This window comes from Streptomyces sp. 8N706 (genome assembly GCF_052245415.1).
Classification (GTDB): Bacteria; Actinomycetota; Actinomycetes; order Streptomycetales; family Streptomycetaceae; genus Streptomyces.
In genome coordinates this window covers 1-95592 of record NZ_JBQQBW010000013.1, presented here as the reverse complement: position 1 = coordinate 95592, position 95592 = coordinate 1, and the positions used below count along the sequence as shown (strand labels likewise).

The following is a 95592-nucleotide window of genomic DNA, read 5'->3' as shown; positions in this document are numbered from 1 at the left end:
CCAGGTGCGGCCTCGGGGGCCGGTACGGGGATGGGCCCAGGTGCGGCGTCGGGGACCCGTACGGGAACGGGGCCGGCTACGGCGTCGGGGACCCGTACGGGGCCGGAGCCGGGAATGCGGGAGCGGTGGGCGGCGGTGCTGCGGACGCTCGCCGGGCGCGACACCGTGTACGGCCTGATCCGCGGCCGGGCGGCGCGGCTCCTGCTGGACGACGGGCGGCTGACGGAGGACGAGGCGGCCCGTCTCATGGGACTCGCCCTGTCGCCCGGCACCGCGCCCGGTGAAGCGGCGGCCTGGATCGAAGGGTTCGTCGGCGGCGGAGCGGGGGGCGGAATGCTGCTCGTCCACGACGAACGGCTGCTCGGGCTCGTCGACGCCTGGCTCACCGGAGTCCCCGCAGACGCCTTCACCGACGTACTGCCGTTGCTGCGCCGCACCTTCGCGGCCTACGAACCGGGGGTGCGGCGGACGCTCGGGGAACTCGTCCGCCGAGGCCCGGCCGCGCAGAACACGGCTGGAGCGGGCGCTGCCGACGCATCCGCGCCCGGCTTCGGCCCGGGACTCGACCCGCAGCGTTCCGCGGCCGTGCTGCCGACGCTGCGCTTGCTGCTCGGACTGGACGACAACGACCTTATGGGGGTGGCTGGATGAGCATCGCGGAGACGGAGCCGAGGGAGGAGCCCGGCGGCGGAGCCGACCGGCTGCGGAGGTGGCGGCTGGTGCTCGGCGGGGAGTCCGACGGCACCGGATACGAGCCCGCAGGGCGGGACGCCGCCATGGACCGTACCCTCGCCGCGCTCTACGGAGGCGGCGGCGCGGGCGTGGACGGCAGAAGCCGTTCCGCCGGGCTCGGGGGCTCCGCGCCCCAGGTCGCCCGCTGGCTCGGCGATATCCGTACCTACTTCCCGACCTCCGTCGTCCAGGTCATGCAGCGGGACGCGATCGACCGGCTCGGACTGTCCTCCCTCCTCCTCGAGCCGGAGATGCTCGAAGCCGTCGAGGCGGACGTCCATCTGGTCGGCACGCTGCTCTCCCTCAACAAGGCCATGCCGGAAACCACGAAGGAGACCGCCCGGGCGGTCGTACGCAAGGTCGTGCGGGATCTGGAGAAGCGGCTGGCGACCCGGACCCGGGCCACGCTCACCGGTGCGCTCGACCGGTCGGCGCGGATCAGCCGCCCGCGCCACCGGGACATCGACTGGGACCGCACCATCCGCGCCAACCTCAAGAACTACCTGCCCGAACACCGAACCGTCGTACCGGAGCGGCTCATCGGCTACGGGCGGGCGGCCCAGGCGGTGAAGAAGGACGTCATCCTCTGCATCGACCAGTCCGGATCGATGGCGGCGTCCGTCGTCCACGCCTCCGTCTTCGGCGCCGTCCTCGCCTCGATGCGGTCGATCGCCACGCGGCTGGTGGTCTTCGACACCTCCGTGGTCGATCTGACCGACCAGCTGGACGACCCGGTGGATGTGCTCTTCGGCACCCAGCTCGGCGGGGGCACCGACATCAACCGGGCTCTCGCGTACTGCCAGTCACAGATCACCCGGCCCGCCGACACCGTCGTGGTCCTCATCAGCGACCTCTACGAGGGCGGGATCCGTGACGAGATGCTGAAGCGGGTCGCGGCGATGAAAGCGTCCGGGGTGCAGTTCGTGGCGCTGCTCGCGCTCTCCGACGAGGGTGCGCCCGCTTACGACCGCGAGCACGCCGCCGCGCTCGCGGCCCTCGGCGCCCCGGCGTTCGCCTGCACCCCCGACCAGTTCCCCGACGTGATGGCAGCCGCGATCGAGAAGCGGCCCCTGCCCGTACCGGACAAGGCGACGTCCCGGTGACCGGCCTTGAACCGGCACGGGACGCGCTTCGCTGCCGGGGGATCGGTCCGGGGGACCGCCGCCGAGGATCGTCACCGGGCTCAGGGCCCCAGCGGCGGCGTGTCCGCCCGGCCCCGAGCGCGGCCCGCAGGCTCCCCGGGGTACGCGCCGGTCCCGTGGCCGTGCGTCCGAACCGCGGCGCCGGGGTGGCCGGGAGGAACCCGTGCGGGCTTCGCCGCTGGGCGGCCTCGCCTGACTGCGGGACGCCGCGCCGCCCCCGGCCCCGTACATACCGCCGCCCCCCGGCCCCGTACATACCGCCGCCCCCCGGGCCCCGCCAGTACCGCCGCCGTGGCCCGGCATCCGCCTACACGTTGGGCACGCGGAGCCTGTCCCAGCTGGTCTTGCCCGGGATGCCATCGGCGTCGTCGCCCGCATAGCCCAGCTTGCGCTGCCACGCCGCATACGACTTCCGGTCCGCCTCGCTCCACTCGGGGCCCGGCCCCACCTCGTAGCGCCCGCAGCCCTCGGCCACGAGCCGCTTGCCCATGGCGGTGATGATCGCGCTCTCGCGGCCCGCGCGGAAGAAGGCCGCACCCGGGAAGGGCTCGTACTTCGCGGGCGGCTTGGGAGTGTCGGACGGACCGTCGGGCGCGGCGTCCAGCCGCTTCCCGATGCGCGTGCGCATACTGCCCATCGTGAAGCCCTTGGGGTCGATCTTGCCGGGCTGCCACTCCAGGTGGCCGATCACGGACTTCTCGGTCCAGCCATGGGCACGGCAGATCGCGGCGGACGCCTTTTCGATCGCCTCCAGCTGGGCTGCGGGCCACGGGTCCCGGCCGTCGCCGAGATTGATGCACTCGAAGCCGTAGAAGTGGCGGTTGCCGTCGGTGTTGGACTCGTTGTCGGGGGGCAGCCCGGTCTCGTTGATCACGGCGCGCAGCACATCGTCGTCGCCGAGACCGGCGTGGTTCGCGCGGCCGTTGCCCACCAGATGGACCGTCCCGTCCTTGGCGATGACACCGTGGCACAGCGGGCCCGGCAGGCTGGAGTAGCCGTCGTAGCAGATGTCCACCGAACTCGCGGTGCCCTTGGTCACGGTGTGATGGATCATCACCCCGTGCACCGGGCCCCACGGCCCCTTGTGGTTCCGGTTGTGCGTGCGCCAGCTCCTGACCTCGACGACATCGAGCCCTTCGTCGCGGAGGGCTTTGAGCAGTCGGGAGGCAGTCAAGGGCGTTGCCATGGTGATGCTCCTTCGGAGGCGAGTACGCGGATGGGGTGAGTACGTGGTGAGCGGGTGGCGAGGGGTGGATGGAGGGGAGTCTTGCCCGGCCTCGGTGTCCGTGCGGCGGGAAAGCCGGAAAGCAGGGCAGGGAGCAGGGGAAAGGGGGTAGAGGGGGCCTCACCCTTCTTCCGCGGGAACCGGACCGGCCAGCGGGGCGAACGCATGGCGCAGATCCACCACCTCGCCCTCGCCCAGCACCCAGGCCAGCGGCGCGAAGTGCAGCCGCACGCCCGCCGGATCCTGGAGCAGCGGCTCCCGCGCGGCGTCGACCGGCCACTCCACCGAACCCGTGGCCGTACGGGCGGGGATCAGCCAGTGGTCGCCGGAGCGGTAGGTGCCCCCGGGCGCGAACCACACCTGGACACCGTCCTCCAGATCGATCCAGCCGCCTTCCTCGATCTTGATCGCGCCCCGGCTCAGCCGCGGCCCTCCGGGCCTCCCCGTCGACCGGTGGTCCCAGCGCCGCAGAAACGGATGGCGGTCGGGCAGCCGCCCGACGCCCGGCTCCGGCTCACCCGACAGCCGGACCCGGCGCCCCGGCAGGTCGACCTCCTCCACCCGCAGTAGCGGCGCCGGTTCACCCCGGCCGGCATAGGCGGAGTCGACGACCTCGACCCGGTCGCCGACCTGCAGATCGAGCTTGTCGTCGCTGCCGAGAGACACCAACTCGGCCCAGGTGCCGTCGAGTTCGGTCACAGGAAAAACGACCGAGCCGTTCTCCCGTGACCATTTGAACGTGGCGGTGCCGTCCGCCGGTCCGCCGGCGTGCACCTCCACCCGGTACAGCTGGTTCTCCGGCCCCCGGTAGCGGGCGTCCGGCTGGACCAGGCACGGGTCCTCGTCCGCCCGGTGCGGCCGCTCGCTGCGCGCGGCCAGCCGGGCGGAGGGCGTGGCGGCCCGTCGCGCCCAGGCGTCGAACGCCTCGCTTACGGCATCCGTACCGCGCCGTTCGGGAAGTTCCAGCTCGGTGCCGGGAAGCGGCAGCACCTGCCAGATCACCTTCGTGCGGGCCGAGGTGTCCGGTACGGCCGTGCCGAGGGCGACTTCGCGGATCTCCGGGTCCTCCGCCGCGGTAACCGTCCGCTCCCAGACCGTGAGGTAGGCGAGAAAGGGGAAGTCGGCCGGGAGCCGGTCCTCGGGCCGCTCCGGGTCCCGGTAGGCGTCGGGCTGCGCCCAGTACGACCAGGTGGCGGCGGGCGTGGGTTCCGCGCCGTCATCGCAGCCGTCGCCGTCGCTTCCCGCCGGGACGCCGGGCGCGGGGCGGGTGGCGTCGCAGAGGATGCCGTCCACGTAGTAGCGGCCGCCGCCGATGGACAGATCGTCGGGCTCATGGTTGCCCGGCACATAACCGATCTTGAAGCCGGTCGCACCGGCCGGTCCGCCGTGCTGCCCGATCAGATCGGCCGCGATCGTCCGGGCCTGGTGGAGGTGGATGGCCGTCTGCTCGTTCGTGTCGGCGTCGAGCTGGACGCGGCCCTGCTGCGCGAGTACCGCGGAGTACCGCTTGCCCGCCCGGAAGGTCTGGCGGGAGAGGTCGGCGTGCATGGGATCCCCCTTGGAGGTTCGTTCTGAGGGTCAGGAAGTCGGAAGAGGAGCAGGAGCACCCGCGGACGGGGAGGGACTCAGGACCGGCCGCGGGCCGGTGGCGCAGCCTGTGCCACAGCCCCTCGGGTCACGTGACATGAAGAATCCCGGCGTCCGTACCGGCGGGGCAGTACGCGTCGAGCCGTGCACGCAGGTTGTCCTCCCGCTGGGGCTGGAAGAGGTTGTGGAACGCGCCGAGTTCGGAACGGTCCTCAGCTCCGCGCACGATCTCCGGTGCGCATCCGCGCGCGAGCCGGCCGTACGCCGGGGTGCCGTACCGCTCGCCGGCGAAGACAGGCCGTACGCGCTGCGCGTCACCCGCCCCCACCGGATCCGGCTGACAGTGGTAGCGCTGCGGCGTGCGCGAGCCGGGGGGCACGTAGCAGAAGCGCAGACAACCGAGGGCGCGCCGGGCCACATGCATCCGCCCGGTGAAGACGCTGTCCTCCGCGAGCTCCACGGCGTGGGTGTGCACTTCGCCGATCACGGTGGTCCGGTGGGCGTGGAGTACGGCGTGGGCGTGCCGGCAGTCGGGTGCGGACAGGGCCTCCAGATCCGGGCCGGTGGCGTCCAGGATGCTGTCGGCGACATGGATCCGCAGCGGATCGGTGCGGACCTCGTCGCCGACCACCAGGACCGAGCCCAGGATGCTGCGTTCGATCTGCACACATGCCGTGGTGCGGTCCAGCACCAGGCTCGGCTCCTGCGGGGAGTGCGGATGGCACTCCGGCTCCAGGGACCAGCCCGGCACCAGAGTGGAGTGCCGGATCACCACCGTCCCGACCGGGCCGGTGACATTCACCCCGCGCCCCGTGATCAGCAGCCCGTCCAGGACCACCCGGGGCGCCGGGCCCTCGTCGGAACTCCCGTGCCGGGCGGCCCGGATGTTGAGGGCGTCGGGGCGGTTGCTGTACCAGTCCAGCAGCCGGATCACCGGCCGGGTGCCCTCGGCGGCCCGCAGCTCCAGCCGGTCGCCCGGCTCCAGGTCGAAGTCCAGCTGCTCCTGGTGGGCACCGCTGTGAGCGATCTCGATGATGCCGTCGGAGCCGCACCGGCCCGTGCGGCGGTCACCGCGCCACCGTTCGTAGGCATCCATGATCCGCTCATCCGGCTGTCCGGGGCCCACCCGGTAGATCGCGGCTCCCGGGGGCGTCTCCCGCTGCCGCGGGTACTCACCGCCGCCCGTGTCGTCGCTGAACGCGTAGTGGTAGTCGACCCATACGCCCCGGCGCGGCGCCGAGCGGGCACCGAAGGCGATCCGGCCGAGCACCGGGTCCACCGCCACCTGTCCGCGCCGGGGCCGGTAGCGCCAGTCCGTCAGATCGGCGACGACGATGTCGGACGGCGCCACCGGCTCGTCGTGGCCGTCCCGGCGGATGGTGAAGCTCTTGCCGGGGCCGTAGTAGTCGGCGAGCCGGTCGGCCAGCCGCCGGCGGCTGATGAAGGCCGGCACGGTGTCCAGAGTGGCGATGGACGCGGCCGACGGCTCGGGCTCCGGCTTGGTCACCAGCGGAGTGTCGTTGCCCAGCACGGAGAAGGTGTAGAGGTTGCGGGCGCGGTCGATGCAGTACGCGGGCGCGCGCGTCACCGGATACGGCTTCAGCCGCCACACGAACAGGCCGAGACCCGCGGGCGTATGGCCGCCCGGCGTGCGGCGGGACCCCGCGCGCCGTACGTCGGCGGAGTGCGCTGAGGTGTCGAAGGGACCGCCCATCAGATCGAGGGCCGCCCCGTCCCGTACGTCCACCAGCCGCCCGCGCGCCGACCGGCGCGCGTTCGCGGCCGCCGTACCCGCCCCGTACAGCTTGACCGGCTGGTAGTGGGAGAGAAGCCGGGAGAACTCCACGGCCCGCGCGGGCCAGTCGGCGACCGAGGCGGACAGCTCCTCCAGCAGGGCCGGAGTGCCCTTGCGGCGACGGTGGGCCACGGTGTCGGCGACATCCCGGCGCGGAGCGAGCCGTTCGGCCAGCAGCCGCCGGGAGTCCTCGGAGCCGCCCGCCCCCTTCAGACCGGTCGCGAGCACCTCCTTATAGCCCGGCAGGATCTCGTACCCCACGAGGTCGCCGAGGTAGGGCACCGCCCAGTCGGCGGCGGTCTCGACGAACCAGTCCTCGTAACTCTGCTCGACCCCGGTCCGCACGAGATCGACCTGCTCGGCGATGACGGCCAGCAGCGCCCGCAGCGGCCCGCCGCCCTCCGCGTCCCGCATCCGGTGCCACTGCGGGAGCAGCTCCGCGAGCCCGTCCGGATCCCTGGTCATGCTGCCTCCTCCGGGCCCCGTGCCCGCACGGCGGTCCGGGCGGTGGTCGGTGCGTCGCTCATGAGGTGACCTCCGTGAGGATCAGGGTGTCCGCCACATCGGGCGAGAACAGCGCCAGTTGCGCGGGGCGCACCCCGCGGAAGACGAACACCGAACGGCCCCGGCACAGCGGCCGGGTGTCGGTGATGTCCGGGTTGAGCCGCAGCAGTTCGGTGAGGGAGATGCCGTGCCGGGCGGCGATGTCGGTGAGGGTCTCCCCGCCGTCGGCCGTGACCCGGTAGCGCTCCTCGGCGTACTCGGCCAACCGGGCCGGGACCACGGTCCGCGGCTGCGCGAGCCGGCCGGCCAACTGCTCCAGGCCGTCCGGGGTGATGCTCGCGGGGACGCCGGTGAAGGCGTCCACGTCCACATGGTCCACACCCGGGACGGACTGGGCGGTGGCCAGCACCTCGGAGAGATGGGCGGGCTGCCCCAACGCCCGCCCCGGATAGCCCAGTCTCCGCAGCAGGGCCTGCCGGATCCGCGGCTCGACCAGGTCCCAGGAGTGGTCCGGGTGCACCTTGACGCCCGCGACCAGTACGAGCAGGACCAGCTCCCGTACGGCGACGTCGACCGGCAGCCGGGTGTCGCCGTGGCGGGCGAGCGAGGCGCGCAGGGTGCGCAGAACGTCGGAGTCCTCGGCGAGGGGGACGTCGTCCACCCCGGCCACGGTCACATGGACCGACCGCCGCCGCCCGGTGAACAGCTCGCGGGCCGAGGCCCGCCCGATGGCCGCCCGGGAGCGTGCGAAGTCCTCGTAGTCCGGGAGGGAGACGAGCCGGTCCAGTGCGGAGACGGCGAGCGGAATGGTGCGCCGGGCGAGTCCGGGACCGTCGGGGTCGGCGCCGCCGGTCGCCGGCTGAGGGTTGGTGACCCCGCTGACGCCGAGCGGCCGGGTGGTGGGCTGAGTGATCCGCTCCGCCCGGACGTTCGCGTCCCGACCGATGCCGACGCGGTAGCGGGCCCGGACGTTCTCCTGCCCGGTCGGCAGCCGGGCGCCGCGCACACCGTCCCCGAAGGTGACGGTCGTACGGCCGTCCTCGGTGACCCCGGTGACGTACACCCGCTCACCGGGGCCACGCCCGGCCAGGCTGTCGACCTCGTGCCAGAGCACCCCGCCGACCCGTACCTCCAGGGTGGGTACGGCTCCCAGCGGGCTGTCGTCGGCCAGCCAGGTCAGGGGCCCCTGCCACAGGGTGAAGCTCTGGTTCGCCCTGGCGGCGTCGCCGCTGCCGATCGGCTCGTCGCGGCTCGCGCCGTGCGTGGCGCGGACGACATTGCCCTGGATACGGACCGAGTCGCGGCGGTAGCGGTAGGCGAGGCCGGCGGTGAGGGTGATCGTGGTCCGGACGGTGTCGCCGGGCAGATCGGGATCGACGTTCTGGTCGACGGCGGCGATCATGGCCAGTTCGGTGCCGCGCACCCCCGCGGCGCCCGGGATGTCGGTGCGCTCGCCGGAGACCACGATCCACCGGCCGGGAGCCAGGCCGTCGTACAGCCCGGCCAGTTCGATCTCCCGGCCGTGGACATCCTCGACGACCGGCTCGTCCGCGAGCTCCACGGGCTCGCCGCGTGCGAGCACGGTGGCGTCCCGGATGTAGGAGAGGAGGACGTCCTGGTCGTCCAGCCAGGGGTCCTCGAGGGTGAGTTCGGTGACCTTGCCGGTGATGCCGAAGTCCGCCCGGGAGACCACCCGGACCCCGGCCACCCGGGTGACCACGAAAGCGAGCTTCGGATCCCCTGGCACCTGCCCCGAGGAGCCCTTCCGGGGCCGCTGGACCACGACCCAACTGCCGAGCGCGATCCCGTCGTAGACGGCGTCGAGCGCGATGACGTTCCGCGAGGTCAGCTCCAGCTTCGCGGCGAGGGCGACCTCGACCGCCGCGGGCTCGCCCGCGGGCGAGCGGCGTACCGTCACCTCCAGCCCGCCGTGCGTGCCCCGCTGCTGCTCACCGGGGGCCAGACGGTAGTCGAGGGTGGCGCCATTGGTGACGGTGACATGCACCGTGCCGTCGGCGGCGGGGCGGGAGACGAACAGGGTGCGCTCCGGCAGATCCTCGCGGAGGACGGCGGTGACGCCCGGTTCCTGCTCCGGTACGGCGGCGCGGGCGCGGCGCGTACGGCGTTTGGGCGCGGCGGCCCCGGCTGCATCGGGTGTCGCGCGCGCAGCCGCCCTCGCCCTCGGGCCCGGCTCCGGATCGGGCTCCGGAGGCTCGTGCGTGGTCAGCTCGATCCGGCCGGGGCCGAAGTCGAAGCTGTCGTTCCACGGCAGGCTCTGGGTCTTCTGCACCGAGCCGCCCGCCTCCGCGTACAGGAACTCGGCGCGGGACGGGACGGCCCCCTGCTCGTCGTAGACGATCCGCATGCTGACCAACTTGCTGCCGGTCAGCGGCCAGTCGTCGTACCGGACGACCCGCCCGGAGCTGTCGTGGACCGGCTTGAGCGGTGCCGTCGCCCCGAAGGGGGTGGCCGTCACCCGCATCGCCCGCAACTCGCGCAGCGCGCGCGGCACCGTCGGATCGGCCTGCCGCCACGCGTCGTACAGCCCGTCCTGGAGACGGGGGTCGAGTGCCGCGAGCAGCCGCGCACCGACATCGGAGTCCGGCGCGAAAATGCGCTCGGGGTCCCGCGCCAGCTGCCGCGCGCCTGCGGGAGGGCGGACCACGCGCGTCCGCAGGGCGGGAAGCAGCCTGCCCAGGGCGCGCAGCGCCGGGTGGTCCGGCTCCTCGGGGCCCGGCGAGCCGTCGCCGGAGTCCGGCTGTGCGGGCTCCAACTCCCGTGCCTGCTGCTGGAGTTCCACCAGGGCGGAGGCCAGCGCCGCGAACCAGTCGGCGACCTTGTCGTACGGCTCGGCGAGCGCCTGCGCCTCCCGCAGCCGCTCCACCGTGTCCTCCAGCCGCTCCACGAACCGGGTGGGGGTGTCCAGCAGATCTAGGTCCGCGCGGAGCGGGGCGAGCACCTGTGCGTCGAAGTCCTCGATCAGCGGGCTGCCCTCGGGCCGGGGGACGGGCGCGGTCCGCCCCGGCGTGATCCACTTCTGTACCTCGTCGACCAGCCGCTCCAGCGAGGGCAGAGCGGGCTGCGGCAGTCCTACGACGGTGACATCGGCGTTCCGGTCGATCCGCACCCATGGCACATGCAGCAGCGCCCGCTGCTCGGGCGGCGCGGACCGCTCCGCGCTGAAGACGGCGAGGAGCTGGTCGCCCGGCTTGATGTTGTTGGCCGTGCCGGCGGCGTACAGCTCGCTCCGGCCGCGCAGATCCCGCGCGGTCAGCTGGTACGGGCGGCGCAGCCGTACCCGCAGCTCGTTCCACGACCAGCGCGCGGTCAGGTCCTCCCAGGTCTCGAAGGTCTGGGGCTCCTCGTCCGGGCCGGGCACGCTCTGACTGCGGGCACCGCGCGGAATCAGCACCGGCACGTCCTCACCGGAGCGCGGGTCCCGGTCCAGGGCGTACGCCAGATGGGTGTCGGCGGCGACGCCCGGGCGCGGCCGGTGCCCGACGAGCCTGCCCAGCAGCGCCAGGGACCGCTCGTCGGTCGCGGTCCGCAGATAGCCCTCGTTCGCCATCCGCTCGGAGTGGAAGGACAGCAGATCGCCGAGGACCGCCCACGCGTCCAGCAGCCCGATGGCCGGGTCGTCGGGGGTGCGCATGGTCAGCCGGTGCAGGGCCGGGTAGGCGGGTGAGGCGAGCCGCCCCAGCATGGCGTCCAGGAACCGGCCGTAGGTCCCGGTCCGGTGCTCCAGGGTGTCCCGGCCGGGCGGATGGTGCATGTCCCCCGGGGCGCGGCCCCCGGCCCGCCCGCCGCAGCCGCACCTGCCGCTCATCGTCCACCTCCGAGCACCAGCGAGAGCCGGCCGTTCTCGGGCCGGTCGGGGTCGTTGTCGCACTGGGCGATCTCCAGCGGGCCGAGCAGCAGCACACCTGTCTCCAGTTCTCCGTCGTCCTGCCGGAACAGCCTCCGCAGCCGGGTGACCCGGGCGCTGACGACACCGGGGACCGCGGCGGCGACCGCCACCAGACGGCTCAGCCGCACCGGTTCGCCGAAGCTCAGCGCGTCCGGGTGGAAGTAGCCGGGCCGCCCGTCGGGCAAGGTCCCGGTGCCGAGCGCCCGGCGCAGTCCGGCGAGGACATGGCCGTGCTGGTGGCCGGGGGCGGCGCACACCCGTAGCTCGATGTCGAGGGGGACCAGCTGGGCGGGCCCCACCACCACGTCGTGCCCGATGCGCCGGTAGCCCTCCAGGGCGTACGCCACGGCGTCGAGCAGCGCGGGCCCGGCCTGTGCGCTGCCGTACGGGTCGATGGCGACCTGTGCCTCCCGTACGCTGCCCGTCCACCGGATGTCGGCAGCCGCCCGCTGGACGCCGGGCACCGCCGCGGCCAGCTCGGCGTAGTCCTCGGCGGTGACGGCGCGCAGCCGGGTGCGCCTGAGCGCCAGGGGGGCGAGCTGCCGGACCTCGGCGAGGGTCTCGGGGGCGGTACCGCCGGCGGCGGGCAGCGGGTTGCGGACCCGTGCCACCGGAACGGGACGCCGGTTGCCGCCGCCCTCCCGGTCCTCCGTGTCGTTCCGGTCTTCCCGGCTCTCCGCCCCCTTCCGGTCGTCCTGGTCCTCCCGGTCGTCCCGGCCACGGCCAACCGCCCGGTCGTCTCGGTCCTCCGGCCCCTTCCCGGCCTCCTCGCCGTCCGGGCAGCTATGGCAGACGACCAGGTGGTTGATGGCTTCCGCGCCGACGTTCCCGGCCGGGCCGTTGCCCACCCGGTAGTGCAGATCGAGAGCGGCGCCCGGCGGGGGAGGAGCCCCGTGCCGGCCGTCGCCGAAGCGCAGCGCGAGCCTGCCGTCGTCCTCGGCCTCTCCGACGACATGCCGGTCCCGGGGGCCACTTGCCAGCAGATCCCGCCGCGGGGTCCAGATCTCGCCGTCCGCGACGGCCCGTACGGCCGGGAGGGCCTCGCGCGGATTCTGGAGGTACGCGGCGGCGGGCCCGGCCAGCACCGGATCGTCGGGGTCGAGCCCGGCCGCGTACGCCGTTCCCCAACTGTGCGCGATCTCCCAGGCGATGTGGTCCGCCAGCACCCGGCCCGCCCGCGCCCGCGCGACCAGCACCTCCAGGCGCCGCAGCTTGGCGGCGAGCAGCCGGGTGCGGCGCGCGAGCAGTTCCCGCAGGGCGGCGGCGGGCCGCTGGGCCGTATGGAGCTTCTCCAGCGTCCGCGCCCCGAACAGGACGGTGAGCTCCGCGAGCTCGTCGGTGTCGAGCTCGTTGCCGTCGCGGGCCCCGCGCCACAGTTCCTCCAGCCTGAGCCGGACACGGTCCGGGATCGTGGCGAGCCGCGCCGCCTGGCCCGCGGCCACCTGCCGGGGCTCCGGGTAGGGCACCGCCTGGGTGACGGGCGCGTGGACCGGCACGGGCCGCAGACGTGGCGCGATGGAGGGGTACGTGACCTGGGCGAGCAGCGTCTCCAGAGCCTCGGCCTGGGCGTCCGCGGTCGGCGGCTGTACCCGCTCCTCGTCCTCCGTGCCGGGGAAGAGATGGATGTCCAGGCCTGCGCGGACGGTGGCCTGCTCACCCACCAGGGCGAACAACTCCCTGATGTCGGCGGGCAGCAGCTGCCGGCCGCGCCGGGCCCGGTCGAGCAGCTCGTGGACGGCGTCCGCGGGCCCGTTGCCCCCGCTGCGGTCCGGGCAGCCGAAGTCCGGAGGCTCGCAGGGGTCCAGGACCACCTGCTCCGGCGGCACCGGGAAGCGCTCCGGCCGTCCGCCGCAGAACGTACGGGAGCGGCCGTGGTCGACGAGGACCACATTGCCGCGGGCCACACTCACATCGTCGATCGGCCCGCAGTCGGTGCCGCCGCGCGAGGACAGACAGAGCGGGAAGGCGAGGGCGTCCGCCTCCGCCCAGCCGACCTCCAGGACCGGCCGGCCGAAGAGGGGGTCCACGGCCGGTTCGACGGAGGTGAGGCGTACGGCCTGGCGGTGCTCGGGGTCCGCGTCGGCCCGTACGCCGGACCGCGGGCCCACCACCTCCTCGAACAGCAGCAGGTCACCGGGGCGCAGCCGGAGCTTCCGGCGCCGGTGAGGGCCGTCCGCCTCCTCCCCGTGCCCGTCGGCCTCCCCGTGCCCGTCGGCGCCCTCTTCCCCGCGTCCGTCCCCGCCCGTTCCTGCCGCGTCGCCGTCGTCGTCGTGCACCCACGCGTCGCGGAGGGTGGCCGCTGTGGCGCCCCGGGGCAGCGAGCACTCCTCATCGCCCCAGGTCCAGAAGCGGATGGTGTTGTGCTCCGGCCGCAGCGGCAGCTCGCCACGGCCCACCGGTTCGAAGACCTCCAGCCGAGCGCGCTCGGCCAGCCTGTCCAGGTCCTCGTCCGCGATGACGGTGCCGAGTCCGGGCTTCTCCTGCGGGCTCAGCCGGCCGGTGTCGACGGCGGCGAAGCGGTACGTGCCGTGCCGGAGGACCGTCTCCCGCTCGGCCTCCAGCGCCACGAACGCGCGGGCGTTGCAGCCGTCGTGCATCGGATAGTCGACGAGCCGTGCGTGGCGGCGTACGGAGACCCGGCGGCGGGCGGTGTCGAGATACGCCTCCGTGGCCACCGCGTCCTGTTGGTAGCTGATCCGGTCCGCGGTGTGGGCGAGCAGCTCGACGAGGGTGACACCGAGGTCGGGGACGTGCCGCTCGGTCCATCCGGGTGCGGTCAGGGCCAGCCGGTCCAGGACGAGACGGCGCAGGCTCTCGTAGTCGCGCGCGGTGTAGTCGATGACGGGCGCGGGGCGGACATCCGGCGGGCAGTCCGGTTCCGTCACGCAGTCGAAGGGGGTGGGGCAGTCGGGCCGGAAGGAGAACTCCGCGCAGTGGTAACGGGGGTCGAAGTGCCGGTACGGCACGGTGCCCGGTCGCCCGTAGGGATCGGCCTCCACGACGCACAGGCGGTAGCGGGAGGTGTCGCCCGCCCGGTCGAGGGTGATGTGCATCCGGTCGTCGAGCTCCGGATCCTCCTCCCGCTCCACCGATACCTCGAGCGCGCGTACGCCGGTGATACGGCGGCCGCCCTCGATCCGGACGTTCTCCGGGCCGACACCGTGCGGCGCCTTGCCGAGGAAGGTGACGGTCAGGGTGAGTCCGTCATGGCTCACCTCGATCCCGTCGACGCCGTTCATCCGGGCCGCTCGCACCCGGCCGCGCCGCCGGTCCGTACGACAGGTGAGCCCGGCCCCGCCGATACCCGCTCCGCCGGTCCCCGTCCCGTCGGTCCCGGCTCCGCCGACGCCGGTACGGCCGGTCCCGGCTCCGCTGTGGACGCTGCTCATACCGCGTCACCCCTCCCCTCGAACCACTCGTCACGACGCGAGCCCGTACGGCGCACCACGTAGACCAGATGGATACGGACGACGCTCTCCTCGCTCACGACCTCGAGCGAGGAGACCTCGATCACATCGCCCAGCCAGCGCTGAAGCGCCGCCTGGACGGACAGTTGGAGCGCGGAGGCCAGCTCCGGGCCGGCCGGGCTGAAGACCAGGTCGAGCAGCCCGCAGCCGAAGTCCGGGCGCATCACGCGCTCCCCGGGGCTGGTGAACAGCAACTGCTCGATCATGTCGCGGACGTGTTCGTCGTCACCGGCGTCCGCCGTGCGGCCCCGCCGGTCGATCCGGAAGGGGAAGGCGATATCGGTACGGGGGGCGCGCCCGGTGCCGGTCATCGGCCCACCGCCCGTTGCTGGACGACGCTCACGGTGGGAGGGCCCTGGGGGATCTGCTCGGCGCTGTAGCACTGGGCCGTCGAGCCCTGCAGCAGCGCCGGTGACCCATGGACACGGACCCGCCCGGAGGTGCCGGACCAGCGGACGCTGGTGCACGGCTGTGGCTTGTTGCCGACGGTGTACGGGCAGCCGGTGACGGTCACGGTGTCGGCGACGCTGGCCACCGGCCGGCCGTTCACGAGGACGCGTGACTGCGCCGGCAGTACGGTCGCCATTCCGCCGTGCGGGCAGAGGATCGTGGCGTTGACATGCAAGAAGTTCCCGGACAAGACGTCCTCCCCGTTGTTCATCAGTCGACCTGCCAGGCGCCCTTGTTGACGTTGACGACGGAGCCGACGAGCGAGATCGACGCCCCCTGGCCGTTGTCGATGCGCACCCCGGTGTCGTCGATGACGATCGAGGCGCCGCCCGGCACCCTCAGCGTGATTCCCTTGCCGCCGGGCTCGTCGGAGAGCAGGATCTGCCGTCTCCCCGGGGTCTGCAGCACCACGTTGGGGGAGCCCGTCCCGTCCGCGGCGTCCTCGGGCACCTCGGCGGGGTCGCCGTACCAGCACCCCGACCAGATCGGGTAGCTCACATCGCCCTGCTCGAACTCCACCCACACGCCGGAGCCCTTGGGCGGGATCACGTACTGCCCCATCCGCTCGCCGGCGACGGGGAAGCAGGGCATGGCCCAGGAGGACGGGGTGTCGCCGAGCACGTCCGGGACCTGGACGCGGAGACGGCCGATCCGCATCGGGTCGTCGGTCTCCATCACTCGGCCTCGGAACTTTCCGAGGAAACGCTTGGGTTCAGGGGCCATGCGGGTGCTCCAGCGGGTGCGGTGCCATCAGGGAACGACCGTGCTGCGGAGGGCGATCAGGCCCTCGCGGGCGAGAGTGAAGTTCTGGGTGTAGGAGCCTCGTTGGAGGTCATGGGTGACGCTTTTGACGTAGTACTCGCCGTCGTAGGTGATCCCGGCGCCGCGGACCCCCACCAGCTCCCGGGGGCGCAGCACGTATCCGTAGCGGATGACATCGAGCCGGCCCGAGCCGGAGACGGCGTCGGCGGACTCCAGGGCCTTGGCGAGCGCCTCGGCCGCGGCCTCGCCTCCCTCCTTCTTCGCGGTGCCGCCGAGGACCTTCTTCTTCAGCGCCGGGGCGGGCTTACGGGACAGCGGGGGCCGGAAGACGCTGATCTCCGGCACATCGAGCAGCTTGGAGACCCGGGTGGCCTGGAACTGGACACGGGTCCGGGGCTCTTCGCGCGCCGTACCGTCGAAGGCGAAGGTGAGCTGGTCGACCGTGGAGAGGGCGTCCATATTGACGTTGAGCGCATGCTGCGGGGTGCCGAGCCGGAGCTCGGGTCCCCAGTAGGCCCGGCTCTCCCCAGGCCGGGGGCCGGGGTCGAGAAAGAAGGTGAAGCCGTTGGCCTTGGCCAGGTCGGTGACGTACTGGAGATCGGTCCCCGACTGGAAGTCGATGCGCTTGGTGGGCATGGGGATCTGCGGGATGAACTCCGTCATCACCTGGGGACTGATGCCGTAGTCCGCATACCGCTCGATGATCAGGCGCACGCGGGTGGAGGGCCCCATGGCCTCGTACGGGACGCCCGGCCGCTCCTCCAGGTCCATCAGGACGGTCAGGTCCTCGCCGGTGACGGTGAGGGTGGACTGGCCCGGGGTGTTGCTGACCCCGACTTCCTGACGGATGAGAATGCCGTCCATCAGGACGGTGGGGGTGCCCTGCACGGTGGTGGTCAGGATGACCCGTGTCTGGGGGTCGAAGAAGCCGTCGGGGAGCAGACGGGTGTTGATCAGCCCGTTCTTGGACAGGTCGAAGGCGAGCTGGAAGCCGCTGCGCTCACCGGAGGCCATGGTGACCTGGGCGGACAGCAGTGCGTCGGTGACCTCCTGGGGCACCGGGCGGGCGATCTTGGGGCCCATGTGGAGGGTGAGATGGACCGGGCCGCTCCGGACGGGCTGATCAGCCATGCGCGACTCCCGGGAAGCCGCCGGGGAGGGGAACGCCGATGGTTCTTCCCGGCTCGGCGGTCAGCTCGGCGGGGTCGAGGACGGGGTTGGCATCCGCGATACGCCACCACTGGTCGGCGCTGCCGAGGTAGCGATGGCCGAGGAGGTCGGGGCGCTCACCGGTGCTGACGGTGTGCTCGGCGAGCTCCTCCAGCTCCTCGGGGCCGGGCAGCAGCCGCCGCGCGGTGTACGGGACTTCGCGGCCGTCGGGCAGGGTGTGCACGGCGGTGGGGATGCCGTGGTACCGGCTGGACCGGGGATAGCCGGTGGCCGCCGGGAGGGCGGATGGTGTGCTCTCGTACGCCATGGTGGTCAGACCCCCCCGATTCCGTTGCCGCCGCCGGTGAGTCCGAGGGCGTCGGGCCGGCCGCTCGCCAGGGACCCGGCGAGACGCTCCTTCTGGACGAGATGCGCCATATAGAGCTCCGCTCCGCGGTGCCCGGCGGGCAGATCGCTGACGGACAGGACGCGTAATCCGATGCCGAGCGAGGCCCGCAGGGGGTTGAGATGAACGTCGAACGCGGACTCGGCGATCGACAGCTCGGTGAGCCGCACGGGTATGACGCGCTTGTTGCCCCAGGTGAAGAGGGTCAACGGAGTCTCGATGGGGGTGATCTCCAGGGTCCCGCGGGCCGCGAGTGCCTCCGCCGCCCGGAGTTGGGCGCTCGTCGGGTGGACGAGCATTTCCAGGGCGGCCAGGTGCGGATGGATGCCGTCGGGCGCGGCGACCTCGAGCTGATCGGTCGAGTCGATCTCGGCGGTGAACTTCCAGCTCTCGACGGCGGGCCCCTTGAGCCGCAGCGCCTCGGTCCGGTCTCCGGCCCCTTCGGCCCCGGCGGCCTGGGGCGCGAGCGAACGTTCGAGGGAGTCGGGGTTGAACTGCAGCACGATGATGCGCTGCGGGGTGCCGCGCCGGGGGTCCACGATGACCAGCCCGGACCGGATGGGTTTGGGGATGTCTGCGTATCGGGTCATCGCCTGCCTGTCCCCCCGCGCTTGCGGGAGCTGTTGCTGCCCCCGGAACCGGCGGCTCCGTAGTCGAGCTCCGCAGCAACATCGGCTTCGGAAGGCACGTACCATGTGCCGCCGCCATTGCCTCTCAGCAGATCAATGATTCCTTGACTGATGTCAAGGTCAAGGAAATCGATGTCGTCGTCTTTCAAGGCTTCGGAATACTTCATGTTGTCCGGTGTTCCGTGGAGGCGAAAAATGCGGCTGTTCTTTGCCCCCCGCCACTCGTAGAGATGGATCTGCATGCCCAGGAGATCGGCCTCCCACGCCACGGTTTCCTTGCGGTGGTAGCCCTTCTTGAAGGGGCATCCCAAGATCTCCTCAAGTTGCTTTGCCATGCGTTCGAGCGGCATGGTGGTCTTGGTTCGGATGGAGAAGCTGAAGACGTGGCAATCGGTCACTCTTCCCCCTCTTCCTTGTCGGGGTATGCCGGATCCTTCCGAAGCACGATTTCCGTCTTGAGGAGTTCGGAAACGCTCCTGAGTCTTCCGTGGAGTGCTCCTGCCAGGCTTCTGCCCACACGCTGCCCCAGGCTGACGAGTTGCTTCATGTAGGGCAGGGCAGGGAAGATCTTGGCGTCGTCCGTCAGGTCGGGCCTGTGCTTGATCATTTTTGGATAAATTCGAGCCCATTCCTCCGGATGCACGACGAAGAGGTCCACGTCGAAGTCACTGACGTTGAAGGCTGTTCTGCCTTTGTGTGGGCCTCGTGTTCCCTTGCGCAGACTGCCTACATATTCGAGGGGCTTTGTTTTGTAGCTGAATCGGTTGACCACGCCGTCAATCGTATTCTTGATGTCAAGGTATTCTCGCTTCCAGATCTTTTCCCCTTTCTGGGTCACGGCCTTGCTGAAGGCTCCGCCACTGAAATCGGAGACGCCGTTCCTGGCCGCCCACCTGCTGATCTTTCCTGTCATCATGCGCAGTTCGACCAGAAGCGCGCTCACCTGTCGGCGCGCCGTTTTTTCCTGACGTTTCTTGAGTGGCCGGAGTTCCGTGACGCGCCGTGGGAATGCTCGTTTGAATGCTGTTTTGTACTCCCTCACGCTGTCGACCTGAAAGTCGCTGATCTCGTCCAGGAGCTCCTCCTTGAATCGCCTTCTTACCTCTTCGTTCTCGATCGTGCTCAGGTATGTCTTAATGTACTCGATATTGTTGTAGGCCGTCTGGTACTTGTTCTGTAGCGGCAGTAGTTCGGATTCCATGCTGACGCTGACATCATCTCCCGCGGGCTTGAGGATGATGCGGTGCCGTTCTCCGTCCATGGAGAAGTTGGCTTTCACGGTCGGTCGCTTGGTCTCCTGCTCGGCGCGGTCATCCCGCTGGTCTTCGCGGGCTTTCCGTCGATCGCGTCGCTGGGCGCGTTTCTGCTGTAGCCGTCTCCGGAGATCGCGAAGACGTTGCATCTTCTTCAGGAACTTGTTACGGATCTTCTGGGCACTCCTGCGTAGAGCGCGTCCGACCTTGCTGTTCCTGAGCTTCTTTCCAAGGGTTCTTCCGGCGTTGCGAACCTTGGTAAGGGCGTTCTTGACGGTTTTCTTCGTCTGCTTCGACGCCCGTTTCAAAGCTTGGGTGACGCGTCGGGGGCGTGGGCGTTTCGGCGGTGGTTTCGGCGTGCGCCGCGCAGGCGCGGTCTCGGGGGTGTCCGGTTGTTTGTCCGGGCGCCGCGGATCCGTCTGTTTGTCCGGGCGCTGCGCATCCGGTTGCCTGTCCCGTTTCTCCTGTGGCCGACGGCCGTGCTGTTCGTCCGGTGTGCGGGCGCCGGCGCGCTCGCGCTGTTCGTCAGGTCTGCGGGCGGAGGTTCCAGTAAGCGGTCCACGCGCCTCACGGGCATCGGGCTCGCGCTGCTGGGGGGCAGGGCGCTGAATGGGCGTGGTGCGGTCCCGGCCGCGACTACCGGGGCCTCGCGCCGCGGGAGCCTTCACCCGCGGCGGTACACCAGCACCCCTCGGGCGCGCCGGACCCACCGGCTTGGCCAGGGCCGCCTGCGCCTTGCGGATCGCGCCCCGCGCCCGGTTCACCGCCCCGCCCGCCGCTTTCCGCGCCCCCTTCCCCGCCTTCTGCAGCCCCTTCATGACCTTCTGGGCCATGATCTGCAGCCGCTTGCCGACGCCCTTCGCCGCCGCCTTCAGCCGCATCATCAGGAAGTTGGTGATGAAGTCGAGCAGCGCCACCACTCCGGCGGCCACGGCTTCGGCGAAGAGACAGGCGGCCGGACCGGCCTTGACCGCCTTCAGGTAGGCGAAGAACTTCCCGAAGGCCGCGATGATCCTGCTGATGGTCCCCCAGGCGGCCACCAGACCCTGAACGATCGTCAGGATCGCTCCGGCCGCGGGCACGATCATCGAGATGACCTTCTCGATGACGATCGAGACGATCATCATGGGGAGGGACTGCACCAGAGCGTCCCACGCCATCTTCCCGATCTGCTTGATCGAGACGCAGCCCTTCACGAGTGCGTTGATGACCGCCTTGCCCAGGCCCAGGATGCCCTCGACCTTCTGGTCGAACCACTGCTTGACGCCCCGCTTGATCGCGTTCCACAGGTGGTCCTGGACACCCGCCTTCGCCGAGCTGCCGAGCTTGCCCAGCCAGCCGCCCGGATCCGGTGCGATATCCGCGACCAGGGCCGCGAACTTGCCCAGCGCCGCGATGGCCTTCTCCGCGAACTCGAGGGCGCCCACGATCGCGGCGCGGAAGACATCGATGGCGGCCTTGAGCCCGGCCTCGAGGACGTCCAGCAGCTTGTTCAGCCCCGCAGCAAGCGCGTCCAGCAGCTTGTTGACCGCGTTCTTGAGCTTGTCGGCCCACTCGTTGACCTTCGCGATGGCCTTGTCACGCCACTCCTCGATCTTCTTGCGGAACCTGTCCCGTAATTCCGGGAACGCCGCGAGCAGGACATCGCCGATGGCGATCAGCGCGTCCGCGAGCTTGTTGATCAGGTCGATGGCCAGGTTCCGCGCCGCGTCGATGACCTTGTTGGCGAAGTTCTTGAAGCCCTCGATCAGACCGTTGACCGCCTTGCGGGCGAGGTCGAAGATCGCCGTGACGGCCTCGAGCAGGCCCTTGAAGAAGTCGCCGACCGCCGACGCGAGTTTGCCGAAGAAGCCGCCGGAGTCCTTCTTCTCCTCCTCCTTCTTCTCGTGGGCTTTCTTCTCGGCCTTCTCCCGCTCGTCCCTGATCTTGCCGTTGTCCTCGTCCTTGCGGTCGCTGACCTCCTGGTCGGTGTCGGTGCGCTTCTTGTCGATCTCCTTGTTCCTGGCGGTGTGCTCCTTGCCGGAGTCCTCGTCCGCCTTCTCGATCTCCTTGTCCTGCTCGGCCTGCCAGTTCTCCCGCTCGCCCCGGACCTGCTCGGCCGCCTGACCCCGCTCGCCCGCCTGCGCCTGGGCGTTGTCAGCGACCTCCTGGTCGATCTCCGCCTGTTTCTGCTGCCTGGCCTCGGCCTCGCTCTGCTTGTGCTCGGCCTCCTTGGAGGTCATCTCCCCCTGGGCCTGCCCGGCCGCGGCCTGCACCTCGGAGCCGCGCTCCTGCTGGGCGACGACGGCAACGCCCGGCCGGGGCGCGGGACCGCCCGCCTGAGCCTTCCCACCCCCGCCGCCACCACCGGAGACGTTGCCCTTCAGCGTTTCCTGCGGGACGTCGGGGAAGATCCCGTCCTCGCCCATCGGCTTGGCCGCGTCCTCGCGGCCCGTTTCCTGGATCCTGCCTTGGGTCTCCTTGAGCTTCTCGGCCTGTTCGTCCGTACGCTCCGGGTCGCTCTCCCCGGTCAGCCGGACCTTGGGCGCGGGGCCCACCGTCTTGTTCAACTCGGGGTCGGTTTCCGGGATTCGGTCGGCCGCCGCCTGCATGTTCCGGACGTCGGCCGCGCTGACCTTGCCGTCCGGACTCGCCGGCGCGGGGGGTGGCTTGGCCGTTTCCGTCGGCTTCCTGCCGTCGGCCTTGTCATCGCCCTTGGCCTTCTCTTGCTCGCCCTTGCCATCCGGGCCGATCCTGTCGACCTTCTCCGTCACGGCGTCGGCGGGAGCTTCCGTCTCCGGCGGGCCGGAGAGCGTCTGCGGCGCACCCGAGGGGCGTTCCCGGGCCGGGGGGCCGGCCTCCAGCGCCTCATGGGCCTCGCCGACCGACTTCTCGGCCGCGCCGTCGACTCCGGGCAGGGCGGCCCGCGCCTGGTCCGGGGGCAGCCGGCTCACCGTCGCCAGGGCGCTCTTCGGGTCCTGGCCGGATACGTCCGGGGGCTCGGTCTTCTCTTCCTTCTCCGGGGCTCCACTCCCGCCGCCACCACAAGAGCCGCCGCCCTCCGCCTTGTCCTCGGTGGTGGACTGCTGCGGTCCCGCGCAACCCCCGCCGTCCTTCTCCAGGGACGCCTCGGGCGCCGCCTTCGCGGCAGCAGGCGAACCGGGCGGGGCCTCCGTCTGCTGCTCGGCCGCCGGACTCACCGCGGCTCTCACCGGCTTCGGGGCCGCCCCGGGGCCCGCAGCCGCGGCCGGGCCCACCGGCTCCGAGCCGCCGACGGGTCCGGCGGGGGGCGGGCCCGCAGCCTGCGCGTCGGGGCCGGGGCCCTTTCCCCTGACGGGCTCCGGGACGCGCCGCAGGGCGGGCGAAGGCGTACGGTCCGCGCTCGGCGTGACGGCGGGCTGCGCACCGGCCGGAGCCCGCACGGCCGGGGGAGCAGTGCCGGCGGCCGTCGCTTTCGGTGCGGTCTCGTCCTTCGCCGTGGGCCGCGGCTCCGGCTTGTCGTCCTCGTCCTTCTCGTCCTGTTCCTCCTTCGCCTTCGGCTCGGCCTTGTCCTGCTGGGCCTCCGCGTCCGGCTGTTCCTCGGCCTCCGGCTCGGGGGAGTCCTTCCCGGTGGTCTCCGGGTCCGGGCCGACCTCCTGCTCGACCGGCTGCTCGGCAGGAGGCCCTTCCCTTCCGCTGTCGGGCTCCTCGGCGACCTGCCGGGCCTCGGGTGCCTCTCCGGCCTCGGGCGTCCGTTCCGCCTCGGATGCCCGTCCGCCCTCCGGGGCCTCCCGGTCGGGAGCGGGCCGGGCGGAGGATTCGTCGTCGGCCTCGCTCTCCTCCTCCGGCCCCGGCTCGCTCTCGCCGTCCTGGCCTTCCTGCTCGGGCGTGTCGGCCGCGGGCTCAGTGAACGCCAAGGTCTCAGCGATCGACTCCGGTGAGCCGTCAACGGGGAGTTCGATCTCGTCGGAGACCGGCCCGAAAGGAACCCGGGGGCGAGTGGCGGAACGGGCCGACGTCGCATCGGCGGCCCTCTCATCCGCCTCGCGCTCCTCGCCCTCGCCGCTCTCGACGTCCTTGTCCGCGTCGGCCTCCAGGCCGGCCGGCTGCTCCTCCTCGCGCGGATCGCTCTCGTCCTCGTCCTTCTCGTTCAGGCCGTGCTGGGAGAGCGGGCTGTCCTTGGCCTCGGCAGCCTGATCGACGCGGTCGGGACGCACCTGGCCCGGTTGCTGCCCGGCCTTCGCGCCGACCGCCTCCTGCTTGGAGCCGTCGGCGGCCTTCCGCTCGTCGTCCTTGCGCCGGCGCCTGTCCGCGCCGGGTTCCCCGGCTGCCTTGGGTGCTCCGGCTTCCCCGGCCTTGTCCTCCTTCCTCTTGTCCTCCCCTGTCCCCTTCTCCTCCTGCTCCTTCTTCTCCCCCTCGGGCTGGTCCGCTTCCCGCCCCTTGGCGTCGTCCTTGTCGGCGGCCTTCTCGTCCGCGGCACGCTCGGCGCGCTCGTCGGCCTGTTCTTTTTTCTGCTGCTCCTTGCTGCCCTCTCCGGGTGCCCGGCCGGGTGTCCGGTCCTGGCCCTGACCCGCTCCCGGGCCGTCCTGACCGGGCCCCTCCCCCTCCGGCTGCTCCGCGTCCTGCTGCTTCTCCTTCTGCGCGTCCTTGCCGAGTTGTTCCTCGCGGGCCTTCTCGCCCTCGTCAACGGCTTCCGTACGGCCGCGCTCGCTCTCGGCCTGCTCCACCGTGTCGACCACGGGGCCCGGGGCCCGGCCGTACTCCCGTGGCGCCGGTCCCCGTTCCTCGCTCTCCGCGACCAGCTCCAGCAGCCGCTGGTGGTCGGCGGACGGCAGCCGCCGCTCGAGCCGCGTCAGCACCGTGCGCTGCAACTCCGGAGACAGCCGGGAAACCTGGAGCCGCACCCGCCCCGAGGCGTCGGTCGGGTCCCCGCGCAGCGAGCGCAGAATCCCGGCGGCCAGCCGGTCGACGAGCGTGGCCGGATCCAGCCGCTCCGTACGGTGGCGGTCGGCGTCCACGGTGGCGTACCGCAGCCAGCCGGGCGTGACCCGGCGGACCGCCTCCGCCGGCCGCCCCGCCATGGCCTCCGGCCGCCCCGTCTCCCGCGCGCCCCGCTCCGCCTCCCGCTCGACCGCGTCCTGCGGCAGGCTCACCGCACCCGGATCACGCCCGGCCCGCAGCGCCCCCAGCCCGTCCGGGGCCTGGACGGTGTGCAGCAGTTCGTGGGCGAGGAGCCGCTGCCCGTCCCGGGTCCCGGGGCGGTACGTGCCCTCGGCGAAGAAGATGTCCTCGCCGACGGTGACGGCGTCCGCGCCGAGCAGTTGCGCCAGCGCGGCCGCGTCGCGGTCCGTGTGGACCCGGACCCGGCTGAAGTCATGGCCGAGCCGCTCCTCCAACTCGCGGCGGACCCCCAGGTCGAGCGGCTGCCCGGCCCCGCTGACGATGTCCTTGGGCTCGGGCGTACGGGCCTTGGGCGCCCGGGCCCTGCGCTTGCGCTGCTTGCTCTCGCGGTCCGGCCGGCCGGACCGGTCCGGGACCTGGGTCGTACTCATCGCCGCCTCCGGCCCGTCTCGCCGCGCCCGGCCAGACCGGCGTGCACCGCACGGGCGAGCGCCTCGCCGAGCCGGCGCGGTGAGGTGGTGGCGGGGAGCGGCGGCAGACCGGAGAGCAGGTCCAGCCGACGGTCGCCGCCGGCGGCCAGCGGCACACCCCGCTCCCGTACCAGCCGCGCCAACTCCGCCCGGAAGGCTGCCGAGACCCGGTGCTGGTCGATCCGGCCGAAGCCGTCGAGGACCAGCTCGCCGATCTCGATCCGTACAGTCCGCTCCCGGTCCGGGCCGCCCCGGCCGCCCCGCTCGTGTGTCCCGCTCTGGTTCAGACCCATCCGTGGACCTCCGAGGGGGTCAGGGCGCGCTCCAGCTTCTGGTACTCCGACCGTGCCGCCGCGAGCAGATGCCGCATCTGCAGCGGGCAGCCCTCCTCCGCGGCGAGGAAGGCGCCGGACAGGGCGATGTTGCGGATCGCGCCGCCCGCGACGGTGAGTTGGGCCAGCCGCTCGACATCCAGGCCGGACGTCGGCGCCTGCTCCGGCAGCACCCGGCGCCAGATCTCCGCGCGCTCGGGCACCCCGGGGAAGGGGAAGTCGACGACGAACCGGATACGCCGCATGAAGGCGGAGTCCAGCGCCTTCTTCATATTGGTGGTGAGAACCGCGAGACCCCGGTACGCCTCCATCCGCATCAGCAGATAGCTGACCTCGAGGTTCGCGTACCGGTCGTGGCTGTCCTTGACCTCGCTGCGCTTGCCGAACAGGGCGTCGGCCTCGTCGAACAACAGCAGCGCGCCGCCCCGCTCGGCGGCGTCGAAGACCCGGCGCAGATTCTTCTCGGTCTCACCGATGTACTTGCTGACCACCTGCGAGAGGTCGATTACGAAGAGATCCAGGCCCAGTTCGGCCGCCAGCACCTCCGCGGCGAGTGTCTTGCCGGTACCGGACGCTCCCGCGAACAGCGCGGTCACCCCGAGCCCGCGCCGCAGCACCGACGCGAAGCCCCACTCCTGATAGACGGTGCCGCGCTGCCGTACATGCGCGACGATCTCCCGCAGAATCCGGCGCTGCCGTTCGGCCAGCACCAGATCGTCCCAGGCCGCGGCCGGTTCGACACGGCGGCCCAGCTCGTCCAGCCCCATACGGGCCTCGGTCAGTCCCGCCCGCCAGGCGAGCCGCGAGGCGGCCGGGGCGCCCTCCGGACCCGCGGTGCGCCGTACGGTCGCGGCGGCGGACCGGATGACATGCGGGGGGAGCGAGAACTGCGCGGCCAACTCCCGCAGCTCACCCGCCGAGACCTCCGGCACATCCGCGAAGGCGGCCGTCCACAGCCGTAGTTGTTCCTCGGGGCCGAGCTCGGGGACCGTGACCCGCTCGCCCCGGGGCCGGGCCGCCGGTCGCGGCTCCTCTCCGGCCACGACGAGGGGTACGGCGGTGGCACCGATGAACGCGTCGGTGGCGGCGGCCTGTTCGCGGTCCGGCTCGGCGACCTCCAGCAGCAGGGCGGCAGGCAGCAGGATGGCCTCGCGCTGCCACAGCCGGGCGAGCCGGTCCCGGTCCGCGGGATCGGTGGGCACATCGTCCGCGGCCATGGCGTACAGAGCGAGCCCGGTGCGCCGGGCGGCGGCCGCGGCGATGTCGGAGCGGGAGCGGTGGTCGCCTCCGACGAGTTCGACCCGCGGCGGCTCGTCGAGCCCGGCGTCGGTCCACCCCGATGCGACCTGGGCGGCGGCCCGCTCGTAGGAGTCCGGCAGGTCCGGCGGGGCGGGGGCCCGGCGCAGCAGTCCGTGCAGCCGGCTGTCCAGATACGGAGTTCCGGCGAGGAAGTGCAGGATGCGTTCGTCGATCCGCAGCCGCGAGCCGGTGAGCCGGGTGTCGTCGTCGAGCTCCACGAGCCGCCAGCGCCGCAGCGGGCCGAGGGGGGTGAGCGCGCTCCAGTGCGGGTCGGGCAGTGCGGCGAGGGCGAGGGAGAAGGTGGGGTGGGTGCGGGCCGGGTCGCCGCTCGCGGCCGCGCACCGGCCGGCGGTGGTGGGGTCCACTTCGGCGGCGGCGGTCAGCAGAAGGATGTCGCGTTCGAAGGAACTCAGCGCGAAGCAGGAGACGAGCGCGTCGAGGGAAGGGACCCCGTCCGGTGCGGTGGCGTCGCGGCCCGTACCGGTGGGGTCGGAGGCGCCCGGCCGGTCGGAGCGTTCACCGGAGCCCGCGCCCGGGGACCCGCCCTGCTCCCGGCCCGCGCCGCCGTCACCGCCGCCCGCGCTGCCCGTACTCTCCGCGCCGCTGCCCGCGCTGCCCGCGCTGCCCGCGCTGCCCGTGCCGCCCTGCTCCCCGCTCGCGCCGCCGTCACCGCCGCGGATGACGGCCGGTCTGTCGGAGGGACTGTCGGAGGGTCTGTCCCGTCCGCGCGCCGCGTGCGCATCGAGCAGCGCGAGGACGGACCGTACGGCGGCGGCCAGCGCCCTGCCGTCCGTACCCGCCCCTCCCGCCTCGCCGAGCGCCTCCATGGCTTCCTCCCTCCCTGGCATCCGTCATCGGCCGTTCCGTGGTGCACCGCGTCAGCTCGCCCGGCCGCCGGGCCCGTCCCGCGCCGGGTCCCGGCCGCTCGCCGCGAGCTGCACGTTCCGGTCCGGCAGGGCCCGTACGGTCCGGTGGAGCACCGGCTCGCCCTCGACCGGGGTGCCGGTGCCCTCGAGGAGGACGAGGGCCGCCTGATAGACGACGGACAGGGCGTACGGGGTCTGGTGGAGCATCCCCCAGAGCTTGGAGGTCTCGTCGACATCCATCTGGGTGGGGGTGAAGCGCACCCGCTGCGCCGAGGAGGCGAGGTCGGAGCCCGCCAGATGAGGCAGAGCCGCGGCCGCCTCGATCAGTTCGCGCGACAGCACGGGCGTTTCGTGGAGGGCCCGGACCACACAGCCGAGCAGTCGCTGACCGACCAGCTCCATCTCGTCGCCGTAACACGTGATCAGGTAATGCAGGTCCAGCGCGGCGGCCGGACGCTTGAGCAGGGTGCCGTCCGGAGCGCGGGTGGGCAGATCCTGGTTGCGGAGGGCGGCGTTCGGGGTGACCTGGTAGAGGAAGACCGTGATCGTGGGATCGGCCGGCGGCTCGGCCGGGGGCCTGCGGGTCTCGACGTTCACTGCCAGATCGATCTCGGGCCGCAGGTTCTGCCCGATCTGGAGGGCCAGCGCCTGGGTGACCGTCGCGATGGCGAGGGCATTGCTCATGACCGCTTCTCCTCACGCGACAGATAGGCGTCCAGGGCCAGCACGGGGCGCGCCCGCCCGGGGCGTTCCGGACGCGGCGGCCGGCTCTGCCCGCCCGTCGCGGTGACCTCCAGGCGGCCGATCTGGACGTGGACGACGCGCTCGGCGGGCTTCTGCTGCCGTCGGCCCGCTGCCGCCCTCGCGGCCGTACGGGCCGTGGCCGCGGTGGTGGGACGGGGCCGTGGCGGTGCGGCCGCCGGGGGAGCGGCGCCCGTGCCCGGGGGGGTGGACACGGACGCCGCGCTTCTGGGGAGTGGTGCGGCGGGCTCGGCGGCGGGCGCGTCCGGGCGGCCGGGGCCGGGCGTCCGGGGCGCCGGACGCGGTTCGGGAGCGATCCGTGCCGGAGGTCGCAGGAGCGGTGCGCCGGCCGCCGGCGCGGGCGCCGGGTGCGGAGGACCCGGCTCGGCCGCTTCCGTGCGGACGACCGTACGGTGGTCCGTCCTGGTCTCCCGTGCCCGCTCGATGAAGGTCACGGCATCCGCCGCCCGTTCGGGCGCGGCGGCCCCGTCCGGCGCGGCCCCGTCGAGTTCCGGCGGCTCGGCCGCCGCCCCGGCCCGCTCGAACGGCCCGGGCAGCCGGGGCCGGAGGCGGACGACACCGCCGGCCGGGCCCGCGGGCGGGGCCGGGGCGTGCCGGGCCAGCAGCCGGTCGAAGAAGTCAGCCATCGGCACAGAGCTCCAGGTAGTAGCGGCGCCGCAGCGGGCTGAGCGCCAGGATCTCCGGCTCGCTCCAGCCGTAGGCGCCGGCGAGCAGATGGACGTCGAGCAGGAGGTCCCGTGCCCAGGCGTCCAGTTCGGACCACAGGTAGGAGGCGATGTCCAGCTCGGCGCGGGTGCCTTCCCCGCACTCGGGGCAGCGGACGTCCAGCGTCACGTCGGCGGCCGCATCCGCCCGGGCGACCGCGTCGGCCATCCGCTGCTGCACCGGAGCGGGCAGCTGCCCGGCCGGAACCGGGTCGCCCGCCCGTACGGCCGACACCGTGCACCGGTCGAGCAGCATCGCCCGGCCCCCACCGGCCGCCGCGGCGTCGCCGACCGCCACCAGATCGGCGACGGTGGGCAGCCGGAACTCGACCTCCCAGCCGTCGCTCTCCACCCGCAGAGGGCCGGGCCGGCCCTGCGGGGCCGGCGCCAGCTCCCCGGCGTCGAGGTCGAACTCCATGGCCTCGCCGCACCTTTCACACTCGATCAGCACCTGCATGCGGTCGCCGAACAGCGAACGGCGCAGGCGCAGCAGATCGGCCTCCCGCTCGCCCACCGGCACCGAGAGCAGCTCGTCGGTACCGGCGGCCGGGCGGGCCGCACGGTGCAGCAGCAGCGCGCGGCCCGGCCCGTGCTGTGCCAGCCCCGCCTCCCAGGTGGCCAGGAGCTCCGTCGGCGTCCCGGCGCGGGACTCCCTCATTCCGCGCTCCCTGTCGGCCGGGGTCAGGCCGGGTTGGTGAACGAGGGCTCTTCCGGCTCCGGGACCTCGTAGTCCCGCTCCCAGCCCTCGCACTCCAGCTTCAGGCTCTGGATCGCGACCGCGTTGGCATTGGCGTCGAGCTCGCCCAGGGTCTGGTACTCGCTCGGCCAGGCCCGGTACAGCTTGTGGGCCACCGCCACCTGGCCGGCCTCGTTGAGGAGCTGGACCACGATGTCCTTGCGGAAGTCGGCGAGGGACACCTCGGCGCCCCGGCCGGCGCCGACCTGCCAGACCTTGTTCGCCCATCGGTCGAACTCGGGGTCGTGGGTGACGCCGCGCTCGAGCGTGACCGCCTCGAACTCGGAACGGCCCGGCGACTTCCGCGGGGAGCTCGGATCTCCGCCGTTGCGGTGTTTCACCACTTCCGTGGTGCGCTTCAACGGACTGATCTTGCTGATTCCCGCAACGATACGGCCGTCCCACACCACCAGGAATTTGAAGTTCTTGTACGGATCGAATCGCTGCGCGTTGACGACGAATTCGGGCATGAAGATCCCTAAATCTCGAACTGGCCGGCCATCTGCTCGATCTTGACGATCACGAATTCCGCTGGTTTGACCGGCGCGAATCCGACCACGACGTTGACCACTCCGCGAGCGATGTCGTCCTGGGTGGTGGTCTCCTTGTCGCACTTCACGAAGTACGCCTCGCGCGGCGATGTGCCCTGGAACGCTCCCTGAAGGAACAAAGTGTGAAGGAAAGCGCCCACATTCAGTCGGATCTGCGACCACAGTCGTTCGTCATTGGGCTCGAACACGACCCAGGTGAGGCCGCGGTACAGGCTCGACTCGAGGAACAGCGCGAGCCGGCGCACCGGCACGTACTTCCACTGGGAGGTGAGCGCATCGGCGCCCTCCAGGGTCCGCGCTCCCCACACCACCGGCCCCACGACGGGGAACGTCCGCAGGCAGTTGACGCCCTGCGGGTTGACCAGGCCGTTCTCCCGGTCCGTCAGCGGTACGGTCAGCGCCCGCACCCCGGACAGCCGGCTCTCCGTACCGGCGGGGGCCTTCCAGACACCGCGCCCGCCGTCGGTACGGGCCATCACGCCGGCGACGGCGCCGGACGGCGGGAAGCCGCGGAGCCGGCCGGTGAGCGGATCGACCATCTCCAGGTGCGGGAAGTACAGCGCCGCATGGCTGCTGCGGACCGAGTCGAAGGCCGACAGGCCCGCCCGTGCGGCATCGAGACTCGTCCAGGCCGCGGGCGAATCGACGATCAGGAAGATCCGCCGTTCCTGGCAGAGCGCTTCCGCCGAGGAGAGCACGGTCACCATGTCGTCGACGCTGTCGTACGCGGAGAGCTCGGGCAGAGCCAGCAGATTGACGTCCTCGACCTGGCGCAGCGCCTGGATGCCGCTCTTCGCGGCCTCGCTGCCGATGAGGTCGGCCGGCCCGGGCGGCCCGCCGTCCAGCCCGCCGGTGAGGGCGAAGACCGGTGGGTTGACCGACGCCTCGAGCCCCAGGTCGTTCGCGGCCTGGCCGAGGAAGCGGACGACGTCGTCCGGGGAGTCGGAGCCGGCCACCACCTGGAGGCGCCGGTCGAAGGCCTTCACCCGTGTCCCGGCGTAGGCCCGCTTGCCCGGCGCGTCGGGCAGCGCGCGCAGCTTGCGCTCCAGCAGCAGCGCGAGCTGGGTGACGGTGGCCGGGGGCTCTCCGTCCTGGTCGGGGTCGTACAGGGTGAAGCTGCGCTCCACATCCCCGATCTTGACGGTGATCTCGGAGGTGAGGTCGGGGAGTTCGGCGGCGAAGGGCTTGGAGACGGTCCCCACCGGGTCCGGCCGGCTCTCGTCCTTCACCTCCACCCGGATCACGGACGAGGCGGAGTTGACGGCCGTCTCGGCGAAGCGGGCGTGCCCCTCGCGCATCGACAGGCCGGGATGGGTCTCCCGGACGCCGCCCGCCGTGTCGAACACCTGGAGATTGAACGTGTCCGAGGGCGACGGGGTGTCATGGTCCACGGTGATGCGCAGACCCGCGCCCCAGGCGCCGGGCTCCTTGGCGGTGACGGCCAGTACGGGGACCCCGGCCTGGGTCTCGGTGGACGTCAGCGTCGTGCCGGCCGGTTCACCGGTCCCCGCCGCGGCCACCCGGACGATCACCGCGACCGATCCGCCGTTGAGGAAGAACTGCTGCACCGCGTAGCTGACCGAGCTCTCCGAGGCGAGGCCGCCGAACCGTCGCTCGAAGTCGGCGAAGCCGGTGACCGTCACCGGCTGGTTCACCGGTCCGCGGCGGGTGTGTCCCACGAAAGCGGTCACCGAGGTGGTGACCGAGGTGATCGTACGGACGCTGCTGGGAAGTTCTTCGATGTAGACGCCGGGATAGTCCGGGTTCGTCGGCATTCCCCCTCCATTCCCTTCGTGCATCAAGAAGAAGAGGAGGGAGGAGTGAAAAGATCACACGCCCACACCGGTGCGCGGACGCATTCACCGTCGTTTTCCCCCGTCGTTGGCACCCCGCGAAATCGGTATCGCGGGGCCAAGCGCAAGCGCTTGTTGCTCCTGATGCATGAGTGCCTCTTGGAGTCTGAATCCAGCCCCAATGGCGGGTCAAGGAGTCAATCCAGTCATCTCCCGGACGGCATTCTTATAAGATCGTCATGGCCGTGATCGGAGGTGATGTGCCGATGAAAGGCGGTATTGCCGTCGGAGGCGTCATGATCGGCGTCAAGGCCGCCGAGTGGAAATAAGTCGAAGGAGTGCAGCCCGCTGTACGCGGGATTGAGGGCCGAAAGGCGAAAAATGACCGTTTGGCCTTGCTTCGGGAGGGCACGCGAAGCGGACCGGCCGGTCGCCATCTGTGACTGTAATCACCGCTCGCATGTGATCTGCGATTTAGGGAGGCCGGTCCGACGGGGATAACCTGCGAGGCGGACATGCCGCGTACCCGGCCATCGTGTGCGCCTCCGTTGTGACCGCGTCGTCACGCTGCCCGTAGCGGCACGCCCACGCAGACAACGAACCGCGATCACCACGACAGCGGTATTGAGACGCAAAGGGACGGACGCGCGTGGACCTGTTCGAGTACCAGGCGAGGGACCTCTTCGCCAAGCACGGTGTACCGGTGCTGGCCGGTGAAGTCATCGATACGCCTGAGGCGGCGCGCGGGGCGACTGAGCGTCTCGGCGGCCGCGCCGTCGTCAAGGCGCAGGTCAAGACCGGCGGCCGCGGCAAGGCCGGCGGCGTGAAGCTGGCCTCCGACCCGGCTGACGCCGTGGAGAAGGCCAACCAGATCCTGGGCATGGACATCAAGGGCCACACGGTCCACAAGGTGATGCTGGCCCAGACCGCGGACATCGCGGAGGAGTACTACGTCTCCTTCCTGCTGGACCGCACCAACCGGACCTTCCTCGCCATGGCCTCCGTCGAGGGTGGCGTGGAGATCGAGGTCGTCGCTGAGGAGAAGCCCGAGGCGCTCGCCAAGATCCCGGTCGACGCCATCGAGGGTGTGACACCGGAGAAGGCCGCCGAGATCGTCGCCGCGGCGAAGTTCCCGGCCGAGATCGCGGACCAGGTCGCCGAGGTCCTGCAGCAGCTCTGGGTCGTCTTCATCAAGGAGGACGCCCTCCTCGTCGAGGTCAATCCGCTGATCAAGTCCGGCGAGGGCAAGATCATCGCCCTGGACGGCAAGGTGTCCCTCGACGAGAACGCCGAGTTCCGTCAGCCGCACCACGCCGAACTCGAGGACAAGGCCGCGGCCAACCCGCTCGAGGCCGCGGCCAAGGCCAAGGGCCTCAACTACGTCAAGCTCGACGGCGAGGTCGGCATCATCGGCAACGGCGCGGGTCTCGTCATGAGCACCCTCGACGTGGTCGCGTACGCCGGCGAGGCCCACGGCAAGGTGAAGCCCGCCAACTTCCTCGACATCGGCGGCGGCGCCTCCGCCGAGGTGATGGCCAACGGCCTCGAGATCATTCTCGGCGACCCGGACGTCAAGTCCGTGTTCGTCAACGTCTTCGGTGGCATCACGGCGTGCGACGCGGTCGCCAACGGCATCGTCCAGGCTCTGGACCTCCTCAAGTCCAAGGGCGAGGACGTCACCAAGCCGCTGGTCGTGCGCCTCGACGGCAACAACGCGGAGCTGGGTCGCCAGATCCTGACCGACGCGAACCACCCGCTCGTGCAGCAGGTGGACACCATGGACGGTGCGGCCGACCGTGCCGCTGAGCTGGCTGCGCTGTAACCCCGCGCATCTCCGACACGACATAAGGAACAGGCCACAACACCATGGCTATTTTCCTCACCAAGGAAAGCAAGGTCATCGTCCAGGGGATGACCGGCTCAGAGGGTCAGAAGCACACCCGCCGGATGCTCGCCTCGGGCACCAACATCGTCGGCGGCGTGAACCCCCGCAAGGCGGGTACGACCGTTGACTTCGATGGCGCCGACGTACCGGTGTTCGGCTCGGTCAAGGAGGCCATCGAGGCCACCGGCGCCGACACCACCGTCATCTTCGTGCCGCCGAAGTTCGCCAAGGACGCCGTCATCGAGGCGATCGACGCCGAGATCGGGCTCGCCGTCGTGATCACCGAGGGCATCGCGGTGCACGACACCGCCGCGTTCTGGGCGCACGCCGGAGCCAAGGGCAACAAGACCCGGATCATTGGCCCCAACTGCCCCGGTCTCATCACCCCGGGCCAGTCGAACGCCGGCATCATCCCGGCCGACATCACCACCTCCGGCCGTATCGGCCTGGTGTCGAAGTCCGGCACGCTCACGTACCAGATGATGTACGAGCTGCGTGACCTCGGCTTCTCGTCGGCCGTGGGCATCGGCGGAGACCCGATCATCGGCACCACCCACATCGACGCCCTGGCCGCCTTCGAGGCCGACCCCGACACCGACCTGATCGTCATGATCGGCGAGATCGGCGGCGACGCCGAGGAGCGGGCGGCGGACTTCATCAAGGCCAACGTCACCAAGCCGGTCGTCGGCTACGTGGCCGGCTTCACCGCGCCCGAGGGCAAGACCATGGGCCACGCCGGTGCGATCGTGTCCGGCTCGTCCGGCACCGCCCAGGCGAAGAAGGAGGCCCTCGAGGCCGCGGGCGTGAAGGTCGGCAAGACCCCGTCCGAGACGGCTCGCCTCGCGCGCGCCGCGCTCGCGGGCTGACCTCGACCGGTCCGGCACCTGCGCCGAAGGGTGTGGCCCCGTACGGAGACGTACGGGGCCACACCCTTTCGGCATGCCGGTGCGGCCGGTTCCAGGGCGTCGGTGTGGGTGCTGCGGCGCTTGATCGGGGCGAGTCGATGTCCCGACCCTGGGTGCGGCACGGTGCGACGCTTCGCCCGGCGACGCGGTGCCCCAGCTCTCCCTGCGGCAGTGCGGTGCCCCGCCGGAGGCGTTGCTCGATGGCGGAGCCCGGTCTCCTGCCCGGCGGCGGAGTTCGAGGTGGCGCCGGTTCGCCGTGGGTTGTGCCGGTGCCTCGGGCCCGAGGGCTGTGCCCCGTCCGAGCGTGCACTCCCGGCAAGGATGGCGGGTGGCCGGTGGCTGACTCGGGGCGGTCGGTCAGCGGGACTCCGCCACCGGCCTGGCTCCCCGTGGCTTGTCGTCCGTGCCCGCTTCCGTCCACCCGCCCCCGTCCCCGGGCTCCCGACGGCTGCCGGACCGATCCGCGGGCGCCCCTCCGGCGGGTTTCCCGGCGGGCCGCGACGGCGTCGTGATGGCGGGCTCGTCGGACGTCTCCGGCCGGATGTACGGGGCGGGTGAGGTGACCGAGATGAACGCCACCGTTGTCGCGAACAGCGCGGTGAGCCCGAGTCCGCACAGCGTCCAGCAGCGCGAACGGCGTTCGCTGCCGATCCGTACCGAACGGCCGGACAGGGGCTGTACGGGCTGCGCGGCGCCCAGCTCGCCGAGCATCCGGTGCAGGACCTCCCTCTGCCGCGCGGGCGCCGTGTCGCGCAGTTCGGGCAGCATCGCGGCGACCGCCTCCCGGGCATGGGCCAGCCTGCGCGCGGTGGCGGTCGTGGTCGCCTCGATCTCCGCTGCCGTCTCGGGGAGCCCGATGCCGACGCCGTCGTGGAGCAGAAGCGCACGGCGGTAGGTACGGGTGAGGGCGAGCAACGCGGTGAACAGCGCGCCGTCCGGCCCGGGAGCCACAGCGTCGGATGCCCCTCGGCGGAGCCGTAGCCGGGGCCAGGGGGAGAGCGCGTGCTCGTACGCCGCCGCGCGCACCCACCCCGCGGGGTTCCGGTCGGCAGCGACCTCGGGCCAGCGCTGCCAGGCCTGGTGGAAGGCCCGCTCCACGGCTCGGCGGGCCGGCCGGGACTGTCCGGTCAGCAGCGTCGTCTGCCGCAGAAGATCCACGGCGTGCGCGGTGCAGAGTGCGTCGAAGGCCTGGGCCGGCTCGCCGTACGCGGAGAGCGCAGGGTGCGGAGGCTTCGCTTCCGGCTGTGAGCGGGTGACACCGGCCCGGCCCCGCGCCGGACCGCCGTTCCAGGGCCTGGCCCGGGCCGCCTGGGCCGGCGAACTCTCCACGCCGCCGGGCGCGGTCCGTACCGCGGCGGTGGCCGCGTCCTCATGGGCCCGGAAGGGGCCAGGGCCACCGGGATCGCCGTCCGTCGTACCGTGGTCGCGCCGGGCCCCGGTGCGCGCCTGCAAGGAAGCGGCGGGGCGCTCGCCCCCCTCCGGCCGGCCCACCACTGACGGACCGTCATGCGATGCGTCGGGGCCCGCGTTCGCGCGCTGGTGGTGCGGCTGCGCCGTCCAGCGGTCACGCCGTCTCCGGCTGTGTCTTCCCCGCGTCATGCCGACCTCTCCGGATACGGGTCGGACGGAGGGCCCGGACACGTACGGGCACGCGGTGCAAAAAGGTGCATACCCGTATATTGAGCGACACGACGGTCATTCGCCCTTGCCGGGACGAATGGTGTGTTGTTGGCAGCATGTCCGCGTGACTCAATTGACCGATCACAGCACGCCGTTGTCGTCGCGTGTCCAGACGGACGCCTGGCGCGCCCCGGTCGCCGGAGCAGCGATGCTCGGCGGCGTGGTGGCGGCCGCGCTGGGGCTCGGCGCGATGACCGTCGCCGTACTCCTGCTCTGGATCGCCGCGCCCTATCCCGACAGCGGCCCGGGCGGGGCCCTGCACGTCGCCGCCGCCCTGTGGCTGCTCGCGCACGGCGCCGAACTCGTCCGGACCGAGACCTTGACCGGTGTCCCCGCGCCGCTGGGGCTCGTGCCGCTGCTGCTGTGCGCGCTGCCCGCGTGGCTGCTGTACCGGACGGCCCGGTACGCGGTCGAGTCGCGGGAGGAAGGGCTCGCGCGGTACGGCCGGCAGGGTGGCGACCCGCCGTTGGTGGGTCCCACGATCGGGTGGTTGAGCGCGGGCTATCTCTCGGTCGGCCTGGCTGCCGTGACCTACACAGCCGGTGGACCCCTGCGACCCGGGCTCCTCAGCGCCCTGCTGCATCTGCCGGTCGTCGCCACGGGGGTCCTGGCGTACGGGGTATGGACGGCGAACGGCCGGCCGGCCGTCCCCCTGCCCCTCCAGCAGGCCCTGGACCGTGTTCCCAGGGGCGTATGGGCGGTCCTCACGCGCCCCCGGCTCGACACCGCGCTCCGGAGCGCGGCCGCCAGTACCACCGTGCTGCTCGGGGGCGGGGCCCTGTTGGTCATGGTGTCCCTCGTACGGCACGGGTTCGCGGGGCAGCAGTCGTGGCTCGAGCTCCCCGAGGCCTGGTCGGGACGGTGCGCGTTCCTGCTGCTGTCACTGGCGCTGGTGCCGAACGCCGTCGTCTGGGGGGCCGCGTACGGGCTCGGGCCGGGATTCACCCTCGGCGCCGGCAGCTCGGCGGGTCTGCTGGGCGCGTCGGCCTATCCGTCGCTGCCTGCCTTTCCGCTGTTCGCAGCGCTGCCGGAGCAGGGGCCGGGCTCTCCGTTGACCTGGGCGGCCGGGGTGGTACCCGTCCTGGCCGGGGTGGGGTCGGGCTGGTTCACGGCACGGGCGGCGGTGCCGAGGCCGGGTGCCGCGGCCGCACGGCTTCCGGGGACGGCCCGCGGTGCTGAGGCCGCGGGGGCCGCGGAGCCGAGGAGCGGTGGCGGCGGCGCGCGAGCTGCGGGGCCGACGAGCGGTGGCGGCGCCACGCGAGCCACGGGGCCGACGACCGGGGCCGCGGCGGGCGAGGCGCAGCCGTCGGAGGACTCGCGGAAGGTTCAAGAGGAGTCGCGGAAGGTCCGAGAGGTACGGAGCCTGCGCGAGACCGCGCTGACGAGCGCCCTGGCGAGCGTCGGCTGCACGGTGGCGATGGTGCTGCTCGCCGGGTTGTCGGGCGGTTCGCTGGGGTCGAACGGGCTGTCCGACTTCGGCCCCAGCTGGTGGCTGACGGGCGGTGCGACGCTGTGCTGGACGCTGCTGGTGGGTACGCCGACAGCGTTGCTCCTGCGCTGGTGGTGGCTGCGCGAGCAGCAGCGGGCGGACGAGCGGGAGTCCGCCCCGGCCGTCCTGGCGGTGCCGCCCGCGCAGCGTGACCGGCACGGTGACCGGAGCGGCGGCTGGATGGGCGGTCGGCTCCGTGGCGCCCGTGCCGTGCCGCGTCCCGCAGCGGACGGTGACGGCTCGCCACGGAAGGAGCGGGGGAGAGGCCCATTCCTGCCGCGGAGCCGGAAGTCTCCGGCGGAGGAGGGGAATCCGGCGGACGGGCGGTACGGCGTACGGGGATCGTGGCTGCCGCTGCCCAGGACCGGGCCGACGGCGGACGGGCCGCAGCTGCCGGGCGGCGGGGCGGGTCCCCTGCAGGCCTGGCGCTTCGTACCGCGCAGACGGCTCGGCGCCGACGATCTGCCGTCCCGGCCACACCTGCCGCCGCAGGCGCAGACGTCCGCCTCGCCCGTCCGCGCCGCGACGGACACCGGGGGCGGTGGGGGAACGGGCGAGGGCGGGACGGCCGGGCGGAGGCGCCGTCCGAGGGTGCCGCGCGTCCGCTCCTTGTGGGCCCGCCTGTGTTCGGCACGCAAGGCGGGCGCAGCCTCGGAGGGGAACGGGGACGAGATCCCCGGCGTCGTTCCCCTGCCCGAGGACGCCTCGCGTGGCGCCGTGCCTGACGCCGTACCGCCCGCCGACGGGGACGACCCTCCGCTTCCGGACGCGTAGCTCCCCGCTCGGCCGGGTCTGCCGGAAAAACGGCCTCGGCGCGTCAGGCGGCTGTCGCCGGCGCGGGAGTTGAGGGCCCCCGGCGTCGGCCCATGGCCTTCGAGGACGCCGTGCGCGGTGCCTACGCCTGACGCCGCACCGCCGCTCGGCCGGGCAGCCGGGTCGGCCCCGGACCGCCCACTCCCCAGGCGGAGCCGGGTGGCAACGTGCGTCCCGGCTCCACGGCGGACGGGCCTCTGGCGGGAAGGCAGCCGCGTGGACCGGCGGGCCCGCTCGGTGACGCCCGTGTGGTCCGGGGCTCCGGGCGGAGCACCCGGGCACCGGCGGGGCCGTGACGGTCGGCACGGTCACCGCGCAGCTGAGCAGGCCCCGCCCGTGGAGGGACGCGTATCAGTTCCGGGTGCTCAGCAGCGGCCGCAGCTGCTCCGGGAGCAGGTTCTCGCACGACTGGCGCGAGGGCTGCGTCAGGGCGTCGTTCACGCACGCGTAGTAGTCGCGGTAGACGATCTGGAACGAGAACGTCGCCGCCACGATCGCCAGTGCGATGCCGCCCGTGACCAGGCCGCTGACCGCCGCCGTCGTCTGCGGCCTGGAGTTCGCCGCCGGACCGGTGCCGGGGGCCGTGCCACCCGTGCCCGGTTCCGCGGTCGCGCCCCGGACGACCTCGGCGCCCGCCGCTCCCGCCTTCGTGTGCACGGGCTTTGCGCGGAGGGAGCTGATGCCCCAGTACATCGCCAGCGCTCCCAGCAGCAGCGCGATCTCCGGCAGGCTGAACAGCGCGAAGAAGAAGGCCCACATGCCCGCGAGCAACGCGTACCGGGCCCGGCGCTGGAGCGGGTCGGTCGGGTCCCAGCGCAGACCTCCGGGGCCGCCGGGGCCGCCGGGCCCGCCCGGGCCGTTCTGTCCCTTCTGGCCGCCCGGGCCGTTCTGCTGCTCCTCGGAGCCCGGGCGCGTACCGAAGCCGCCGCTGTGCCGGCCGGGCTGGCGGCTGCTCCACTCGCTGCCCCAGTGCGGCTGTCGGCGGCGGCTGTCGTCGTCCTGCCCGCCGCTGTCGCTCCCGTCGCCGCCCTCGTCCCCGTCGCGCCCGCCGTCGTCGCCGCCCTGGGGGCCTCGGGGCCGCCAGGGCTGGTCGGGCCGCCCCTCCGGCGGCGGGGCGAAGGGGTTGTCCTCTCCCTCCGGGGACGGGGACGGGGACGCCGACGGCCGGCGCTCGCGCAGCAGGGGTTCCGGCGCAGGCGTCCACGGCAGCCCCGCGGGGTCCGAGGACGGTGCGGTGGGCAGCGGGAGTCGGAGAGCCGCGCGGCGGCGTCGGTCCGGCATCTGGAGTGTGTCTTCCCCTTGTGTCGTCGCCCTCCCCGTGGTCCCGGGCCGTCCGGCCGGGCACGGGGTGGGGCGGTTCCGTCACTCAGACGCTACCTCCCGCACGAGCCCCCGTCCCGTGGGGGCCGCTCGGTGTGCCGGTATCGTTGCTGACGGTCGAGGGCTTCGTAGGGTCTTCCGTATTCCAGGATTCCCTTCGTTTGTATGACCCTACGACCTCCAAGACCCCGCCAACCGCAGGGTCCCGTTGAGAAAGTCCCAGAAAGAGCGCCCGCTGTGTCCTCGTCCCGCCCTCGCTCAGGCCCTGCCCGGCTGGTCGTGCTCGTCTCCGGCTCCGGTACGAATCTCCAGGCCCTGCTCGACGCGATCTCGGCCGATCCGGCGGGTTACGGAGCCGAGATCGTGGCCGTCGGAGCCGACCGCGACGGCATCGCCGGGCTCGAACGGGCCGAGCGCGCCGGAATTCCCACCTTCGTGTGCCGGGTGAAGGATCACGCGACGCGTGCGGAGTGGGACCGGGCCCTGGCCGAGGCCACGGCCGCGTACCGGCCCGACCTGGTGGTCTCGGCCGGCTTCATGAAGATCGTGGGGAAGGAATTCCTCGACCGGTTCGGCGGCCGGTTCGTCAATACGCACCCCGCCCTGCTGCCCAGCTTCCCCGGGGCCCACGGCGTACGCGATGCGCTCGCGTACGGCGCGAAGGTGACCGGGTGCACCGTCCACTTCGTCGACGACGGCGTCGACACCGGCCCGATCATCGCCCAGGGCGTGGTCGAGGTGACGGAAGAGGACACGGAGGAGGGCGAAGCCGCTCTGCATGAGCGGATCAAGGAAGTCGAGCGCCAGCTGCTCGTCGATGTCGTGGGGCGCCTGGCCCGCAACGGCTACAGCATTGATGGACGAAAGGTTCATGTCGGTGAATAAAGAGGGGTCTGTGGCCGCCGAGGGTACGAAGCGGCCCATCCGTCGCGCGCTGGTCAGCGTCTACGACAAGACAGGTCTCGAGGAGCTGGCCCGCGGGCTGCACGAGGCCGGTGTCGAGCTGGTCTCCACCGGTTCCACCGCAGGGAGGATCGCCGCGGCCGGGGTGCCGGTGACCAAGGTGGAGGAGCTGACGGGCTTCCCCGAGTGCCTGGACGGCCGGGTGAAGACCCTGCACCCGCGCGTCCACGCGGGCATCCTCGCCGACCTGCGGCTGGATGCGCACCGTGAGCAGCTCGACGAGCTGGGCGTCGCCCCGTTCGAGCTGGTCGTCGTCAATCTGTACCCGTTCCGGGAGACCGTCGCCTCGGGCGCGAGCCCGGACGAGTGCGTCGAGCAGATCGACATCGGCGGCCCGTCGATGGTCCGGGCCGCCGCCAAGAACCACCCGTCCGTGGCAGTGGTCACCAGCCCGGAGCGGTACCCGGACGTCCTCACCGCCGCCCGCGGGGGCGGATTCGACCTGGCGGCGCGCAAGCGGCTCGCCGCCGAGGCCTTCCAGCACACGGCCGCGTACGACGTGGCGGTGGCGTCCTGGTTCACGGGCACGTACGCGCCGGAGCCGGCGTCCGACAGCACCGCCGGCGGACCGGCCGGGCTGCCCGAGTTCGTCGCGGGGGCGTGGGAGCGCAAGAGCGTCCTGCGCTACGGCGAGAACCCGCACCAGGCAGCCGCCCTCTACACCGACGGCAACCCCGCGGGTCTCGCCAACGCCGAGCAACTGCACGGCAAGGAGATGTCCTTCAACAACTACATCGACATCGAGGCCGCCCGCCGCGCCGCCTTCGACCACGACGAGCCATGCGTTGCGATCATCAAGCACGCCAACCCGTGCGGTATCGCCATCGCCGCCGACGTGGCGGAGGCGCACCGCAACGCCCACGCCTGTGACCCGCTGTCCGCCTACGGCGGCGTCATCGCGGTCAACCGCCCGGTGACCGTCCCGATGGCCGAACAGGTGGCCGAGATCTTCACCGAGGTCATCGCGGCCCCCGCCTACGAGGACGGCGCGGTCGAGGTGCTGGCCCGCAAGAAGAACATCCGTGTGCTGCGGGTGGAGGGCACTCCGCTCCAGGCGTGGGACCTGAAGCCGATCTCGGGCGGTGTGCTGTTGCAGCACAGCGATGCCTTCCAGGCCGAGGGCGACGACCCGGCCAACTGGACCCTCGCCGCCGGCGAGCCGCTGGACGCCGCCGGTCTGCGTGAGCTGTCGTTCGCCTGGCGCTCCTGCCGGGCCGTCAAGTCCAACGCCATCCTGCTCTCCAAGGACGGTGCGACTGTCGGCGTCGGCATGGGCCAGGTGAACCGGGTGGACTCGGCCAGGCTGGCGGTACAGCGTGCGGGCGCCGAGCGGGCCGCCGGTTCGTACGCCGCCTCCGACGCCTTCTTCCCGTTCCCCGACGGGTTCGAGGTGCTGGGGGAGGCGGGTGTCACCGCGGTGGTCCAGCCGGGTGGTTCGGTCCGCGACGAGCTGGTCGTCGAGGCCGCGCAGAAGGCGGGAGTGACGATGTACTTCACCGGCACCCGCCACTTCTTCCACTGACCGGACATGGTGCACGCCGCAGGTCTCCGCCGTTGAGGGCCGGGGCCTGCGGCGTTTCCTGTTCCGGAGCGCCCCGGTCGGAGGCTGACGGAGGTCCGGTTTCCGTCGGCGGTCGGCAACGCGCCGTGGTGTCCTCGTGGCGATGGGCGAGAGCGTGCCCGGGGCCCGTGGAGCGGCGTCCGCCCGGAGGGCGTGCGACCGCGGGAGCCTCAGCCAGGCCGAGTCCGTCGGTACTCCGTCGGCCGGGTCCCTTCGCCGTCGTAGCTCCGGGCCGCTCTGCCGAAAACGCCCCGTGGTGGGCCTGTTGCACCGGTTCCGGCCCCCGCGTCCGCGACGCGGGGGCCGGAACCTCCCCCGAGTGTCCCCGCCCCGTTGACACCCATCCTCAGGGCCGCGCCACCGCTCCGGTACCTCGGAGATCCGAGGGTCACTTCTCCCGCGCCGGTGTGTACTCCTTGAGATACCGCGCGACCCGGTCGGCGTACTCCCGGTACTCGGAGGGGACGCCGCCCACCGCGTTGACCCGGGAGAACGAGGTCCGGTAGGCGGCCGCGGCCAGCACCTGCGGGTCGCCCGGCAGGCCGGGGTCGAGTCGCGGCGCGATGACACACAGATAGCGGCCCGCGGCCGGGATGGACACATCCGGCGGGAACGGCGGCACCGGGTTGCCGGACGCGGGCAGCTTGTCGGCGGGGAGGTAGGACTTGAGCACGCGGGGTGTCCAGCGGGCGATGCCGTACTCGTCCTGCGCGGGGTCGGAGAGGTCCGGGTCGAAATTGCTCTCGGCCTTGAGCAGCGCGGCGATGAGCGCCGGCGTGACCTCCTCCTCGGTGCAGCTGTGAGCGGCATCCACGATCAGCTTGCGGTACGCCACGGGTACCCCGGCGTCCGTCCGCAGCTCGTCCTTGCCGTACGTGGCGGGGGTGACCTTCTCGCTGGTACTCCCCCCGCCACCGCTCCCGCCGCCGGCTCCGCCGCCCAGCACCCCCAGGCCGTACCCCGCGGAGGCGACCGCCGCGGTGACCACGACCACGGTGGCCGGCAGAAGAATCCGCGACCGCCGGGGCGCCCGGCCCGACAGCTGCCGGGCGAGCCGTCGCGGCAGCCGTGGGGACCGTCCGACACCTGCCAGCGCCTCGACCCTGCGCAGCAGCGCGCGGGCGCTGTGTTCCGCGCGCTCCTCATGGCTGCGGGCCAGGCAGTCGCGGAGGATCTGCCGCCAGCCCTCCGGCAGTTCCGGGGACAGCCGCAGTTCCTCCGTGCCGCGGGCGTAGCGCACGGTCGCGTCACGGCGGGCGGCCACCGTGGCGCCGGGCATCGGGAGGGTCCCGGCCAGCACGAGGTGGGCGACCACCCCGAACGCCCAGATGTCGGCGGTCGTCCGGATCTGCTGGCCGCGTTCGCCGATGTCCGACCAGAGCAGTTCCGGCGGGGTGTAGTCCGGGGTGGAGAAGGCGGGGGAGTAGGCGTGGGTGCCCTCCAGCTCGGCCGCGAGGTTGAAGTCACCGAGCCGTACCGAACAGTCCGGCATCAACAGGACGTTGCCCGGCTTGAGATCGCCGTGCACCCAGCCCGCCTGGTGGAGCTGGGCCAGACCTTCGCAGATCTGCGCGAGCAGCGCGGGACCGCCCGGCACCGGCCCCGGGCCCGCCCGCTCGATCAGCGTGTCCAGGGACTCCTGGGCGCGTTCGAGGACGAGTACGGTCGCACCGTCGAGCTCCGGACGCTCCGGGTCGTCGACGGTCAGCGCCTCGTACATCCGGATCAGACGCGGGCGGCGCAGCCTGCGGTGCAGATCCAGCTCACGGTGCGCCAGCTCCTCCAGGTGCCGCAGCTGACGGGGCGTCCGGGTGCCGGTGGGCAGGAACTTGAGCGCCGCGGTCGTGGGCAGGTCCGGGGGGCCGTCCGTCTCCGGCCCGGTGCGGCGGGCCGCGTAGACGCTGCCGAACGCCCCGGACGCCAGCGGCTCCCGCATCTCCCAGCGGCCGACGCGGTAACCCCGGGGGACCCGGACGGCGAACGGGCCACCCCCGCCCCCGGTCACCGAGGCCGCTTCTCGACCACGTCGAGTTCCTCCTCCCGCACGAGGTCGAAGCGGAGCGCGAGGGAGACCAGGGATTCCTTCTTGCCGTTCAGCCGGCCCGGCGTCGCCGCCGCGGACGGGGCGCTCTCGGGCGGCGGCTTGAGGCGCAGTTTGACCGCGAGATAGTCGATGTTCCACTGCACGGTGGTCCGGTTGACCGCCGGCCACACCGGCTTCAGCCGTTCCACGACCTGCTCGACCGTCGGCAGCGGGGCGTGCGGCTCGCCGCGCAGCCGCGGCTCGCAGAGCGCGGCGAGAACGAGGAAGTAGCGCTTGGTGCGGTCCAGCGGGAACGGCAGGGCGGTGGGCTCGCCGCCGGTGCTGTCGCTGTCCTCGAGATAGTCGTGCCGTGGCGCCCAGACGTCGAAGCCGACCAGGTCGTTCCCCGCGGGGAGCACGATGCGGGAGAACTCGAAGGGCACCGGGGCGTCGACGCGGCCGGGACCGACCTTCATGTGCTCGCCCGCTCCCTCGGGGTTCTCGACCACATACGTCTGACGGCGGCTGAGGTTGGTCAGCGTCCAGAAGGTGGCGGTGGCGGTGATCTCCCCGGCGGAGCGGGACACACCTGCGTGGTCCATGACCAGAAAGGGCCCGCTTCCGGCGGGCCGGGGGTCCGTGCGCCCGAAGCGAAGGGTCTCGCCCGGCTCCAGCCGCAGCTGGGTGTCCGGGCCGCGAGAGCCGTCCGGCACCACGATGACGCTGAACACGTACGTTGCCTCCCAGTCGAGGATCGGCAGCGTTCAGGCTACTGACGCCCGGAATCCGGTCGCAACGCGGCGCGAGGGGCGCACCGCCCCGGTGCGCCCCTCCGATGCCGTCGCATGTTCGTGGTCAGTAGCCCGGACGGTTGAACCAGGCCTCGCCATCGGACTTGGCGACGAAGACGATGATGAGGATGGAGAGAATCGTGTGGACCAGGCCGACGACGATGAACGGGTAGATGCCGAGCAGCGCGGTGATCGACGCGAAGACGATGGCGGTGATGCGTATGCCGTTGCGGCCGTTGCCGAACATCACTCCGAGGTAGGCCGCGAGCACGCCCCACAGCAGGATCACCACGGCGAAGCCGTACAGCGTGCCCGTCGAGTAGTCCGCGAGCTGCTGGAACTGGACGTCCTCCTGCAGGTTCGGGTCGTCCTTGGCCTTGTCCACGGCGGCGGCGGCCAACACGAACAGCACCGCGCCGATCACCTGCAACGCGGCGATGACGAAGAGCAGCACACGGGACGCGGTCACACCGCCCGGCATGGACGGGGGGCCGCCCGCATAGCCGCCGTACGGCTGGCCGACGGGCGGGGCCTGCGGATAGCCGTAGCCGGGCTGCCCCTGGGGCTGCTGCGGATAGCCGTACTGCTGCTGGGGCGGCTGACTGTACGGGTTGTTCGGGTCGGGATAGCTCACAAGGTCCTCCGAGCGGTGGTACGGGCACGACAAGCGCCGCACGGAGGTTGGATCCCGAATGGAACAGCGGCCCGCCCCCCGTCATGCCGCGGTACTTTTCCGCCCCATCGTTGTCGCGCCGTCCTCCCGTTGTCCAGCCAAGATCGGCAAAGGTGGCGAATCGGTTACCTGGGCGGAGAGGCCCGCCCTGATTGGAACGCGGGCGGCCCCATCCGGGAGGATGGAGTCATGACCGCCCAGATTCTCGACGGCAAGGCAACCGCGGCCGCGATCAAGTCCGAGCTCACCGCCCGTGTGGAAGCGCTCAAGGCCCGTGGCATCACTCCGGGCCTGGGGACCCTGCTGGTCGGCGACGACCCGGGCAGCAAGTGGTACGTCGCGGGCAAGCACCGCGACTGCGCGCAGGTGGGTATCGCCTCCATCCAGCGGGAGCTCCCCGGCACCGCGACCCAGGACGAGATCGAGTCGGTCGTCCGGGAGCTCAACGACGACCCGGCCTGCACGGGCTACATCGTCCAACTCCCGCTGCCCCGGGGTATCGAGGTCAACCGGGTGCTGGAGCTCATGGACCCGGCCAAGGACGCCGACGGGCTGCACCCGACGAACCTCGGCCGTCTGGTACTGGGCGAGCCCGCGCCGCTGCCCTGCACCCCCAACGGCATCGTCCAGCTGCTGCGCCGCCATGACGTCGCGATCAAGGGCGCCCATGTCGTGGTCGTCGGCCGCGGTGTCACCGTGGGCCGCTCGATCGGCCTGCTGCTCACCCGGAAGTCCGAGAACGCGACCGTGACCCTGTGCCACACCGGCACCCGCGACCTCGCCGCGCAGCTGCGCCAGGCGGACATCGTCGTCGCCGCAGCCGGCTCCCCGCACATCGTGAAGCCCGAGGATGTGAAGCCGGGCGCCGCGGTGCTGGACGTCGGGGTGAGCCGGGACGAGCACGGCAAGATCGTCGGCGATGTGCACCCCGGGGTGGCCGAGGTCGCGTCCTGGATCTCCCCGAACCCCGGCGGAGTGGGCCCGATGACCCGTGCGCTGCTGCTCCAGAACGTCGTCGAGGCCGCCGAACACCACGCGGCCGCAGCGCGCTGACCGGGGGGAGGGGGCTTGGCAGCCATGGTTGGAGACACCGGTCCGGAGGAGGAGCAGCCGGTCCGTAGCCGACGGTTCCCCCGACTCACCCGGGACACCTCCCGGCCCGAGGGAGGCGGCAGGGCGGCACCGGGCGGCGCTCCGGCGCCCGCCCGGCAGTGGCCGCTGCTGACCGTGATCGCCGGGACCGCCGTCGGCCTGCTGATCGTCGCCGCCGACGCGAGCCGGTGGGGCATCATCGTCGTCGGACTGGCCCTGATCGCCGGCGCCGTGCTGCGGCGCGTCCTGCCGTCCGTGGGCATGCTGGCCGTGCGCTCGAAGTTCACCGACATGCTGACCTACGGCGGGCTGGGCACGGCGATCGTGCTGCTGGCGATGATGGCGCAGCCCGACCCCTGGCTGGACATCCCCTGGCTGGAGGATGTGGTCCACTTCACCGTCCGCTGAGGGCGGGCGACCCCGGGCACCGTCCCGGCGTAACGGGCATCACGGGCGTAACCGACGTCATGGTGAAAGCCGAGTATCTTGATGGCGAGGTGATCCCGCCGCGCGAGAGGGACGAAGCACTCCCATGGCCAAGATCAAGGTAGCCAAGCCCGTCGTCGAGCTCGACGGCGACGAGATGACGCGCATCATCTGGCAGTACATCAAGGACAGGCTGATCCTGCCGTACCTGGATGTGGAGCTGAAGTACTTCGACCTGGGCATCGAGCACCGCGACGCCACGCACGACCAGGTCACCGTGGAGGCGGCCAACGCGATCAAGCAGTACGGCGTGGGCGTGAAGTGCGCCACCATCACGCCGGACGAGACGCGGGTCGAGGAGTTCGGCCTCAAGGCCATGTACCGCTCGCCCAACGGCACCATCCGTAACATCCTCGGCGGCGTGATCTTCCGCGAGCCGATCATCATCGAGAACGTGCCGCGGCTCGTCCCGGGCTGGACCAAGCCGATCGTCGTCGGCCGTCACGCCTTCGGCGACCAGTACCGCGCCACGGACCTGAAGGTGCCGGGCGAGGGCACCCTCACCATGACCTTCACCCCGAAGGACGGCTCGGAGCCGGTCGAGCTCGAGGTGTACGAGTTCCCGGGCGCCGGTGTCGCGCTGTCCATGTACAACCTGGACGAGTCGATCCGCGACTTCGCCCGGGCGTCCTTCCGTTACGGCCTGGACCGTGACTACCCGGTCTACATGTCCACGAAGAACACGATCCTCAAGAAGTACGACGGTCGCTTCAAGGACATCTTCCAGGAGGTCTTCGACGCCGAGTTCCGGGCCGATTTCGACGCCAAGGGCCTCACCTACGAGCACCGGCTCATCGACGACATGGTCGCCGCGGCGCTCAAGTGGGAGGGCGGCTACGTCTGGGCCTGCAAGAACTATGACGGCGACGTGCAGTCCGACATCGTCGCGCAGGGCTTCGGCTCGCTCGGTCTGATGACCTCCGTGCTGATGTCCCCCGACGGCAAGACCGTCGAGGCCGAGGCCGCGCACGGTACCGTCACCCGCCACTACCGCCGGCACCAGCAGTCCAAGCCGACCTCGACGAACCCGATCGCGTCGATCTTCGCCTGGACGCGGGGCCTGGCCCATCGCGGCAAACTGGACGGCACCCCCGAGGTCACCGGGTTCGCGCAGACCCTGGAGGAGGTCTGCGTGGAGACCGTCGAGGGCGGCCAGATGACCAAGGACCTGGCGCTGCTCATCGGCAAGGACCAGCCGTGGCTGAGCACGGAGCAGTTCCTGGACGCCCTGGACACCAACCTGCAGAAGAAGATGGCCGGGGTGTAGCCGGAGCGGCCTCGGGCTCCGGCGGCGACGGTGGTCCGTCCTCTTCCGCGGGAGAGGACGGACCACCGCTCTGCTGTCCGGGATCAGCGCGGGTTGCGCAGGTACTTCCAGGTGTTCTTACCGACAATGCCGTCCTTGGTGATGCGCTGGTCCGTCTGGAACTTCTTCACGGCCCTGAAGGTCTTGTCGCCGAAATCCCCGTCGACCGGGCCCGGGTTGTAGCCCCAGCCCTTGAGCATGCACTGCGCCTCGTACACGTGCTTGCCTGTGCTGCCCTTGCGGATGACGGCGGACAGGGTGTTGCTGTAGTTGGCCGTCCAGCCCTTGACGCCGCCCTGCAGCTTCTTGTACTTGTACGAGCCGCCCTTGGGGCATGCCGCCTGTGCGCCGATCTCCTGCTGAGATGCGGTCACCTTCCGCGGCGACTCGGCGAAGGCGCTGGCCGCCGGTCCGACGACCAGCCCGCCACCGAGGGCGACGGCCACCGTCGCGAGGGCGATGCGCTTGCGTACGTTCATGGTTTCGGGTTCCTCCCGTTGGGGTCGAGGGCGGTACGGGGTGGACCGCGCCGCCCGGCTTGCCTCACCGAGATTGCAGGCCAACTTGGCCCGTCTGCGAGGGAGATCGCCGGACTGAGGCGATCGTGGGATGCGTACGCGCTGAACTGCTGGGATGCCGTGGGGGAGCGGCACCGCTGGGACGGCGGGACCCGTCGGGGACGTCGGGGACACCGGGAGACCGTGACCGAAAAGCACCCGCATCGGGGCGAACCGGGAACCTGGTGCGTTGCTGCGGTGTGCAATCGGCAGGGAGGCATTCGCCTCGGGGGAGCACCACACGAGTGGGGTGGGCCATGTCGCGTTGGAAGGAGTTGCCGGAACCGCTTGACCCGCGGGTCCGGCAACTCATTGTGCAGTTACGCCGATTGAAGGACCGCAGCGGGCTGAGCCTGGCATCGCTGGGGTCCAAGACCTCGTACAGCCGCTCCTCCTGGGAGCGCTATCTGAACGGGAAGAAGCTGCCGCCGCGCGAGGCAGTCGAGCAGCTGGCACGGGTGTGCGGTGGCGATGTGACGCGGCTGCTGGTACTGCACGAGGTGGCCGAGGAGACGCGGGCGCGGGAGGTGCTGCCGGATCGCGGGCCCGCTCCGGAACCGACCGGTCCGGAACCGTCCGGTCCGGAACCGTCCGGTCCCGAGCCGTCCGTGCTGCAGCCGTCCGTGCCGGAGCCGTCCGTGCCGGAGTCGTCGCGGCCGGAGTCGGCCTGGCGAAGGAGCATGCGCCATCCGGTCGCGGCGGCCATTGCCGGGGCGGTCCTCGTCGGCGGGCCGGCCGGCGGCCTGCTGGTCGCCGCTCCCTGGGAGGACGGGGCGGAGCCGCGGCCCACGGCGTCCGCCGCGAGGAACGGCGCGCCGGGCCGCCCGTTCATCACCAGCCCCGGGCGGACGTTCCGGTGCGAGATCGAGCGCGTGGACGGACACCTCCAGGCAGGACACAGCACGACCCGTGACGCCGTGCTCGTGACGTCCGTGGCGAACTGGGATGTCGTCGAGGCGCAGTGCCTGCTGCGCCACCTCGGGTTCTCACCGGGTGCCATCGACGGGGTGTACGGGGCCATGACCGAGCGAGCGGTCAAGCGCTTCCAGAAGAAGTCCCGCCTGATCGTCGACGGCAAGGTCGGCCCTCACACATGGGGAGCGCTGCGGGCATGACCGGAGCGGACACGGGACCGGGGCGCGTCGGCACAGGCACAGGGACAGGGACAGGCCGAGGCATGGGTGGCGTCTGCCCGGGGAGTCCGGGTGCGGAGGGTGTGGACGCGCCGGAGTGTGCCCGTCTCGCGGAGGGACTCCGCAGGCTCAGGGCACGTACAGGGTGGAGCCTGGTGGCCCTCGCGGAACGCACCGCCTACAGCAAGTCGTCCTGGGAGCGGTATCTCAACGGGAAGAAGCTGCCTCCGCGGGAGGCCGTCGAGGCGCTGTGCGAGCTGACGCGGGAGCCTGCGGGCAGGCTGCTGGCGCTGTGGGAGCTGGCGGACCTGGCGTGGAGCGGGCGCGCCGGCCACGGGCGCGGAGGGCCGGCGGAGGCCGCCGCTCCGGAGCCCGCCGCTCCGGAGGCCGCCGCTCCGGAGCCCGGCGCGCAGCGATCCCCGCGCCGCGCGCCATCTCCGACATCCGCCCCGACTCCGAGAACTGCGCGGACCCCGCGATCCGCCCCGACTCCGCGACCTGCGCGGACCCCGTGGACGGTGCGCACTGTGCTGTCCTTGCGGTCCACGCGATCCGCAGGGTCCTCGCGCGGCCGGACGGCCGCGCTCATCGTCGCGGCGGGCACGGCCGTGGCCGCCCTGGTGGCAGCGGTGGTGGCAGTGATCACAGCGGCCACCGGGACGGTCGGTGAGCCGCCGCCCGGCCCGGCCGAACCCTCCGGGCACGTCACCCCGGGCTGCCGGGGGACGGCATGCGCGGGCCGGCACCCGGACAGCATGGCCTGCGGGACGGCGGAGGCCGTACGGACCCTTGCCTCGCACCACGCCGCCACCGGCGCCCGGATGGAGATCCGTTACAACGAGGCGTGCGGGGCGGCCTGGGCCCGGCTCTGGAACTCGGAGATCGGCGACCGGATCGAGGTTTCCGTGGCGCCGGACGGCGCGCCGCAACGGGCCACCGTCGCGGATGAGTACGACGCCGCGGAATACCTCTTCACGCGGATGGTCGCAGCTGGGGATACGCGTGCGGTGCGGGCCTGTCTGATACCCGCGTCCGGTGGGGCCGAGGAGTGCTTCGGGCCGTAGCCCGTGGGGCTTCGGAGCGTGGCCGTGGCATGGCCGTGGTGCGCTCCGGTTCCGCTCTGTCGTGGCCCCGTGCGGGAGGGCGCACGCACGCGCTCAGCGGGGCGGCCGTCCGTCCTCACCCTCGGGGGACGGACGGCCGCGTGTACGGGGGGCCCGGGGCCGGGGGCCATGGACCGACGTCAGTGGATCGCCACCGGCGTCCGCCGCCGCTGCCCAGTGATGCCCAGTGGATCGCCACCGGCGGTCACCGCCGGTGCCGAGGGTGACGCCGAGCGGGTCATCCGCCGTTGTGCGCCGCCGAGCCGCGGCAGATCGCAGCGGTTCTGTGCGGACCTTCCCGGTTCTCCCCTTGCTCCACCGGACGCCTCGTCGCGAGGGCCTGAGGGGACGAGGTTCCCGGAACGGTCAGGACCGCTCAGGAGCAGCGTTCCTCAGGGCGCTGACGTGACGTTTTCCGGCGCGCTGCCACGCATGCGCACCTCTCTCACCCGGTTGTCGGCGGGCAGCCGGGGCGCCAGTGCGACAATCAGGAGAACAAGGGGGCGCGCCCACTGGCGCAGCCGCGGTTCGTATGCATCCGTGCGCCCCCGTAAAGGGAACTGATATTCCCGGTGAGCGCATCACATTGGGTAGTCCCCGGCGAGGGCCCGGGGGAGGGCTCGCGGCACCGGGGACAACAGCACGGCACGGGGGGAACAGGGGGAGGCACATGCCTCGTTGGAGGGCGCTGCCGGATGAACTCGATCCGCAGGTACGGGAGTTCGTCAGTCAGCTTCGCAGGCTCGTCGATCGCAGCGGACTGAGTGTCGCCGCGGTCGCCGACCGCACCGGCTACAGCAAGACGTCCTGGGAGCGCTATCTCAACGGAAGACTGCTGGCACCGCAGGGTGCCGTCGTCGCCCTCGCCGAGGTGACCGGTGCGAACACCGGGCATCTGACGACGATGTGGGAGCTGGCGGAGCGCGCCTGGAGCCGTTCGGAAATGCGGCACGACGTCACGATGGAGGCGATACGTGTCTCCCAGGCGCGTGCCGCTCTGGGGGAGTTCGGACCGCCGCCGGCGAAGGCCGCGAAGAACAATCGCACGCGTAAGCGGGCCGCGCCGCTGCCGTCCCGTCCTGAGCCGGGCCGTGACCCCGGCGGACGGGACGCGGCCGACGGCGCTCCGGCACGTGGCGGAGGTGAGGCACGCGCCGGTCACGCTCCCGACTCCGGCGGTTCGGGGCGCGCCGGTTACTCTCCCGACCCCGGTGGTTCGGGGCGCGCCGGTCACGCTCCCGACCCCGGCGGTTCGGGGCACTCTCCCGACCCCGGTGGTACGGGGCGCGCCGGTCACGCTCCCGACCCCGGAGGTACGGATCGCGGCGCCGCCGCGGCAGTCGCGGACAGTCCCGGCCGTCGTGAAGGACCGGACGGGCCGGAGGGCGGGGACGGCCGGCCCCGCCGTCGGGTGGCCCTGTTCCTGACCGGCGTCGTGGGCGTTCTGCTCGTCATCGCCGCGGCCGTGCTCCTGCTGGGCCCCGGCGGGGGTGACGACGCCGAGGCGGCCAGGACATCGCCCACGCCGGGCGTCTCCGAGGAGCCCGACCTGCCGGCGGGAGTGAAGTGCAGCGGCAAGGACTGCACGGGCAAGGATCCCGAGACCGCGGGCTGCGGCGGCAAGTACGCCAAGACCGTGGCCGACGCCACGGTCGGCGGGGCATTCATCGAGGTCCGCTACAGCGAGGTGTGCGGTGCGGCCTGGGCGCGTATCGCCGAGGCGGCCCCCGGCGATACGGTCCGTATCACCGCGGCGCAGCAGAGCGAGAGCGGCACGGCCGACCAGGACAACGACGCGTACACCCCGATGGTGGCCGCGAGCTCCCCGGACCGGGCCAAGGCCTGCATACGCACCAAGGCAGGAGAGAGCGGCTGCACGGTGCCCCGCGCGAACTAGCGCCGCATCAGCCAAGGTTTACGCCGCTCGCCGCCTTGGCACGGCCTTCCGCCCAGTCACCTCCCCCGGCCGGAGGCTGGGGGAGGGCCCCAGCTGCGATGTCCGATGGACCGCGCAGGCCCTCCCCTGGCCTTCGGCATGGGGGAGCCCCGAGGCCGATCCGGAGCCTTGCAACTGGCCGCACCAGGTGACCTCGCTACTGGGCAAACCTTGACTGACGCGGGCACAGGTGTATCGATCACGAGCGCTGTCGACGCTGGGGTGGGCTCGGCCGAACGGGGCGGTGCCCGGGCGGGGCGGCAGTCGGGCGCCTGCGCGAGGCGGCGGACAGCCGCCCGCGCCGTGACGGTCGGAGGCCCCCGTTCGGGCGCTCCGTCGGAGGCCCCGGTCGGGCTTCGGTACGGCCGAAAATGGCAGGCATGACCGCGTCCGACCGGGGAAGGCGCACAGCACCCCCCACGGGTGCGGTCCATCCCCCGGCGGTCGCTCGCCATCTCCCCCCTCGTGGCGAGCGACCGCCACCCCGTAGTGGCCGCGGTGAGCCGCGACACACAGGCCCGGGGGTTCGCGGAGAACCGCGCAGGATAGCCTGACGAACGGGTCTCTCGCAGTATCCAAGAAGGCTTACGCCGGGCAGGAGACCCCCCAGATTGGGCCAGGGACACCCACCGCCAGGCAAGCAAGCAGGAGATCGCCATGACCCGCACTCCCGTCAATGTCACCGTCACCGGCGCGGCCGGTCAGATCGGCTACGCGCTGCTCTTCCGCATCGCCTCCGGTCACCTCCTCGGCGCGGACGTGCCGGTCAAACTGCGTCTTCTCGAGATCCCGCAGGGCCTCAAGGCCGCCGAGGGCACCGCCATGGAGCTCGACGACTGTGCCTTCCCGCTGCTTCAGGGCATTGAGATCACCGATGACCCGAACGTGGCCTTCGACGGTGCGAACGTCGCCCTCCTCGTCGGCGCCCGCCCCCGTACCAAGGGCATGGAGCGCGGCGATCTGCTCGAGGCCAACGGCGGCATCTTCAAGCCGCAGGGCAAGGCCATCAACGACCATGCCGCGGACGACATCAAGGTCCTGGTCGTCGGCAACCCGGCCAACACCAACGCGCTGATCGCCCAGGCCGCCGCCCCGGACGTACCGGCCGAGCGCTTCACCGCGATGACCCGCCTCGACCACAACCGCGCGATCTCGCAGCTCGCGAAGAAGACCGGTGTTCCGGTCTCCGAGATCCGCAGGCTCACCATCTGGGGCAACCACTCGGCGACCCAGTACCCGGACATCTTCCACGCCGAGGTCGCGGGCAAGAACGCCGCCGAGGTCGTCAACGACGAGAAGTGGCTGGCCGACACCTTCATCCCGACCGTCGCCAAGCGCGGTGCCGCGATCATCGAGGCCCGTGGCGCGTCCTCGGCCGCCTCCGCCGCCAACGCCGCCCTCGACCACGTCTTCACCTGGGTCAACGGCACCGCCGAGGGCGACTGGACCTCCATGGGCATCCCGTCGGACGGCTCCTACGGCGTCCCGGAGGGCCTGATCTCCTCCTTCCCGGTCACCACCGCGAACGGCACGTACGAGATCGTCCAGGGTCTGGACATCAACGACTTCTCCCGCACCCGTATCGACGCCTCGGTCGCCGAGCTCGCCGAGGAGCGCGACGCCGTCCGCGGTCTCGGCCTGATCTGAGCCGTACGCCTCACCGTCGCGGCCGAAGTCTCTTCCGCCGCTTCCCGTCGGGCGCCGGGAGGCGCCGACCGAGGCGACTGACGCAACCGACCCGGTTTGCCCGCACACACGATGCGGGCGAACCGGGTCGCTGTCGTTCGCGCCCGTGCTCGTGCTCCGTGGGGAACACGCCCTAGCACGGAAGCCGCCTGCCGGTGGCCCTTCCACGACGGGGGCCGGATCAAGGCGCCTGATGGTGTGTGCGGCATCACACCAGGCCGACCGTTATGGGTAGTTATATCCGTGTACGGCTATGCGGTTGCCCATCAATCACGTGAGACGGGCCACTTAGCGTGAACCTTTAGGCATACGTTTCGGTCTTCGGGGGAGGGGTCCCGGCTGCTGGGTTGGACCCCAGCGTGGAACATTTCAGGCAGGGAAGGCAGTACACAACGTGTCGGCAATCGAGACGATCCACGTAGACGGCGTATGGCGCGCCGCCGCATCCGGTGCCACCCGCGAGGTCCTCGACCCCGCCGACGCCAAGACTCTGGCGCTGGTGGCCGAGGGCGGCGCGGACGACACCGATGCTGCCATTGCCGCCGCCCGTGCTGCCTTCGACTCCGGGCCCTGGCCGCACACGGCCGCCGCCGACCGGGCGGCGCTGCTGCGCCGTGTCGCCGACCTGCTCCAGCGGGACCGCGAGGACATCGCGCTCATCGAGAGCCGCGACACCGGGAAGACCCTGGAAGAGGGCCGGGTCGACGTCGACGATGTCACCAACGCCTTCCGCTACTTCGCGGACCTGGTCATGAACGAGAGCGGCGGGCGCGTGGTGGACGCGGGCTCACCGGAGGTGCACAGCGTCGTCGTGCATGAACCGGTCGGCGTCTGTGCGCTGATCACTCCCTGGAACTACCCGCTCCTCCAGGCCAGCTGGAAGGTCGCCCCCGCGCTGGCCGCGGGCAACACGTTCGTGATCAAGCCGAGCGAGGTCACCCCGCTGTCCACCGTCCACCTGGTGAAACTGCTCGTCGAGGCGGGTCTGCCCGCGGGCGTCGCCAATCTCGTCACCGGCGCGGGTGACCCCGTCGGCGCCCGGATGTCCGAGCACCCGGCCGTGGACCTGGTGTCGTTCACCGGCGGCCTGCTCAGCGGCACCAAGGTCATGCAGGCCGCCGCGCCCTCGGTGAAGAAGGTCGCCCTCGAACTCGGCGGCAAGAACCCCAATGTCGTCTTCGCCGACGCGTGCGCGACCGACGAGGGCTTCGACACCGCCGTCGACCAGGCGCTGAACGCCGCCTTCATCCACAGCGGACAGGTGTGCTCCGCCGGCGCCCGGCTCATCATCGAGGAGTCGGTACGCGACCGGTTCGTCGCCGAACTCGCGCTCAGGGCCTCGAGGATCAAGCTCGGGCGCGGCACCGAGGAGGGCGTCGAATGCGGCCCCCTCGTCTCCGAGCAGCAGCTGCACAAGGTCGAGGCGTACGTCCACTCCGCCCGTGAAGAGGGCGCCGTCGTGCGCTGCGGCGGCACCCGCCCCGAGCCGTCCGACGTACGGCCCGCCACCGGCTACTTCTATACGCCGACCGTCCTGGACTACTGCCATGGCGATATGCGTGTGGTGAGGGAGGAGACCTTCGGACCGATTCTGACCGTCGAGACCTTCCACACCGAGGATGACGCCGTCGCCCTCGCCAACGACACCGAGTACGGCCTCGCGGGCGCGGTGTGGACCTCCGACGCGGGCCGCGCGCGGCGGGTCGCCGGACGGCTCCGGCACGGCACCGTGTGGATCAACGACTACCACCCCTACCTCCCGCAGGCCGAGTGGGGCGGTTTCGGCAAGTCCGGCATCGGCCGTGAGCTGGGCCCGTCGGGCCTGGACGAGTACCGCGAGTCCAAGCACGTGTACCAGAACCTGAACCCGCGCCCGGTGCGCTGGTTCTCGGGCTGACCCCGGTCCGTCTGTTCGCAGCGACGCGCACACGCACGCACCTTGCAGAGGAGCAAGACCCCTTGACTGTTTACGACTACGTCGTGGTCGGCGGCGGCACCGCAGGATCGGTGATCGCCTCCCGCCTCACCGAGAACCCCGACGTCACCGTCGCCGTCATCGAGGGCGGCCCGTCCGATGTCGACCGGCCCGACGTCCTCACCCTGCGCCGCTGGCTCGGCCTGCTGGGCGGGGACCTCGACTACGACTACCCCACCACCGAGCAGCCACGCGGCAACTCCCACATCCGGCACAGCCGTGCCCGGGTGCTCGGCGGATGCTCCTCCCACAACACCCTGATCAGCTTCAAGCCGCTGCCGTCCGACTGGGACGAGTGGGCCGAGGCCGGGGCCGAGGGCTGGGACGCGGCGTCCATGGACCCGTACTTCCACCGGCTGCGCAACAACATCGTGGCCGTCGACGAGAAGGACCGGAACGCCATCGCCCGCGACTTCGTGCAGGCGGCGCAGGCGACGCTGGGCGTACCCCGGGTCGAGGGTTTCAACAAGGAGCCGTTCCACGAGGGCGTCGGCTTCTTCGACCTCGCCTACCACCCGGAGAACAACAAGCGCTCCTCCGCTTCCGTCGCCTACCTCCACCCCCACCTGGAGGCCGGAGACCGCCCGAATCTGCACATCATGCTGGAGACCTGGGCGTACCGGCTGGAGCTGGACGGACCGCGCGCCACCGGGGTCCACGTACGGACCAAGGACGGCGAGGAGATCCTGGTCGAGGCCCGCCGTGAGGTCCTGGTCTGTGCGGGCGCGGTGGACACCCCGCGGCTGCTGATGCACTCCGGCATCGGGCCGAAGGGGGACCTGGAGGCGCTCGGCATCCCCGTGGCGCACGACCTGCCCGGCGTCGGCGAGAACCTGCTCGACCACCCCGAGTCGGTCATCGTCTGGGAGACCGACGGGCCGATTCCCGAGAACTCCGCGATGGATTCGGACGCGGGCCTCTTCGTGCGCCGGGACCCCGAGTCCCGGGGGCCGGACCTGATGTTCCACTTCTACCAGATCCCGTTCACCGACAATCCGGAGCGGCTGGGCTACGAGAAGCCCGAGCACGGGGTGTCGATGACCCCCAACATCCCCAAGCCCCGCAGCCGCGGCCGCCTCTACCTCACCAGCGCCGACCCCGAGGTCAAGCCCGCGCTGGACTTCCGTTACTTCACGGACGAGGACGACTACGACGGCCGGACGCTCGTCGACGGGATCAGGATCGCCCGTGAGATCGCGAAGAGCGAACCCTTCGCCCAGTGGCTCAAGCGCGAGGTCTGCCCCGGCCCGGAGGTCACCTCCGACGAGGCGATCAGCGAGTACGCCCGCAAGGTCGCCCACACCGTCTACCACCCCGCCGGCACCTGCCGGATGGGTGCCGTCGGCGATGAACAGGCCGTCGTAGGACCCGATCTGAAGATCCGGGGACTCGACGGCATCCGGATCGCCGACGCCTCCGTCTTCCCCACGATGCCCGCCGTCAACCCGATGATCGGCGTCCTGATGGTCGGGGAGAAGTGCGCCGAACTGCTCGTCCAGCAACCGACACCGGGAGGTGATGCGTGATGAGTACGACCACCGAGCCGGTGTTCTCCGTCCGCAACCTGTGGAAAGTCTTCGGCCCCAAGGCCGACCGGATCCCGGGCAGCGCCGACGGCGGCCTGTCCGCGGAGGAACTGCGGCAGAAGACCGGCTGTACCGCCGCCGTCCGCGACGTCTCCTTCGACGTCCAGAAGGGCGAGGTCTTCGTCGTCATGGGCCTCTCCGGCTCCGGCAAGTCCACCCTCGTCCGCTGTCTGACAAGGCTCATCGAGCCCACCAGCGGTGAGCTTGCCATCGACGGCGAGGACGTCCTCGCCATGGACCGGTCCAGGCTGCGCGAACTGCGCCGCCACCGCGCCTCCATGGTCTTCCAGCACTTCGGCCTGCTGCCGCACCGCTCCGTCCTCGACAACGTCGCGTACGGGCTGGAGATCCAGGGCGTCGGCAAGGCCGCTCGGCGCGCCAAGGCCGCCGAGATAGTCGAGAAGGTCGGCCTCGCCGGGTTCGAGGGCCGCCGCCCCAGCCAGCTCTCCGGCGGCCAGCAGCAGCGCGTCGGCCTCGCCCGCGCCCTCGCCGTCGACCCCGAGGTCCTGCTCTTCGACGAGCCCTTCAGCGCGCTCGACCCGCTCATCCGCCGCGACATGCAGGAAGAGGTCATCCGCCTGCACCGCGAAGAGGGCCGGACGATGATCTTCATCACCCACGACCTCAGCGAGGCGCTGCGCCTCGGCGACCGCATCGCGCTGATGCGCGACGGGCGGATCGTGCAGCTCGGCACGCCCGAGGAGATCGTCGTCTCGCCGGCCGACGACTATGTCCGCGACTTCGTGCGCGACGTGCCCCGCGAGCAGGTCGTCACCGCACGGAGCGCCATGCGGCCGCCCGAGGGCGACGAGGCGAGCAACGGCCCGTCGATCGCCCCGGACGCGACGGTCTCCGAAGCGATCGAGGCGGTCGCCCGCTCCGGCGCCCCGGCCCGTGTCGTCGACGGCGGCCGGTGCCTGGGCGTCGTCGACTCCGAGCGCCTGCTGGCCGTGGTGGCCGGAGTGAAGGCCGAGGCGGTGGCAGCATGAGTGCCACCGCAACATCACGCGAGGTGACTGCGGAGAAGCGCAAGCCGGACGGCGGGCCCCCGGGCCGGCCGGGCGGGGTCAGGGCGCTGCTGGGCTCCCGTCCCGCCGGCGGCAAGCTCCTGCTGCTCGCCGTGGCCGCTGCTGTGCTGGCCCCGCTGGCCGCCATCCTGTGGGGCAGCGGCAGCTGGCCCAGCGCGCTGAGCGTCGACATCTCCGGGCCGCTGAACTCGTTCAACGACTGGATCATCGACAACCGCGAGACCCACCCGCTCTTCCTGTACTTCCTGCTGCACCTCAGCAACACGGCCACCGCCTCGGTCGACGGCGTGTACCAGCTGCTGGAGTCCGCAGGGTGGCTCGGGGTGACCCTGGGCGCCGCACTCCTCGCCTGGAAGGCCGGCGGCCTGGGCCGCTCCGGTCTGCGGGTGGCGGGCACCGCGCTCGGTGCTTTCCTCCTCTGCGGGGTGCTGGGCATGTGGGAACCCGCCATGCTCACCCTCGCCCTGATGGTGGTGGCGGTGGCGGTCTCGGCGGTCGTCGGCCTGCTCCTCGGGCTGGCCGCCGGTCTCTCGGACCGGTTCGACCGGATGCTGCGCCCGGTGCTCGACACCATGCAGGTGCTGCCCGCCTTCGCCTACCTCCTGCCGTTCGTCCTGATCTTCGGCACCGGTACCCCGGCCGCGCTCTTCTCCACCGTCATCTATGCCGCCCCTCCGATGGCCCGGCTCACCGCGCTCGGGCTCCGCGGGGCCGCGCCGACGGTGCTGGAGGCCTCGGCCTCGCTCGGCGCGAGCCGGCTGCAGCGGCTGTGGACGGCCCGGCTGCCGCTGGCCCGCAAGGACATGCTCCTGGGCCTGAACCAGACCATCATGATGGCGCTGTCGATGGTCGTCATCGCGGCCCTCGTCGGCGCGGGCGGCCTCGGTGAGGAGGTCTACCAGGCGCTGTCGACGGTCGACGTCGGCAAGGCGCTGGCGGCCGGTATCCCGATCGTGCTGATCGCGATCTGGCTGGACCGCACGACGGCGGCGGCCGGGGCGAGCCTCGAGGTGACCGAGCGCTCCTCGGTGCGGCGCCTGCTGCGCGGCCGGCTGGCCTGGGCCGTGGTCGCCGCCGGTACCGTCGCGGCGGTCGTGGCAGGCAAGGCCGCCGGTTCCGTGGCCTGGCCCGAGGCGTGGACGTACGACATCTCCACCCCCGTCAACAGCTTCAACAGCTCTGTGATCGCTCAGATGCGGGAGGGGCTGCCGTTCATCGGCGGCACCGAGGTCTGGGCCGGGCATTTCACCGAGTGGATGCTGAACCCGTTGCGCGACGGTCTCCAGGCCCTGCCCTGGTGGCTGGTGCTGCTGCTGGTCGCCGGGTTCGCCCTGCTGGTCGGCACCTGGCGCACCGCGCTCACCGCGGTGCTCGCCATGGGCGCGATCGGCGTCATGGGCGTATGGCCGAAGTCCCTGGACACGCTCGCCCAGGTCCTCGCCGCCCTGGTCCTGACGCTGGTGCTCGGCTTCGCGACCGGCATTCTCACGGCCCGTGTCGGCTGGGTGGAGCGCGCACTGCGCCCGGTGCTCGACGCGATGCAGACCATGCCGCAGTTCGTCTATCTGATCCCGGTGGTCGCGCTGTTCGCGGTCGGCCGTGCGGCGGCCATCGTCGCGGCCGTGGTCTACGCCCTGCCCGCCGTCGTCCGGATCACTTCCCAGGGCCTGCGCCAGGTCGATCCGGCCGCGGTGGAGGCTGCCCGCTCGCTGGGCGCCAGCGGCAGGCAGCAGCTGTGGCAGGTCCAGCTCCCGCTGGCCCGCCCCGCGCTGCTGCTGGCCGTCAACCAGGGCGTCGTGCTGGTCCTGGCCGTCGTCATCGTCGGCGGCCTGGTCGGTGGCGGGGCGCTCGGCTACGACGTCGTCTTCGGCCTCTCCCGGGGCGACCTCGGCGTCGGACTGGTGGCCGGTGCGGCCATCGTCTGTCTCGGTCTGATGCTGGACCGAGTCACCCAACCCACCGCGTCCAAAGGGCGCGACACCTGACGCACCGTCTCCCGGCGAACGTGCACCAACAGAAAAGGAAATCTCTGATCATGCAGAACACCAAGCGGACGAGAGCCGCCATAGCCATCGTCGGAGCGGCCGGCATGCTTGCGCTGAGCGCTTGCGGCGCCGCCGAGACGGGCAAGTCGAACACCGCGGGCAGCGACGGCAAGACCGTGAAGCTCACGGTCCCGTCCTGGGTCGGCGCGGAGGCGAACGTCGCCGTGGCCAAACACCTGCTCGAGAAGGAGCTCGACTACAAGGTCAAGACCCAGCAGATGGGTGAGGTCCTCGCCTGGGACGCGCTGGCCAAGGGCGACCTGGACGCGGTCCTGGAGGACTGGGGCCACCCCGAGCAGGAGAAGAAGTACGTCGAGGACAAGAAGACCGTCGTCAAGGGCGGCGACCTCGGCGTCACCGGTCACATCGGCTGGTACGTCCCGAAGTACTTCGCGGACAAGCACCCGGATGTCACCGACTGGAAGAACCTGAACAAGTACGCCGACGAGTTCAAGACCTCCGAGAGCGGCGGTAAGGGCCAGCTCCTGGAGGGCTCGCCCGACTACGTCACCAACGATGACGCGATTATCAAGAACCTGAAGCTGGACCTCAAGACCGTGTACGCGGGCAGCGAGGCGGCGCAGATCACCGAGATCCGCAAGAACGTCAAGGCGAAGAAGCCCTTCCTGACGTACTGGTGGACCCCGCAGTGGCTGAACTCCCAGGTCGACATGGTCGAGGTCAAGCTGCCGGAGTACAAGGAAGGCTGCGACAAGGACCCGAAGAAGATCTCCTGCGGCTACCCGAATACCCCGCTGCAGAAGTACTTCAACGCCGACTTCGCCAAGAAGGGCGGCAAGGCGGCCGAGTTCCTGAAGAAGTTCAAGCTGACCACGGACCAGCAGAACGAGATCGCCACCATGATCGCGGGCGACAAGATGTCCCCGGAGGCGGCTGCCGAGAAGTGGGTCAAGGCGAACCCGGACGTGTGGAAGGCGTGGATGCCGTAATCCGGGTACGCCCCCGGCCCGTCCGTTCCGCGACGTCGTACTGACGTCCCCCGGACGAATCCGCCCCGGAGCGCTGTGCGTTCGCTCCGGGGCGGATTCTTCTGTCTGCTTCCGGCGCTCTGTCGTGCCGTCGTGCGGTCGGTCGTGCGGTCGTGCGGTCGTGAGGTCGGGCGGTCAGGCCGTATGGGTCAGCGGTCGGCGGTCGGGCCGTCAGCCGTTACGCAGTCGCTGGGCCAGGGCCCGTACCTCGCCCGCGATCTGCCGCTGGAGCCCGCCGCCGAAGGTGACGCGGGTGGCGCCCAGGCCGCCCAGCTCCCGCGGTGACGGACCGCCGGGTACGGCAAGGGCGTTCAGCGGGACGCCGATCCCGGCCGCCAGCACCGGCAGCAGCTCGGGCGGCGCGAGAATCGGGTACACGCAGTCCGCCCCCGCCTCCGCGTACAGCCGTCCGCGCTCGATGGCCGTCTCCGGCGTACGGTCACCGCGCAGAAAGGTGTCGACCCGGGCGTTGATCACGAGTCGGCCGCCCGCGGCGGCCCGTACCTCCGCGAGCCGGTCCGCCTGCCGACGGGCGTCCTGGAGCTCCCCGGTTGCCGGATCCGAGTCCTCCAGATTGCAGCCCGCCGCCCCCGCCGCGAGCAGCCGCTCCACGAGCTCCTCCGGCGGCAGCCCGTATCCGTCCTCCACGTCCGCCGACACCGGGACGTCCACCGACCGTACGATCCGGGCCACCGCCGCGAACATCGCTTCGGGCGGGGTGCCGCCGCCGTCCTCGTAGCCCAGCGACGCCGACACCCCCGCGCTCGGTGTCGCCAGGGCCGGGAAGCCCGCGTCAGCGAAGGCGCGGGCGCTGGCGGCGTCCCAGGGGCCGGGCAGTACCAGGGGATCGTCCGGCTCCCGGTCGTGGTGGAGCGCTCGCAACACATCCGCCGCGGCCATCAGTGGCTCAGCGCCCCGGGCTTGTACTGGCCGGGCACCGAACGGGTGGTCACGCCGATGCGGTTCCAGGAGTTGATGACGAAAATGAGGCTGATGAGCTGGGCGAGTTCGGCCTGCTCGAAGTGGTCGGCGGCGCGCTCGTACACCGCGTCCGGCACGAAGCCGTCGGTGAGGACGGTGATCGCCTCGGTCAGGGCGAGGGCCGCGCGCTCCTTCTCGGTGTAGAAGCCGGCGGCCTCCTCCCAGGCGTTGAGGAGGTGGAGCCGCTCCTCGGTCTCGCCGGCGTGGCGGGCGTCCTTGGTATGCATGTCGATGCAGTAGGCGCAGCGGTTGAGCTGGGAGGCGCGGATCTTGACCAGTTCGGCCAGGGCCGGGTCGACGCCCTTTCGGGCAGCCGCGTCGAGGTTGACCATCGCCTTGTAGACCTCGGGCGCGAGGGTGAAGAAGTTCATCCGGGGGCCGTGGTCGTGGGTGCTCAGGTTCGTCGTCATGAACGCAACGCTAGACCGCGAATTGCCCAGGAGTATGGTCCATTTTCATGGAGGAAACGTGGGCCAATGAGCCCGTGCCCGCGGACGGCACGGACGCCGGGGGCGTGGCGGGGCCGGGTTCCGGGCCTGTTCCGACCTGCGCCGGATCTCCGGCGCAGGTCGGAACTGTGGCGGACGTCGGATCTCTGGCGCAGGTCGGATCTCCGGCGGACGTCGGAACCGGGGTGGAGGCCGGATCTGCGGCGGACGTCGGAACCGTGGTGGAGGCCGGATCTGCGGTGGGCTCCGGGCTCCCGGCGGGTGCCGGATCCCTGGAGCGCGCCGGGGTGGATCTGCATCTGGATCTGCGCACCACGGCCCATGGCGTACGGGCCGGGCTCATCAGCGCGCTGCGGGACGCCGTCCGTACGGGGCGGCTCGCCCCCGGCACCCGGCTGCCCTCCTCCCGTTCCCTCGCCGCCGACCTGCGGCTCGCCCGCAATACCGTCGCCGGTGCCTACGCCGAACTGGTGGCCGAGGGTTGGCTCACCGCCCGGCAGGGCTCCGGTACACGGGTCGCCCAGAGGCCGGAACCCGCCCGCCCGGCGCACGCCGCCCGCCGGGCCGCCCTGGCACTCCCGGCTCGTCATGCCCACCCCGCTCGTCACGTCCGCCCTGCTCCTCAACCCGTCCACGAGCTGGTGCCCGGCCGCCCGGATGCGGCGTCCTTCCCCCGTACCGCCTGGCTCACCGCCGCCCGCCGGGCTCTGATGAGAGCGCCCAACGAGGCCTTCGGCTTCGGCGACCCTCGCGGCCGGACCGAGCTGCGCCAGGTCCTGGCCGGCTATCTGGCCCGCACCCGCGGTGTCCTCGCCGACCCGGAGCGGATCGTCGTCTGCTCCGGCTTCGCCCATGGGCTGAGGCTGCTGTCCGCCGCCCTGCGGGAGACCGGTGTACGGGAGATGGCCGTCGAGTCGTACGGGCTGGGCTTCCACCGGGACGTCATCACCCGCTCCGGGCTGCGGACCACACCGGTCGCGGTGGACGAACGCGGGGCACGTACGGAAGATCTGGCGGCCCTGAGCGGTGCGGGGGCCGTTCTGCTCACCGCCGCACACCAGTTCCCGACCGGTGTCCCGCTGCACCCCGACCGCAGGGCCGCCGCCGTCGCCTGGGCGCGTCGCACGGGGGCCCTGGTCGTCGAGGACGACTACGACGGTGAGTTCCGCTACGACCGGCAGCCGGTCGGTGCTCTTCAGGGCCTGGAACCGGACCACGTGGTCCACGCGGGCTCGGTGAGCAAGAGCCTCACGCCCGGCCTGCGGCTGGGCTGGCTGGTGCTGCCCGCGGATCTCGTCGACCCCGTGGTGGAGCTGAAGGGCCCAGTCGAGTGGCAGGTCGGCACGCTCGATCAGTTGACGCTCGCGGAGTTCATCGACTCGGGCGCGTACGACCGTCATGTGCGGGGCATGCGGCTGCGCTACCGGAGGCGGCGGGATCAGCTGGTCGGCGCGCTGGCCGAGCGCGCTCCGCACATCCGCGTCACCGGGATCGCCGCGGGCCTGCATGCGGTGCTCGAACTCCCGCCGGGTACGGAGCAGGCGGTCGTCCAGGGCGCCGCGCGGCAGGGGCTCGCCCTGCAGGGGCTCAGCTGGTTCCGGCACCCGGATACGGAGCCGGGCGCTCTGTCCGACGCCCTGGTCGTCGGCTACGGCACCCCGCCGGACCACGCCTTCGCGAACGCCGTCGACGCCCTGTGCCGGGCGCTGCCCTGACGTGCCGCGGGGTGTGCCGCGCTGCACCGCCGTTGCTGCCTGCGTGCCGCGGGGTCTGCCACGCCGCACCGCCGTTGTTGGTGCCTGACGTGCGGCGGGGGGCCCGTCGCACCGCTGTTGCCGCCTGGCGTGCCGCGGGGAGGTGCCGCGGGGGCTGACGCCCTGCGGGTTGCCGTACGCGCCGCGCGCTGCCCATGACGCGCCTACATGCGCGGCGGCGAACAGGGCTGTTCCTCACGGTGGTCCGCCGACCCGGCTGGCCGCCCGTACCCGCACGGGCCCTACCCTGATGCCTGCTGTTGAACATGAACACGACGGGGATGAACGACACATGGCAGACGCACGACGCCGGGTACGGTCCGGCACGGTGATCCTGGGTGGGATGGGCGCGCTGGCGGCCGTACTCACGGCTTGCGGCTCGGAGCCCGACAAGCGCTGTGTCGACCGGGACAGCTACGAGTACTCCAAGGGCTACCGCGTCGTCGACAACAAGCAGTGCTCCGGTTCGGCCTCCGCCAAGGCCACCTCGCGGCGTGATGACGCCTGGTACTACGACGCGGAGGTCGACGACGGCTGGGCGTCCGACGGCACCTTCACCAAACCCTCCAAGGGCTCCTCCGGAGGATCGGGTTCCTCGGTGGACCGTGGCGGCTTCGGCAGTCACCACGGCAGTAGCGGCGGCTGATCACCGGTCATGCGGCGCCACACCATCACTCCCCGCCCGGACTGGCAGGCCACGGTCGAGGAGCAGGGACTCATCTACCCCCTGACCCGCTACCCGGACGACTCGCTGCGCCCATACTGGGACGAGAGCGCCTACTACGCGTTCTCCCTCCCCGAGGTCGAGGCGCTGGAGGAGGTCGTCGAGGAACTGCACCGGATGTGCCTCGCGGCCGCGGAGCACATCGTCGAGAAGAAGCGTTTCGCCGATCTGGGCATCACCGACCCCCGGGCGGCGGACAAGGTCGCCGAGTCCTGGCGGCGACGGGCCGAACAGCCCAGCGTCTACGCCCGGTTCGATCTGCACTACGACGGCGGCGGCCCGGCCAAGATGCTGGAGTACAACGCCGACACCCCCACATCGCTGGTGGAGGCGGCCGGCCCGCAGTGGTTCTGGATGGAGGAGCGGTTTCCCGGCGCCGACCAGTGGAACTCCCTGCACGAGCGGCTGGTGGACGCCTGGAAGCGGCAGGCGGCGCTGCTGCCGCCCGGCGCGCCGGTGCATTTCGCCCACTCCGCGGGGGACGAGCTCGGCGAGGACCTGATGACGGTCGCGTACCTCCGCGAGACCGCGGAGCAGGCCGGTCTGGAGACCGAGGCGATCTCCATGGAGGACATCGGCTGGGACCGGCTCTCCGGCCGCTTCGTCGACAAGCGGCTCCGCTTCATCCGCAGTTGCTTCAAGCTCTATCCATGGGAGTGGCTGACCACGGACCGGTTCGGCCCGTACGTCCTGGACACGCTCGACAACGGCGGTGGCACCGGCAGCACACTGTGGATCGAGCCCGCCTGGAAGATGCTGCTGTCGAACAAGGCACTGCTCGCCGTGTTGTGGGAGCTGTATCCCGGACATCCGAATCTGCTGCCCGCCTATCTGGACGGTCCCCGCGAGCTGGCCGCGACACAGGGGTACGTGGCCAAGCCGCTGCTGGGCCGGGAGGGTGCGGGCGTCACGGTGCACGATCCGGGCCAGAAGGCCGTGGTGCGTGAAGAGGCGTGCTGCTACCAGGAGTTGGCCCCGCTGCCCGACTTCGACGGCAACCGGGTGGTGCTCGGCGCATGGGTTGTCGAGGACCAGGCGGCGGGCCTCGGCATCCGTGAGTCCGCGGGCCTGATCACCGATGAGTACGCCCGGTTCCTCCCGCACGTCATTCTCTGACACCGGCCCCCCGCTGCATTCTCTGACACCGGCCCCCGCTGCGCCGCCGGCCAGGCGGCGCGATCCTCGGCGCCCGCCGCCTGTGGCGCCCCCGGAGCCGGGGACCGCGGACCACAGGGTGGCGGCCCACGGCAGCGCCACGCGGCGGCGCGGTTCGTGGCTCCGGGCCGGTCGCGGGGTGCTGCCCGGCCTGCGGGCCCGGCCGGGCAGCGGACGCGTGGGGCTCAGCCCCGTAGCACCGCCCGCAGCTGGTCGAGGCCCCAGTCCAGGTCCTCCTTGCTGATGACCAGCGGCGGGGCGATCCGGATCGTACTGCCATGGGTGTCCTTGACGAGCACGCCGAGATCCATCAGTTTCTCGGAGATCTGCCGGCCGGTGCCATGGCTGCGGGCGACGTCCACACCGGCCCACAGTCCGCGGCCGCGAACCGCCTCCACCGCGCCGCCTCCCACCAGCAGCCCGAGCTCCGCGTGCAGATGGTCGCCCAACTCGGTGGCCCGCTGCTGGTATTCACCGGTGCGCAGCATGTCGATCACCTCGAGGGCGACGGCGCAGGCCAGCGGGTTGCCGCCGAAGGTGGAGCCGTGTTCGCCGGGGCGGTGGACGCCCAGGATCTCGCGGGAGGACACCACGGCCGAGACGGGGACGACACCGCCGCCGAGGGCCTTGCCCAGGACGTACATGTCGGGGACGACACCCTCGTGCTCGCAGGCGAACGTCCGGCCGGTCCGGCCGAGCCCGGATTGGATCTCGTCCGCGATGAAGAGCACGTTCCGCTCCCGCGTCAGCTCCCGCACCCCCGCCAGATAGCCGGCCGGAGGCACCAGGACCCCCGCCTCGCCCTGGATGGGCTCCAGCAGCACGGCGACCGTGTTGTCGGTGACCGCCTCGTCCAGCGCCGTCGGATCGCCGTACGGGACGATCTCGAAACCCGGCGTGTACGGGCCGAAGTCGGCGCGCGCCTCGGGGTCGGAGGAGAAGCTGACGATGGTGGTCGTCCGGCCGTGGAAGTTGTTGCGGGCAACGACGATCTTGGCCTGATTGTCCGGGACGCCCTTGACCCGGTAGCCCCACTTCCGGGCCGTCTTGACCGCTGTCTCCACGGCCTCGGCGCCGGTGTTCATCGGCAGCACCATCTCCATGCCGCACAGCTCGGCGAGCTGGGTACAGAAGTCGGCGAACCGGTCGTGGTGAAAGGCCCGGGACGTGAGCGTCACCCGCTCCAGCTGGGCCTTCGCGGCATCGATCAGCCGCGGGTTGCCATGGCCGAAGTTGAGCGCCGAATACCCGGCGAGCATGTCGAGGTAGCGCCGGCCCTCGATGTCCGTCATCCAGGCGCCCTCCGCGGACGCGACGACGATCGGCAGCGGATGGTAGTTGTGCGCGCTGTGCGCCTCGGCGGCGGCGATGCTGCGTTCCGTAGTCGTCACGGGGTGCTCCGTTCGGTGTCGCGGCGGTTTGGGGCTCATTTCTATCGTCGCTCGGGGAGATTGCGAAGAAACCTTCCGGAACTGCTCGGGTTCGGCCCAGGCAATAGACTGTGCGAGCACACTGCGACTGGCGAACGTGGAAGCGACCACGAGGGAGCGGTGTGCGGCTGCCGCCACGAGGTGCCGCCCGCCTGGGCACCCCGGGTTCGTGAACCGAGAAGCGGACCGACCCGGAGGACTCCATGACTGCCCCCTTTGTTCACCCCGCCCTCTCCGCCGAGGACCCCGAACTCGCCGCGCTGATCGCCGCCGAGGAGCAGCTCCAGGCCGACACGCTGCGCCTGATTCCCAGCGAGAACTACGTCTCGCGTGCCGTCCTCGAAGCCACCGGCACCGTCCTGACGAACAAGTACAGCGAGGGCTACCCCGGCAAGCGCTACTACGAGGGTCAGCAGAACATCGACCCCATCGAGACCCTGGCCGCCGACCGGGCCAAGGCCGTCTTCGGCGCCGAGCACGCCAACGTCCAGCCGTACTCGGGATCGCCCGCGAACCTCGCGGTCTATCTGGCCTTCGCCGAGCCGGGTGACACGGTGATGGGCATGGCGCTGCCGATGGGCGGCCACCTCACCCACGGCTGGGGGGTCTCCGCGACGGGCACATGGTTCCGCGGCGTCCAGTACGGCGTGCGCGCGGACAACGGCCTCATCGACTTCGACGAGGTCCGCGAACTGGCGCTCAAGGAACGCCCGAAGATCATCTTCTGTGGTGGCACCGCGGTGCCCCGCACCATCGACTTCGCCGCCTTCGCCGAGATCGCCCGTGAGGCGGATGCGGTTCTCGTCGCAGATATCGCCCATATCGCCGGTCTGATCGCAGGTGGCGCCCACCCCTCTCCGTTCCCGCACGCGGAGGTGGTCTCCACGACCACCCACAAGACCCTGCGGGGCCCGCGCGGCGCGATGCTGATGTCCCGGGAGTCGTATGCCAAGCGGCTCGACAAGGCGGTCTTCCCCGGTCTGCAGGGCGGCCCCCACAACCACACCACCGCAGCCATCGCGGTGGCCCTCCACGAGGCCGCTCAGCCCTCCTTCCGCGACTATGCGCACGCCGTGGTCGGCAACGCCAAGGCGCTCGCCACCGCGCTGCTGGAACGTGGCTTCGATCTTGTCTCGGGCGGCACGGACAACCACCTGATCCTGATGGACCTCACCCCGAAGGAGGTGCCCGGCAAGGTCGCCGCGAAGGCTCTCGACCGGGCCGGCATCGTGGTGAACTACAACACCGTGCCCTACGACCCGCGCAAGCCCTTCGACCCCTCCGGTATCCGTATCGGCACCCCGTCGCTGACCTCGCGCGGCCTCGGCGTCGAACACATGCCGCTCGTCGCCGACTGGATCGACCGCGGTGTGGCCGCCGCCCGCGTGGGTGACGAGGACGCTCTCACCGCCATCCGCGCGGAGGTCACCGAACTCATGGCGGCATATCCCGCCCCGGGCCTGCCCACGGCGTAACCGTCCGGGCCTTGTGGACGAGGTCCGGGACCGCCCCGGCCCTCGTCCACGCTCGGGGCAGCCTCCTGCCCCCAGCCGCACGGCCCGGCCCTCGCCGTGACCCGGCTCGAGGGATCCTCCGCACCGAAGCCGTCCGGACCGGCCCTCGTCGTGGCCTCGCTCGTGGGAGGTCCCGCACGTGAGCCATCCGGACTGGCCGCCGTCGGGGCCCGGCTCGGGGAAGGTCCCGCGCCGGAGCGGCCCAGGCCGTCCTTCCCGGCCGTCCCGCTCGCGGGAGCGTCCGCGCCGGAGCCCTCCGGACGGGCCGTCGGCGTCGCCAGGCTCGAGGGCCGCTCCGCGCCTGCGCGGCCCGGACCGGCCGTCGTCGCCGCTGTCGCCGACGACGGCGACGGGGCGTATCGCACGTGCACCCCGCCGGACCCTGACCAGTCCGCCATCGCGCCCCGTACCGGTGGGCTCAGGAGAGACACCGCGAGCAGCCCGCACAGCGCCGTCAGCAGCGAGCGCCACCGCGCTCGTAGCCAGCACCGCAGCCGCGCGCCCCGGCCCGGTGCGCCGGCGGTCCGTGCCTGTTCGCCGACGAGACCGGCCAGCACCCGTTCCACCATCGTCTCGCTGTCCACGGCAGGTATCCGCAGCTCCCTGCCCAGCCTCCTCAGCTCGTCCGGCAGCTCCCGTGCTGTGCCCAGCCTCCTCAGCTCGTCCGGCAGCTCCCGCGACGTCTGTTCCTGCGACCCCTCGCCCATGCCCGTCACCTCCCTCGCATCCCCGCTCCGGCCTCTTCCCGTCCAGCCGCGTCCGCCGTCGGGGGGACCGCGTCCGGTCCGAGAATCCGCTCCAGCCGCCGCAGCGCCCGGTTCAACCGGGACTTCACCGTCCCGCGCGGCCAGCCCAGCGCCTCAGCCGTCTCCGTCTCGTCCAGATCCAGCAGATAGCGGTAGGTCACCACCTGCCGGTGCTCCTCGCTCAGCTCCTCCAGCGCCGCCAGCAGCTGGCAGCGACGCTCGTCCGCCACCGCCGCGTTCGCCGGATCCGCCGACTCCGGTATCAGTGGCTCGGCCTCGACCAACGCCGCCTCCCGCCCCGCCGCCGCACGGAGCCGGCGCACCGACCGCACTGTGTTTTTCGTCTCATTGGCGACGATCCGTAACAGCCACGGACGGAACGCCGCACCCTCCCGGAACCGCCCCAGCGACTGGTACGCCTTCAGAAAGGCGGTCTGCACCACATCCTCGGCGTCCGCACCCGCTCCGAGGAGGACCGCAGTACGGTGCGCGATACGCGTGTGCGCACGCACCAGATCGGCGTACGCCTCGCACTCCCCGGCGCGTACGCGCGCGATCACCGCGCCCTCGTCGGTAACGATGCGACCCCCCTCACGCGTCTTCACACTCTTCCTACACCGGAGACCGAGGATCGGTTCCGCACCTGAGAGAATGGGCGGCATGGCCAACGAACGTCCCCGTGTGCTCTCCGGTATCCAGCCCACCTCAGGCTCGTTCCACCTCGGCAACTACCTGGGTGCTGTCCGGCAGTGGGTCGCGATGCAAGAGACCCACGATGCGTTCTACATGGTCGTGGACCTGCACGCGATCACGGTCCCGCAGGACCCGGCGGAGCTGCGTGCCAACACCCGGCTCGCCGCGGCCCAGCTCCTCGGCGCCGGACTCGACCCGGACCGCTGCACACTCTTCGTCCAGAGCCATGTCCCCGAGCACACCCAACTCGGCTGGGTGATGAACTGCCTCACCGGCTTCGGCGAGGCCTCCCGGATGACGCAGTTCAAGGACAAGTCGGCCAAACAGGGCTCCGACCGGGCCACCGTCGGCCTGTTCACCTACCCGATCCTGCAGATCGCCGACATCCTGCTCTACCAGGCGAATGCCGTTCCCGTCGGCGAGGACCAGCGCCAGCACGTCGAGCTGACCCGCGACCTCGCCGAGCGCTTCAACGGCCGGTTCGGCCGGACCTTCACGGTTCCGCAGCCGTACATCGTCAAGGAGACGGCCAAGATCTTCGATCTCCAGGATCCGTCGATCAAGATGAGCAAGTCGGCGTCCGGGCCGAAGGGCATCATCAACCTCCTCGACGAGCCCAAGGTGTCCGCCAAGAAGATCAAGAGCGCCGTGACCGACACGGGCACCGAGATCCGCTTCGACGAGGCCGAGAAGCCCGGTGTGAGCAATCTCCTGACGATCTACTCCACCCTCACGGGCACGGGTATCGCCGAACTCGAGCAGAAGTACGCGGGCAAGGGCTACGGTGCGCTCAAGACGGACCTCGCGGACGTACTGGTCGAGTGGGTGGCCCCGTTCCGGGCCCGCACGCAGGAATACCTGGACGACCCCGAAACGCTGGACTCGATCCTGGCCAAGGGCGCGGAGAAGGCCCGAGCGGTGGCCGCCGAGACTCTCGCCCAGGCCTACGACCGGGTCGGTTTCCTCCCGGCCAAGCACTGAACCGGGGGACGTCGAACACGCCGCGGGTCCCCTGACAAGGGTCCCTGGCCCCCCGGATGAAGGACCGAGGACGCTCGCGGCGGGGTGGCGTACCCGCCACACTGGCATGAGCGCAACGACGCAGCAGCACCAGCGGTAGAACTACAGCGGTAGAAGCAGCAGCAGTCGTCAGAAACGGCGGAAGAAGAGGAGAACGACGTGGGGACCGTAACGCTCGGCGTTTCGATCGCGGTCCCGGAGCCCTACGGCAGCCTGCTCCAGGAGCGGCGCGCGGGCTTCGGGGATCCCGCCGCGCACGGCATCCCCACCCATGTCACGCTCCTCCCGCCCACGGAGGTCGACCCGGGTGCCCTTCCCGCCTTCCGGCAGCACCTGGCGGGGGTGGCCGCCGCAGGCCACCCGTTCTGTATGCGGCTCGGCGGCACCGGCACCTTCCGCCCGCTCTCCCCGGTCGTCTACGTCAAGCTCGCCGAAGGCATCCCGGAGTGCGGCGATCTCCAGGAACAGATCCGCTCGGGGCCGGTGCAGCGCGAGTTGCAGTTCCCGTACCACCCGCATGTGACGATCGCGCACGGCATCGAGGACGAGGCGATGGACCGGGCGTACGAGGAGCTGGCGGACTACGCCGCCTCCTGGACCGTCTCCGGCTTCGCGCTCTACGAGCAGGGTGAGGACGGACACTGGCGCATGGTCGACGAGTACCCCTTCGGGGAGACGTCCGCCCCGGGGGTGCCCGCGCAGACGGCCCCGCTCGACGCGCCCGCTACGCACTCCCTGCGCCCCTGAGCGACGCCGCCGCGCGCACAGCCGGATACGGCAAAGGCTGCGCCGTATGACGCGCCCGAGGCCGCCGCCCGGCTGCCGGCCCCCAGGCTGCCGTTGCCCCCGAAGCCGCCGCCCGGCGCAGGCCCGGAGGTGCTGTCGGCCCCGCCCGAAGCCGCCGCTCCGCCACGCCCCGACGGCGCCCGGCCTGGTCCCGAAGGTGCCCGGCCTGGTCCCGGTGCCCGGCTTGGTTCCGAAGGTGCCCGGCCTGGTCCCGGTGCCAGGCCTGGTTCCGAAGGTGCCCGGCCTGGTCCCGACGGCGCCCCGCCTCCCCCCCGAAGCAGCCGTTTCGGCCTCCTCCCGAAGCCGCCGCTCCGCCCCAGGCTTGTGGCGCCCGACCCCGCGCCCGAAGGCCCGCCGTACGCGGGCTCCTGGCCCCGTGAGGACGACCCCGCGCCGAGTCAGTCCTGAAGGCCGAGACGGCGTGCCAGATCCGAGGTGAAAACGCCGCGCGGGTCCAGCTCGGCGCGGAGCGCACGGAAGGCGTCCAGCCCCGGATACATCGCGGCCAGCAGCTCGGGCCGCAGCCGCGAGCCGTTGGTGAGGCGGACCCGGCCGCCCGCGGCCGCCACCTCCTCGTCGAGCTCGTCCAGAAGCTCCGGAAGGCCCGGCAGGGTCGCCGGAATGTCCAGGGCCACGGCCCAGCCCCCCATCGCGAAGGACAGCCGGCCCGGCCCGCCGCCGCCGAAGCGTTTCAGCACCGCCAGCAGGGAAGGGCAGCCGCGGCGCGAGACCCGGCGGACGATCCTGCGCAGCGCGTCGTCCCGGTCGTGGCCGACCACGAACTCGTACCGCACCCGGTCACCGGGCCGGTAGAGCCGGTTCCAGAGCGGGGTGCCGGAGTGGGCGTGGAAGAAGGCCGGGATCCTCCGTAGCTCGCCGCTCCGGCTCCACGGTGCCTTCCGGTACCAGAGCTCGTTGCAGAGGCCGGCCGCGGCTCGTCCGAGGCGGCCGTCGGGTACGCACCGGGCGAGTGGCGGCGGGAACGGCAGGGGCGGGAGAATGCGCCGCTGCCGGACGGCGGGCGGGGCCCGGCGGGCGCGCTCGGGGAGCGCGTCCAGCGGTGCGTGTTCCCCCCGGGTGAGCACGGCCCGCCCCGTCGCCGTTCCGCGCGCCAGGAGGTCGATCCAGGCGGCGGAGTAGCGGTAACGGTGGTCGGTCGACGCCAGACGGGACAGGAGATCGTCGAGGTCCTTCAACCGCTCGGTGTCCACCGACATCAGCGCGGTCTCGACCGGCAGCAGCCGGACGGTCGCGGACAGTACCGCCCCGGTGAGGCCCAGACCGCCCGCCGTGGCCCAGAAGATCTCGGGGGTGTGGTCCGGCGTGAGGATCCGGATGCCGCCGTCGGCGGTGAGGAGCTCCATGGACCGTACGTGGCGGGTGAAACTGCCGTCGGCGTGCTGGTTCCGGCCGTGGAGGTCACTGCCGATCGCGCTCCCCACCGTCAGGGCGCGGTCGCCCGGGACGACCGGCACGAACCAGCCGAGCGGCAGCAGCACCTCCATCAGGCGGTGCAGCGTGACGCCCGCGTCGCAGACGACCTCGCCGCGTTCGGCATTGATCGAGTGAATGTGGTCGAGGCCGGTCATGTCGAGGACGACTCCGCCCGCGTGCTGCGTGCGGGCGGAGCGGCCTCCGCCGGTGTGGGAGGCGGTGACGGCAGACATGGCGGTGACCGTACCGTCCGGTCTGAACAAATTGTCAAAACATGTCACACTACTCACCGAAAAGGGTGATAGCGGGTGTGTCAGACGGCATGGTCCGTGGTGTGAGCCGGTCAGGCGGTGAGGGGCACGCACCGGTCGGCGGAGGGTAGGCGTCCCCCATGGAGTGGTTGACCCGACTGCCCGTGATCGGGCCCGTGATCGTACAGCTGATGCGTACTCACGCCTGGCGGGCGTACGAGCGGTTGGACGAGGTGCACTGGACGCGTCTCGCCGCCGCCATCACCTTCACCAGCTTCATCGCGCTCTTCCCGCTGATCACCGTCGGTGCCGCGATCGGTGCCGCCCTGCTCACCGATCACCAGTTGCAGGAGCTCAAGGACAAGGCTGCCGAACAGGTGCCCGGCATCTCCGACCAGCTCGATCTCGACGGGCTCGTCGCCAACGCAGGGACCATCGGAGTCATCGCGGGCGCCCTGCTGCTCGTCACCGGTGTCAGCTGGGTCGGCTCGATGCGCGAGTGCCTGCGTGCGGTGTGGGAGAAGGAGGAAGACCCCGGTAATCCGGTGCTGCTCAGGCTCAAGGACGCCGCGGTGCTGACCGGGCTCGGTGCGGTCGGGCTCGTCGCTCTGGGCGGTTCGGCCTTCGCCGGCAGCGCCGTCGGCTGGGCCGCCGACAAGATCGGGATTCCTGAGGGCGGCATCGGACGCGTACTGCTGTTCCTCGCCGGAGTGGCCATTTCCGTACTGGCCGACTTCCTGCTGCTGACGTATCTGCTGACCCGGCTGCCGCAGGTGCACCCGGGGCGCCGCGCGGTCGTCGTGGCGGGGCTCATCGGCGCGGTCGGTTTCGAACTGCTCAAGATGCTGCTGAGCGGCTATCTGCAGGGCGTTGCCGCCAAGAGCATGTATGGGGCGTTCGGTGTGCCGATCGCCCTGATGCTGTGGATCAACTTCATGGCCAAACTGCTGCTGTACTGCGCCGCGTGGACGGCCACGCAGCACGGCAGCCCGGAGGCGGCGGAGCCGGAGCCGGAACCCCGGCCCGGCCCCGCGGACGGCCCCGGCGTCAGTCCCGGGAGCGGCGACGCACCAGCTCCGGCAGCGGCCAACGGCGGTGCACCAGGAGCGCACCCCCGGCCAGCGCCACCAGCGCCCCGCCGGTGATTCCCGCGGCCGTCCACATGCCCGAGCCCCGGTGGGAGGCGCCGGCCACCGAAGCGTTGGCCTGGTCACGGCGGCCCTTGCCGTGCCCGACCTCGGGGTGTTCGTCCTCCGCGGCCTGCGGCGGTACGAGCTCCCCGACCGGCTCGACCTTCCCGGCGGCTTCGAAGCCCCAGTCGAACAGCGCCGCGGTCTCCTTGTAGACCTCGTCGTGCTCCTTGTCCGAGGGGTTCATGACCGTCACCAGCAGGACGCGGTCACCCCGTTGCGCCACCCCGGTGAAGGTCGAACCGGCTTTCGAGGTGTAGCCGTTCTTGACGCCCGCGATGCCCTTGTACGCGTCGAGGCCAAAGTCCCCGGTCAGCAGCCGGTTGGTGTTCTGGATCGCGAAGGTCTCTCGCTTCTTCTCCTTCTCGCCCTTCTTCCGCTTCGGCACCTCGCCGGGGAACTGCGCGGTCGCTGTCGAGCAGTACTCGCGGAAGTCGGCCTTCTGTAGCCCCGAGCGGGCGAACAGCGTGAGATCGTAAGCGCTGCTGACCTGGCCTTCCTCGTCATAGCCGTCCGGGGTGACCACATGGGTGTCCTGCGCGTTCAGCTCGGTGGCGTGCCGCTGCATGTCCTGGACCGTCTTCTCCTTGCCTCCGTTCATCGCGGCGAGCACATGCACCGCGTCATTACCGGAGCGAAGGAAGACGCCGAGCCACATGTCGTGGACGGAGTAGGTCTGGTGCTCCTTGATCCCCACCAGACTGCTGCCCTCGCCCATTCCGGCCAGGTCGGACGGCTTGACCTTGTACTCCCAGTTCTTGGGAAGGTTGGGCAGGACCGTGTCGGCGAAGAGCATCTTGAGTGTGCTGGCAGGGGGCAGCCGCCAGTGCGCGTTGTGCGCGGCCAGGACCTCTCCGGACTCGGCGTCGGCCACCAGCCACGAACGGCCGGACAGCTTCTTGGGCAGCTTGGGTGCGCCCGGCTTCAGCCGTACCTGCGTCCCCGGCCGGCCGAGCAGCTGCCCGCCGACGGTCGACATGTTCGCGGGCGGCCGCACCTTCTCCTTCGTGCCGCCGTCCCGCTCACCGGCGAGCGCGGGGGACGCCGCGAGGGCGGGCAGCAGGGCGGCGGACGCGAGGGTCAACGCGGCGGCGCGGCACGGCAGTAGGGGCGACGAGCCGGAGGCGGCGGTACGAAATGCAGGCACGCTCGTGAACGTACAGTGTGATCGCGCGCGAGGGGACACCGCGGTACGGGACCCGCGCTCCATGACACCCCACCGGCCCCCGGCCGGGACCGCCGGTGATACTGGGATGTATGAAGCTGAGCCGCCCCGTGTCCTGGTTCCTCCTCGCCTTCGGGGTGTGGAGCTGGTTCATCTGGATCACATTCGTCAAGAACCTCTGGCAGGACGGCAGTGGACTCGCGTTCGACGACATGGGTGAGCCGACGGCGTATTTCTGGGTGCATCTGCTGCTCGCGGTGGTGTCCTTCGTGCTGGGAACGGTGATCGGCGCCATCGGCCTGCGGGGCGTACGGGCGCTGCGGCGCGCTGCGACCCCCGGCTCCGCCGACGGTCCGGGCTCCGCCGGGTCCGCCGCCGACGGCTCCACGAGGCCTGCCGGGCCTACCGGGTCGGCCCGGTAGGCGCCCGGTGATGGCCGTCGTCTTCGTCTTCGTCGCCGCGGCGGTCCTCGGGCTGCTGGCGGGCGTACACCGGTATCTGTGGCGCCGGCTCGTACGGGACACGACCGCCGCGGGCGGCTGGGGGCGGCGTGCCGGGACGGCCGCCGCCTTCGTACTGCCGCTGACCACGGTGGGTGCACTGGTCGGCGGACGGGCCGGAGCGCCCTTCCTCCTCGAACGGATCCTCGCGTGGCCCGGCTATCTGTGGCTGGCACTGGTCCTCTATCTGACGCTGGCCCTGCTGGTGGGGGAGGCGGTACGGCCGTTGCTGCACCGGCGCTTCGCCGCCAAGGAGGCCCGCGCCGGACAGAGGCACGGCGGACCCGGGCACACCCGACCGGGTCGCCGTCCCGCCGATGGCGCCTCGGCAGCCCTGACCGACACGCCGGGGGAGCCCTCGGCAGGCCAAGCGGTCACGGCGGGGCCCGGATCCGTACCGCACGAGGCGTCGGGTGAGACATCCGCCACAGGCCGCTCGGCCACCGGCGGCCCGGCTCCGGTGGCCGCCACCGCGACCGTCGAGGGCGGCACCGCGACAGTCGAGGGCGGCACCGGGACAGCCGGGGGCGGCACCGCGATGGAGCCCCTCGCGTCTTCTGAGGCCCCTGCCGCGGCCGTCGCGGTGGAATCCGACGCCCCGGAGGCCACCGCCCCGGAGCTCCCCGCTCCGGAGCCCGCCGCCGCGCCCTCGTCCGAAGCGCCCCTCAGCCGGAGGTTGTTCGTCGCCCGGACCGTCGCCGTCGCCGCTTCGGCCGCCGCGGCCGGGACCGTCGGGTACGGGGCGTACGACGTCCTGGACGGGCCCGCCCTCAAGCGGGTGACCGTACCGCTCGCCAAGCTGCCCCGCGCGGCACACGGCTACCGCATCGCCGTCGTCAGCGACATCCACCTGGGACCGATCCTCGGGCGTGCGCACACCCGGCGGATCGTGAACGCGATCAACAGCACGCAACCCGACCTGGTCGCCATCGTCGGCGACCTGGTCGACGGCAGCGTCGCCGACCTCGGACCGGCGGCCGAACCTCTCGCCCGGCTCCGCTCACGGCACGGCTCCTTCTTCGTGACCGGCAACCACGAGTACTTCTCCGGCGCCGCGGCGTGGGTCGAACACATTCGCGAACTCGGGGTGCATCCCCTGGAGAACGCGCGCGTGGAGCTGCCCGGCTTCGATCTCGCCGGGGTCAATGACATCTCCGCCGCGAACCAGGACCCGGCACAGGGCCCGGACTACGAGCGGGCGCTCGGCGACCGGGACACCACCCGCGCCTCCGTCCTCCTCGCACACCAGCCAGTGGTGATCCACGACGCGGTGAAACACGGGGTCGACCTCCAGCTGTCCGGCCACACGCACGGCGGTCAGCTCTGGCCCGGCAACTACCTCGCCGCGCTCGCCAACCCGACCGTCGCGGGTCTGGAGCGCTACGGCGACACCCAGTTGTACGTCACACGTGGCGCCGGGGCCTGGGGACCGCCCGTCCGCGTCGGAGCACAGTCCGACATCACCGTCGTCACCCTGGCCTCGCCGCAGGCCTGATCGGGAGCGGAGTATCCGCCGGTGCCGGTGCCGGTGCCGGTGTCCCGGTGCTCCCCGTCGGCAGCCTCTCCGCTCCGGCAGCCCCGCTACGGCCGCTTCCGCGTTTTCACGGCGCCGGCCGTGGCCGGGAGCAGGAAGTCGGACAGCACGTCGCGGATCTCGCGGACGAGCGGGCGCATCACGCGGTAGCGGGACAGGGCGATCGCCCGGGCGACGAGCGGCGCCGTACGCTCCACCAGACGCCGGGTGCGGACACACCCCTCCGAGCGGTCGAAGACCCAGTAGAGCACCAGGCCCATATGGTGCAGCCAGAGCAACTGCGGGAGCAGTTCGGCGAGTTCGGGGTCGGTGCGGGCCTTCGCGCCCTCCAGCACCCGGCGATGGATGGCGATCGACGCTTCGCGGGCGCCGTGCGACTCCTCGGAGAAGGGGCTGAGCGGGCTGTCCGGGTCGGCGGCGTTCTTGAAGAACTGTGCCGCGAACTCGTGGTACGGCTCCGCCAGCTCGAGCCAGGCGAGCAGCACGCCCCGCACGCGCCCGGACAGGTCCTCCTCCGTGGCGAGTACGGACCGGACCGCCGCCTCGTGCTCGGCGGCGATCCGGTCGTAGAAGCCCTGGACGAGGTGCTCCTTGGAGCCGAAGTAGTAGTACGCGTTGCCGACCGAGACTCCGGCTTCCTTGGCGACGGCCCGCATGGTGGTCTTGTCGTAGCCCCGTTCCTGGAAGAGGCGCAGTGCGGTCTCGAGAATGAGGGTGCGCGTCTGCTCGCTCTTGGAGGGCAGCTCGCTCTTGGAAGGCGGGTCGCTCTTGGAGGGCGGGTCGCTCTTGGAGGGCGGCTTGCTCCCGGCGGACTGTTCGTTCCTCGCGGGCCGCCGGGGCTGCGGGGTCTTGGTCGGCACTGCGTCATCCACGGGTGCGAGCCTAATCGGAACCGGGCCGGGGACCGGCCGGAGCATGGCCCCCTGTGGCGCATCCGTCGTCGCACGTACCGGCGTCGGGGGCCGGGACGCGACCACCGGGGTGGGCCTCGCGGTACTTCGCCGCCGCCAGGACGGCGGCCCGCGCCAGGGGCGCCCCTGCCGGTGTGCTGAGCCGGTGCGCCATCGGCCGGTACTCGGCCAGGGCCCACAGGCACACGATCCAGGCCGCCGGTCCGCGGTAGACCTGACCGGCGTCCCCGATGACCGTGATCTCGCGGAGCGTCGCCGGGTGGTCGAGGGCCGGGAAGCGCCGGCGGGCCTCGGCGGAGCCGACGGGCACCGACTCGAGCGGTACGAGCTGCCGCCGGCGCGCGAGCCAGTTGCGGACGAAGGTGCACAGCGAGCAGTCGGGGTCGTAGAGGACGGTGAGCCGGCGGACCGGGGCGCGGACCACGCCCCGGTCCGTACGGGCTTCCGTCACGGGAGCGGCCACGCGGTCACGCCCCCGCGGCCGGGGCGGTCCAGCCCTGCGGCGGGACCGGCGGCAGCTGCTCGCGCTCCATCATCCCGCGCCGCCGGATCTTGTTGAGGACGTAGACGTTCCCCAGGTGCATGATGCCGAGGACCAGCAGCACGACACCGATCTTCACCGAGAGGACCTCGAACAGTTCGCGCGCATCCTCGACCCCCGCCGGCTCCTCCAGATAGAGGGCGACGAAGCCCAGGTTCACGAGGTAGAAGCCGACCACGAGCAGATGGTTGACGGCGTCGGCGAGCTTCTCGTTGCCCTGCAGCACATCGGCAAGGAATACCCGCCCGTTGCGGCTGAGGGTGCGTGCCACCCAGACGGTGAGCGCCACGCTGATGAGCAGGTAGATGACGTAGGCGACGACTGTGAGGTCCATTCCCCACCCCTTCTTGAACGTGTTCAAAAAGCTGGTACGCCAAGGACTCTAGACCTATTTTTGAACGCGTTCAAGTCAGTCAACTGCCCGGCGCGCGCGTCGGATGGGACGGCCCCGACATAAGGCGAGGGCCCCGCCTCCCTGGTCGGGAAGCGGGGCCCTCGGATGCCGTACGGCCTGCCGGAGAGGTCTCCGGCAGAAGGCCGGCAAGGGGTCAGAAGCGGCGCGTGATCAGCGCTCGCTTCACCTCCTGGATCGCCTTCGTCACCTCGATGCCGCGCGGGCACGCGTCGGTGCAGTTGAAGGTCGTGCGACAGCGCCAAACGCCGTCCTTGTCGTTCAGGATCTCCAGCCGCTGCTCACCGGCCTCGTCACGCGAGTCGAAGATGAAGCGGTGCGCGTTGACGATCGCGGCCGGGCCGAAGTACTGGCCGTCGTTCCAGAACACCGGGCACGAGGTCGTGCAGGCGGCGCACAGGATGCACTTGGTGGTGTCGTCGAAGCGCTCACGGTCCTCGGCGGACTGCAGCCGCTCGCGGGTCGGCTCGTTCCCCGTGGTGACGAGGAAGGGCATGACGTCGCGGTAGGCCTGGAAGAACGGCTCCATGTCGACCACGAGGTCCTTGAGGACCGTGAGGCCCTTTATCGCCTCGACCGTGATCGGCTTCTCCGGGTTGATGTCCTTGATCAGCGTCTTGCACGCCAGCCGGTTGCGGCCGTTGATACGCATCGCGTCGGAGCCGCAGATACCGTGCGCGCAGGAGCGCCGGAAGGTCAGGGTGCCGTCCTGTTCCCACTTGATCTTGTGGAGACCGTCGAGCACACGCTCCTTCGGGTCGATCTCGATCTGGAAGTCCTCCCAGACCGGCTCGGCCGCGACCTCCGGGTTGAACCGGCGGATCCGGAAGGTGACCGTGATGTAGGGCGAAGCGGGCGCCGCGTCCTGAGGGGTCGCGTCCTGCTTCTCGAGCGTCGGGGTGCTCATCAGTACTTACGCTCCATCGGCTGGTAGCGGGTCTGCACGACCGGCTTGTAGTCGAGGCGGATGGACTCGGTGCCGTCGTCTCCCACCTCGCGGTACGCCATGGTGTGCCGCATGAAGTTGACGTCGTCGCGGTTCGGGTAGTCCTCGCGGTAGTGACCGCCGCGGGACTCCTTCCGGGCGAGGGCCGAGACGGCCATGACCTCCGCGAGGTCGAGCAGGTTGCCCAGCTCGACGGCCTCCAGCAGGTCCGTGTTGAACCGCTTGCCCTTGTCCTGGATCGCCACGTTCTTGTAGCGCTCGCGCAGCTCGCCGATCTTCTCGACGGCCGTCTTGATCGTCTGCTCCGTGCGGAACACCATGACGTTGGCGTCCATGGTCTCCTGCAGCGCCTTGCGGATCTCGGTCACCCGCTCGGTGCCGCCCGAGTCCCGCAGGCGCTCGACCTGTGCCTGGACGAGCTCGGCCGGGTTCTCCGGCAGCTCGACGAAGTCCGCCTTCGCGGCGTACTCGGCGGCGGCGATACCCGCGCGGCGCCCGAACACATTGATGTCCAGCAGCGAGTTGGTGCCCAGCCGGTTGGCGCCGTGCACGGACACGCAGGCGACCTCACCGGCGGCGTACAGGCCCGGCACGACGGTGTCGTTGTCGGCCAGCACCTCGCCCTCGACGTTGGTCGGGATACCGCCCATCGCGTAGTGCGCGGTCGGCTGGATCGGGATCGGGTCGGTGTACGGCTCGATCCCGAGGTACGTCCGGGCGAACTCGGTGATGTCCGGCAGCTTGGCGTCCAGCTGCTCCGGCGGCAGGTGGGTGAGGTCGAGGAAGACATGGTCGCCCTCGGGCCCGCAGCCCCGGCCCTCGCGGATCTCCGTGTAGATGGAGCGGGAGACGACGTCACGCGAGGCGAGGTCCTTCATGACGGGCGCGTACTTCTCCATGAAGCGCTCACCGTCCTTGTTGCGCAGGATGCCGCCCTCGCCGCGCGCACCCTCGGTGAGGAGGATGCCCATGCGCCAGATGCCGGTCGGGTGGAACTGGAAGAACTCCATGTCCTCCAGCGGCAGACCGCGGCGGTACGCGGCGGCCTGGCCGTCACCGGTCAGGGTGTGCGCGTTCGAGGTCACCTTGAAGAACTTGCCGGTGCCTCCGGAGGCGAAGATCACGGCCTTCGCCTGGAAGATGTGGATCTCACCGGTCGCCAGCTCGTACGCGACGACGCCGGCGGACTTCCTGACACCGTCGACCTCGCGGAGCAGCAGGTCCAGGACGTAGAACTCGTTGTAGAACTCCACGCCCTCCTTGACGCAGTTCTGGTACAGCGTCTGGAGGATCATGTGGCCGGTACGGTCCGAGGCGTAGCAGGACCGGCGGACGGGGGCCTCGCCGTGGTTGCGGCTGTGCCCGCCGAAGCGGCGCTGGTCGATCGTGCCGTTGGGCGTCCGGTTGAACGGCAGGCCCATCTTCTCCAGGTCCAGGACGGAGTCGATGGCCTCCTTCGCCAGGATCTCGGCGGCGTCCTGGTCGACCAGGTAGTCACCGCCCTTGATCGTGTCGAAGGTGTGCCACTCCCAGTTGTCCTCCTCGACGTTCGCGAGGGCCGCGGCCATACCGCCCTGGGCGGCGCCGGTGTGGGAGCGGGTCGGGTAGAGCTTCGTCAGGACGGCGGTACGGCTGCGCTTGGTCGACTCGATGGCCGCGCGCATCCCGGCGCCGCCGGCGCCGACGATGACGGTGTCGTACTTGTGAATCTTCATGTCTGGCGTCAGCCCCGGGCTCTAGCGGATGTTCGGGTCGAAGGTGAAGATCACCAGCGTGCCCAGAAGGACGGTGAACACCGTGGCGGTGTAGAGCAACATCTTCAGCCAGAGGCGCGTGTTGTCCCGCTCGGCGTAGTCGTTGATGATCGTCCGCAGGCCGTTGGCGCCGTGCAGCATCGCCAGCCACAGCATGAGCAGATCCCAGGTCTGCCAGAACGGCGAGGCCCAGCGGCCGGCCACGAAGGCGAAGCCGATCTTGCTCACGCCGCCGTCCAGCACCAGCTGGATCAGCAGGTGGCCGATGACGAGGACGACGAGCACGATGCCGGACAGGCGCATGAACAGCCAGCCGTACAGCTCGAAGTTCGTACGGGTCGTTCTCGGCGTCCTGCCGCTGCGGGCGCGCGGCGGCTCGATGACCGGAGCCGGATTGTCCGGGCCGTACCCGGCACTGGAGCCGGTCAGCTCGACCGCATCGGTAGAAGAGGTCTCAGTGGTGCTCATATGTCTCAGCTCCCGAACACTTCGCGCACGGCGTGACCGAGGACGGGGTAGAGCGCCCCGGCCATCAGCACGATCCAGATGCCCATGACGGTCCACAGCATCTGCTTCTGGTAGCGGGCGCCCTTGGACCAGAAGTCCACGGCGACGACGCGCAGGCCGTTGAGAGCGTGGAAGAGGATGGCGGCGACGAGGCCGTATTCCATCAGGGCGACGAGGGGCGTCTTGTACAGCGCGATGGTGTCGTCGTAGGTCTCGGGCGAGACACGGACGAGAGCGGTGTCGAGAACGTGGACGAACAGGAAGAAGAAGATGAGGACACCGGTGACGCGATGAGCCACCCATGACCACATGCCTTCCCGGCCGCGGTACAGCGTTCCAGCCGGCACGGAAAACCCTCCGGGAGCGGGGATTGGGGCCAGCCGGCTTCACGGTCGGTCGGGCCCGGCCGGGTACGGTCCACCGGCCCTGGCCATCGTAGCGACGACCTGTCGGTTCACTCGCCCGGGGGCCCGAGGTGTGATCAAAGAGGCACGTACGGGCTATCAGGTGGATCCAAAGAGTCCGACTCCGGGCGATTCGCCACCAGGTGGATCAGTCGCCCCCGGGCGATCCGCCGCAGTTCCTCGGCGGTGACCGCCCGCTCCTCGTCCAGCTCATTGCTGAGCCGGGCGCGGATCCCGGCGAGGACGTGGTCCAGCAGCTCGTCGGGGCCCAGCCCGTCCAGACAGATCACGAAGACATGGCCGAAGCGGCTCTCGTACGCGGCGTGGGCGGCGCGCAGGGCGGTATGCGCCGCCGAATGACCCCGGCCCGGCAGCGGCGAGGCCGAGATGCCCGGCATGCCCCCGGCCGCCGACTCGTCGGCCAGGGCCTCGGCGAGGTCGGCCGTGGTCAGGTCGTAGCTGGCCTCGTCGGCCGCGGCGAGCAGGGCGTCGAGATCGGGATAGGGGCGGTGGTCGGCCAGCCGGCGTGCCCACCGGCGGCTGCAGCAGCAGGCGAGCAGGGCGGCCTCGGCTGCTCCGGGGGTCACGGTGTTGAAACGTTCCAGGCCGGAAATGCGGCGATCTTGGGCTGGGATGGCCCTGTCGCTCCCGGCTGCCGGTGTGATGGACTCCCGCGGCGGGACGGCCGGAGTGTCGCTGGACAGCATGGCCTCCTCTGGAATTCCCCCGCGTGACGGGCCAGGGGAGAGGTGGGACAGGAGGTGTGGGTGAGCAACGACCCTATCGATGTATGTCAGGGGGTATCCGATGCATACACCGATTTCACCCGGACGAGAGCGATCTCGCGCGCGTAGTCGAGAGGGAAGCGAGCGAGGGCCGTACCTTTGTCGTTAATGGAAGGTTTTACTCCGATGGTGCATCCGACCGGGCCGACAGGATCGGCGGGGCGGCCGGGAAGGCTCACCGCCCTGGGCGTCGTCGCCCTCGCGGTGGCGGTGCTCGGAGGCTGCTCGGGCTCGGGCGGCGACCAGTCCGGGGAGACGACTGAGTCCCGCCCGCCCGCGAGTCCCTCGAAGTCCTACCCCCCGCCCTCACCGCCCCGCACCGTCCCCTCCGTGCGCTCGTACGAGCCCGGGAACGGCCCCGGCTGGAAGCCCGTGAACAGCACCCGCGTCGTCGCCGACCCGGAGGGGCCGCTCGCCGACGAGGCCCGGATGCTCGCGGGCGAGCTGAAGGCGGACTACGCGACGGGGCCGGCCAGGAAGGGCGACATCGAGCTGGTGATCAGCCCCGGCCAGAGCGGCGGCGACGAGGCGTACCGGCTCACCGCGCAGAACGGCCGGGTCCGTATCACCGGCTCGGACGACGCCGGTGTCTTCTACGGCACCCGCACCGTCCTCCAGACGCTCCGCTCCGGCGGCGAGGTCCCCGAGGGCGTCATCCGGGACCGCCCCGACCGGCCCCAGCGGGGTCTCAACCTCGACATCGCGCGCAAACACTTCACGCCCGGGTGGATCGAGGCGCGGTTGCGCGAGATGGCCGATCTCAAGCTCAACCAGCTCGCTCTGCACTTCTCGGACGACCAGGGCTTCCGGGTGGAGAGCACCTCGCACCCGGAGATCGTCTCCGCACAGCACCTCACCACGGCGCAGCTGCGGCACATCCTGGATGTGGCCCGGCGGCTGCACATCACGGTGATCCCGGAGATCGACTCGCCAGGACATCTCGGCGCGGTGCTGCGCGCCCACCCCTCGCTGCAGTTGGTGAATGTGAACGGCGCTCCGGCGCAGGGTGCGATCGACATCGGGAAGCCGGCCGCGGCGCGGCTCATCGACGACCTGTTGCGCGAGTACGCGAAAACCTTCCCGGGGGCGTACTTCCACATCGGCGCGGACGAGTACGTCGCGCTGATGGCCGAGGACCCGGAGGGCTCCTACCCCGGGCTCGCCGCGCTGGCCCGACAGAAGTACGGGCCGAACGGGCGGATCCAGGATCTCGCCACCGACTGGCTCAACGACCGCGCCGCGGTGGTGCGCGAGGGCGGCAAGAAGGCCAAGGCCTGGAACGACGGTTTCTTCCGCGACGGGGTCGTACGGGCGGACAAGAGCATCGAGGTCGAGTACTGGACGGGCAAGGAGAGCGGGGAGCGCCCGCCCGCGGAGTATCTGAGCGAGGGCCGCAAGGTCTCCAACCTCAATGACGAGTACCTCTACTACGTGCTCGGCGAGCCGAATCAGTTCGTCTATCCGACCGGTGAGCGGATCTACAAGGAGTGGACCCCGGCGGTGCTCCGCGGCACGGAGCCGGTGACCTCGCAGCCGACCGGCCGGGACCGGGTGCCGGGCGGCCGCTTCGCCATCTGGTGCGACCTCGCGAACGCCCAGACCGAGGCGCAGGTCGCGCGCGGGATCAGGCTGCCGCTGAACGCGGTCGCCCAGAAGCTCTGGGATCCGCGCCCTCCGGCTGAAGGCTGGCCTGCCTTCGTCAAGCTCGCCGACCGGGTCGACGCGGAGGACGCGGAGGACTAGGACGAGTGCGGATCCCCGGCGCCGCCCGCCGGGCTTCGCCTGTCACGGCAGCGGCGTGGCCGGGCTGTGCCCCGGCTGTCCCGCAAGCGCGAACAGCCCCGGCACCGTAGGACGGTCCGGGGCTGTCGCTCGTCCCGTGACACGGAAGGCAGACCAGGGCGCAAGCTCAGCCCGCCGCGTCCGCCAGCTTGGAGAGCTGGGCGTCGAGGAGGTCCTGCGGAAGCTTCGCCTTCTCCGGGTCGGTGAGGTGAAGCGTGAAGAAGAGCGCCACCGTGCTGCCTTCGCGCACCAGCGTGAGATGCATGGGGACCTGCCGGCCCTGCGACTCGCCGGTCATCTGCCAGGCCACGGAGTCGTCGCCGCTCTTCGCGGCCTGCTCACCCTTCACCGAGACGTACTTCACCGTGCTGCCGCCGTTGTTGCCGGTGGTTGTGAAGCCGTCGGGGCAGGCGGCGACCGCCTTGCGCACGCCGTCGACGGTCTGCTGGGCGCCCCTGCCCTCGTACGAGGAGAGGCTCGTCGTCACGGCGAGGCCGGGGGCGGAGGTGGAACCGTAGGTGCGGCTCGCCCACGCGCGGGCCGAGGGGGTCCGGTCGGTGCCGGACGCCGTCATGTCGGCGAGGGCGGTGCACTCGGGCTTGTCGGCCTGGGGACGAACGGCGGGACCGTTGTTGTCCGTTGCCTCGTAGCCCTCTGCCTCGACCTTGGTGACGAGCGCTTTCTTCAGCTGTGCCTGGGTCGGAACGGCCGCCGTGGGCTCGGCCTTGTCACCCGCGCCCGCGCCCCGGCCTCCGCTCTTGGGGGAGCCGGGGTCGGCCGAGCCGGAACACCCCGCGGCAAGCGCGAGCAGGCCGGCGGCAGCGACGGCGGAGACGAGGCGACGGCGTACGTGGAGAGGTTTCACAGATGCCTTCACGTGGTGGGAGCAGAAAAATGTGTGGTGAGTCTCGCCGTGCCGCTCGTGGAAGAAGGGGAGCGGCACGGCGAGGGTTGTGCGGTGGCGGTGTCACGGCGTGAGCGTCCCGCCCAAGTGCGCGCCCGCGGGGGTGCCCAGCTGGGAGCGGCCGTAGTAGACGCCCGTGCTCGTTGAGACGCCCGAGCTGCCACTGTCGAGCTGCAGGATCGTGCCGTCACCGGCGTCCTCGCCGTCCGTACCGATCGCCAGATCCGCGCGGGCCCAGCCCGACAGGTCGTACAGGACGACCGACGAGCCGAGGCGGTCACCGGACTCGGTGGCGCCGGTGATGCCGGAGGTGTCCTGGCTGTACGAGAGGGCGCCGGTGCCGGTCAGCCCGGTGGAACCGCCGCGCAGCAGCAGGGCCTGACCGGCATTGGTCCGGGAAACTCCGTCGCGCGTGATGTCCTCGCCGGGCAGACCGCTCAGGATGTCGGCGTACCCGTCCAGGTCGTAGTCGCCGACGGAGACGGAGACGCCCATGTCGTCGCCGGTCTCCGCTGCCCCCGGGACACCGGACGTGTTCTGGTGGACGGTGGTGCGGCCGGTGGTGGTCAGCCCTGTCGAGGAGCCATAGAGCGCGGTGACCTGGCCGCCCTGGTACGCACCGGACTCCGTGGCGTACGGCTGGCCGACGGCGGCGTCCGCGTAACCGTCCCCGTTCAGGTCCCCGACGGCGAGGGAACGGCCGCCCTTGGCCCCGAGCATGCCGACGCGCTGCAGACCGGTCGCGGAACCCTTGAGCACGAGCACACGTGAGATCTTCCCCGGGTCCCGGAAGGTGATCGCGGCATCGGCGTAGCCGTCGCTGTTGAAGTCACCGGTCGCGGAGTCGACCTGGGAGACAGCCGCCGTGTACGCGGTGCTGTTCAGGTGGCCGGACTTGGCTGCGCCGGTCTTGCCGTCGTACGACCACCAGCGGCCGGGCGTGCCGGGCGCGACGGAGAGAACGTCGGCCCGGCCGTCGCTGTCGAAGTCCGCGATGGTGACGGACGTACCGAGCTTCTCGCCCGCCGCGCGGGTGGCGGTCGCTGTGGTGTAGGTCGTACCGCTGGTCAGGGCCGGGCCGTGGAGGACGGTGACCGCGCCGGCGTCGGCGTGCCCGGTGGTGTCGTCCTCGCCCGGGGCACCGATGACGAGGTCGGCTCGGCCGTCGCCGTTGACATCGCCGAGGGCGTTGTCCGCGCCGAAGTTGTCCCCGGACTCCGAGGCGCCGGGGACGCCGGTGCTCGACTGGGTGAGGATCCGCTTGCCCGCGGCCACGGGCCCGTCCGGGCCGCCGGGGACCACGGTGAGCGAGCCCGTGCCGCCGGAGGTCTGCGGGGTGCCGGCGACCAGGTCGGCTACACCGTCCTGGTGCAGGTCGGCGGTGGCGGGCGCCGCATTCACAGCCTTGCTCGCGGCGTACGTACGGATGGCCGGGAGCTCGGCGTAGAGGCTCGCGCCGGGGCATTCGGTGGCGAAGCCGTCGCGGTGGCCGGAGATCGTGGAGAGCGTGGCCTGGTCACCCTTGGTGTACTTGCCGGTGTCGCCCGCGGCGGTGAGCGTCACCTTGCCGGTCGGAGAGACGCCGTACTGGCCGAGCTTGTAGGCGGCGATGCGGGAGATGGCGTCTCGAACGGGAGCGGTCGGCTTGCCGTCGGTGGCGTAGTTGCCGACGACCGAGATGCCGGTGGAGTAACCGTTGAAGCCGTAGGTGTGGGCGCCCATGACAGGTAGGTCGACACCCCCTGCGCGGCCCTCGTAGATGGTGCCGCACTTGTCGACGAGGAAGTTGTAGCCCATGTCGTTCCAGCCGTTGGACTCCAGGTGGTACGTGAAGATCGCCCGGAGGATCGCGGGGGTCTCGACGCAGCTGTAGCTGTTGGCGTCCGTGGTGTGGTGGACGAACGCCGCGTCGATCTTCTCGAGATACGTCGGCGGGTCGTCGACCTTGGACTCGTCCGCGCCCCACGTGGCGCGGGAGACGATGGGCGGCCGGGTGACGGTGGACGGGGGAGCCGGCGGCACCGTGGCGGTCGGCTCCGGGCTCGGCGACTCGGTCGGCGAGGCGGAGTCGCTCGGCGCCGGGCTCGCGCTCCCGGACCCGCCGGCGGAGGCGGTCGGCGAGCCGGCGGGCGCGGCGGTCTCGGGCGCCGGGCCGCCGGAAGACGCGGACGCCGTCGGTTCGTCCGTTGCCGAGACGCCGGGCAGCGGGGTGGTGTCCTCGGCGGGGAACGCGAAGGCCGCGGGGTGGGCGTCGCTGCCGTCAGGGTCGTCCTGCGCCGCACGGCCGGCTTTTCTGGCCTCGGAGGCGAGGACACCGGGGTCCACGAGGTCGAGCCGCAGCCCGCTCGGCAGCCCGTCGCTCACCGAGCCGTCGGCGGCGGCGACACGCGCCTCGACGCCGTCCGAGGGACCGACCCAGCGGGGTTCGGTCGCGCCGCGTGCCTTGATCTCCTTGCCCTCCTGGGACTCCGGAGCGCGTACGTCGAGTTCGAGGCTCTGCCAGCCGGTCCACTCGCCGGTCTCGATACTGCGGGTACGGACCTCGGCCGTGCCCTCGATCTGCGCCTTGCTGGCAGGCCAGGAGATGCCGAGCAGGCTGAACGGCTCCGTGTCGCTGCGGTCCACACCGCGCTTCCCGGTGCCCTTCGCCTTCAGCGACAGGGTGTGGAGCTCGGCCGGGGAGGCCGTCGCTGACGGGTTGCCGTCCTCGGGCGGGTTGGCGATGGCCACCGTCACCACCCCGGCACCGCTGAGGACGACGGCTCCGAGTGTCAGCCAGGTTCGGCGTTTCAGGCTCAGCGGCCTGTACGCATGGGTTGATCGCGGACTCAAGTTCCCACCTTTGAAGAACGTATCGACCGGCCCACCTGTCACAGGAGAGGCCTGACCAACCAAGCGCGGGAGCCGTCCGGAACATCACACCTCGCGGTTCGGCACGCCGGACCGCTCCGCCGACGTGCCCAGTTGTGGGCGCCCTGCGGGAGCGATGCTCGCCCCCCGGCCCCAGCCCAGCCGGACGGTTTTCCGTGGATAGGCCGTGATACGCCGAAAACATTTGGAGTAAGCCGTTCTGTACTTCTTGGTAGCGCTGAGAGCCCAAATATTCGAACTACTGTGACATTTCTTCGAGTTCTCTCGCTGTCCGGAGTGGAGCCGAACCCGCCGCCTCGGGAGTCGGCTCCACAGGCATGGGCACGGTGAGTGGTGCCGAATCGGCACGGAGGGGCAGCGTGGGCAAGCGTGGGGGAGAGGGCCGACATACGGACCGGGAGGACGCCGGGGGGCTCGGCGCATCGGTCGAACGCGCCCAAACGGGGGACGAGCAGGCTTTCGCCGTCGTCTACCGGCTCGTGCACCCGAGGCTGCTCGGCTACGTACGCGGACTCGTCGGCGACGACGCGGAGGACGTGGCCGCCGAGGCATGGCTCGAGATCGCCCGCGATCTGCCGAGATTCCGCGGCGACGGCGACGGATTCCGTGGCTGGACGGCCACCATCGCCCGGCACCGCGCCCTCGACCACATACGGCGGCAGCGCAGCCGCCCGCGCGCCACGGCCCTGGAACAGGACCTGTTCGACCTGCCGGCTGCCCAGGACACCGAGCGCGAGGCGTTCGAGTCGCTGTCGACCGAGCGGGCCCTCGCGCTGGTGACGGTGCTTCCGCGGGACCAGGCCGAGGCCGTGTTGTTGCGGGTGGTGGTCGGACTGGACGGGCCGGCGGCAGCGAGGGTGCTGGGAAAGCGCGCCGGAGCCGTTCGTACGGCTGCGTACCGGGGGCTGAAACGGTTGGCCAAGCTGCTGGCCGGTGACGGTACGCCGTCCGGGACGTCGTCGGGGCCGCCGCCGGCGCCTGCCTCCGTGACATCTTCGGCGTCGGGAACGCTTGGGGATGTGGGATGAGCGAGAAGCGAGAACGTGACGGGCGCGGCCTGGACCGGCAGGCCGCGGAGAGGATGCTGCGCGGCGAGCGGCTGCGGACGGCTGAGGGCGGTGACCGCCCGGACGCCGGAGAGGACACGGCCCTCGCCGCGCTCGACCGGCTGCTCGCTGCTGCGGCTGCCGGGCCGGCCGGGGCCGAGCCGGAACGCGCGCGGCAGCGGCGGAAGGCCGCGTTGTCGGCCTTCCGGGCGGCCCGGCAGGCCGGCGGGCCGACCGTGCCCCTGCCGCAGGACGACTGGCGGCCTCGGCGTCGTCGGGGTACGGCGGCCCGGACGTCCCGTTCCGTGCATGCGGTGATCGTTGGGGTCGTCGCGGCTGTCGCGCTGGGCGGGGTGGCGGTGGCCGCGGGAAACGGATCCGTCCCGGACCTCTTCGGCACCGGGGACAGCGGCTCCCGGCCGGCGCCTTCGCGCAGCGCCCGCCCCGGCCCCTTCGCCGGGACGGAGCCCCCCGGGCGTACGGCGCCCGGGACGGATCCGACGCCTGCCCCCGGGCGGCCGGGCGGCGGCGAGCCCTCGGCAGGCAGCCCGGGCAGCGGTGCGTCGACGGGGCGGGCGGCGGAGGGCCTGTGCCGGGCCTATCAGCTCGCCGACGGCAGCGGCAGGGCGCTGGACTCCGAGGCATTCGCACGGCTGCTGGACGCGGCCGGGAGCGAGGAAACGGTGAACGACTACTGCGATCAGCTGATCCGTGGGCAGAAGAAGAGCAAGAAGGGCGAGGGCGACCCGGGCGGGAAGCCGGGGCGCCGGTCCACGGCTGAGGCCCCGGGTCCCGGCACGGACGATGATCCGGCCCGGCCACGTGAAGGCGCCTCATCGGCCCCGTGAAACACAGGACGGCCGGGGTCGCCACCCCCCACAGGAGAGACCCCGGCCGTCGTCGGTGAGGGCCTCGAGAGGCCCGTACTCTGCTCAGCGTCGGCGGGCCGTTTTCTGTCACACCGCCACATGACAGTGCGCCGTCCGCCGCCGCTCACCCGAGGGACGTGGACGCGGACGCGCCACAGGCCGTAGCGTGCTGGTCGCGCCGGTCGGCGTGACTGCCGTGATCGTTTGTCGGCCCCCGGGAGGGCCGTACCCCCGGGGGTGCTCCACAGATGTGTCCGTGCATCAACTGCCACGCGAAATCCGTGGGGCCCGTGGACGCGCGGTACGCGCCGTCCATGGCCGGATGTCCGCGGTCCGGCGGCATGCGTGAACAGCGGGCAGCGGTCCCTGGGGCCGGCGGTCACTGATACCGGCGAGGGAGACGTGTGGTGAGGTCCCCCGGGTCGGAGAGTCAGGGGAGAGTGAAGCAGGATGAGGGCGTGCTGGGGGACGACGCGGAACTGACCGCCGCGGTGCACGCGGCACAGGACGGGGACGAAGGCGCCTTCCGGACTGTCTACCGAGCTGTGCACCCGCGGCTGCTGGGCTATGTACGGACGCTGGTCGGCGATCCGGATGCCGAGGACGTCGCGTCCGAGGCGTGGTTGCAGATAGCCCGTGACCTGGAGCGGTTCAGCGGTGACGCGGACCGCTTCCGGGGGTGGGCGGCGCGCATAGCCCGCAACCGGGCGCTCGACCACATACGTATGCGCGGTCGCCGGCCGGCCATCGGCGGCGACGAGACCGAGCTGGCGGACAAGGCGGGCGAGGCGGACACCGCGGGGGAGGCGCTGGAGTCGCTCGGCACCGGCAGCACGCTCCGGCTGATCGCGACCCTTCCGCAGGACCAGGCCGAGGCAGTGGTGCTGCGGGTCGTGGTGGGGCTCGATGCCAAGAGCGCGGCGGTAGTGCTCGGCAAGCGCCCGGGCGCCGTCCGTACGGCCGCGCACCGCGGGCTGCGGCGTCTGGCGGAGATCCTGGAGGCTCACCCGCCCGAGGACCGGGCCGGTGAAGAGGCGGCCGGGTCCGCCGGGGAAGGCGGCACCGGAGGCGGTGCGGAGGCGGGCGGACTCGATGGCGTACCCCCGCAGCGGGCTCCCCACCAGGGAGCGGTGTCATCCGCCGGTGTGACGGATTCCGGTGCGCGGACGCAGAAGGACATGTGATGGCCGACGACCGGTACAGCTGGCTGGACGAGGACGCTGCGGAGCGGTTGCTGCGCGGCGAACCAGCCGACGCCGCCGTCGGAGCGGGCGACGGGGCCGCGCGTGCCCGGGCGGAACGGCTCGCGGCGGCGCTCGCCGATGCCGCGGACACCCGCCCGCCCGGCCCCGGGGCGGGGCTCACCGAGGCGGAACTCCCTGGCGAGGAGGGGGCACTGGCGGCCTTCCGCAAGGTGAGAGAAGCACGCGCCGACGCTTCGTGCCCCGAATCTACGCGCGGCGAAGCGATCGCTCACCCGGAGGCCCCACCGACCGTACGCATCGGTAGACCCAGGGCATCCCGGGCCTGCCGTCCCTTCCGTATCGGCCGGCCGCTGCGCGCCGGTCTGGCGGTGGCGCTGGCCGGGTGCGCGCTCGGCGGTTTCGCGATTGCGGGGGTGCTGCCCACCCCGTTCGGCGGCGGCGAGCCGCTGCCCGCAGAGAGCGTGTCCGTGGGCGCGACGGGCCCGGACTCAGCGCCGCCGTCCACCACTGAGGACAGGGACCTCCCTCCGCTGGGCCCGGAAGCGGGCGCCTCCGCGGGGGACCGGCAGAGCGGTGCCGGAGGGCGCGAGCCGGGCGACCGCACTTCCTCCCCGGACGGGCGGGGCCAGTCGTCGGGCAACAGCACGGCCAGGGGCGACGACTCGGCCGTGCCGGGCCAGGGCGGCAAGGACAGGAACAAGGCG

General features: G+C 71.7%; 73 protein-coding genes, 2 pseudogenes and 1 riboswitch. Of the genes and pseudogenes, 33 read left to right on the top strand and 42 right to left on the bottom strand.

Features of this window, described 5'->3' with window-relative positions:
• A partial coding sequence (locus tag ACTWQE_RS08080; RefSeq protein WP_443328129.1) for a DUF5682 family protein occupies nt 1-651 on the top strand: 651 nt, incomplete at its 5' end.
• Nucleotides 648-1835, top strand: coding sequence for a VWA domain-containing protein (locus tag ACTWQE_RS08075; protein ID WP_443328128.1), 1188 nt, complete (start codon nt 648-650; stop codon nt 1833-1835). The genes ACTWQE_RS08080 and ACTWQE_RS08075, both read left to right, overlap by 4 nt.
• Before the next feature lie 346 nt (nt 1836-2181).
• On the opposite strand, the gene ACTWQE_RS08070 is transcribed toward ACTWQE_RS08075, so the two are convergent.
• The 20 genes from ACTWQE_RS08070 to ACTWQE_RS07975 form a co-directional block, all read right to left on the bottom strand.
• The gene (locus ACTWQE_RS08070; RefSeq protein ID WP_443328127.1) at nt 2182-3060 is read right to left on the bottom strand and encodes a peptidoglycan-binding protein; all 879 of its coding nucleotides are present in this window, start codon (nt 3058-3060) and stop codon (nt 2182-2184) included.
• A gap of 159 nt (nt 3061-3219) precedes the next feature.
• On the bottom strand, nt 3220-4647 hold the full coding sequence (locus tag ACTWQE_RS08065; protein WP_443328126.1) for a DUF6519 domain-containing protein: 1428 nt from the start codon (nt 4645-4647) through the stop codon (nt 3220-3222).
• Between the two features lie 127 nt (nt 4648-4774).
• On the bottom strand, nt 4775-6946 hold the full coding sequence (locus tag ACTWQE_RS08060; RefSeq protein ID WP_443328125.1) for a hypothetical protein: 2172 nt from the start codon (nt 6944-6946) through the stop codon (nt 4775-4777).
• Nucleotides 6947-7004: 58 nt separating this feature from the next.
• Nucleotides 7005-10811, bottom strand: a complete 3807-nt coding sequence (locus ACTWQE_RS08055) for a putative baseplate assembly protein (RefSeq protein ID WP_443328124.1) — start codon at nt 10809-10811, stop codon at nt 7005-7007.
• Nucleotides 10808-14131, bottom strand: a complete 3324-nt coding sequence (locus tag ACTWQE_RS08050; RefSeq protein ID WP_443328134.1) for a baseplate J/gp47 family protein — start codon at nt 14129-14131, stop codon at nt 10808-10810. Before ACTWQE_RS08050 ends, ACTWQE_RS08055 begins: the two co-directional genes overlap by 4 nt.
• Before the next feature lie 146 nt (nt 14132-14277).
• Nucleotides 14278-14670 carry a GPW/gp25 family protein gene (locus ACTWQE_RS08045; protein ID WP_443328123.1) on the bottom strand — a complete coding sequence of 131 codons (393 nt, stop codon included), beginning with the start codon at nt 14668-14670 and terminating at the stop codon, nt 14278-14280.
• Nucleotides 14667-14999, bottom strand: coding sequence for a PAAR domain-containing protein (locus ACTWQE_RS08040; protein ID WP_443328122.1), 333 nt, complete (start codon nt 14997-14999; stop codon nt 14667-14669). The genes ACTWQE_RS08045 and ACTWQE_RS08040 overlap by 4 nt, the downstream gene beginning before the upstream one ends.
• A gap of 20 nt (nt 15000-15019) precedes the next feature.
• Nucleotides 15020-15532 carry a phage baseplate assembly protein V gene (locus ACTWQE_RS08035; protein WP_443328121.1) on the bottom strand — a complete coding sequence of 171 codons (513 nt, stop codon included), beginning with the start codon at nt 15530-15532 and terminating at the stop codon, nt 15020-15022.
• A 27-nt stretch (nt 15533-15559) separates the two neighbouring features.
• Nucleotides 15560-16702 (bottom strand): hypothetical protein, encoded by a 1143-nt coding sequence (locus ACTWQE_RS08030; protein ID WP_443328120.1) that lies wholly within the window; start codon nt 16700-16702, stop codon nt 15560-15562.
• Nucleotides 16695-17048: a hypothetical protein gene (locus ACTWQE_RS08025; protein ID WP_443328119.1), complete on the bottom strand. Its 354-nt coding sequence runs from the start codon at nt 17046-17048 to the stop codon at nt 16695-16697. The genes ACTWQE_RS08030 and ACTWQE_RS08025 overlap by 8 nt, the downstream gene beginning before the upstream one ends.
• A gap of 5 nt (nt 17049-17053) precedes the next feature.
• Nucleotides 17054-17716, bottom strand: coding sequence for a hypothetical protein (locus ACTWQE_RS08020; protein WP_443328118.1), 663 nt, complete (start codon nt 17714-17716; stop codon nt 17054-17056).
• Entirely contained in the window at nt 17713-18153 is a 441-nt protein-coding gene (locus ACTWQE_RS08015; protein ID WP_443328117.1) for a hypothetical protein, read from the bottom strand. Before ACTWQE_RS08015 ends, ACTWQE_RS08020 begins: the two co-directional genes overlap by 4 nt.
• Nucleotides 18150-24518: an eCIS core domain-containing protein gene (locus tag ACTWQE_RS08010; RefSeq protein ID WP_443328116.1), complete on the bottom strand. Its 6369-nt coding sequence runs from the start codon at nt 24516-24518 to the stop codon at nt 18150-18152. Before ACTWQE_RS08010 ends, ACTWQE_RS08015 begins: the two co-directional genes overlap by 4 nt.
• Nucleotides 24515-24850, bottom strand: coding sequence for a hypothetical protein (locus ACTWQE_RS08005; RefSeq protein WP_443328115.1), 336 nt, complete (start codon nt 24848-24850; stop codon nt 24515-24517). The genes ACTWQE_RS08010 and ACTWQE_RS08005 overlap by 4 nt, the downstream gene beginning before the upstream one ends.
• Nucleotides 24841-27015 (bottom strand): ATP-binding protein, encoded by a 2175-nt coding sequence (locus tag ACTWQE_RS08000; protein WP_443328114.1) that lies wholly within the window; start codon nt 27013-27015, stop codon nt 24841-24843. The genes ACTWQE_RS08005 and ACTWQE_RS08000 overlap by 10 nt, the downstream gene beginning before the upstream one ends.
• A 51-nt stretch (nt 27016-27066) precedes the next feature.
• Entirely contained in the window at nt 27067-27738 is a 672-nt protein-coding gene (locus tag ACTWQE_RS07995; protein WP_443328113.1) for a DUF4255 domain-containing protein, read from the bottom strand.
• Complete coding sequence (locus ACTWQE_RS07990; RefSeq protein ID WP_443328112.1) at nt 27735-28442, bottom strand: hypothetical protein; 708 nt, start codon at nt 28440-28442, stop codon at nt 27735-27737. Before ACTWQE_RS07990 ends, ACTWQE_RS07995 begins: the two co-directional genes overlap by 4 nt.
• A complete protein-coding gene (locus tag ACTWQE_RS07985; RefSeq protein WP_443328111.1) occupies nt 28435-29178 on the bottom strand; it encodes a T4 family baseplate hub assembly chaperone in 744 nt (247 codons plus the stop codon). The genes ACTWQE_RS07990 and ACTWQE_RS07985 overlap by 8 nt, the downstream gene beginning before the upstream one ends.
• A gap of 23 nt (nt 29179-29201) precedes the next feature.
• Nucleotides 29202-29726 (bottom strand): phage tail protein, encoded by a 525-nt coding sequence (locus ACTWQE_RS07980; protein WP_443328110.1) that lies wholly within the window; start codon nt 29724-29726, stop codon nt 29202-29204.
• A gap of 8 nt (nt 29727-29734) precedes the next feature.
• Complete coding sequence (locus ACTWQE_RS07975) at nt 29735-31582, bottom strand: phage tail sheath family protein (RefSeq protein WP_443328109.1); 1848 nt, start codon at nt 31580-31582, stop codon at nt 29735-29737.
• A gap of 667 nt (nt 31583-32249) precedes the next feature.
• On the opposite strand from ACTWQE_RS07975, the gene sucC reads away from it, so the two are divergent.
• Together sucC and sucD are read left to right on the top strand one after the other, a co-directional pair.
• The gene (gene sucC / locus ACTWQE_RS07970; protein WP_443328108.1) at nt 32250-33422 is read left to right on the top strand and encodes an ADP-forming succinate--CoA ligase subunit beta; all 1173 of its coding nucleotides are present in this window, start codon (nt 32250-32252) and stop codon (nt 33420-33422) included.
• A 44-nt stretch (nt 33423-33466) separates the two neighbouring features.
• The gene (sucD, locus tag ACTWQE_RS07965; protein WP_443328107.1) at nt 33467-34351 is read left to right on the top strand and encodes a succinate--CoA ligase subunit alpha; all 885 of its coding nucleotides are present in this window, start codon (nt 33467-33469) and stop codon (nt 34349-34351) included.
• A gap of 396 nt (nt 34352-34747) precedes the next feature.
• On the opposite strand, the gene ACTWQE_RS07960 is transcribed toward sucD, so the two are convergent.
• Nucleotides 34748-35989 carry a hypothetical protein gene (locus ACTWQE_RS07960; protein ID WP_443328106.1) on the bottom strand — a complete coding sequence of 414 codons (1242 nt, stop codon included), beginning with the start codon at nt 35987-35989 and terminating at the stop codon, nt 34748-34750.
• Between the two features lie 145 nt (nt 35990-36134).
• Here ACTWQE_RS07960 and ACTWQE_RS07955 point away from each other — a divergent pair, with 145 nt between their 5' ends.
• Nucleotides 36135-38333 carry a cell division protein PerM gene (locus tag ACTWQE_RS07955; RefSeq protein WP_443328105.1) on the top strand — a complete coding sequence of 733 codons (2199 nt, stop codon included), beginning with the start codon at nt 36135-36137 and terminating at the stop codon, nt 38331-38333.
• Nucleotides 38334-38723: 390 nt separating this feature from the next.
• Here the strand turns inward: ACTWQE_RS07955 and ACTWQE_RS07950 are convergent, their stop codons facing one another.
• Nucleotides 38724-39653 carry a hypothetical protein gene (locus tag ACTWQE_RS07950; RefSeq protein ID WP_443328104.1) on the bottom strand — a complete coding sequence of 310 codons (930 nt, stop codon included), beginning with the start codon at nt 39651-39653 and terminating at the stop codon, nt 38724-38726.
• Between the two features lie 204 nt (nt 39654-39857).
• On the opposite strand from ACTWQE_RS07950, the gene purN reads away from it, so the two are divergent.
• Nucleotides 39858-40577 carry a phosphoribosylglycinamide formyltransferase gene (purN, locus tag ACTWQE_RS07945; protein ID WP_443328103.1) on the top strand — a complete coding sequence of 240 codons (720 nt, stop codon included), beginning with the start codon at nt 39858-39860 and terminating at the stop codon, nt 40575-40577.
• Nucleotides 40564-42177, top strand: coding sequence for a bifunctional phosphoribosylaminoimidazolecarboxamide formyltransferase/IMP cyclohydrolase (gene purH, locus ACTWQE_RS07940; protein ID WP_443328102.1), 1614 nt, complete (start codon nt 40564-40566; stop codon nt 42175-42177). The genes purN and purH overlap by 14 nt, the downstream gene beginning before the upstream one ends.
• A gap of 427 nt (nt 42178-42604) precedes the next feature.
• On the opposite strand, the gene ACTWQE_RS07935 is transcribed toward purH, so the two are convergent.
• The 3 genes from ACTWQE_RS07935 to ACTWQE_RS07925 form a co-directional block, all read right to left on the bottom strand.
• Complete coding sequence (locus ACTWQE_RS07935) at nt 42605-44152, bottom strand: serine/threonine protein kinase (protein ID WP_443328133.1); 1548 nt, start codon at nt 44150-44152, stop codon at nt 42605-42607.
• A 65-nt stretch (nt 44153-44217) separates the two neighbouring features.
• Nucleotides 44218-44970, bottom strand: a complete 753-nt coding sequence (locus ACTWQE_RS07930) for an FHA domain-containing protein (RefSeq protein WP_443328101.1) — start codon at nt 44968-44970, stop codon at nt 44218-44220.
• 124 nt (nt 44971-45094) lie between these two features.
• Entirely contained in the window at nt 45095-45664 is a 570-nt protein-coding gene (locus tag ACTWQE_RS07925; protein WP_443328100.1) for a hypothetical protein, read from the bottom strand.
• A gap of 228 nt (nt 45665-45892) precedes the next feature.
• On the opposite strand from ACTWQE_RS07925, the gene ACTWQE_RS07920 reads away from it, so the two are divergent.
• The 3 genes from ACTWQE_RS07920 (at nt 45893) to ACTWQE_RS07910 (ending at nt 48548) form a co-directional block, all read left to right on the top strand.
• Nucleotides 45893-46756: a bifunctional methylenetetrahydrofolate dehydrogenase/methenyltetrahydrofolate cyclohydrolase gene (locus tag ACTWQE_RS07920; RefSeq protein ID WP_443328099.1), complete on the top strand. Its 864-nt coding sequence runs from the start codon at nt 45893-45895 to the stop codon at nt 46754-46756.
• Nucleotides 46757-46780: 24 nt separating this feature from the next.
• The gene (locus ACTWQE_RS07915) at nt 46781-47203 is read left to right on the top strand and encodes a DUF3017 domain-containing protein (RefSeq protein WP_443328132.1); all 423 of its coding nucleotides are present in this window, start codon (nt 46781-46783) and stop codon (nt 47201-47203) included.
• Between the two features lie 124 nt (nt 47204-47327).
• Nucleotides 47328-48548 (top strand): NADP-dependent isocitrate dehydrogenase, encoded by a 1221-nt coding sequence (locus tag ACTWQE_RS07910; protein ID WP_443328098.1) that lies wholly within the window; start codon nt 47328-47330, stop codon nt 48546-48548.
• Between the two features lie 83 nt (nt 48549-48631).
• On the opposite strand, the gene ACTWQE_RS07905 is transcribed toward ACTWQE_RS07910, so the two are convergent.
• On the bottom strand, nt 48632-49066 hold the full coding sequence (locus tag ACTWQE_RS07905) for a peptidoglycan-binding domain-containing protein (RefSeq protein WP_443328097.1): 435 nt from the start codon (nt 49064-49066) through the stop codon (nt 48632-48634).
• A gap of 335 nt (nt 49067-49401) precedes the next feature.
• Here ACTWQE_RS07905 and ACTWQE_RS07900 point away from each other — a divergent pair, with 335 nt between their 5' ends.
• The 9 genes from ACTWQE_RS07900 to ACTWQE_RS07860 all read left to right on the top strand — a co-directional run bounded on the left by ACTWQE_RS07900 (nt 49402) and on the right by ACTWQE_RS07860 (nt 62586).
• A complete protein-coding gene (locus ACTWQE_RS07900) occupies nt 49402-50259 on the top strand; it encodes a peptidoglycan-binding protein (RefSeq protein ID WP_443328096.1) in 858 nt (285 codons plus the stop codon).
• A 173-nt stretch (nt 50260-50432) separates the two neighbouring features.
• A complete protein-coding gene (locus ACTWQE_RS07895; RefSeq protein ID WP_443328095.1) occupies nt 50433-51341 on the top strand; it encodes a DUF2690 domain-containing protein in 909 nt (302 codons plus the stop codon).
• Nucleotides 51342-52050: 709 nt separating this feature from the next.
• The gene (locus ACTWQE_RS07890) at nt 52051-53277 is read left to right on the top strand and encodes a DUF2690 domain-containing protein (protein WP_443328094.1); all 1227 of its coding nucleotides are present in this window, start codon (nt 52051-52053) and stop codon (nt 53275-53277) included.
• Between the two features lie 696 nt (nt 53278-53973).
• Nucleotides 53974-54963: a malate dehydrogenase gene (locus tag ACTWQE_RS07885; protein ID WP_443328093.1), complete on the top strand. Its 990-nt coding sequence runs from the start codon at nt 53974-53976 to the stop codon at nt 54961-54963.
• Between the two features lie 433 nt (nt 54964-55396).
• Complete coding sequence (locus tag ACTWQE_RS07880; RefSeq protein WP_443328092.1) at nt 55397-56899, top strand: aldehyde dehydrogenase family protein; 1503 nt, start codon at nt 55397-55399, stop codon at nt 56897-56899.
• 62 nt (nt 56900-56961) lie between these two features.
• Nucleotides 56962-58503, top strand: a complete 1542-nt coding sequence (locus ACTWQE_RS07875; RefSeq protein WP_443328091.1) for a GMC family oxidoreductase — start codon at nt 56962-56964, stop codon at nt 58501-58503.
• Nucleotides 58503-59552 carry a quaternary amine ABC transporter ATP-binding protein gene (locus ACTWQE_RS07870; protein ID WP_443328090.1) on the top strand — a complete coding sequence of 350 codons (1050 nt, stop codon included), beginning with the start codon at nt 58503-58505 and terminating at the stop codon, nt 59550-59552. Before ACTWQE_RS07875 ends, ACTWQE_RS07870 begins: the two co-directional genes overlap by 1 nt.
• The gene (locus ACTWQE_RS07865; protein WP_443328089.1) at nt 59549-61576 is read left to right on the top strand and encodes an ABC transporter permease subunit; all 2028 of its coding nucleotides are present in this window, start codon (nt 59549-59551) and stop codon (nt 61574-61576) included. The genes ACTWQE_RS07870 and ACTWQE_RS07865 overlap by 4 nt, the downstream gene beginning before the upstream one ends.
• A gap of 50 nt (nt 61577-61626) precedes the next feature.
• Nucleotides 61627-62586 (top strand): ABC transporter substrate-binding protein, encoded by a 960-nt coding sequence (locus tag ACTWQE_RS07860; RefSeq protein WP_443328088.1) that lies wholly within the window; start codon nt 61627-61629, stop codon nt 62584-62586.
• A gap of 210 nt (nt 62587-62796) precedes the next feature.
• On the opposite strand, the gene ACTWQE_RS07855 is transcribed toward ACTWQE_RS07860, so the two are convergent.
• Nucleotides 62797-63525: an isocitrate lyase/PEP mutase family protein gene (locus ACTWQE_RS07855; protein ID WP_443328087.1), complete on the bottom strand. Its 729-nt coding sequence runs from the start codon at nt 63523-63525 to the stop codon at nt 62797-62799.
• Nucleotides 63525-64016, bottom strand: coding sequence for a carboxymuconolactone decarboxylase family protein (locus ACTWQE_RS07850; RefSeq protein WP_443328086.1), 492 nt, complete (start codon nt 64014-64016; stop codon nt 63525-63527). Before ACTWQE_RS07850 ends, ACTWQE_RS07855 begins: the two co-directional genes overlap by 1 nt.
• A 47-nt stretch (nt 64017-64063) precedes the next feature.
• On the opposite strand from ACTWQE_RS07850, the gene pdxR reads away from it, so the two are divergent.
• The 3 genes from pdxR (at nt 64064) to ACTWQE_RS07835 (ending at nt 67649) form a co-directional block, all read left to right on the top strand.
• Nucleotides 64064-65770, top strand: coding sequence for a MocR-like pyridoxine biosynthesis transcription factor PdxR (gene pdxR, locus ACTWQE_RS07845; RefSeq protein WP_443328085.1), 1707 nt, complete (start codon nt 64064-64066; stop codon nt 65768-65770).
• A gap of 331 nt (nt 65771-66101) precedes the next feature.
• The gene (locus ACTWQE_RS07840) at nt 66102-66455 is read left to right on the top strand and encodes a hypothetical protein (RefSeq protein ID WP_443328084.1); all 354 of its coding nucleotides are present in this window, start codon (nt 66102-66104) and stop codon (nt 66453-66455) included.
• A gap of 9 nt (nt 66456-66464) precedes the next feature.
• Nucleotides 66465-67649, top strand: a complete 1185-nt coding sequence (locus ACTWQE_RS07835; protein ID WP_443328083.1) for a glutathionylspermidine synthase family protein — start codon at nt 66465-66467, stop codon at nt 67647-67649.
• A 224-nt stretch (nt 67650-67873) separates the two neighbouring features.
• Here the strand turns inward: ACTWQE_RS07835 and rocD are convergent, their stop codons facing one another.
• On the bottom strand, nt 67874-69118 hold the full coding sequence (rocD, locus tag ACTWQE_RS07830; protein ID WP_443328082.1) for an ornithine--oxo-acid transaminase: 1245 nt from the start codon (nt 69116-69118) through the stop codon (nt 67874-67876).
• Nucleotides 69119-69192: 74 nt separating this feature from the next.
• Nucleotides 69193-69283, top strand: a riboswitch (ZMP/ZTP riboswitch).
• Nucleotides 69284-69321: 38 nt separating this feature from the next.
• Here rocD and glyA point away from each other — a divergent pair.
• Nucleotides 69322-70593: a serine hydroxymethyltransferase gene (glyA, locus tag ACTWQE_RS07825; RefSeq protein ID WP_443328081.1), complete on the top strand. Its 1272-nt coding sequence runs from the start codon at nt 69322-69324 to the stop codon at nt 70591-70593.
• A 751-nt stretch (nt 70594-71344) separates the two neighbouring features.
• Here glyA and ACTWQE_RS07820 read toward each other — a convergent pair.
• Complete coding sequence (locus ACTWQE_RS07820) at nt 71345-71983, bottom strand: RNA polymerase sigma factor (RefSeq protein ID WP_443328080.1); 639 nt, start codon at nt 71981-71983, stop codon at nt 71345-71347.
• Nucleotides 71984-72038: 55 nt separating this feature from the next.
• Between ACTWQE_RS07820 and trpS the strand changes: the two genes are divergently transcribed.
• Together trpS and ACTWQE_RS07810 are read left to right on the top strand one after the other, a co-directional pair.
• On the top strand, nt 72039-73052 hold the full coding sequence (gene trpS, locus ACTWQE_RS07815; RefSeq protein ID WP_443328079.1) for a tryptophan--tRNA ligase: 1014 nt from the start codon (nt 72039-72041) through the stop codon (nt 73050-73052).
• 198 nt (nt 73053-73250) lie between these two features.
• Nucleotides 73251-73838: a 2'-5' RNA ligase family protein gene (locus ACTWQE_RS07810; protein WP_443328078.1), complete on the top strand. Its 588-nt coding sequence runs from the start codon at nt 73251-73253 to the stop codon at nt 73836-73838.
• A 437-nt stretch (nt 73839-74275) separates the two neighbouring features.
• Here ACTWQE_RS07810 and ACTWQE_RS07805 read toward each other — a convergent pair whose 3' ends face one another.
• The gene (locus tag ACTWQE_RS07805; protein ID WP_443328077.1) at nt 74276-75601 is read right to left on the bottom strand and encodes an FAD-binding protein; all 1326 of its coding nucleotides are present in this window, start codon (nt 75599-75601) and stop codon (nt 74276-74278) included.
• A 101-nt stretch (nt 75602-75702) separates the two neighbouring features.
• Between ACTWQE_RS07805 and ACTWQE_RS07800 the strand changes: the two genes are divergently transcribed.
• Nucleotides 75703-76707 (top strand): YihY/virulence factor BrkB family protein, encoded by a 1005-nt coding sequence (locus ACTWQE_RS07800; protein WP_443328076.1) that lies wholly within the window; start codon nt 75703-75705, stop codon nt 76705-76707.
• Here ACTWQE_RS07800 and ACTWQE_RS07795 read toward each other — a convergent pair.
• Nucleotides 76610-77899 carry a D-alanyl-D-alanine carboxypeptidase family protein gene (locus ACTWQE_RS07795; RefSeq protein ID WP_443328075.1) on the bottom strand — a complete coding sequence of 430 codons (1290 nt, stop codon included), beginning with the start codon at nt 77897-77899 and terminating at the stop codon, nt 76610-76612. The two genes, ACTWQE_RS07800 and ACTWQE_RS07795, sit on opposite strands and share 98 nt — an antisense overlap.
• A gap of 110 nt (nt 77900-78009) precedes the next feature.
• Between ACTWQE_RS07795 and ACTWQE_RS07790 the strand changes: the two are divergent.
• Together ACTWQE_RS07790 and ACTWQE_RS07785 are read left to right on the top strand one after the other, a co-directional pair.
• Nucleotides 78010-78243 (top strand): annotated as a pseudogene (locus ACTWQE_RS07790) (SCO4848 family membrane protein); the annotation flags it as partial.
• A gap of 106 nt (nt 78244-78349) precedes the next feature.
• Entirely contained in the window at nt 78350-79912 is a 1563-nt protein-coding gene (locus tag ACTWQE_RS07785; protein WP_443328074.1) for a metallophosphoesterase, read from the top strand.
• An 86-nt stretch (nt 79913-79998) separates the two neighbouring features.
• Here the strand turns inward: ACTWQE_RS07785 and ACTWQE_RS07780 are convergent, their stop codons facing one another.
• The 8 genes from ACTWQE_RS07780 to ACTWQE_RS07745 form a co-directional block, all read right to left on the bottom strand.
• Nucleotides 79999-80694: a TetR family transcriptional regulator gene (locus ACTWQE_RS07780; protein ID WP_443328131.1), complete on the bottom strand. Its 696-nt coding sequence runs from the start codon at nt 80692-80694 to the stop codon at nt 79999-80001.
• Between the two features lie 139 nt (nt 80695-80833).
• Entirely contained in the window at nt 80834-81325 is a 492-nt protein-coding gene (locus ACTWQE_RS07775) for a thiol-disulfide oxidoreductase DCC family protein (protein ID WP_443328073.1), read from the bottom strand.
• A gap of 4 nt (nt 81326-81329) precedes the next feature.
• The gene (locus ACTWQE_RS07770; RefSeq protein ID WP_443328072.1) at nt 81330-81737 is read right to left on the bottom strand and encodes a hypothetical protein; all 408 of its coding nucleotides are present in this window, start codon (nt 81735-81737) and stop codon (nt 81330-81332) included.
• A 214-nt stretch (nt 81738-81951) separates the two neighbouring features.
• Entirely contained in the window at nt 81952-82722 is a 771-nt protein-coding gene (locus tag ACTWQE_RS07765; protein WP_443328071.1) for a succinate dehydrogenase iron-sulfur subunit, read from the bottom strand.
• Nucleotides 82722-84476 (bottom strand): succinate dehydrogenase flavoprotein subunit, encoded by a 1755-nt coding sequence (gene sdhA / locus ACTWQE_RS07760; protein ID WP_443328070.1) that lies wholly within the window; start codon nt 84474-84476, stop codon nt 82722-82724. The genes ACTWQE_RS07765 and sdhA overlap by 1 nt, the downstream gene beginning before the upstream one ends.
• Before the next feature lie 21 nt (nt 84477-84497).
• Nucleotides 84498-84983 carry a succinate dehydrogenase hydrophobic membrane anchor subunit gene (locus tag ACTWQE_RS07755; RefSeq protein ID WP_443328069.1) on the bottom strand — a complete coding sequence of 162 codons (486 nt, stop codon included), beginning with the start codon at nt 84981-84983 and terminating at the stop codon, nt 84498-84500.
• A 5-nt stretch (nt 84984-84988) separates the two neighbouring features.
• Nucleotides 84989-85369: a succinate dehydrogenase, cytochrome b556 subunit gene (sdhC, locus tag ACTWQE_RS07750; protein WP_443328068.1), complete on the bottom strand. Its 381-nt coding sequence runs from the start codon at nt 85367-85369 to the stop codon at nt 84989-84991.
• 134 nt (nt 85370-85503) lie between these two features.
• A complete protein-coding gene (locus tag ACTWQE_RS07745; protein WP_443328067.1) occupies nt 85504-86133 on the bottom strand; it encodes a 2-oxo-4-hydroxy-4-carboxy-5-ureidoimidazoline decarboxylase in 630 nt (209 codons plus the stop codon).
• Nucleotides 86134-86337: 204 nt separating this feature from the next.
• Here ACTWQE_RS07745 and ACTWQE_RS07740 point away from each other — a divergent pair, with 204 nt between their 5' ends.
• Nucleotides 86338-87954 carry a family 20 glycosylhydrolase gene (locus tag ACTWQE_RS07740; RefSeq protein ID WP_443328066.1) on the top strand — a complete coding sequence of 539 codons (1617 nt, stop codon included), beginning with the start codon at nt 86338-86340 and terminating at the stop codon, nt 87952-87954.
• A 166-nt stretch (nt 87955-88120) separates the two neighbouring features.
• Here ACTWQE_RS07740 and ACTWQE_RS07735 read toward each other — a convergent pair whose 3' ends face one another.
• Both ACTWQE_RS07735 and ACTWQE_RS07730 read right to left on the bottom strand, forming a co-directional pair.
• Entirely contained in the window at nt 88121-88858 is a 738-nt protein-coding gene (locus ACTWQE_RS07735) for a hypothetical protein (RefSeq protein ID WP_443328065.1), read from the bottom strand.
• A gap of 102 nt (nt 88859-88960) precedes the next feature.
• On the bottom strand, nt 88961-91729 hold the full coding sequence (locus ACTWQE_RS07730) for an FG-GAP-like repeat-containing protein (RefSeq protein WP_443328064.1): 2769 nt from the start codon (nt 91727-91729) through the stop codon (nt 88961-88963).
• Between the two features lie 356 nt (nt 91730-92085).
• On the opposite strand from ACTWQE_RS07730, the gene ACTWQE_RS07725 reads away from it, so the two are divergent.
• From ACTWQE_RS07725 to ACTWQE_RS07710, 4 genes and pseudogenes are all read left to right on the top strand, one after another.
• Entirely contained in the window at nt 92086-92796 is a 711-nt protein-coding gene (locus ACTWQE_RS07725) for an RNA polymerase sigma factor (protein WP_443328063.1), read from the top strand.
• On the top strand, nt 92793-93662 hold the full coding sequence (locus tag ACTWQE_RS07720) for a hypothetical protein (RefSeq protein ID WP_443328062.1): 870 nt from the start codon (nt 92793-92795) through the stop codon (nt 93660-93662). The genes ACTWQE_RS07725 and ACTWQE_RS07720 overlap by 4 nt, the downstream gene beginning before the upstream one ends.
• Nucleotides 93663-94141: 479 nt before the next feature.
• On the top strand, nt 94142-94867 hold the full coding sequence (locus ACTWQE_RS07715; protein WP_443328130.1) for an RNA polymerase sigma factor: 726 nt from the start codon (nt 94142-94144) through the stop codon (nt 94865-94867).
• Nucleotides 94867-95592 (top strand): annotated as a pseudogene (locus ACTWQE_RS07710) (hypothetical protein); the annotation flags it as partial. The gene ACTWQE_RS07715 and the pseudogene ACTWQE_RS07710, both read left to right, overlap by 1 nt.

Bases quoted from the DNA above. Each gene is read 5' to 3' on its own strand.
- ACTWQE_RS07720 (WP_443328062.1), top strand. From the start codon at position 92,793: ATGAGCGAGAAGCGAGAACGTGACGGGCGCGGCCTGGACCGGCAGGCC.
- ACTWQE_RS08055 (WP_443328124.1), bottom strand. From the start codon at position 10,811: ATGAGCGGCAGGTGCGGCTGCGGCGGGCGGGCCGGGGGCCGCGCCCCG.
- trpS (WP_443328079.1), top strand. From the start codon at position 72,039: ATGGCCAACGAACGTCCCCGTGTGCTCTCCGGTATCCAGCCCACCTCA.
- ACTWQE_RS08020 (WP_443328118.1), bottom strand. From the start codon at position 17,716: ATGACCCGATACGCAGACATCCCCAAACCCATCCGGTCCGGGCTGGTC.
- sucD (WP_443328107.1), top strand. From the start codon at position 33,467: ATGGCTATTTTCCTCACCAAGGAAAGCAAGGTCATCGTCCAGGGGATG.
- ACTWQE_RS07935 (WP_443328133.1), bottom strand. From the start codon at position 44,152: ATGCGGGAGCCGCTGGCGTCCGGGGCGTTCGGCAGCGTCTACGCGGCC.
- ACTWQE_RS07995 (WP_443328113.1), bottom strand. From the start codon at position 27,738: ATGAGCAATGCCCTCGCCATCGCGACGGTCACCCAGGCGCTGGCCCTC.
- ACTWQE_RS07740 (WP_443328066.1), top strand. From the start codon at position 86,338: ATGGTGCATCCGACCGGGCCGACAGGATCGGCGGGGCGGCCGGGAAGG.
- ACTWQE_RS07870 (WP_443328090.1), top strand. From the start codon at position 58,503: ATGAGTACGACCACCGAGCCGGTGTTCTCCGTCCGCAACCTGTGGAAA.
- ACTWQE_RS08065 (WP_443328126.1), bottom strand. From the start codon at position 4,647: ATGCACGCCGACCTCTCCCGCCAGACCTTCCGGGCGGGCAAGCGGTAC.
- ACTWQE_RS07915 (WP_443328132.1), top strand. From the start codon at position 46,781: ATGGTTGGAGACACCGGTCCGGAGGAGGAGCAGCCGGTCCGTAGCCGA.
- ACTWQE_RS07990 (WP_443328112.1), bottom strand. From the start codon at position 28,442: ATGGCTGACTTCTTCGACCGGCTGCTGGCCCGGCACGCCCCGGCCCCG.
- ACTWQE_RS08050 (WP_443328134.1), bottom strand. From the start codon at position 14,131: ATGAACGGCGTCGACGGGATCGAGGTGAGCCATGACGGACTCACCCTG.
- glyA (WP_443328081.1), top strand. From the start codon at position 69,322: ATGACTGCCCCCTTTGTTCACCCCGCCCTCTCCGCCGAGGACCCCGAA.
- ACTWQE_RS08010 (WP_443328116.1), bottom strand. From the start codon at position 24,518: ATGAGTACGACCCAGGTCCCGGACCGGTCCGGCCGGCCGGACCGCGAG.
- ACTWQE_RS08045 (WP_443328123.1), bottom strand. From the start codon at position 14,670: ATGACCGGCACCGGGCGCGCCCCCCGTACCGATATCGCCTTCCCCTTC.
- ACTWQE_RS07950 (WP_443328104.1), bottom strand. From the start codon at position 39,653: ATGCCGGACCGACGCCGCCGCGCGGCTCTCCGACTCCCGCTGCCCACC.
- ACTWQE_RS07960 (WP_443328106.1), bottom strand. From the start codon at position 35,989: ATGACGCGGGGAAGACACAGCCGGAGACGGCGTGACCGCTGGACGGCG.
- ACTWQE_RS08030 (WP_443328120.1), bottom strand. From the start codon at position 16,702: ATGGCTGATCAGCCCGTCCGGAGCGGCCCGGTCCATCTCACCCTCCAC.
- rocD (WP_443328082.1), bottom strand. From the start codon at position 69,118: ATGAGCCCCAAACCGCCGCGACACCGAACGGAGCACCCCGTGACGACT.
- ACTWQE_RS07785 (WP_443328074.1), top strand. From the start codon at position 78,350: ATGGCCGTCGTCTTCGTCTTCGTCGCCGCGGCGGTCCTCGGGCTGCTG.
- ACTWQE_RS08070 (WP_443328127.1), bottom strand. From the start codon at position 3,060: ATGGCAACGCCCTTGACTGCCTCCCGACTGCTCAAAGCCCTCCGCGAC.
- ACTWQE_RS07865 (WP_443328089.1), top strand. From the start codon at position 59,549: ATGAGTGCCACCGCAACATCACGCGAGGTGACTGCGGAGAAGCGCAAG.
- ACTWQE_RS07860 (WP_443328088.1), top strand. From the start codon at position 61,627: ATGCAGAACACCAAGCGGACGAGAGCCGCCATAGCCATCGTCGGAGCG.
- ACTWQE_RS07745 (WP_443328067.1), bottom strand. From the start codon at position 86,133: ATGCTGTCCAGCGACACTCCGGCCGTCCCGCCGCGGGAGTCCATCACA.
- ACTWQE_RS07770 (WP_443328072.1), bottom strand. From the start codon at position 81,737: ATGGACCTCACAGTCGTCGCCTACGTCATCTACCTGCTCATCAGCGTG.
- ACTWQE_RS07980 (WP_443328110.1), bottom strand. From the start codon at position 29,726: ATGCCCGAATTCGTCGTCAACGCGCAGCGATTCGATCCGTACAAGAAC.
- ACTWQE_RS07975 (WP_443328109.1), bottom strand. From the start codon at position 31,582: ATGCCGACGAACCCGGACTATCCCGGCGTCTACATCGAAGAACTTCCC.
- purH (WP_443328102.1), top strand. From the start codon at position 40,564: ATGTCGGTGAATAAAGAGGGGTCTGTGGCCGCCGAGGGTACGAAGCGG.
- ACTWQE_RS07755 (WP_443328069.1), bottom strand. From the start codon at position 84,983: ATGAGCACCACTGAGACCTCTTCTACCGATGCGGTCGAGCTGACCGGC.
- ACTWQE_RS08060 (WP_443328125.1), bottom strand. From the start codon at position 6,946: ATGACCAGGGATCCGGACGGGCTCGCGGAGCTGCTCCCGCAGTGGCAC.
- ACTWQE_RS07855 (WP_443328087.1), bottom strand. From the start codon at position 63,525: ATGGCCGCGGCGGATGTGTTGCGAGCGCTCCACCACGACCGGGAGCCG.
- ACTWQE_RS08035 (WP_443328121.1), bottom strand. From the start codon at position 15,532: ATGGCCCCTGAACCCAAGCGTTTCCTCGGAAAGTTCCGAGGCCGAGTG.
- purN (WP_443328103.1), top strand. From the start codon at position 39,858: ATGACCCTACGACCTCCAAGACCCCGCCAACCGCAGGGTCCCGTTGAG.
- ACTWQE_RS07800 (WP_443328076.1), top strand. From the start codon at position 75,703: ATGGAGTGGTTGACCCGACTGCCCGTGATCGGGCCCGTGATCGTACAG.
- ACTWQE_RS08000 (WP_443328114.1), bottom strand. From the start codon at position 27,015: ATGGAGGCGCTCGGCGAGGCGGGAGGGGCGGGTACGGACGGCAGGGCG.
- ACTWQE_RS07725 (WP_443328063.1), top strand. From the start codon at position 92,086: ATGGGCACGGTGAGTGGTGCCGAATCGGCACGGAGGGGCAGCGTGGGC.
- ACTWQE_RS07850 (WP_443328086.1), bottom strand. From the start codon at position 64,016: ATGACGACGAACCTGAGCACCCACGACCACGGCCCCCGGATGAACTTC.
- ACTWQE_RS07920 (WP_443328099.1), top strand. From the start codon at position 45,893: ATGACCGCCCAGATTCTCGACGGCAAGGCAACCGCGGCCGCGATCAAG.
- ACTWQE_RS07840 (WP_443328084.1), top strand. From the start codon at position 66,102: ATGGCAGACGCACGACGCCGGGTACGGTCCGGCACGGTGATCCTGGGT.
- ACTWQE_RS07835 (WP_443328083.1), top strand. From the start codon at position 66,465: ATGCGGCGCCACACCATCACTCCCCGCCCGGACTGGCAGGCCACGGTC.
- ACTWQE_RS08005 (WP_443328115.1), bottom strand. From the start codon at position 24,850: ATGGGTCTGAACCAGAGCGGGACACACGAGCGGGGCGGCCGGGGCGGC.
- ACTWQE_RS07890 (WP_443328094.1), top strand. From the start codon at position 52,051: ATGCCTCGTTGGAGGGCGCTGCCGGATGAACTCGATCCGCAGGTACGG.
- pdxR (WP_443328085.1), top strand. From the start codon at position 64,064: ATGGAGGAAACGTGGGCCAATGAGCCCGTGCCCGCGGACGGCACGGAC.
- ACTWQE_RS07900 (WP_443328096.1), top strand. From the start codon at position 49,402: ATGTCGCGTTGGAAGGAGTTGCCGGAACCGCTTGACCCGCGGGTCCGG.
- ACTWQE_RS07905 (WP_443328097.1), bottom strand. From the start codon at position 49,066: ATGAACGTACGCAAGCGCATCGCCCTCGCGACGGTGGCCGTCGCCCTC.
- ACTWQE_RS07910 (WP_443328098.1), top strand. From the start codon at position 47,328: ATGGCCAAGATCAAGGTAGCCAAGCCCGTCGTCGAGCTCGACGGCGAC.
- sdhA (WP_443328070.1), bottom strand. From the start codon at position 84,476: ATGAAGATTCACAAGTACGACACCGTCATCGTCGGCGCCGGCGGCGCC.
- ACTWQE_RS07765 (WP_443328071.1), bottom strand. From the start codon at position 82,722: ATGAGCACCCCGACGCTCGAGAAGCAGGACGCGACCCCTCAGGACGCG.
- ACTWQE_RS07985 (WP_443328111.1), bottom strand. From the start codon at position 29,178: ATGAGGGAGTCCCGCGCCGGGACGCCGACGGAGCTCCTGGCCACCTGG.
- ACTWQE_RS07885 (WP_443328093.1), top strand. From the start codon at position 53,974: ATGACCCGCACTCCCGTCAATGTCACCGTCACCGGCGCGGCCGGTCAG.
- ACTWQE_RS08025 (WP_443328119.1), bottom strand. From the start codon at position 17,048: ATGGCGTACGAGAGCACACCATCCGCCCTCCCGGCGGCCACCGGCTAT.
- ACTWQE_RS08075 (WP_443328128.1), top strand. From the start codon at position 648: ATGAGCATCGCGGAGACGGAGCCGAGGGAGGAGCCCGGCGGCGGAGCC.